This window comes from Variovorax sp. AC103 (genome assembly GCF_979254005.1).
Genome location: NZ_CEEDFC010000020.1, coordinates 1 through 115,343 on the forward strand (window position 1 = coordinate 1; position 115,343 = coordinate 115,343).

At 67.4% G+C, this 115,343-nt stretch carries 92 protein-coding genes and 1 pseudogene (1 of these 93 running past the window's edge); 25 read left to right on the plus strand and 68 right to left on the minus strand.

Annotation, left to right across the window (positions count from 1 at the left end; all coding sequences use genetic code 11):
* Window positions 1-472 precede the first annotated feature (472 nt).
* The 4 genes from AC0IYU_RS25020 to AC0IYU_RS25035 all read left to right on the plus strand — a co-directional run bounded on the left by AC0IYU_RS25020 (window position 473) and on the right by AC0IYU_RS25035 (window position 4,741).
* A complete protein-coding gene (locus AC0IYU_RS25020) occupies window positions 473-709 on the plus strand; it encodes a hypothetical protein (protein ID WP_472122358.1) in 237 nt (78 codons plus the stop codon).
* Between the two features lie 1,187 nt (window positions 710-1,896).
* Window positions 1,897-2,550, plus strand: coding sequence for a TetR/AcrR family transcriptional regulator (locus AC0IYU_RS25025; RefSeq protein WP_472122361.1), 654 nt, complete (start codon window positions 1,897-1,899; stop codon window positions 2,548-2,550).
* Window positions 2,547-3,860, plus strand: coding sequence for an MFS transporter (locus AC0IYU_RS25030; protein WP_472122391.1), 1,314 nt, complete (start codon window positions 2,547-2,549; stop codon window positions 3,858-3,860). The genes AC0IYU_RS25025 and AC0IYU_RS25030 overlap by 4 nt, the downstream gene beginning before the upstream one ends.
* Window positions 3,857-4,741, plus strand: a complete 885-nt coding sequence (locus tag AC0IYU_RS25035) for an SMP-30/gluconolactonase/LRE family protein (protein ID WP_472122393.1) — start codon at window positions 3,857-3,859, stop codon at window positions 4,739-4,741. The genes AC0IYU_RS25030 and AC0IYU_RS25035 overlap by 4 nt, the downstream gene beginning before the upstream one ends.
* A 1,021-nt stretch (window positions 4,742-5,762) precedes the next feature.
* Here AC0IYU_RS25035 and AC0IYU_RS25040 read toward each other — a convergent pair.
* The 4 genes from AC0IYU_RS25040 to xseA all read right to left on the minus strand — a co-directional run bounded on the left by AC0IYU_RS25040 (window position 5,763) and on the right by xseA (window position 8,770).
* Window positions 5,763-5,900, minus strand: a complete 138-nt coding sequence (locus AC0IYU_RS25040; RefSeq protein ID WP_472122396.1) for a hypothetical protein — start codon at window positions 5,898-5,900, stop codon at window positions 5,763-5,765.
* Window positions 5,901-6,394: 494 nt separating this feature from the next.
* Window positions 6,395-6,721, minus strand: a complete 327-nt coding sequence (locus AC0IYU_RS25045; RefSeq protein WP_472122399.1) for a hypothetical protein — start codon at window positions 6,719-6,721, stop codon at window positions 6,395-6,397.
* 25 nt (window positions 6,722-6,746) lie between these two features.
* Complete coding sequence (gene xseB / locus AC0IYU_RS25050; protein ID WP_472122402.1) at window positions 6,747-7,034, minus strand: exodeoxyribonuclease VII small subunit; 288 nt, start codon at window positions 7,032-7,034, stop codon at window positions 6,747-6,749.
* Window positions 7,031-8,770 carry an exodeoxyribonuclease VII large subunit gene (gene xseA, locus AC0IYU_RS25055; protein ID WP_472122405.1) on the minus strand — a complete coding sequence of 580 codons (1,740 nt, stop codon included), beginning with the start codon at window positions 8,768-8,770 and terminating at the stop codon, window positions 7,031-7,033. Before xseA ends, xseB begins: the two co-directional genes overlap by 4 nt.
* Before the next feature lie 243 nt (window positions 8,771-9,013).
* Between xseA and AC0IYU_RS25060 the strand changes: the two genes are divergently transcribed.
* On the plus strand, window positions 9,014-9,748 hold the full coding sequence (locus AC0IYU_RS25060) for an H-NS histone family protein (protein WP_472122407.1): 735 nt from the start codon (window positions 9,014-9,016) through the stop codon (window positions 9,746-9,748).
* Between the two features lie 875 nt (window positions 9,749-10,623).
* Here the strand turns inward: AC0IYU_RS25060 and virB11 are convergent.
* The 11 genes from virB11 to AC0IYU_RS25115 all read right to left on the minus strand — a co-directional run bounded on the left by virB11 (window position 10,624) and on the right by AC0IYU_RS25115 (window position 20,570).
* Window positions 10,624-11,694, minus strand: coding sequence for a P-type DNA transfer ATPase VirB11 (virB11, locus tag AC0IYU_RS25065; RefSeq protein ID WP_472122410.1), 1,071 nt, complete (start codon window positions 11,692-11,694; stop codon window positions 10,624-10,626).
* Window positions 11,691-12,926 (minus strand): TrbI/VirB10 family protein, encoded by a 1,236-nt coding sequence (locus AC0IYU_RS25070; protein WP_472122413.1) that lies wholly within the window; start codon window positions 12,924-12,926, stop codon window positions 11,691-11,693. The genes virB11 and AC0IYU_RS25070 overlap by 4 nt, the downstream gene beginning before the upstream one ends.
* Window positions 12,927-12,930: 4 nt before the next feature.
* Complete coding sequence (locus AC0IYU_RS25075; protein ID WP_472122415.1) at window positions 12,931-13,716, minus strand: TrbG/VirB9 family P-type conjugative transfer protein; 786 nt, start codon at window positions 13,714-13,716, stop codon at window positions 12,931-12,933.
* A 23-nt stretch (window positions 13,717-13,739) separates the two neighbouring features.
* Window positions 13,740-14,540 (minus strand): VirB8 family type IV secretion system protein, encoded by an 801-nt coding sequence (locus AC0IYU_RS25080; protein ID WP_472122418.1) that lies wholly within the window; start codon window positions 14,538-14,540, stop codon window positions 13,740-13,742.
* Between the two features lie 160 nt (window positions 14,541-14,700).
* Complete coding sequence (locus tag AC0IYU_RS25085) at window positions 14,701-15,657, minus strand: TrbL/VirB6 family protein (RefSeq protein WP_472122421.1); 957 nt, start codon at window positions 15,655-15,657, stop codon at window positions 14,701-14,703.
* Window positions 15,658-15,692: 35 nt separating this feature from the next.
* Window positions 15,693-15,959: a hypothetical protein gene (locus AC0IYU_RS25090; protein WP_472122424.1), complete on the minus strand. Its 267-nt coding sequence runs from the start codon at window positions 15,957-15,959 to the stop codon at window positions 15,693-15,695.
* Window position 15,960: 1 nt separating this feature from the next.
* Entirely contained in the window at window positions 15,961-16,683 is a 723-nt protein-coding gene (gene virB5 / locus AC0IYU_RS25095) for a P-type DNA transfer protein VirB5 (RefSeq protein WP_472122427.1), read from the minus strand.
* Window positions 16,683-19,190, minus strand: coding sequence for a VirB4 family type IV secretion/conjugal transfer ATPase (locus AC0IYU_RS25100; RefSeq protein WP_472122430.1), 2,508 nt, complete (start codon window positions 19,188-19,190; stop codon window positions 16,683-16,685). Before AC0IYU_RS25100 ends, virB5 begins: the two co-directional genes overlap by 1 nt.
* On the minus strand, window positions 19,190-19,516 hold the full coding sequence (locus AC0IYU_RS25105; RefSeq protein WP_472122433.1) for a VirB3 family type IV secretion system protein: 327 nt from the start codon (window positions 19,514-19,516) through the stop codon (window positions 19,190-19,192). Before AC0IYU_RS25105 ends, AC0IYU_RS25100 begins: the two co-directional genes overlap by 1 nt.
* A 9-nt stretch (window positions 19,517-19,525) precedes the next feature.
* Window positions 19,526-19,897, minus strand: coding sequence for a hypothetical protein (locus tag AC0IYU_RS25110; protein WP_472122436.1), 372 nt, complete (start codon window positions 19,895-19,897; stop codon window positions 19,526-19,528).
* A 46-nt stretch (window positions 19,898-19,943) separates the two neighbouring features.
* A complete protein-coding gene (locus AC0IYU_RS25115; protein ID WP_472122438.1) occupies window positions 19,944-20,570 on the minus strand; it encodes a lytic transglycosylase domain-containing protein in 627 nt (208 codons plus the stop codon).
* A gap of 133 nt (window positions 20,571-20,703) precedes the next feature.
* Here AC0IYU_RS25115 and AC0IYU_RS25120 point away from each other — a divergent pair, with 133 nt between their 5' ends.
* Complete coding sequence (locus tag AC0IYU_RS25120) at window positions 20,704-21,546, plus strand: helix-turn-helix domain-containing protein (protein ID WP_472122441.1); 843 nt, start codon at window positions 20,704-20,706, stop codon at window positions 21,544-21,546.
* A 114-nt stretch (window positions 21,547-21,660) separates the two neighbouring features.
* On the opposite strand, the gene mobF is transcribed toward AC0IYU_RS25120, so the two are convergent.
* The 3 genes from mobF to AC0IYU_RS25135 are packed head-to-tail and all read right to left on the minus strand — an operon-like array spanning window position 21,661 to window position 26,632.
* Window positions 21,661-24,669, minus strand: a complete 3,009-nt coding sequence (gene mobF, locus AC0IYU_RS25125; protein WP_472122444.1) for a MobF family relaxase — start codon at window positions 24,667-24,669, stop codon at window positions 21,661-21,663.
* 14 nt (window positions 24,670-24,683) lie between these two features.
* Complete coding sequence (locus AC0IYU_RS25130; RefSeq protein ID WP_472122447.1) at window positions 24,684-26,279, minus strand: type IV secretion system DNA-binding domain-containing protein; 1,596 nt, start codon at window positions 26,277-26,279, stop codon at window positions 24,684-24,686.
* Window positions 26,276-26,632 (minus strand): hypothetical protein, encoded by a 357-nt coding sequence (locus tag AC0IYU_RS25135; protein WP_472122449.1) that lies wholly within the window; start codon window positions 26,630-26,632, stop codon window positions 26,276-26,278. Before AC0IYU_RS25135 ends, AC0IYU_RS25130 begins: the two co-directional genes overlap by 4 nt.
* 481 nt (window positions 26,633-27,113) lie before the next feature.
* Between AC0IYU_RS25135 and AC0IYU_RS25140 the strand changes: the two genes are divergently transcribed.
* The 3 genes from AC0IYU_RS25140 to AC0IYU_RS25150 are packed head-to-tail and all read left to right on the plus strand — an operon-like array spanning window position 27,114 to window position 28,792.
* A complete protein-coding gene (locus tag AC0IYU_RS25140) occupies window positions 27,114-27,545 on the plus strand; it encodes a hypothetical protein (RefSeq protein WP_472122451.1) in 432 nt (143 codons plus the stop codon).
* Window positions 27,542-28,300: a StbB family protein gene (gene stbB, locus AC0IYU_RS25145; RefSeq protein WP_472122454.1), complete on the plus strand. Its 759-nt coding sequence runs from the start codon at window positions 27,542-27,544 to the stop codon at window positions 28,298-28,300. The genes AC0IYU_RS25140 and stbB overlap by 4 nt, the downstream gene beginning before the upstream one ends.
* Window positions 28,301-28,312: 12 nt before the next feature.
* Complete coding sequence (locus AC0IYU_RS25150; protein WP_472122457.1) at window positions 28,313-28,792, plus strand: hypothetical protein; 480 nt, start codon at window positions 28,313-28,315, stop codon at window positions 28,790-28,792.
* A 63-nt stretch (window positions 28,793-28,855) separates the two neighbouring features.
* Here the strand turns inward: AC0IYU_RS25150 and AC0IYU_RS25155 are convergent, their stop codons facing one another.
* The 3 genes from AC0IYU_RS25155 to AC0IYU_RS25165 all read right to left on the minus strand — a co-directional run bounded on the left by AC0IYU_RS25155 (window position 28,856) and on the right by AC0IYU_RS25165 (window position 30,918).
* On the minus strand, window positions 28,856-28,987 hold the full coding sequence (locus tag AC0IYU_RS25155) for a hypothetical protein (RefSeq protein WP_472122460.1): 132 nt from the start codon (window positions 28,985-28,987) through the stop codon (window positions 28,856-28,858).
* Window positions 28,988-29,415: 428 nt separating this feature from the next.
* Window positions 29,416-30,390, minus strand: a complete 975-nt coding sequence (locus AC0IYU_RS25160) for a universal stress protein (RefSeq protein ID WP_472122463.1) — start codon at window positions 30,388-30,390, stop codon at window positions 29,416-29,418.
* Between the two features lie 129 nt (window positions 30,391-30,519).
* Window positions 30,520-30,918 carry a GreA/GreB family elongation factor gene (locus AC0IYU_RS25165; protein ID WP_472122466.1) on the minus strand — a complete coding sequence of 133 codons (399 nt, stop codon included), beginning with the start codon at window positions 30,916-30,918 and terminating at the stop codon, window positions 30,520-30,522.
* A gap of 958 nt (window positions 30,919-31,876) precedes the next feature.
* On the opposite strand from AC0IYU_RS25165, the gene AC0IYU_RS25170 reads away from it, so the two are divergent.
* Complete coding sequence (locus tag AC0IYU_RS25170; protein ID WP_472122469.1) at window positions 31,877-32,104, plus strand: hypothetical protein; 228 nt, start codon at window positions 31,877-31,879, stop codon at window positions 32,102-32,104.
* 127 nt (window positions 32,105-32,231) lie between these two features.
* Here AC0IYU_RS25170 and AC0IYU_RS25175 read toward each other — a convergent pair whose 3' ends face one another.
* From AC0IYU_RS25175 to AC0IYU_RS25200, 6 genes and pseudogenes are all read right to left on the minus strand, one after another.
* Window positions 32,232-33,434: an ArdC family protein gene (locus tag AC0IYU_RS25175; protein ID WP_472122472.1), complete on the minus strand. Its 1,203-nt coding sequence runs from the start codon at window positions 33,432-33,434 to the stop codon at window positions 32,232-32,234.
* Window positions 33,435-33,935: 501 nt separating this feature from the next.
* A complete protein-coding gene (locus AC0IYU_RS25180; protein ID WP_472122475.1) occupies window positions 33,936-34,580 on the minus strand; it encodes a JAB domain-containing protein in 645 nt (214 codons plus the stop codon).
* Between the two features lie 352 nt (window positions 34,581-34,932).
* Window positions 34,933-35,061, minus strand: a pseudogene (locus tag AC0IYU_RS25185) (XRE family transcriptional regulator); the annotation flags it as partial.
* Entirely contained in the window at window positions 35,019-35,618 is a 600-nt protein-coding gene (locus AC0IYU_RS25190; RefSeq protein ID WP_472122477.1) for an integrase arm-type DNA-binding domain-containing protein, read from the minus strand. The pseudogene AC0IYU_RS25185 and the gene AC0IYU_RS25190, both read right to left, overlap by 43 nt.
* A 236-nt stretch (window positions 35,619-35,854) precedes the next feature.
* A complete protein-coding gene (locus AC0IYU_RS25195) occupies window positions 35,855-36,211 on the minus strand; it encodes a helix-turn-helix domain-containing protein (RefSeq protein ID WP_472122480.1) in 357 nt (118 codons plus the stop codon).
* Window positions 36,212-36,536: 325 nt separating this feature from the next.
* Window positions 36,537-38,492: a serine hydrolase domain-containing protein gene (locus AC0IYU_RS25200; protein ID WP_472122483.1), complete on the minus strand. Its 1,956-nt coding sequence runs from the start codon at window positions 38,490-38,492 to the stop codon at window positions 36,537-36,539.
* 291 nt (window positions 38,493-38,783) lie between these two features.
* Between AC0IYU_RS25200 and AC0IYU_RS25205 the strand changes: the two genes are divergently transcribed.
* Complete coding sequence (locus tag AC0IYU_RS25205) at window positions 38,784-39,971, plus strand: serine hydrolase domain-containing protein (protein WP_472122486.1); 1,188 nt, start codon at window positions 38,784-38,786, stop codon at window positions 39,969-39,971.
* 37 nt (window positions 39,972-40,008) lie between these two features.
* Window positions 40,009-41,868, plus strand: a complete 1,860-nt coding sequence (locus AC0IYU_RS25210; protein ID WP_472122489.1) for a serine hydrolase domain-containing protein — start codon at window positions 40,009-40,011, stop codon at window positions 41,866-41,868.
* A gap of 75 nt (window positions 41,869-41,943) precedes the next feature.
* On the opposite strand, the gene AC0IYU_RS25215 is transcribed toward AC0IYU_RS25210, so the two are convergent.
* From AC0IYU_RS25215 to tssJ, 6 genes are all read right to left on the minus strand, one after another.
* Window positions 41,944-43,119: a serine hydrolase domain-containing protein gene (locus AC0IYU_RS25215; protein ID WP_472122492.1), complete on the minus strand. Its 1,176-nt coding sequence runs from the start codon at window positions 43,117-43,119 to the stop codon at window positions 41,944-41,946.
* 40 nt (window positions 43,120-43,159) lie between these two features.
* The gene (locus AC0IYU_RS25220) at window positions 43,160-44,080 is read right to left on the minus strand and encodes an AraC family transcriptional regulator (RefSeq protein WP_472122495.1); all 921 of its coding nucleotides are present in this window, start codon (window positions 44,078-44,080) and stop codon (window positions 43,160-43,162) included.
* A gap of 263 nt (window positions 44,081-44,343) precedes the next feature.
* Window positions 44,344-48,153 carry a type VI secretion protein IcmF/TssM N-terminal domain-containing protein gene (locus tag AC0IYU_RS25225; protein WP_472122499.1) on the minus strand — a complete coding sequence of 1,270 codons (3,810 nt, stop codon included), beginning with the start codon at window positions 48,151-48,153 and terminating at the stop codon, window positions 44,344-44,346.
* The gene (locus AC0IYU_RS25230; protein ID WP_472122502.1) at window positions 48,150-48,848 is read right to left on the minus strand and encodes a DotU family type IV/VI secretion system protein; all 699 of its coding nucleotides are present in this window, start codon (window positions 48,846-48,848) and stop codon (window positions 48,150-48,152) included. Before AC0IYU_RS25230 ends, AC0IYU_RS25225 begins: the two co-directional genes overlap by 4 nt.
* A gap of 3 nt (window positions 48,849-48,851) precedes the next feature.
* On the minus strand, window positions 48,852-50,243 hold the full coding sequence (gene tssK, locus AC0IYU_RS25235) for a type VI secretion system baseplate subunit TssK (RefSeq protein WP_472122504.1): 1,392 nt from the start codon (window positions 50,241-50,243) through the stop codon (window positions 48,852-48,854).
* Between the two features lie 12 nt (window positions 50,244-50,255).
* Window positions 50,256-50,948, minus strand: coding sequence for a type VI secretion system lipoprotein TssJ (gene tssJ / locus AC0IYU_RS25240; RefSeq protein ID WP_472122505.1), 693 nt, complete (start codon window positions 50,946-50,948; stop codon window positions 50,256-50,258).
* Window positions 50,949-51,073: 125 nt separating this feature from the next.
* Between tssJ and AC0IYU_RS25245 the strand changes: the two genes are divergently transcribed.
* The gene (locus AC0IYU_RS25245; RefSeq protein ID WP_472122507.1) at window positions 51,074-51,565 is read left to right on the plus strand and encodes a hypothetical protein; all 492 of its coding nucleotides are present in this window, start codon (window positions 51,074-51,076) and stop codon (window positions 51,563-51,565) included.
* A 25-nt stretch (window positions 51,566-51,590) separates the two neighbouring features.
* Here the strand turns inward: AC0IYU_RS25245 and AC0IYU_RS25250 are convergent, their stop codons facing one another.
* The 15 genes from AC0IYU_RS25250 to tssB all read right to left on the minus strand — a co-directional run bounded on the left by AC0IYU_RS25250 (window position 51,591) and on the right by tssB (window position 73,832).
* Window positions 51,591-52,421 carry a hypothetical protein gene (locus tag AC0IYU_RS25250; protein WP_472122510.1) on the minus strand — a complete coding sequence of 277 codons (831 nt, stop codon included), beginning with the start codon at window positions 52,419-52,421 and terminating at the stop codon, window positions 51,591-51,593.
* A gap of 5 nt (window positions 52,422-52,426) precedes the next feature.
* Window positions 52,427-53,491: a serine hydrolase gene (locus AC0IYU_RS25255; protein ID WP_472122512.1), complete on the minus strand. Its 1,065-nt coding sequence runs from the start codon at window positions 53,489-53,491 to the stop codon at window positions 52,427-52,429.
* 20 nt (window positions 53,492-53,511) lie between these two features.
* Window positions 53,512-53,904 (minus strand): DUF4150 domain-containing protein, encoded by a 393-nt coding sequence (locus AC0IYU_RS25260; RefSeq protein ID WP_472122514.1) that lies wholly within the window; start codon window positions 53,902-53,904, stop codon window positions 53,512-53,514.
* Between the two features lie 13 nt (window positions 53,905-53,917).
* On the minus strand, window positions 53,918-54,655 hold the full coding sequence (locus tag AC0IYU_RS25265; protein WP_472122516.1) for a DUF3540 domain-containing protein: 738 nt from the start codon (window positions 54,653-54,655) through the stop codon (window positions 53,918-53,920).
* A gap of 14 nt (window positions 54,656-54,669) precedes the next feature.
* Window positions 54,670-55,773 carry a pentapeptide repeat-containing protein gene (locus AC0IYU_RS25270; RefSeq protein ID WP_472122519.1) on the minus strand — a complete coding sequence of 368 codons (1,104 nt, stop codon included), beginning with the start codon at window positions 55,771-55,773 and terminating at the stop codon, window positions 54,670-54,672.
* 2 nt (window positions 55,774-55,775) lie between these two features.
* Window positions 55,776-58,658 (minus strand): DUF2169 domain-containing protein, encoded by a 2,883-nt coding sequence (locus AC0IYU_RS25275; protein ID WP_472122522.1) that lies wholly within the window; start codon window positions 58,656-58,658, stop codon window positions 55,776-55,778.
* A 10-nt stretch (window positions 58,659-58,668) separates the two neighbouring features.
* Window positions 58,669-62,121, minus strand: a complete 3,453-nt coding sequence (locus AC0IYU_RS25280; RefSeq protein WP_472122526.1) for a type VI secretion system Vgr family protein — start codon at window positions 62,119-62,121, stop codon at window positions 58,669-58,671.
* A 6-nt stretch (window positions 62,122-62,127) separates the two neighbouring features.
* Window positions 62,128-65,145: a type VI secretion system Vgr family protein gene (locus AC0IYU_RS25285; RefSeq protein ID WP_472122527.1), complete on the minus strand. Its 3,018-nt coding sequence runs from the start codon at window positions 65,143-65,145 to the stop codon at window positions 62,128-62,130.
* A gap of 16 nt (window positions 65,146-65,161) precedes the next feature.
* A complete protein-coding gene (tssH, locus tag AC0IYU_RS25290) occupies window positions 65,162-67,939 on the minus strand; it encodes a type VI secretion system ATPase TssH (protein WP_472122731.1) in 2,778 nt (925 codons plus the stop codon).
* Window positions 67,863-68,873 (minus strand): type VI secretion system baseplate subunit TssG, encoded by a 1,011-nt coding sequence (tssG, locus tag AC0IYU_RS25295; protein WP_472122529.1) that lies wholly within the window; start codon window positions 68,871-68,873, stop codon window positions 67,863-67,865. Before tssG ends, tssH begins: the two co-directional genes overlap by 77 nt.
* On the minus strand, window positions 68,861-70,633 hold the full coding sequence (tssF, locus tag AC0IYU_RS25300) for a type VI secretion system baseplate subunit TssF (protein ID WP_472122532.1): 1,773 nt from the start codon (window positions 70,631-70,633) through the stop codon (window positions 68,861-68,863). Before tssF ends, tssG begins: the two co-directional genes overlap by 13 nt.
* Before the next feature lie 37 nt (window positions 70,634-70,670).
* On the minus strand, window positions 70,671-71,102 hold the full coding sequence (gene tssE / locus AC0IYU_RS25305) for a type VI secretion system baseplate subunit TssE (protein ID WP_472122534.1): 432 nt from the start codon (window positions 71,100-71,102) through the stop codon (window positions 70,671-70,673).
* Window positions 71,103-71,126: 24 nt separating this feature from the next.
* Window positions 71,127-71,615, minus strand: coding sequence for an Hcp family type VI secretion system effector (locus tag AC0IYU_RS25310; protein WP_042579186.1), 489 nt, complete (start codon window positions 71,613-71,615; stop codon window positions 71,127-71,129).
* 215 nt (window positions 71,616-71,830) lie between these two features.
* On the minus strand, window positions 71,831-73,324 hold the full coding sequence (tssC, locus tag AC0IYU_RS25315; protein ID WP_472122537.1) for a type VI secretion system contractile sheath large subunit: 1,494 nt from the start codon (window positions 73,322-73,324) through the stop codon (window positions 71,831-71,833).
* Window positions 73,325-73,337: 13 nt separating this feature from the next.
* Window positions 73,338-73,832 carry a type VI secretion system contractile sheath small subunit gene (tssB, locus tag AC0IYU_RS25320; RefSeq protein ID WP_472122540.1) on the minus strand — a complete coding sequence of 165 codons (495 nt, stop codon included), beginning with the start codon at window positions 73,830-73,832 and terminating at the stop codon, window positions 73,338-73,340.
* 270 nt (window positions 73,833-74,102) lie between these two features.
* On the opposite strand from tssB, the gene AC0IYU_RS25325 reads away from it, so the two are divergent.
* Genes AC0IYU_RS25325 through tssA form a run of 3 tightly spaced genes read left to right on the plus strand, consistent with a single transcriptional unit; the run spans window position 74,103 to window position 78,277 of the window.
* On the plus strand, window positions 74,103-75,914 hold the full coding sequence (locus AC0IYU_RS25325; protein ID WP_472122543.1) for an ATP-binding protein: 1,812 nt from the start codon (window positions 74,103-74,105) through the stop codon (window positions 75,912-75,914).
* Window positions 75,911-76,660 carry a response regulator gene (locus AC0IYU_RS25330; RefSeq protein WP_472122545.1) on the plus strand — a complete coding sequence of 250 codons (750 nt, stop codon included), beginning with the start codon at window positions 75,911-75,913 and terminating at the stop codon, window positions 76,658-76,660. Before AC0IYU_RS25325 ends, AC0IYU_RS25330 begins: the two co-directional genes overlap by 4 nt.
* A gap of 36 nt (window positions 76,661-76,696) precedes the next feature.
* On the plus strand, window positions 76,697-78,277 hold the full coding sequence (gene tssA, locus AC0IYU_RS25335) for a type VI secretion system protein TssA (protein ID WP_472122548.1): 1,581 nt from the start codon (window positions 76,697-76,699) through the stop codon (window positions 78,275-78,277).
* 53 nt (window positions 78,278-78,330) lie between these two features.
* On the opposite strand, the gene AC0IYU_RS25340 is transcribed toward tssA, so the two are convergent.
* The 11 genes from AC0IYU_RS25340 to AC0IYU_RS25390 form a co-directional block, all read right to left on the minus strand.
* Window positions 78,331-79,968, minus strand: a complete 1,638-nt coding sequence (locus AC0IYU_RS25340; protein WP_472122551.1) for a serine hydrolase — start codon at window positions 79,966-79,968, stop codon at window positions 78,331-78,333.
* Between the two features lie 118 nt (window positions 79,969-80,086).
* A complete protein-coding gene (locus AC0IYU_RS25345) occupies window positions 80,087-80,818 on the minus strand; it encodes a carbonic anhydrase family protein (protein ID WP_472122554.1) in 732 nt (243 codons plus the stop codon).
* A 117-nt stretch (window positions 80,819-80,935) separates the two neighbouring features.
* A complete protein-coding gene (locus AC0IYU_RS25350; protein ID WP_472122557.1) occupies window positions 80,936-82,147 on the minus strand; it encodes a M23 family metallopeptidase in 1,212 nt (403 codons plus the stop codon).
* Window positions 82,144-84,249: a hypothetical protein gene (locus tag AC0IYU_RS25355; protein WP_472122560.1), complete on the minus strand. Its 2,106-nt coding sequence runs from the start codon at window positions 84,247-84,249 to the stop codon at window positions 82,144-82,146. Before AC0IYU_RS25355 ends, AC0IYU_RS25350 begins: the two co-directional genes overlap by 4 nt.
* 117 nt (window positions 84,250-84,366) lie before the next feature.
* Window positions 84,367-85,449, minus strand: coding sequence for an AraC family transcriptional regulator (locus AC0IYU_RS25360; protein ID WP_472122563.1), 1,083 nt, complete (start codon window positions 85,447-85,449; stop codon window positions 84,367-84,369).
* A gap of 239 nt (window positions 85,450-85,688) precedes the next feature.
* On the minus strand, window positions 85,689-86,672 hold the full coding sequence (locus AC0IYU_RS25365; RefSeq protein ID WP_472122565.1) for an AraC family transcriptional regulator: 984 nt from the start codon (window positions 86,670-86,672) through the stop codon (window positions 85,689-85,691).
* Between the two features lie 121 nt (window positions 86,673-86,793).
* On the minus strand, window positions 86,794-89,397 hold the full coding sequence (locus tag AC0IYU_RS25370) for an autotransporter family protein (protein WP_472122568.1): 2,604 nt from the start codon (window positions 89,395-89,397) through the stop codon (window positions 86,794-86,796).
* 60 nt (window positions 89,398-89,457) lie between these two features.
* Window positions 89,458-92,454, minus strand: a complete 2,997-nt coding sequence (locus AC0IYU_RS25375; protein ID WP_472122570.1) for a beta strand repeat-containing protein — start codon at window positions 92,452-92,454, stop codon at window positions 89,458-89,460.
* Window positions 92,455-92,578: 124 nt separating this feature from the next.
* Window positions 92,579-93,310 carry a response regulator transcription factor gene (locus tag AC0IYU_RS25380; protein WP_472122573.1) on the minus strand — a complete coding sequence of 244 codons (732 nt, stop codon included), beginning with the start codon at window positions 93,308-93,310 and terminating at the stop codon, window positions 92,579-92,581.
* Window positions 93,298-95,445 (minus strand): sensor histidine kinase, encoded by a 2,148-nt coding sequence (locus AC0IYU_RS25385; RefSeq protein ID WP_472122576.1) that lies wholly within the window; start codon window positions 95,443-95,445, stop codon window positions 93,298-93,300. Before AC0IYU_RS25385 ends, AC0IYU_RS25380 begins: the two co-directional genes overlap by 13 nt.
* A gap of 406 nt (window positions 95,446-95,851) precedes the next feature.
* Window positions 95,852-96,820, minus strand: coding sequence for a LysR family transcriptional regulator (locus AC0IYU_RS25390; protein WP_472122579.1), 969 nt, complete (start codon window positions 96,818-96,820; stop codon window positions 95,852-95,854).
* 101 nt (window positions 96,821-96,921) lie between these two features.
* On the opposite strand from AC0IYU_RS25390, the gene AC0IYU_RS25395 reads away from it, so the two are divergent.
* From AC0IYU_RS25395 to AC0IYU_RS25430, 8 genes are all read left to right on the plus strand, one after another.
* The gene (locus tag AC0IYU_RS25395; RefSeq protein ID WP_472122581.1) at window positions 96,922-97,908 is read left to right on the plus strand and encodes a Bug family tripartite tricarboxylate transporter substrate binding protein; all 987 of its coding nucleotides are present in this window, start codon (window positions 96,922-96,924) and stop codon (window positions 97,906-97,908) included.
* A 14-nt stretch (window positions 97,909-97,922) separates the two neighbouring features.
* Window positions 97,923-99,554 (plus strand): gamma-glutamyltransferase, encoded by a 1,632-nt coding sequence (gene ggt / locus AC0IYU_RS25400; protein WP_472122584.1) that lies wholly within the window; start codon window positions 97,923-97,925, stop codon window positions 99,552-99,554.
* Window positions 99,555-99,735: 181 nt separating this feature from the next.
* On the plus strand, window positions 99,736-100,908 hold the full coding sequence (locus AC0IYU_RS25405) for an acyl-CoA dehydrogenase family protein (RefSeq protein WP_472122587.1): 1,173 nt from the start codon (window positions 99,736-99,738) through the stop codon (window positions 100,906-100,908).
* 6 nt (window positions 100,909-100,914) lie between these two features.
* Window positions 100,915-102,048, plus strand: a complete 1,134-nt coding sequence (locus AC0IYU_RS25410) for an acyl-CoA dehydrogenase family protein (RefSeq protein ID WP_472122590.1) — start codon at window positions 100,915-100,917, stop codon at window positions 102,046-102,048.
* On the plus strand, window positions 102,045-103,598 hold the full coding sequence (locus tag AC0IYU_RS25415; RefSeq protein WP_472122593.1) for an acyl-CoA synthetase: 1,554 nt from the start codon (window positions 102,045-102,047) through the stop codon (window positions 103,596-103,598). Before AC0IYU_RS25410 ends, AC0IYU_RS25415 begins: the two co-directional genes overlap by 4 nt.
* 1 nt (window position 103,599) lies before the next feature.
* Window positions 103,600-104,616 (plus strand): phosphotransferase family protein, encoded by a 1,017-nt coding sequence (locus tag AC0IYU_RS25420; protein WP_472122596.1) that lies wholly within the window; start codon window positions 103,600-103,602, stop codon window positions 104,614-104,616.
* A gap of 4 nt (window positions 104,617-104,620) precedes the next feature.
* Window positions 104,621-104,944 carry a DUF6285 domain-containing protein gene (locus AC0IYU_RS25425; RefSeq protein WP_472122599.1) on the plus strand — a complete coding sequence of 108 codons (324 nt, stop codon included), beginning with the start codon at window positions 104,621-104,623 and terminating at the stop codon, window positions 104,942-104,944.
* Window positions 104,941-106,080: an acyl-CoA dehydrogenase family protein gene (locus AC0IYU_RS25430; protein WP_472122602.1), complete on the plus strand. Its 1,140-nt coding sequence runs from the start codon at window positions 104,941-104,943 to the stop codon at window positions 106,078-106,080. Before AC0IYU_RS25425 ends, AC0IYU_RS25430 begins: the two co-directional genes overlap by 4 nt.
* Before the next feature lie 45 nt (window positions 106,081-106,125).
* Here AC0IYU_RS25430 and AC0IYU_RS25435 read toward each other — a convergent pair whose 3' ends face one another.
* The 9 genes from AC0IYU_RS25435 to AC0IYU_RS25475 form a co-directional block, all read right to left on the minus strand.
* Window positions 106,126-107,262, minus strand: coding sequence for an acyl-CoA dehydrogenase family protein (locus AC0IYU_RS25435; protein WP_472122605.1), 1,137 nt, complete (start codon window positions 107,260-107,262; stop codon window positions 106,126-106,128).
* Window positions 107,263-107,351: 89 nt separating this feature from the next.
* Entirely contained in the window at window positions 107,352-107,861 is a 510-nt protein-coding gene (locus AC0IYU_RS25440; protein ID WP_472122608.1) for a zinc-binding dehydrogenase, read from the minus strand.
* Entirely contained in the window at window positions 107,843-108,310 is a 468-nt protein-coding gene (locus tag AC0IYU_RS25445; RefSeq protein ID WP_472122611.1) for an alcohol dehydrogenase catalytic domain-containing protein, read from the minus strand. The genes AC0IYU_RS25440 and AC0IYU_RS25445 overlap by 19 nt, the downstream gene beginning before the upstream one ends.
* A complete protein-coding gene (locus tag AC0IYU_RS25450) occupies window positions 108,307-109,173 on the minus strand; it encodes a MaoC family dehydratase (RefSeq protein WP_472122614.1) in 867 nt (288 codons plus the stop codon). The genes AC0IYU_RS25445 and AC0IYU_RS25450 overlap by 4 nt, the downstream gene beginning before the upstream one ends.
* A gap of 40 nt (window positions 109,174-109,213) precedes the next feature.
* A complete protein-coding gene (locus AC0IYU_RS25455) occupies window positions 109,214-110,008 on the minus strand; it encodes an enoyl-CoA hydratase/isomerase family protein (RefSeq protein WP_472122617.1) in 795 nt (264 codons plus the stop codon).
* On the minus strand, window positions 110,005-111,045 hold the full coding sequence (locus AC0IYU_RS25460; protein WP_472122620.1) for a DUF7064 domain-containing protein: 1,041 nt from the start codon (window positions 111,043-111,045) through the stop codon (window positions 110,005-110,007). The genes AC0IYU_RS25455 and AC0IYU_RS25460 overlap by 4 nt, the downstream gene beginning before the upstream one ends.
* Before the next feature lie 114 nt (window positions 111,046-111,159).
* The gene (locus AC0IYU_RS25465; protein ID WP_472122623.1) at window positions 111,160-112,128 is read right to left on the minus strand and encodes an NAD(P)H-dependent flavin oxidoreductase; all 969 of its coding nucleotides are present in this window, start codon (window positions 112,126-112,128) and stop codon (window positions 111,160-111,162) included.
* A 10-nt stretch (window positions 112,129-112,138) separates the two neighbouring features.
* On the minus strand, window positions 112,139-112,912 hold the full coding sequence (locus tag AC0IYU_RS25470) for an SDR family NAD(P)-dependent oxidoreductase (protein ID WP_472122626.1): 774 nt from the start codon (window positions 112,910-112,912) through the stop codon (window positions 112,139-112,141).
* A gap of 93 nt (window positions 112,913-113,005) precedes the next feature.
* Complete coding sequence (locus AC0IYU_RS25475) at window positions 113,006-114,745, minus strand: long-chain-fatty-acid--CoA ligase (protein WP_472122629.1); 1,740 nt, start codon at window positions 114,743-114,745, stop codon at window positions 113,006-113,008.
* Window positions 114,746-114,880: 135 nt separating this feature from the next.
* On the opposite strand from AC0IYU_RS25475, the gene AC0IYU_RS25480 reads away from it, so the two are divergent.
* Window positions 114,881-115,343 carry the beginning of a thiolase domain-containing protein gene (locus AC0IYU_RS25480; RefSeq protein WP_472122632.1) on the plus strand. The gene runs 707 nt beyond the window's last position, so only the first 463 of its 1,170 coding nucleotides appear in the window; the start codon lies at window positions 114,881-114,883; the stop codon falls past the right edge of the window.

Here is a 115,343-nt window from a genome sequence, read left to right on the forward strand (position 1 = left end):
CATTTGCGACTTCAGTTCGCGTACGGAGGGAAGGCGATCGTTCGCTTTCAGGCTACCCGCGCGAATGCGCTGAGCGAAGTTGTCAGCAAGCTTCTCGTAGCGGTTCATGGGGATCTCCTTCTGATACGGTCGTTCGGGACTGCTCCCAAGATTGTCATATCAGACGTTGGCGTGCCCCGGAGCGACTATCGGCCTCTCCGCATCTGATACGGAAATTTTCAGCCGATCTGGTTCTGTACGTATCAGCCTGGAAGATGAACACTCGACAGCACGATGAGAGTGCTTCTGTGGTGCCGGCAGACGGCTCCGTCTTGCGACCCAGGTCTTGCGTGCATTTTGAGGCGCCCCGCGCACGACCATTTAGCCACCACAACTGTTTTGTTCGATCGGTTCTCCGTTTTTTATGGGGCTATTGAACTACTCGCCGCACTCGGGCAATTCGCCGTCTGTCACGATTAATACTCTTTAAATCATGAATTCAATCCCTATCTCTTTTGTTATTTTCAAGGTCCTCGTGCTCAGCGTCGGCATGTATTTGGCCGTCAAGTGGCATTACGATCGAGGTCAGAAAGACAAGAATCAAAAGACAGCTGCAGTGTTGCTGACATCCATTAAGGTGGGCGCGGCGTTCGTCGCTTCTGCGTTCTTTGTGCTGTTCCTCACTTTTGAATTTTGCAACAGGATGGGTCTTGACCTAACCATGCGGTGATTGAAAGTTTTCGGTCGATACCCCGAATACAGTGCAACTAAAGGCACTAGCCTTTCTGCGACGAACCTCGACACGACGGCGCGGTATTTGCCTAGCATGCCGACGTGCGAGGCGCGAGCTTGGACAGCTTTCTAAAGTACCTCCAGATACCTTTTAAGCCGTAAACAGATGTCCAAAAAATACAAGAAAATATTTCAGAACTTCAAAGTAGTCAGCATGATGCTCCGAAAATTGCATAATTGGGAAACATGACTAACGATGGCCAACTTGGTTCAAACTCTAGCGGAAGAGATCTCGTTTGATTTGATGCATTGAGATACTTTCACGGCATATTGCCGGACGGTACGGTCGACTGACCAAACTGCACCGCCGTCCAACTGTTTCGCCGACAGGAAGACCAAACGGCTCCAGGGCAGATGACCCGGCTCGACATTGCGCTGGAGGCGATACGGATTTCCCACCCCGAGCAACGGCCGCGGAAGTACCTCTGCAAGAGCTGGCGAGAACTCCTGAAACGGTCCGGGCAGTTTCACGTTCGCTATGAAAAAGGAACCTGTGAGCAGCAGGGCATTACTTGGTACCGGAGCTTGAATCTCAGCGAGCTCCTCGGGGCGCCGGCATAGTCGGTGCAACGATGGACGCTCAGCCCCTCAGCCAATTCACCGGGGGGCGGGAGGCAACGCCGACGAGTTCGCTGGTTGCCGCTGGCGACATAGTGGCTATCTCACGCAGGTTCTGACGAGTACATTGTTTAACATAACACGCATTGCTTAAATTGTGAATGTGGCGAATGAATAGTGATGTCCCCGAATGCGCCAGTGATTTGGTTCCCGAAGGCGCTGTCGTCCCAGCAATCACCAACTCGCGCCGGGCGTTGCCAAGCTCGCCTTTGGCCTGGAAGGGCTCGCTACGCAGACTTCGGCGCCACTGGCCTGCGAGAAGCTCGGCGAGCGCAATTTGGCTGACGCTGGGGATGGAGCCGGTGCGCAGGCTGTGAACGCAGCGGGACTGTCGACGCGCGCAAGCAGGACGCCAGCGGCATGCCTCCAGAACTCTTGGTAGTCCAAATTTCTGTCCGCACCCTCCACATCTGGCGAGACGAGTCCCGCTCCGCGACTCGGTAGATACCCTGATTGGCCGTTGATGTACTAACTAGTACATTCCTGTGTACCAATCAGTACATAAAAATGCCCATCCCCCGCATCGTCAATCCCGAAGCCAATCGTCAGAACATCATCGATGTGGCAACGGCCGAGTTTTCCGCGCACGGCTTGGCCGGCGCACGCGTCGATGAGATAGCCAGCAAGACTGACTGCAGCAAGCGCCTCATCTACTACTATTTCGGAGACAAGGAAGGTCTGTACTCGGCCGTGCTCGAAAGCGTCTACCGCCGCGTACGCAGTGTGGAGAGCGAACTCGACTTCGATCACGTCAACCCCGAAGAAGCTATGCGCCGCATGGTCGCCTTCCGCTTCGACCATCATTTCGAGAACCGCGATTTTGTCCGGCTCGTGACCATAGAGAACATCCACAACGCGCGCTTCCTGCAACAGTCATCGGTCATCCGCGAGCTGAGCGCGGCCGCCGTCGAGCGCGTGGCACTCATCTATCGGCGGGGCGTTGAAGCGGGCGTGTTCCGCAGCGGGCTGGAGCCGGTCGACATCCACTGGCAGATCAGTGCGATGAGCTTCTACAACGTATCCAACCGCGACACCTTCTCGGCGCTGTTCGACATCCAGCTCGATGCGCCCGACGTGGTAGCGCGCCTGCGCCGCAACGTCATCGACACCGTGCTGCGCTTCGTGGCCCGCCACCCTTCTTCAACGAACACCGAGACATGAACTCCACCACCGCCACCGGCGCTGCAGGCGCCACAACCACCGAGGCGCCGACGCGTGCGCGGTTCGGCATTCTCGCGCTGCTGGCCACCGGCACGATGATCAACTACCTCGACCGCACCGTGCTCGGCATTGCCGCGCCTACGCTGTCGAAGGATCTGGGGCTATCGCCTGCCGTCATGGGCTTCGTGTTCTCGGCCTTCGCGTGGACTTATGCGGCCGCGCAGATCCCAGGCGGTGTGTTCCTCGACCGCTTCGGCAACAAGCTCACCTACTTCCTGTCGCTGACCTTCTGGTCGCTGTTCACGCTGCTGCAGGGTTTTGCAACCGGGCTCTACAGCCTCGTTGCGATGCGGCTGGGCCTGGGCGTGTCCGAGGCGCCCTGCTTCCCCGCCAACAGCCGCATTGTGAGCACGTGGTTCCCGCAGAAAGAAAGGGCGCGCGCCACCAGCATCTACACCGTGGGCGAGTACGTAGGGCTCGCGTTCTTCAGCCCGCTCCTGTTCTACATCATGGGCATGTATGGCTGGCAGGCGCTGTTCATCATCGTGGGTGCCGTGGGCCTCGCCTTCGGCGTCGTGTGGTGGGCCTGTTATCGCGAGCCGGGAGACAGCCGCTGGGCCAACCGCGCCGAGCTCGACCACATAGCAGCCGGAGGCGGGCTGGCCGCACGCCGCGAGCAAACGGTGCCCTTTTCATGGGCCAACGTGCGCCTGCTGCTGTCGTACCGCCAGATTTGGGGCGCGAGCATCGGCCAATTCGCGGGCAACGCGACGCTGGTGTTCTTCGTCACCTGGTTCCCTACCTACCTGGCCACCGAGCGCCACATGGGCTGGGTAAAGGTGGGCTTTTTCGCGGTGCTGCCTTTCATCGCGGCCGGCGTGGGCGTGATGTTCGGCGGCTGGCTGTCGGACAAGCTGCTCACGCGCACCGGCTCAGCCAACCTCGCGCGTAAGCTGCCCATCGTGGCGGGCCTGTTGCTGGCCTCGACCATCGTGGCCGCCAACTACGTCGACCGCGACGAAGTGGTCATCGCCATCCTGTCGCTCGCCTTCTTCGGCCAAGGCATGGTCGGCCTGGGCTGGGTGGTGATCGCCGACATCGCGCCCACGACGCTCATGGGCCTGACGGGCGGCATCTACAACTTCATGACCAACCTGTCTGGTATCACCACGCCGCTGGTGATTGGCTTCATTGTCGGCGCGACGGGCTCCTTCGTCTGGGCACTAGCTTTCATGGCGGTGCTGGCGCTGCTGGGGGCGCTGTCGTACATTTTCCTGCTCGGCGACATCCGCCGCATCGAGCTGCCATGACCGGCGACGTGCGTTGCCTCGTCAGCGCCCGTGACCAACTCGGCGAAACGCCGATCTGGTGCCCGCGCACCCAACGCATCTGGTGGATCGATATCGAGCGTCCGAAGCTGCAGTCCTTCGACGAGCGCATATGCGAGCACCAGGTGTTCGAGTTTCCGCAGAGCACCTACCTTGGCAGCCTGGCGCTGCACCGGCAAGGCGGCTTCGTGTTGGCGCTGGACAACACGCTCCACCGCTTCGACCCTGCCACGCGGGCGCTCCAACGCATCGCCGAGATTGAGCCCATCGACAAGGGCACCCGCCTGAATGACGGCCGCTGCGACAGCCGGGGCCGTCTCTGGATCGGCACCATGGACGCCGCCATCGAGAAACCGCTCGGCAGCTTCTACCGCGTCGAGCCCGACGGCACGGCGCACTGGCTGTTCGACGACATCATCGTGACCAACTCCGTGTGCGCGTCGCCCGACGGCCGCACGCTCTACATGTCGGACACGCGGCGCTTCAAGCTGTTCGCGTTCGACGTCGACGTGCATAGCGGCGCGCTGTCGAACAAGCGCGTGTTTGTCGACTATGCCGACCAGTGCGGCCGCCCCGACGGCGCCTGCGTCGACAGCCAAGGATTTGTGTGGAACGCCGTGTTTGCGGGGCACCGCGTGGTGCGTTATGCGCCCTCGGGCGCGGTTGACCGCGTCATCGAGCTGCCCGTGACGCACCCTACCTGCGTGTGCCTGGGCGGGCCCGACCTGAAGACGCTTTATATCAGCACGGCCACCAAGATGATCCCGCCCGAGGTGCTCGCGAGTGAGCCGATGGCCGGCGCCCTGCTGGCAGTGGAGGTCGATGTGCCAGGACTACCTGAAGCGATGTTTGGCACGGCCTGAGGCGGCGCTCTGCAAGCCGCGGCATCGGCGAGAAGCTCGCTGCCTTGCCGCGTTCGATCGGATCGGATCGGATCGGATCGGATCGCCTTCGCTTTCGCTTCATGTCGTCTTCCGCCCCAATCGTGTTTTCACTCCGTTCATCGAGTGGCGTGCCACCATAGTTCGTCCCCGTGGACCGGTGCGCGGGAACAGCGGCGGCGCGGTGCCGAGCCATTATTGCAAGAGTTAGGGTTTACCCTATAATCGACGCAACTGTATTTATCCCCGGAGTTCCAAATGTCCGCGCTCTTGCTCTGCCTCGTTGCATTGGCCGCCGTCGTCTTGTCGGGTTTTGTGACAGCGAAAAAGCTGGACGAACTCCACTGACCTGACCACGAGGTCCCGTCCCTGTTGTCTCCTCCATCGTCTTTCGATGGATTGGCCTCCGCGCAGCGATGTGAGGAGGTTTTTTGGGGAGGCACGTCGCGGGGTCCCCTGCTCACGCGGTTGGGTTTCACCGTCCGCATCGCGCGCGCTGGTCACATTGAAACTGTCACGTGAGTCGACGAACGATGCAGCCGCAGCCGCATCGGAAGCGGTCAGTCGGTCACCAGAGCTGTCTGCCCTGCCCTTCGAACCTCCAGCCATTCGAGCCGGCGCCCACCACATCGAACGATCAGTCAGCCATCCGCTGCCGCGCCGTTGGCCGAGATACAGGCAGATGGCGATCGACGGCGAGTCTATGGGGCGTCGGCACTATCGACTGGAGCTGACCACGTCATTTGCCCTCCATCACAATCGCCCCGGGTGCAGAAAGCTCTATCTGCGTCTGCTTCTGGCAGGCGAGGCGACGACCGTTGCAGATGCGTGCGCAGCGCAGGCCGCCCTCATCGACGCCAGATCGCAAGGAAATCGCGGCTCCCGTTGACTGCGCGCGAAAACAGCCATGGTGGAGTGGTCTTCTCGTTCGGCAGTTGCCAAATGGGCTTCTGCGCATGCACGCGCTCATTGCCAACGAAGATGTAGTCCTCGCACGATGCAATCAGCGAGGCCTCGTCCACACCGGTGAGGCTTCCGCCTGCTCCGGGCGGTCCGGATCGAAACGGTGGGTGACCGAGCATGCGACCACGACCTGCGGCCAGTACTTGGCCACGGCGGCGACAGCATCGAGCTTGTCCACGTGGTCGCCTTAGCGGATCGTGGGCTGCCCAAGTTCGTCGTGTACGACGTCATGCCCTCATCTTCTTGCTGCCGATTGTCAGTGGCAGGGATGGACAAGGCGTGCGCCAGACCGCCATGTCCGGAACCGATCTCGATGGCGGTTCTGCCTGCGATGCGAGATCTGAGAAAGTCACAGAGCTCGTGGGTGGGGATGCTGAGCAAGTTCGCACGCACGCCAAACACCAACAGCTCTTGCGCGGTCGTTCTCTCAAGGGTGCAAGCCGGAACTACGCGAAGGCGCCCGCGACCGTAAAGAAGGTCAGTGGATATGTCTCGCACCTTGCTCGTGTAGATGGTGAATACATCCATTAAGGATTTCTGGCTCATGGCTGCAAGGAACACCTCCGCGGGCGTGTGACCGCGCCGAAGCTTTCAGCATAAAGCCGGAATCAACAGGTCGATGCGGGCGCCCTTGCATTGATCCAGGGACCCGGAGGGTGCTTCCTCGCCGTCTCATTTGGCGAGCGCGGCCTGGGCATCGACTCGGTGCTCGTAGCAATACCGGCGTTGATACGCGAGGGCACCCAAACCGACCACCAGTAAGGTGGTGAAGTTGAACTGTTTCGCCGCGCAGATCGGACCTTGTCGAATGCAGACGTCCGTATAGCCACTGGCCGACAGAATTCCTGTCGAAACACCCTCGGCACCAGCAAGGGCTGGCTGTTGTCGCGTTTGGGCGCGGATGGCGGAAGTGGCGCGTGACATCTTCATGGTGACCTTGCTCAGCCGCCTCGTAGCGCAGATGAACATCGCGTTCTCGGAAGAAAAGGCGGATTTCATCGGGATGGGGTACAGGACACATCCGCTAGAAGGGGATGTCGTCGTCCTGCACCTCGGTCGAGGGCGACGGGGAAGCCGGTGGGCTGGACTTCACCGGCGCGGCTTGCGGCGGAACTCCGACACCGGCGCCGTCGAGCGCGGCCTTCAGCGCGGCTTCTACCGCATCGATGCGCTCCTTGCAGACCTTGTACGCCTCGACCGACTCCGTGACGATGGTCAGCAGGTCATCGATGTTCGGGTCTTCCTGGTCGCGCAGGGTTTCCGCATGCTTCTGAAGCACCCCGTAGGCGTCCTTGAAAGTTCTTTGGTTCATGTTGTCTTTCGTGCTCTGGCGGGACTGGCTGCAACCTTGATTGAACCGTCCCTGAATTGAATGTGGAGTGCGCGCGACTGTTCGGCCAGCACGCTCGATGTCACAGGCTGGTCATCGTCATTTCGAACGATCGCAAAACCGCGGTTCAGCGTCTTGGCCGGCCCCTGGCCGGCGACCTCGCGCATCAATGCCTGTGAATTGCGTCGGGCCGATTGCACGGCGTGGCCGGCGCGCTCTCCCAAACGCTGCAGACGGTCGTCGGCCGCCTGTGCATTGCTGCGTGCGACCGCTGTTGTTCGGTCGACCACCGTGTTGAGTGCGACGCGCGTGGCCGCCCTGCCCTCCCCCAGGCTCGCCAGCGCACCAAGGCGAATGTCGGTCATCAACGCAGGCGCCTGCTGTTTGGCCGCTGCGACTGAATGCAACGCATTGGAGCGCACCTCATTGAACTTCGCCAAACTCTGGCGAGATGCGTCGTGCACGTGCCTTACCGAGCTTGCCGACATCGCATGGAGTGCGGCGGTGGTGTCCTGCTTGGCGCGGGCAAGGTGACCGCGCGCGTCAACCCGGATTCCAGCCTCTTGGCGCTCGATCCCCAGCCGTGCGAAGCGCGCCTTTTGCGCCCCGACATTCAGGATCGCGTCGAATGCTGCGCGTGTCTCGGCGACGCGACGCATGATCTGCTGTTCGATGCCGCCGATGACCTTGCTGGGCGTGTCGAATCGCAAATGGGCAACCTCGTCAGGCAGCGTGCTGTCGCGTTCGTGCCCGATGCCGGTCAGCACGGGGACGTCCTGATCGCAGATGAAACGGGCGAGCTCGTAGTCGTTCAGCCAAGCGAGGTCGTTCACGGCGCCACCGCCGCGAATGATCACAATGGCATCCGGGCGGTCGTCCTCCTGCAAGTCCCGAAGCGCGCGTTTGGCGGCTGAGACGATCTCCCGCGCGGCCCCTTCACCCTGGAAGCGGCTGTGCGCATACACAAACCGGCAGACGTCGAACTGTTCCAGCCGTTGGGCTTCCTTCCTGAAGTCGCCCAGGCCTGCCGCGTCTTGCGGTGCGACGACCAGAACGATCCGGAAATCCCACGGCGGCGAAAGTCGGCGATTGCGCTCGAACACGCCTTCTTGCTGAAGCCGGCTCCGGATCTCCTTTTTGCGCGCCTCGAGGTCGCCAAGGGTGTATTCCGAATCGATCGCATCGATCTCCAGGCTGAGCCCGTACTGCGCCTTGAACACCGGCCGGGCGCGCACAAGAAGCTTGATGCCCGCGCCGATCATCGCGCCGGTGGCTCTCTCGAATTCCGGCAGCACGCGCGATGCGGTGGCGGCCCAGATCATGGCGCGTGCACGGGCGATGGGCTGGCCCGCACCGTCCCGTTCGGCGACCTCCAGGTAAACGTGGCCATTGCGCACGGTCGCTTCATTGACTTCCACCATGGTCCAGATGCCGCTGGCGAATGCCTGGGCAATGGTCGATGCGACGCCGTTGAGCAGTCGCGACAACGCGATGCCCTGCTTGGCGCTGGCCAGGCCGGTTTCAACCTGCGATCGGATCGCCAGGCTGGGGCTGGCGCCCGCCACAACTGCGGTGCCTGCAGGCAGCCAGGCAGAGAAGGCGACCAGGTCGACCCCGGCTTCAACATACCAACGCTTGACCGAGCCGTCGAAACGCGCACCGAGCGCCTTGGCCGCGTCCTTGGCTCTGTACGGAACATCGAGGTAATGACGAGACATGAGAGTGAGTCTGGTGGAGGTTGCGCGACCGCGGTTCCGTCGGCAATGAATGGGGGCGCAGTGCTCGTCCTGCATGCTTGAAAGCAATGCGCGCCACCCACAATGTCGCGAGAAAGAACGCCAATTGGCATTGTCGTTGAATGCGCGGGGCGTAATAGATCGGCCCGCAATTGGAACACCGCGAAGCCCCGCAGCCTCCAGCAGCTATGCTCCGCTCTTCAATTGTTCAATAGGACTCTAGGTATGGCACAAACCCTCGCGCAAATTACCAAGCAGATCGAGAAGCTTCAGAAGGAAGCTGATGCGCTGCGTCACGCAGAACTCAAAGGCGTGGTCGATCGCATCAAGGTGGCTATTGCCCACTATGGCCTGACGCCCGATCAATTGGGCTTCGGCAAGCCTGCGGTAAAGAACGCGAAGCCCGCAAAGGCCGTGGCCAAGTCCGACAACAAGACTGCGGCTCCCCGGTTTGCCAATGACGAAGGCCAGGTGTGGTCGGGACGTGGCCCGCGGCCGCGCTGGTTGCGCGAGGCGCTGGCCGTCGGCCGTTCGCTGGACGAGTTCAGCACCGATGCACGGAAGCGCACGTCCACCGCAAGCCCTGAGCCCAAACCACGCAACGTGGGCGCCGTGGTCGTTCCGCCGGCGAAGACGAACGTCGCGGCCAAACGCGCCAAAGCCAGCACCAAGCAGACAGAGATGGCCGCCCTGCCGGCTCCGTCACCCAGCGATGCCGCTGCGGCCCGCACCGCGAGCGCCGTCGCTCCCCAAGGCCCGCGCGGGGCAACGTCAAGTCTTGCGAAACCGGCGAGTGCAAAAAAGGCGTCGGCCACCAATGCGACTCCGGTGTCTGCCAAGCGCGCGCCGCAAGTCAAGGCCAAGCGTGCCAATCGCGTCGTCGCGGCGTCCAGTAAGGGAACCACGGGCGTCAGCGCCGAGAAGTCCAGCCCCGCTGCTCCCGCATCCGCGGCGGCCTGAACCGCTGATCTAGACCGGCTAGGTTTCAGGAGCGGCGCCGCATGCGAGACGTTTTCATGACGTCAGGCGTCCGCGGCGTCGACCTCGGTGTGTGGGCCGCCCCTTGGGCGGGAGCCGACCGTCATGCCTTCGCCTGCTCCGGTTTGACTGACGCTCACGAAGTTCCGAAAGGAAACGCTCGAGCACGTTGCTGCGGCCTGCCCTGCCGGCTGCTGCCGCGAGAACTGCGATTGGGACAATCCGCGACTGTCGGAGGCGGATCAGTTCGCGCGACAAGCTTCTGTCAAGGCGAGACGCACCCGGTGCGATCGGCGACATCGGCCCGTGCTTTTCGAGCTATGGTTTCGACCATCTTAAAATACACTAACGGCATCGGTTTGGTTGGTTGAAGTGCGCAATGGTTGGTGTTCCGCTGTTTGGTGGGTCTGTTTCGTTTGCCGTTAGTGTAATTAACGTCGAAGATTCCCCGTCAACCTGTGAGCGGACGCGGCTTCGCGTTTAGTGAGTCAGGCTTTCAGCAGTGAGAAGTAGCGCGTGCCAATGGCCGCTGGCACCGCTCGTGGGCTGCATCAAAGCCGAACTTCCCGTTGAAGCCCAAGCGGATGCACCGCAGGCCCGTTTCGTCGTAAGTCTCAAGACGGGCACGTAGTTCCGTTCAGGCCCCAGGTCGATCGAGACAAGGCAGGCTGCATCCAGCCGGGTCCACCGAGGCCTCATCCAGTCATACCGATCATGGCCGCGAGGCAGCTTGGACCTGATCGTCAAGCTGACCCATCCCGTGTCCGTCCACCCCTGCTCGCCCGCCGGGTTACAGAGGGATCCTTGCCAAGCATTCCGAGGCGATAGAACATGCCGCGCACCAGGCCTTTCCCGCCTCAGCGCGCGAGCGCGATGGTGTGCATGGGGTCGTAATAGATGGCCGGCACGTGCCGCCCGCACGCCGGATCGAACACCAGCTGAACCACGACATGGACCAGAGCGTGCAGCAGCCGAAGGATGTCTTCCAGACTGAGGCTGCGCCCTTCGTCGGACGTCTTGATCAGCAGAGCGACGCGCAAAAAGGCCTCCCTCGGCGAGTTCGCATGCACGGTCGTGATGCCGCCGGGATGACCGGAGTTCAGGACGTTCTGCACATAGTAAAAGGTCTCGTCGCCGCGCAACTCGGCGAGCATCACGCGATGAGGGGTCTTGCGCATGACCGCCTGAAGCACCTCCTTGGCCGTGGCACCCACAACACGCTCGCTGAACGGGCCATCGCGTCGATAGAACAGCGCCTGCGAATTCGGATGGTTGCGCAGCGGCATCTCGGGCGTGTCCTCCACTGTGACGAGACGCTCCCAGTGCGGAATGAGCTCTATCAGTCCCCGGATGAAGGAGGTCTTGCCGCTGCCCGTGGCCCCCGAGACCAGGATGTTCTCGTGCCCGCACACGGCATGCGCGAGAAAGGCATGCCAGTTGCCCGTGCACGCGAGGCGCCACCGTTCCTGCTGCGCCGGTTCGAGGATGGCGCCAAGGCTCGCACGGGCTTCGTCGGGCAAGCCTGGCGCGAAGACATGCCGCGTGCGCCCGAAATACCCCTGCCGGACGAACTCCTCCAGCGCGAACGGTCGGCTGGTGTGCTTGCGCAGGTTGAGATAGATCATTCCCGGCGCAGCGGTCGGCGGCATCGTCATCTCGACGCGTTCGCCACCCGGCAGGTGGGCGGAGAGGATCGGATGGGTTTCATCGAAGGCCTTGCGGGAGATGTTCGCGAGGTAGCTGCCCAATGTCAGCAAATACTCGAAGGAGACCGTGGGCGCCTCCACCTGCTCCCACTGCCCCTGCCGCCAGAGCTGGACCACACCGGGTGCGTTGACGGCAATCTCGTTGACGCCGGGATCATTCAGCCACGCCTGCAACGCGCGCAGATGCAGCAGGACCGAGATGTAGCGTTCGCCTTCGCTCATGGCAGATCTGGCGCATGCGTCGCGCGCAGTTCGAACACGTCCGAGAAGTCGACATCGCGGGCCACGAAGATCCGGATCACCTCACCTTGGTTCTTGTACAGGCTGGGGCGTACCTGACTGCCCTGTCGCAGCATCTCCTGGACGATTGATTGGGTGGTGCTGTCGGTGTTGCCAAGCTGCGAAAGTGTCCCCTGCGCGCCGATGTTGTAGGTGTCGCCTGTCTGGCTGCCGGCGCGCCGGGCCGCGCGCGCCTCGTCCCTCGCCATGGCCACCTGCTTGGCATCCTCGAACAGCGAGAAGAACACCGCGCCGGCAAAGCGCTCCATCCACTTGTTGTCGACCTGGCCCGAACTCCCGGCCCGCCCCAGTGCATCGGTGCCCGGAGAAGCCAACGGCACGGCAATGAATTTCGGTGTCACCGCGCGCGTCCACAGCGTGAAGATCGTGCTCTGGCCACTCTGAACGCCCGCGGTGTATTCGCCCTCCAGGGTCGTCCCGGCCTCCATCAGCACGACCTTGCCGTCCATGGACATCACCGGCGCACTGAGCACGCATTTGAGGAATCCGGGCTGGTCGGTCCGGATCGCCGTGAGCAAGGTGCAGTCCGGCAATGTGCCCTTGGCCAACGTGAGGGACGGGTTGGCGATCACCGAGGCCCGCGCGCCATGAGTGTCCGTGCCGCTCAGGGCGCGTCCCAACGCCGTGTTGCCGGAGCCAGCCGCAGACCGTGCAGCCACCCCGCCTTCGCCCGGCACGGCGGATGTTCCCATCGCAGCTCCCGCGCCGCCTGCCGCGCCCAGCGCGATGGTTCCCTTGAGCCGGCGCTCGCGCACGCGCTGGGCCAGTGACTCGCCCGACGGCGGCGACGACTCGGACGGCGCTGGCGTCCTTGCGGGCGGGCAGTCCAGGCCCGGCGGCAGGCGCAGCCCCCCGGGGCACTCGATGTAGGCTGGCGATGCGGCGGCCGGCTCGCCCACGGCCATCGGCACGGAGACCTGGGGGATGGTTGTCGGCCGCGCGTCAACCTGCACTTCCCCCTTTGCCGAACGCGCGTGGCCCAGCAGGCCAAAGTAGTTGTTGCGGCTTGCAATGCCCAAGAGAATCAACAGCGTGGCGGCCACCGATGTGGCCACGAGGATGAGCTTCTGTCCCGGCGCCGCCCGACGCGGCGCCTCGACGACGCCATCGCGCTCCTCCTCCGCCAGCGGCTGTTCGTGCTTCGTCCTGAACACGCCCTCACCCTCCCGGCGCGCGGATCACGCGCTGGACCTTGTCGCTCACGGTGCCACCCGGCGGCGACTCGGTCGGCGAGCCGGGCGAGCGATTGGTGATGCCGGCCACCAGGCTCCCGCGACGCAGAAGAAGGCGTTCGACCACCCGGTGCAGCACCATCGTGTCGCCCTCGACATGGAAATCCGTCAAACCCTCGCCGCCATCGGGCTCGATCACGAACGCGGCGGGCAATGGATGCGCCGCCGAAAACGTCATGAAGGTCTGGCGACCGTTGTCGTGCATGGCCAACGGTTGAAGCTCCCGTGCGCCGACGATCCAGTAGTCCTTGTTGAGGCGGCCTTCCAGCGCTGCGCCTGACAGGTCCTTGTTCACCTGCAGCCGTTCGGCCCGCGCCCTGTCGGCGCCGCCTGCCTGCGCATCGCCGGGATATTCCAGACGCACCCAGTACGCGACGTTGCGGGCCGTTCGCGCCGTGGTCCTGAGCACGAAGAGGTAGGCCCGCCGGCTGGTGAACAAGGTCAGGTTGGTGTCGGCCCTCACGTCCTTGGGCTTGACCAGGAACAGGTTGCCGTTGACCGCCGCGTGCCAGGCGTCACGGTCGCCCATCGCGAAGTCGGTGATCTGCTCGCCCGCCGCGAGTTCGATGGTGGTCGCCACGCCTTCGGCCGCGAAGATGCGGATCACGTCGTTGTTCGTGTAACGCACCGTCTGGATTCGCCCGTCGCGCCCCGAGGGCAGCGTCCCGACCTCTGCACCCGCGAGCTGCGAGGACAGTGCGAACACCGCCATCAACGTCGCGTGAAGACCTCGGTTCATCGCAGTCCCGTCAACGCTGCCGAGGCCGATGAAGAGGCCGAGCCTGGATGCTCGTCGCGCGCCTCCCGCGGCGCCGCGGCCGCGCCGGGGCCCGGCAAGATCTGCGGCACGCCCTCCTGATCTCGCCGATAGTTCAGCGCGCAGAAGCCGAAGGCATTGACATGCAGGTCCTTGATCTGGGCCGGAACATTGGATGGGTCGTACTGCACGGTGAGCGTGGCGATGTACCGCGTGCGCACCGGTGCCGCCACGCCGCGCGTGGTTGTCTTGTCGAAGCGAACCTGCGCCACGCGCAGGTCGTCGCGGTCGGTCGGCAGGAACGTCACGTTGAGAATCTCAACGCGCTCGGCGTCAGTCGCACTCATGGTCTTCACCGGCGACTGTGCATTGATCTGCGGGTTGAAGTAGCTGTCCCACTCCGCGCGCACCGGTCCGCACGACATCAGGTAGGCGGTCCTGTAGCTCGCCTCGGCCTCGCCGCGGGTGAAGCCTTCGCGCGCCAGCACGTAGCGCGCAACATCCGACAGGAGGATCTTCTGGTCGCGTGCCAGGCCGATGCGCACCATATCGCCCGGCGCCTGCACATCGTAGGCACCGGTCGCGTTGTCCACCCGGATAACCGCGGGCACGAACTGCTTCAAAGGAAGCAACACGCTGACGCTGAGGATGCTCAGCCCGCTCAGGAACGCACAGACCCAGGCAATCGCCGTGCTGCGCGCGGCTCGCTGCTCCAGCGCCAGCCTGCGTTGCGCATCCCAATCCAGGGCCGTCGCGAAATAGGTCTGCTTGTCCGTCATTTCGGGACTTTCGACGCAGGGGCCACGTTGATGGGTCGGGCTTCCCCGGCGGGCCAACCGGGCGGCGTCTTAGCAACGCTGCAGGCCGCCAGGGCCATGGAAAGCGCGGTAATCCACACCCTGCCGCACACGCTCGACACGTTGATCGCCATCTTGCCTCCTACCTGGCGCGGGACCTGCCCAGGGACGGCCGAGCGCGCGCCAAGCCCGCCAGTCCCGACACAAACGTGCCGCCATTGCCCCCCGTCATCGACGCGCAGATCGCCGGGATCTGCAGGAACATGCAGAACATTGCAAGGGAAATCAGGATCACCGGGACGCAGATCGCCACGACATTGACGCCCGCGCCGGTTCCGCTCGCACCTGTCAACTGGAGCGCCATCTCCGATACAGTCGCGCCGTTGGAGCCACCCAATTGAGCCGACAGCTTGGCCAGGTAAGCATTGAGTATCCCCATGAAGAGGTACACGAACAGCACGGTGAACACATAGTAAAAAACGAAGTAGAGCGCGGTGCTGATCCAGGAAAAAAAGAAACTGCGCGTCTGCGACAACACCAGCGCCAAAAGGAAGAACGGCCCCACGGACAGCACAAGGCTCAGCCCGAGCTTCGAGAAGATGATGGCGAACAGCGCCGTGGCCAACAGAAGATAGGCCGCGACCGTCACCAAGGCCGCAAGCAGGAACACTGCGATGGCCGCTCCAAATGCGAACTCACTCGCGAAGCTGCCAGCGGCTGTGAACAACGCCGAGATCAGATCCACCATCTTCTGGTTGACCTCGCCCAGGAGATCCGGTGCGTTGGTCGCCGAGCGGCTCGCCGCCGCCGTCAATTCCGATGGCAATTGAAAGATCGGTGCGGCCACCCAGCTCAGATAGCCGTTGCCCATCACATGGAGAACGAGCATGAACCCGACGAACTTCAGCAGCCAGTCGGTCACGGGGATGGCCACCTTGCCTTCCATGACCAGGTAGCACCAGACCAGCATGCTGATGCCCAGCAGCACCCAGGCGACCGGGATGACGTAGCCCGAAATGCCCGTCGCAGCTCCCTCATAGAAGCCATTCAGAGCACTCTCGAAGTTGGCGTAAATGTCGCCGATGATCTCGTTTGCCATGGAGGGATCTCGCGGGGGATGGTGCGCTGCCTCGCTCAAAAGCGGGTGCTCAGCGGCTTTCGCATTGCGCGAACGTGCTCAAGTTTCTTGCACACGTTGGCTCGCCGCTGGTATCTCTCCACTTCGCTTTTACAGGCATCGACCAGCGTCTTCAGAGGGACGAGATTGCCCCTGTCCGCCTCCGCGGCAACAAAAGCGGCGTCGTAGGCTGTCGCTTCTTGCGCCTGATGCTTGCCGCAGGCAGCAAGGGCCATCGCCACGGCGGCCAGGGCGCACCCTTTCAGCGCATCGATCTTCGTCATGTCAGAACCTGATGCCCCCCGCTGCGCCGCGGGCCATGCCAGCATTGAAGCCGTCGGTCGCGGCCTGCCGGCGCAACTGGCGGTCCGCCTCCTGCATCGACTGGATCGCAGTCAGCTTGATCTGCTCGTTCTGCATGCGCACCGTCTCGACCTGGATGCGCGCCTGGACCTCGGCAATCGTCTTCTGATCGGTCGACGCATTGATCGACCCGACAAAAGTCTGCAGGTTGCGAATGTTCTGCGCTGCCTTGCGGTAGCCGAGGTCGCCAATGTGCTTTTGCAGGGCGAGCTGCTGCCACTGCTGCGTGCAGCGTAGCCGCATGCTCGGGTCCGCATTCAGCTGTGCGCACGAGCGCAACTGGCTTGAACGCACGATGTCGTCGACGGCGCCCGAGATGCCGGCGAAGGCGCCGCCGTTGTCCTGCATCGCGCGCGTGGCCGCCACGTAGTCCTCGGGCAGGTACTGCTTGAGCAGATCGTTGTTCAGCAGGCTGCCCATGTTGCGAGCTCCCTGGAGCGTGCCGTACAGCTGCTTCATCTGATCGAGCTGCTTGTTCATTGCGCTGAGTTGCTCCATCCACTTGGCGATCGTCTCGATCTGGTTCACCGTGGCGGGGATATCGCTCGTAACGGTGACCGGGACTTGCGCATGCACGGCGTGCATCAGGCCCACGCATGTCGCAACGACCACGCCGAGCTTCCTCGCGTGTTGCAAGTTGGTCATCACACTCTCCTTTCAAGAAAAACGGGCAACCACAGCGCAGGCGCAGACCCAACGGCTTCGATGGCTTTTCGCATCACCTCGACGTTGTCGAGGCTGGCCGAGATCACCGACAGCATGTCCTCCATGCCCGACAGATCCATCCGCACCAGCACCGACTCGGCGCCCTTCTTCAACAGGAACTGGCCCGAGTTCTCCTCTGTGTGCTTGACCAGATGGAACTCGCGCGGCGTGAGTTTCAAGCCTTCGATGTAGTCCGCCTGCTCGGCCTCGCCGTTAGGCAGCAGCAGCTGGGTGGGGAATTGCGACAGCAAAGTGCTGCCCAGAGGCGATCGGCTGATGTCGCTGGGCTCCTGTGTATCCAGACCGATGACGCCGTCCTCCTTGCGGATCGTCTTGCCCTTGTCCTCGATGAACCGCTGCATCAGTGGATCCTTCAGCGCGCGCCATGCCTCGGCAATGTCGATGATGTGCGGCGCTCCCGCCGCCTGCCGGGCGATCTTGTGGGTCAGATAGCGCAGGATCGGCGTGCGCGCCTCCTCGATGTCCAGGAAGTTCGTCATGTCGAATCCGTAGGTGTCGCATCCGCCCAGATCGAACCGATCGTGCGCGTTGTCGAGCACCCATGCGAAAGCGCCCCCGTCACACCAGCGCCCCAGTGCCTGGTAGAGGCCGTGCTCCTGGTGCGTCGGCAGCGCATCTCGCACACGGGCGTAGCGGCGCTGATGCGGCGGCAGGTGGTAGACCTGCCGGATGCTGCGCAGCAGGACCTCCTCGTCACGGTGTGACATGACGTATTTGCCATCGAACTGAGCGTTCCAGGACATGATGCTCAGGATGACGGCGATGTTCTCGGGCGTGGGCGGCAAGGAAAAAGGATTCATGCCCGTCGGCTCGCCGGCGGCGATGTCGAAGTACTGCCCTCCCATGGCCCGGATGCAGATCTCCTCGCCATGGTCCTTGTCGAAGCTGAAGACCTTGAGCTTTTTGCCGCCCGCCAGTGCACTCTTGCGTGCCAGCAGCCGCAGTGCGAGCTTGAGCACGGTCTTGCCGCTGCCGGAGCGGCCGATGATCTTGTAGTTTCCCAGCTCCTTTCGGTGAGCACGCTGCCCCCGCGGGTGCTCGCCCAAGCCTTGTGCATGCGGCACCTGGCCGTCCGGCGCCACGGCATCGTCGTAGTCCAGCCGCACGCCCTGCTCAAGCAGACGGTCGCGGCTGACGTGGAAGTTGAAGAAGTAGGGCCCGGCGGCCGCCGTCTTCATCAGGGCGATGGGCTCGCCCCACTGGCTGCCACTGGCGTTGCCCGTCGGGTGGTTGTGCATCGGAAAGAGCTTCGCGAAATTCCGGCTGCTGATGGGCATCGCACGGATGCGCCCGTGCCTGAAGTTGCCGGGCAGGCAGCTGAAATACGTGCAGATCAGCGCACCACCGCGCTCGCGCGAAACCCCCATGCTTTTCTGATCGAGCAGCGTAACAGCCGTGTTGACGTGACGGTTCAATTCCTTGACGGTGTCGCCATAGACGATCAGGACCAGTTCGTGATCAAGCATGCAGAACCGCCCTGCCTGCAACTGCGTGCGTGCCGCGGCCACCTCGCCAAGCTGGTCCTCGTTGGCGCTTGTGCTCTTGATGCGGTTGTACTGCGACTTCAGCAGTGCATCCGCCCGGTCGAACGCCATCACGGTCGCCGACTGACTCAGCACGAACTCGAACGGGGCCGACAGGAGGCCGTCGAAAACCTTGACGTCAAGAAACTCGGCCTGGTACGGTGCGACGAGTGTGAGGCAGGCTGCGACCCGGGACCCGGAGGCACCTTCGATCTCCACGGTCTCCGCACCAAAATTCAGCGCTCCGGCTTGCAGCTTGTGGCTGAGCTCACAGGCATCGAGGCGCACATGCCGGTCGACGTTGTGAATCAGCCGCCCGTAGAACTCGGCAACATGCGAGCAAAGCTGGCCTTCGACCTCGTGGGTGCCGAGCGCGCGCGGGTGGTAGCGACGCAGGCTGGCCACCAGTTGCGCAGACAGGCGTGTCAGCTCCTCGCGTGCGCCACGGCGCAGTTGCGCCACCGCCTCGCTGTCCTCGCGCGACAACCGCAGGCTGAGACGATCGATCTTGCTGCCCGCGATCCGATACACCGGCGAGACGAACAGCCTGTTGATGAACAGTCGCTCGCCCTCGAATTTCTTTGCGTACTGCCGCGCAAACTCGCGCGACAGGTCGTTGTCGTAGTCCGTGTCCAATGTCTCGTATTGCACCCGCCGGCGCTCCACATGCGTCCACAGGGCGACGTGGGGGCTGCGCGCGATGCTGTTGATGGCGGACAGCCATTGCTGGTTGAGGCTGTCGAGCTCCCTGTGGCCGAGCGTCTCGAACGCCACGCCATGCAGCCCGATGGTCTGTGTCAGATCACCTTCGTAGGTGACGACCGTGTGATCGTCGATCTGCTGCGAATAAGGCAGGCAGCTCGCCACGCTGCGCTGCGCGAGACCCGCGGCGTCGCCTTGCATCACGCAACCTCCCGACGCGAGAGATGCGGACTGAAGACGACGATGCGGCCCGCACCGCGGCGGTTGCCTGCAAACCAGCGATACCGGTAGTCAGCGAAGACATCGCGCACCCAGAAAGGATTCTCGTTGGTGCGCAGGACCAAGATGAGGTGCAGCGGCAACAGGAGCAGGCACCAGAAGCCGACCAGCCGCATGCCCAGCAACAGCGCCATGCATTCGACCCCGAAGACCGGCAACGGGACGTAGGCCTGCAGCGCAGGCACCTGAGGCCCGCGATACACCGCGACCTTTTCTAGCGGCGGCTCTTCGTGACGAAGATCACTCATTGCTGGACCTCACAGACTCGAGATGCCGGATGCCGAACCACCGACGGCATCCTTGACGAACTGGATGATCGCGACCACGCCGAACGCCAGCGCCGTGCCAAGCAAGGCCTGGAAAAAAATCTTCTTGGGATCCTCACGTCCGAGCCAGTTGCCGGTGACCCAGTTCAGCAGCGTCACGAGGCAGGCGATCGCGCCGACTACCCCCACCACGCCATAGATGGCGGTGAAGATGTTGACGCCCGCCTGCTTGAGACTCTGCGCCGTCACAGGGTCGACCGCGGTCATCGTGGAGGCGACCGCGCTGCACAGACGCAGGGCTGCGAGGGGCCATCGCATCGTGTCGCCGGCCCCACGGGGTTTGATTGACATGGCTGATTTCATGGTTGCTCCTTGGCGTTGTCGTCATGCTTCGGGCACCAGGCCCCGGCTAAAACCCCGCGACGGTCGACTTCTTCGCAAAGATCTCCGCTGCTTCGCTCCGCGAAGGCGATAGGGAAGATTCGGCGTGGCTGCTCGACGCCCCGCGAGGCAAGCCGGAATTCAACGACATCGGAGATTCGCCTGCAGATGGCTGGACATTGACCCGCAACGCCGGCGCGCCGCCCTGCGCATAGGCGACGACCCGCTTTGCATAGCTGGCACTCGCGACGCGATCGATGGCGCCAGCGTTGTAGCCACGCAAGGCGGCATGCGTGGCCGCCATGCCAACGTAGCCCGCCGTCCGTGCGTGACGATAGAAGCCCTGGAGGATGCGCTGGCCCGCCTCGAGATTCAGACACGGGTCGAAGGCCTGCTCCCAGTACATGCCATAGCGCGTGATGTTGCTCACGTGGATCTGGGCCAATCCGACTGAGAACCGTCGCCCCGCTGATGCGAGGGCCTTGGCCTGCGCGACCGCCTGCGTCATGGTTTGCGGCTGTCGCACCGGAATCTCGCCGGCATCCATCCCGATGGCCATGGGGCGCCAGGACGACTCCACGCGCACCAGCGCATGCATCAGGCGCGCAGGCACCTCGGGGGCGCATTGTTCCAGCAGGACTGAACTGTCTACCATGGCCACTCCTCAACGAACAGGTCCACCGAACAAATCCACTTTTTCAATACTTCTCGCGGATTTATCTTGTTTTTCAAGACTACATCCACTGCATACTCTTGGAAAGTGCTGTTTACGTGTTGGAACAATTTGAATGACCGCATCCAGTGATGACGAGGCCCTTTCCCGCGGCGCGCAGGCAGTGCGCGCGCTGCTGGATCGCCATGGCATTCCCAAACACCGCCATTCGGCTTTCGTCGGCGAGTTCTTCGAGCTGTCGCGCGCGGCCGCGCACCAGCGCGTCAGCAGGAGCACGGCCTGGACCCTCGAAGAACTCAGTGCGCTGGCCGAGCATTTCGGCGAGACGCTTGCCGGCGTGGTGACGCCTGATCTCCAGAACAAGGTCGCCGAAAGCGCTCAGGCGATCGCTGCCACGCTCAGTGCAGGCGACGCCAAGATCGCCTGCCGCATCTGGCTGCGTCCCGGCAATGAGCCTTCGCACGGGGACGTGTTCGTTGCCCTGCGCACCGGCGCCGATCATGTGGTCATGCCCGCGGCCGCGGTGCCCGCCGCGCATGCGGTACGTATCTCCCGCCTGGAGGTCGACCAGTCGATGCCAAGCACAGGGCGTGTCGCGGTGCTGGACGCGAGCGACAAGGCCGCAGCCGCTCTTCGAGACCACCTGCGAGGCGCAGGCTTGGACGCTCACTCCTTTCGCACGGTAAAGGATCTCGTGAGTGCCGCAAAGGCTGCGGCATTCGCAGGATACGTCGTCGACTGGTCAGCCGTGCGCTCGAAGATGGACAGCCTGTTGCCGGCGATCCGAGGACACCAGGATCCGTGCACATTGATTCTGCTTTCCGACCGCAAGCGATCAACGGCTGCGGACATCGCTGACCTGGCGAAGGCCGTGGTGCGCTACAAAGCCCAGGTCCTGGAAAAGCCGGTGCAGCTTCCATTGCTGGTCTCCCTGCTCCAGAGCAGCTTGGGTCCCTGATGGGATCGGGCTGCTGCCAGGCTGCACGGGACCGAGCAAGAGTCGCCGGACACGGCGCTGGCCCGTGGTGCAAGCAAGGCTTATGCATCGACCGCAGCGCACTCGGGAAGGCGCTCAGCCCATCCCCCTGGAGCGCCGCACGCCGCTTTGCGCCGGCTTTGGGGGTGCCCATGGTCGCACGCGCGCCGCGGGGTCCTTTGCGCGCGGGCCCTGCGGCAATTTTTGCATGCGCGCCCTGAGCAGAGCTGCCTCGTTGCGCGCGTCCCGCAGGTCGAGCGCAGCGAACTTCTTCGGCTCCCGGCTCATGGCGGCTGCCAGCTTCGATGCATCATCCGTGAAGAGCGTGACGTGCTCGCGCGCGCGCGAGATGGCGACATAGAAGACCGCCCGGTTGCTCGACAGGCTGCGGGTGTTGGCATCCACCAGAACGCGGTCACTTGTGAGGCCCTGCGCCGAGTGAACCGTGCTTGCGTACGCATGCTGAAGGTGCAAAGCGAGCTTTCGGTCCATGCGAACGCCAGCACTCGGCCCGTCCAGGGTGATGTAGCGATCATCGATTGCCGCGACACGGTATCGCTCACCATTGCGCACGCCCAAGGTCTGATCGTTGGCATTCACACGCACCAGATCCCCGGGTGCCATTTCCACCGCCTCGGGCCGGTACACCCTGAGCATGGATTGCCTGGATGGCTCGAATGTGAGGACCGTGCCATCTTCCCGCTGCACGGTCAGCGTGCCACGACCTGGACGATGGCCCACGTCGACGATGCGCAACTGCTCTCCCTTCAAAAGCGCAGTGCCATAGCTGCGCTGCGGCACGACCACCTGGCCGACATCGTAGCTCTGGGAAGATTTCAGCTCGGCGCGTGTCATGTCGACCGGATCCAGGATGCGTACTTTTTGTCCTTCCTGCAGACCGAGGCCTTCTCTAACCTTCGCGTTGATGCTGCGGCGCGCGTCGTTCGTTCCCGCCACGATCAGCGTGCCGGCGCGTGCTTCGGCGCACAGCCGCAGGTACTCTTCGGCGATCAGCGAATGCCGCCGGACGTCATCGCGCGCCTCGACCACCGCGTGCTGCAGCCGTGCCACTGCCAGCGGCACCTCCCCGCGAGCCGCGTGCACGACGGCAGCGCGGACAGACTCTCGCTTCTGTCGCTGGATTTCGGTGAGGAACGCCTTGGTCATGCCCGCGTCCTGCAGCTGTTCGAATGGCCTGCCCGCCTCCACGGCATGCGTCTGGTGACGGTCGCCCGTCAGCACGAGGCGCGCATTCTGGCGCTCGATGATCGACATCAGCATCTCGAACTGGTGTGCAGGCACCACGCCGGCCTCATCGAGGAAGACGATGCTGCGGCTGTCGAGCCGGTCCTGATGGCTCCTCCTCGCAAGCAGCGATGCCAGGGTCTGCGATTCCATCCCGAGGGCCGCCAACGCCTGATTCTGGGAGGCATAGGGCGCCAGTCCGATCACCTTGTAGCCTCGGACCGTGGACAGCCGCGTGGCCTGTGCCTTGATTTCCTGCACCGCCTTGCTGAGCATGTGGCTCTTGCCGGTTCCAGCCAGCCCCTGCACGCCGACAAAGCGATCGCGTGTCGACAGGATCATGGCGACGGCATCGCGCTGGCCCGCATTGAGGTCGCTGCCTCCAAGCAGACGCGCGACGGCCTGCGGCGCCGCCACCGGGGCAACGGCGCCTCGCCCACTGCGCTCCATGGCCAGCACATGCAGTTCGCTGCGGCGCGCTTCGGGCGTTGCGAAGCGTGGCTCCGAGGGCACGAGCGCGCCGCGCTGGATCGCCGCATCCACGGTGCGATCGGCTTGCGCGTGTGTTTGCCCTCGCGCCGCCATGGTCAGTGCGATCCACGACGACCGACTGAGCTTCTCGAACTCGTCGTGCGCCTTGAAGCGGCCTGCGCTGGGGTCCTTGCTCAGTTCCGAGGCGGAGACATTCAAGGACCGCGCGGTCTGGTACAGGACGAGTTCCGGCACGAGTCTCCCATCGGCCCTTGCGCGCTCAAGCGCGCCTTCGACTGCGCCAGGGGATGCGGTTGTCGCGGCGCGGCCGTACGCGACCTCGAGCAGCTCTGCGCGGGAGAACACGCCCTGGCGCTCCGCCAGATGCGCAATGGCAAAGTCCACCGCCTCATTGGCGGCCGCCGTTGCACCCGATCCTCTTGCGGTTGCCGCGCTCAACGCCGTGCCCAGACGCCGCGGCACCTGTCGAGGCTCCAGGTCTGGTCGACCCCGCCTGTCGAGTTCGAAACCGGCCTCGCGCGCAATCTGCAACCAATGCGCACGCAGCCAGGCGCGGTCGCTCTCGCTCTTGCGCGGGCGCGAAGCGAGCGCGAGGATCTGCTTGTGGGCAGAACTGGCCCGGTCACGGTCGCGCCCGTCGAGCGAAAGCAGCCGCTCGATCTCGCGGCTGCGCTGGCTGAAAAGCCGCACCGCCGCATCGGGGACATGGGAAAGCTCCCACCCTCCCTTGCTCGTGGCACGCAGATCGAACCCCAATGCACGCAGCTTCTCGGCCAGAGTCGCCCGGTAGAAGGCGCCCACCATGCGCACGTTGCGCAGCAGATCCTCGTTGGACAAGGCCCGCCACTCGCCGTCGACCCGCCGAGTGAGATTCATGACAAGGACGTGCGTGTGCAACTGCGGATCCTGGGCGCGGGACAGTTCGTGGCGGAACGCCGCCCCGACGAGGACGCCGGTTCGCTCTCGGAACGAAAGGCCGCGCTCCTTCCTGCGCGCAGCGGCGAAACTCTGGAGCAGCTGCAGGCTTTCCGCGACGGCGCTGTCGTGCGCCGCCACGATTCGTGAATCCCCCAGCATCAGCGCCTCGATGCTCACCGACTTCGGCGCACTGAACGTGAAGTCAATGCCTTTGCGATCCTTGCCGGCACGCGTTCGACTGAGTCGCATCCGATGCCCGTCGGGCAGTTGTCCATCGAGCAGTTGACGCAGCGTCTCGGGCTCGACGGCTGACATGCCTGCCAAGCCCAGCAGATCGACCCCAGCGCCGATCCATTCGCCGCGGTGGCCCTCCTTGCCGTAGTAGTCATCCGAGGACTCGAAGTAGTGCGCCGCGCCCGCCGCGCTTGTGATGAACTTGAACGACAGCATGATCTGCTCACCGCTCAGGCTGGCGCACCGGGGTCGGCCGCGAACAGCAGGTTCGTCGCCTGCGGCCTGTGCATGAAGTCATCCGCCAGTACGATGGGCGCCACCACCATCTGGCGCGCCCGGTACTTCAGCGTCACGCGCGCGATCGGGTAGTCGCCGGCCAGCTTGACGTAGCCCGTGAGGTTGGGCAACAGATGAAATTCCGCCGGAGAAACCACGCGCTCCGTGTCCTGGCGGTGTGATATGCCGCCCCTGGCGAGCCGCCCGCCCACGCCGTGACTGGCCACCCGCCTCAGCACGGTGTGTTCCCCCAGCCCCCGCGAAAACTCCTCAGCCGTGTAGGTGTCCAACTCGCCGATGCCACAGAGGAAGGAGCTCCTGAAGCAGTTGCGCAGCGTCAGCGCATCCTCCTTGCCATAGGTGTTGTTGAGCTGGGCGAGCGACTGAACACCCGGCACGATGCGCAACCCCTTCTTGCGGCCCTTGGTCGCCGCGTCGATGATGTAGTTGAGCTTCTCCAGCGAATCGAGCTCGTCGCACACCAGATGCATTCGGCGCGACGGGTCCTCGGCCATGGAAAGCACACTGGCGCAGGTGACGTCGACCCAGCACGAGATCAGCGGCTTCAGCGCCTGCAGCATGTCCTCGCGCCAGGTGATCCACAGGCTTCCTTGCCCGTGGTCCAACCAGTCGCGAAACGAGAAATCGCCCGATGGCAAGTACTTGTGCGGCGTGATGTACTGCGTCAGGACGGTGCGGATGCTGGCAAGCGTGTCGGTTGCACCGTGGAAGCACCCGACCGCGGGGGTGCCAGCGAGCAACACCTTCAAATCATCGTTTTCCGCAGCCGTCAGCCAGTGGACAAGGCGCTCGGTGGTTCCCTGGCCCTGCCGCAGCAGGATCGTCAGCGTCTCGCTGACGATCGTCCTTCCCATGCTGTTCCATGTCTCCTGTTCGGTGGACGGGCTGCGCGGGATCAGACTGATCGCATACTGCTCGCAGTCGAAGCTCGTACGAATCTCGTTGAAGACACTCCAGCCCTGGCTGCGCTTGTCGAACGGATTGAGAATGCAGTCGCCCGGCGCATGGAAGTACCGCATCGATGCGCCGTCCGGATCGATGCACACAAGACGGTCGCCGCGCGCGAGTGCGCTCTCGATGTATCCGCCGATGCACACGCTTTTGCCAGTCCCGGTGGATCCGCCGATGAAGAACTGCGTGCTCTCCACCGCCCGAGGGACGGGAATCCCGGCGAATCGAAGCTGCCCCCTCCCGGCCCGGGTCCTCGATGCAAGCACATGCTGGCTGACCATGCGCGGTCCGCGCAGCCGCGCGATGAAGACGGCGCCGCCGAAGTGATTGGCATAGCGATTCACGACCAGGATGAACACCACCATGCCCGCGAGCAGTCCGCACAGCGGGCCGACCCACAGTGCGGGCACGCTGGGTGTCGCTTTGGCGGCGAACCAGGCACCCCGCAGGAACAGCGCTACGGGCAAGCGGTAGTAGAGGGCCATGCCGGCGCCCCAACCCGCCATCGTCATCGCCAGCACCATCAGGCACAACCAGCCGCGCATCGCGTTGTCAGGCGTTCGGCGATCATTGGTCATCGGTGTCCCCTCAGGCAGGCCTCCACCGCCGACACGTCGATGAACTGATCGGCCTGGGCCCGCACGCCCTCGCCGACGGATTTGCGCACCATGAGGTAGATGCCGCAGATCAACCCCAACAGCAACTCGGGGTCTGCGCCACTCCTACCAGCCCCCTGCAAGCGTCCGAGAAGCTCCCTCATGACCTCCAGCTCCTGGCGCATGCCCTGCAAGGCATTGGTGTTGGGATGAGAGGCATCGAAATAGACCCGCTTGATATGGGTGCCCAGAGCGGGGTCCGCGGAGGCGGCATAAAGGCGCTGCAGCACCTCCTCCTCGGCATCGTTGAACCGCAGGGGAACGTACTTGGCCATGTGTTACACCACACCTCGCCGCACGGGAGGAGAAACCGACGCGGGGTCACACACGCACCGCCCGTGTAACACCGAGGAATTGAGCGCCCATGCCGCTGTCCCCGCATCCTGTGGGTGCGTATGGTGTAGCGCCCGCTGGGCGGTGGGCGGGCGCCGCGGGGCGGCCCGGGGGCCGGCTCCGACGGCGATCCTCCCCGGGTTGCTGCCAGGGAAAGCCACCGCCCTGGGCCATCGGGCGGGCCGCAGGGCCGCCCGAGAGCGTGACATCGACCGGCCGAAGGCCGGCGCATGCATCCGGCTTGTGCTCATTGCGTGCTCCTTTTGCATCCGACGCGCCGCAGCGCCGTCCGCTCTGTGTCCAAGCTGTGTCCACCACGCGTCCTTTCCCGACTTGGCCTCACCTTGATTTGTCTTGTTTAAAAAGACAAAATAACAGCGTCACGCGAAATGTATCGCCATAACGATCACCAAGGCAACCACCATGGACGACCCATCCGTCGACCTTCTGGAGCGGCTTCAGCGGCACACCGAGGCGCTGGTGGCGCAGCACCTGCGCAGCGTCTCGGCAGTGGTCGCCCGGCTGCGCGAAGCCATCGGCCAGGCCCACGCGATGGGCCACAGCCATGCGTCGATCCACGCGCGGCTGTGCGCCGCCGGGCTGGCCCTGAGCTGGAACAACTACCGTGCCGCGCTCGTGCGCGCGCGGCGTCGCACGCGAGGCGGCGCGACCGGCGTGCAGGCGACGGCACCGGATTCCCCGGTGCTCGGGCGCGTCGCCGACGACGGCGCCAACGCCCCGGCCGGTGCGCCCACGCAGCTGCTGGACGCGCTCGCCTCGGCGCAGCGCGCGGCGGCGCGCGACTACGCTCAGGTCGCGCGCGCGAGCGGCCGCAGAACCGGGACCTTCTCATGAAAACCTGCGTCCTCAACCTGTCGGGCAACGTCGGCAAGAGCACGCTGGCGGTCCACCTGCTCGCGGCCTTCACGCCCGGCGCGCGCATCGTGAGCGTCGAGTCGGTGAACGCCAGCGAGGTCGACGCCGTGGATGCGTTGGACGTCGAGGCGTTCAGCGCGAGCCGGTTCCGGGAGATCTTTCGCGAGATCATGGTCCACGACGAGCTCATCGTCGACGTGGGTGCGTCGAACGTGGCGGCTTTCATGAGCGAGATGGCGCGCTTTCGCAGCGCCGTCGGCGAGTTCGACCTGGTCCTGGTGCCCACGGTGCCGGCGGACAAGCAGCAGCGCGACACCATCGCCACCGTCGACTGGCTCCATGCGCTGGGCGTCGCGCCGCGCAAGGTGCGCGTGCTCTTCAACCAGTACCCCACCGACGCCCTGGAGGCGGTGGCCAGCGTCTACCCGCAGGTCGTGGGCTACGGCCTGAGCGACGGCCGCCACAAGGCGGTCTTCGAGCCCCATGCGGTGATCGCGCGCAGCGAGGTCTTCGAGCTCGCAAAGCACACCCGGCGCACGATTCGCGAGCTCGCCGCCGATGCCACCGATTGGAAAGCCGCGCGCGCCGAGGCGCGGCGCGCCGGCGACATGGAAGCGCTCGAGCGTGCCATGGCCGGGCAGATGACGCACGACCTGGCCATCACGGCGCAGGACAACCTGGCGCGCGTGCATGACCTGCTGTTCGCGCCGGGGAAAACGGCGCGCAGGGCCTGAAGGCAGGCGCGCATGAGTGCCGTCACCGCACAGCAGGCCGCACTGCGCATCCTGCTGGAGGACGTCGAGCCGCTGCTGCAGCGCGCCGAGGCGGCCGCGACACTGGTGCAGACGGCCCGCGCCGGCCTGGAGGGCGACCTGGGCACGCTCGCGACGCTGGTGCAACGCAGCGTGGACGCGCCCACGGCGCTGCTGGAGGCCAGCCGCCGGTTGGACAGTGCGGCCGCGCGCATCGAGTCCGCAGCGAACGCCATAACGCCGAGAGGGCCGCCGCTTCGTCCCCCTGCCACGGCCTCGCCGGGGCGCCGCTGGCACAGCGGTGCCGGCGCGGTGCTGTTGTGCCTGGCCAGCGCGCTGTGCGGCGCCGCGGCCGCCGTGGCGCTGTCGCGCGAGGACGCGGCGCAAGCGCAGCTGGGCCGCGCGTTGCAGCGCGGCTGGCCGGCGCTGGATGCCGCGACACGTACCAAGGTCGAGGCGGTGCTGCGGCCATGAACCTCCCCGAAAAAGGGGCGCCGCATGCGGCGCCCCTGACTTAGACGTGGTGACCGCAGAAGCTCAGCCTTCCCCCTCCTCCTCGCCCTCGTCTTCCCCGGTGCCGCCCTGGAAGTCCTTCACCGTCGTCTCCTCGTCGCGCAAGGCACCGTGAACGGCGTCCTGCGTTTCGCGCGCGCGCAGCGGCTGCGGCAACCAGCGCGTGCCTTCGAGCAGCGCGGCGCAGTGCGCCGCGAGCGCTGGCTTTTTTCAGGGTCGCGAGCGCCGGCGGCGGCTCGCTGCCGGTCGCCTCCCGCACCGCGTCGAGAATCGCGCGCTTGCTCACGTGCTGCAGGTAGTGCTGCGGCGTGGCCTGCCACCAGTCGGCCATGTCCATCCCGAGCGCCATCGCCAGCGCGTCGCTCGTGTCCGGCCCCGACAGCGATCTCGCGCCGATCGCATCGATGCTGCGCGCAGTGCAATAGGCCAGCAGCGCTTTCGGCCTGAGAGAGGACGGCGGCGGCGCGGCTGTCGGCATAGCCGCTCGCCGCGAGCGCGAGGGTGCCGTCTCCGCACACCCGAAGCGAACGCAGCCTCAGGGGGCGCCCTTCTCTTCACTCATCGCTGCCTCTGCGCTCCTGCGCCTACACACCAGCCCGCATTGAGGCAGGGTTGGGACCGCACGGTGCCTGCGGTGCGCCCGCTCTGACCCGGTTGACCGCAGGGCGCTCTGCGGGCAGTCGGCTCGCTGCGGATGGGCTTGTCGCGGGTTGCCACCCATGCGGCACAACCAGCACGTCGGTGCGCCCGCTCTCGCCGTTCGAGTAGTTCAGAAGTCGACCTGCCACGCTGCCAAAGAACAGGTCCGCGACGGTTGATCCGGGATGCTTGCCAAGAACGATCAGGTCTGCGCCGCTGCGCTCCTGCTGCACGAGTATCTGGCGCGCCGGGTCCCCGTGCGCGATGGCCGACTGCACGCGGTTGCGCCTTGTGTCGAATGAATCGGTGAGCCAGAACATGCGGTCCTGTGCATGGCGCCGGCACTGGTCGCGATAGGCCTTGATCGCCCGTGTCGAGACTTCTGCATGGCGAAGCTTTCCTTCGTTCGCCGTGCTCACTGCATGGAAGAGCTCTACGGATGCCGTTTTGCTGAATGAGAAGCTGAAGTCCACCAAACTTCGGGAAGTCCGGGTGAAGTCGACGGCCACCAGCAGGCTTCGGTAAGGGTGCTGGGCGGCACGCCGCACCACGAGCACCGGTCGGCCGGCGCTGCGAATGAACGCCTCCACAGGCTGCCCCAGAAAGAAGGAGCGCATGCTTCTCAACGGCGCCGTCCCCCACACGACCAGGTCAGAGGCAGTGACCTCGGGGCGAAGGTCTTCGAGTGAGTGATGGAGTCGGCCGGCCGTCCGTACTGGGAGGCCGTGCGCTTGCGAAAGCTGCAGCGCACAATGGGCCAGACGGGTCCCTGCATCTGCAGGTGCAGTGTCGCCAGGCCAGCCGATGTAGGCGAGCTTCAGCGCGGCGCCGTGCTCGGCGCTCAACAGCGCAGCCCGGTTCAGTGCGTTGTTTCCCTGTGAGGAGAAGTCGGTCACGGCGAGGATGAAGCGAGGGGTCATGGGAAGTCCTTTCGAGATGGCTAGCGCCAGCCCTCGAGCCGCGGCCGCAGCGGGCTTGGAAGGCAAATGCAGATAGGTCGGCTCGCTAGAGCCAGGAACGGGAAGGGCTGCCGGCCGCAGGCCGACTCACTACCGGGTGCGGTCGCCGTTTGCTTCGGGCTGCCGGTGGATGGCCACGATTTCCGCAGCCCAGTGCTCGCCGTCGGGGGTGAGCCACTTGGCGGTGTCGAGAACCCTCAGGCCTGGCAGACTGCTACCGACCGGCGAAAGCACCGAAATGAAGCCCGCAGCCGGCTCGGCGTCTCGGGGGTAACAGATCGTGAGCACCTCGCGGCGGGATGTATGCACATCGACGATCTCGATGCGGGACATCGTCATCAGGTCAGCAGGAATGCCACGTGGGTTTGTCAGCTCGACACCGTCAAGCATTTCGGAGAAAGCGGACGGACGCTGCTCACAGAGTGGCTTCGTCAGACGAGCGAAATCGAGGTCGGTGAGCGTGCGCTCGCCGTGAACATCTGTATGCATGACAGCACTCCATCAATGCGGCGCCTGTGAAGGACGTCCGCTACCGCGCGAGGCTGGTGCCCGGCGGTGAATGGTTGCGCTGAAGGGTGGGTGCGACCGCCGGGCTTAGAAATGTGCTTGAGTCAGCTGCTGCCGAGCCTTCCTTGCGGCCGCACACGCACAAGTCGCTGCAAGAAGCAGCGCCGAAGCGGCATGGGTGCAAATCAAGGTGGTCATGATGCATTCAATCTTATCCGGATGAGCCAATCTTGCAGCCTTCGTTCGCATTGGCCTCACGGTCTTTGCCAGATTGCCGACGCACGCAGGGTCCGGAAGAGGCGGACAGTGACAGTGATCGAAAACCTCCAAACTGCACGTACAAAGATAAACCCACGCCGCGTTCACGAACTCATGCGAGCTGACCTTCAGACCGCCGAATGAAATCGTATTCATTGAGTGAGAGGCCAGTCAAAGCCGATAGGCAGGCACGTATTTACGGAGCGCCTACCGATGACCACGCCGCGCAGAACGAATGCCTCAGCTATGCGAGCTGGTTTTCAGCATCAGAACTCGATGATCGTCGGTCGCCCCCGAGGAACCATGTGAGCATCAGGTTCCTTGAGGATGTAGATCAGCAAATGCCCATGCGTGGGATCACTTGCATAGACCAGCGCACGATCACTGACCTTGCGGGAGCGATGTCGCCATTGCAGATTCCAGCGCCTCAACGCAGGAGGATCGGCCAACGGGACCAAATGAACATGACGCAGAACGTTGGGGACGACGTTGACAGGAGGGGCGACATACGCGCCGTCCTTTCCGAAGAGATAGCTAGCATACTCCCCCGCCGAACCTAACGCCTTCCAACGGTCGAACTCTCCAGCGAAGTTGTGCGGATCTTCGCCTACCGTGACAAGCTGGCGACTTAGTCGATCACGCGCCAACGATATGCCCGCCCGCCAGCGCAGCCGAAGCGCAGATGGCGGCAGTGGCCCATCAGTGCCTCCTCGCGGCGCTGGACCATTCGAAGGCTGACTACATCAACGTCATTCTTGAACTGCCTGATAACGATGCCGGCGGTGCAGCGAACCGAGACCGCGGCCCGCACGCCGCAGCGCAGCCGTCAGGGTTCGCAGACGGCCGCAGGCCGCCAGCGCACAGCGTGCTGCGCGCAGACCTTGACGGCGAGAACGACGTGCAACGATGAGAGGGAAGAGCAAGACCACCCTCCCCCTCGCCCTCCTCGCCCCGCTTCCTCCTCTCCGCTTCGGTTCCCAGCCACCCACACCTCTGGGCAGCCGACAGCCAGGCCAGCGGATCGACCCGCTCGCGAATCAGCACAGCTCCCCGATCTCCGGCAACGTCCGCGCCACGATCCAGTCGAAAGCCTCGCTCGCGTGGCGCGCCGCTGTGAAGATGGCGGTGCGGTCATTTCGCAGCACCGCGAGCCAGGCCTCGAGATAGCCCGCATGGCCCTCGATCGTCGCGTCCACGAGCCCGCAATGCCCCATGAGGAAGGCCGCGCCGAGTTCGGCCACGAGCTCCTCGAACGCATAGGCCGCATCCCCGAAGCGCGCGCCGAACGCGCGGTGCAGCCGCGACGGATGGCCGCTCCAGTGCACGAGCTCGTGAAGCAGCGTGGTGCAGTAGTTCTCTGCGTTCACGAAGCGCTCGGGCAGGGGCAACCGGATCTCGTCGAGCGCCGGCACGTACATCGCGCGCTCGAAGCCATGGCGCACCACGGCATCGCAGCCGGCCACCAGGCGCAGCGCGTTCTCCACCGCAGTGCGGCCCTCGCCCCCGCCGCCCTGCGCATCGGCCGGCGACGCCTCGATGGCCGCCTCCGAGGACTCCAAGGCCTCCGAGACCACCGCGCCCGTCCCCTCGGGCAGCCCGTCGACCTGCGCCAGGTTGAACAGCCAGAACGGCCGGCAACGCATGAAGCCCGAATGCGCCGCACCGAGACCACCGGCAGCGTCCCCCTTGCCGTCGCCCCCGCCAACGCCAATGCCATCGCCTGCGGCCCCTTCGGCCCGAGCGCGGTCCACACGCTCGAAGTGCGCGCACATCACGCCGTGCTCACCCCGGCGCACCTGACCGCCGAGCGCCATGGCCTGCCGGTAGGTCATCCAGAGATGGGTCGCATAGCCCTGCGTGAGGGCCTCGTCCCACAGCAGCAGCACATTGGCGCCCCGGTACGGCCGCCCCGTCTGCAGGTTGCGCGGGAACCCGCGCGACGCCGCCGCGACCCAGCGCGCGCGGAACACGTGGCCGCCCTGTTCGAGCATCGCGATGATCCGGTCTGTCACGGCCTGGCGCACGTCGACGCGGCCGCTCGGCCGCGAGGCAGTCCTTGCATCCAGACACTCTGCGGTGGGAGGGTCCTCGGGGGGTACGGGGGGAACGCCCGTGGCAGTCCCGGGCCGCGCAGCGCCCGAGGACTGCGCCGAAGGCAACGCGAGATCGTCGCGCGCAACGCGACGCGAGGAACGGGAAGGAAAACCGGAGGTCATGGCGAAGCCTTTCTGCGGCGTCACGCCGCGGTGGTGGTGGAAGAAAACCTGCCGTCGGAGCCGCCTCGACGCAGACCGGGCAAGGGGCCAGCGAGCAGGTCCAGGGCCCGCCCGCAGGCCGCAGCCGAGCACCGGAGGACCGGGCGAGGACGGGGGCGAAGCCTTCACCCTGGAGCGGGGAGCGACCCGCGCCATGCGTCGATCAGAGGCGGACCGGCAGCAGGCGACCGGCCACCACGAGGCAGGACCGCGCCGCCACGCGGCCATGTCCCGACCTTCCACGACCGGGGCGCGTCACCCGATGGCGCCGCCGTTCGCATCCTGCGCGGCCACGCCGCGCACGCCAAGTTCTGCGTCCTTTGTGTGTCCAAGCGCCAGCCGCGCAGCGGCTCACGCCACATCGCCCGCGGAACGCGCATGCCAGATGCCGCAGCACGTCGAAGGCGCGGGCGGCGTAGATGGGGCCGCAAGCAGCGAGCCCCGCAGCCCGATGAAAAAGGGGCGCCGAAGCGCCCCGTGGCCTCGCTAAACGAGGCCGCGTTCGGCCATCGACACCGCCCGGTTGCCGGCGACCACGAAGTGGTCCAGCACCCGCACGTCGATGTACGCCAGCGCTTCCTTCAGCGCATTCGTCAGCAGCTGGTCTGCCGCCGACGGCTCGACCCCGCCCGACGGATGGTTGTGCGCCAGGATCACGGCCGCGGCGTTGTGCTGCAGCGCGCGCTTGAGCACCTCGCGCGGATAGACGCCCGCCTGCGTGAGCGTGCCCCGGAACAGATCCTCGAAGGCCAGCAGCGTGTGGTGCGCATCGAGGAACAGGACCGCGAAGCTCTCGTGCGCCTGGCCCGCGAAGTGCAGCTTGAGATAGTCCGACACCGCGTACATCGAGCGGAACGCCTCGCCCGGGCGCAGCTCCTCGGCCAGCAGCTCCCGCGCCAGGCGCAGCCCGCACAGCAACTGCGCGCAGCCCGGCAGCGACGAGTCGCGCGCGAAGCACACCAGCTTGTGCAGCGAACGGTCCTGCGCCTCGTACAGCACCTCGGCATCGGCGCCGAGAAACGGCCGCAGCGCCGCGAGCACGCTGCGCTCGCGCACGCTCCAGGTGGACAGCGACGAATCAGCGAAAGCATCAGGTGAAGACGCAACGACGGAAGAAGTGAGAGCGTTCATGACGAACTCCTGTGGGTGACACAGGCGGGATTGCCTGCGAGACCCCGCCACCCCGTCGCAGCGCAGCGCTCCAGGCCGCCGCAGGCGCGCGGCACGCGCCGAGCACGCGCAGCGCGCGCAGGGCCTTGAACGCGAGAACGAGGGGGTAGCCTCAGGGCTCACAGGCAAGCCCTCCCCCACCCTTCGCAACGCCAACGAAGGTCCCCGCTCCAGGTTCCCGCTTTCTCTGCGGCTCGGATCCCGGGCAGCTGGGCACCACGCCCTTCCAGCGTCCACAGCACGGACATCACCCCCTCGGCCTTGCGACGGTCGCCACGCGGCCCCTGGTGTCGAGGGCGAAGAGATCGATGTCCTCCGGCCGCGTGAACACCGCCGAAAGGTACGAGACTGGGCGGGCGTGAATGGCCTTGATGCCATGCAAGGCCGTCGCATCGAAGATCAGCGAATGTCCCGCTTCCGCCGTGACGGCCTTGGCACCGTAAAGGCAACCGCGTGCTGATGCACGTGCTGCACCGCCTCGTGCACGCGCTGGGCGCGTCCCCAGGTTGCCAAGGTCCCTGATCCAGTGCAAGGATCGCACGATCTCGGTCGGCGCGATCTTCTCGATGGGCCGCTCACCGACCCAGGGAAAGGCGTGGTCTCCAAGTGACGGATGACCTTGCCGGCGTAGCCGGTCGACCATTGCCGGTCTTTCCTGGCATTGGCGACCCAAGCGCGCGCCAACAGCTCGAAGGTATTGAGCGCAGCGACGCGCTCCTGCTCTTCTCGTTGCCGACGAGCCTCCCTGAGGTCCTGCCCGCCAGCGCGCAGGCTGCTGGCTTCATAGGCCTTTTCGCGCGCCTGCGCCGGTGTCACCGCAGGGTACGGCCCCAGCCCGAGCTTGACGGTCTGCCGTCCTTCTCGCAGCGACTCGCCCTTCGGGGGTACGGGGTTCGAGATGGGACTATTGAGCGAGACGCAAATCAAGGCGGCCAAGCCTGGGCCGAAGAAGTTCTTCCTCAACGATGGCGACAACCTTTTCCTGCGCGTGCGCGACACTGGGAAGGCTTGGATCGGGGTCCGGTAGCTTCAGGCCCTCGATCAGGTCGGTAGTTTTGGACTCCCATTTCAGGTCGGTCCCGCAGCAAGCTGCGCATCCACTCATCACGGATGTGGACGGACCACTTCGCGCTATAGAGGTCCGCGTCGGCCAGGCTGAGAAGCACGTCGCGCAGCAACGCCGGATACAGGACGTTGCCATCGAGCACCGCTGTGTACCGGGCGCTTCCCGCCACTCACAGCTCCTCGCCCCTCTCCTGGGAGAGGTCGTTCAATTGTTTGAGAGCGCCGGCCGACCGCTGCTTCTGCTCGTCGTTGTAGCGCATGAGTTCTTCGAACTCAATGCGGCGGTGCCGGTTGATCAGCCGGCACTGCAGCCGGCCAGCCTCGATCTCCTTGATCACGAAGGGGCGCGACACATTCAGAAGCGCCGCAGCTTGCTGCGTCGTGAGCTCCAGCTTCTGCGGGACAAGCATCATCGGCTCACGTTTAGCCATCTGGCGCAGCACGTCGGCAAAGAAGCGCAAGGCACGCGGAGGCAGCAGCAGCACGGGGGCTTCACCCCTGCTATCCCCCTCCATTTCGATGGTCACTTTGACGGCTTTTTGTCTTGGAGTGGTCCAGGGCTGCAACCAAGCACGCCGTCGCTGCGCCGGCCATTTCCGCTTCCATTTCGCTGGCTGGGTCGAGTATCTGGGTCATGCTGGGTCCTTTCATAGCTGGCGCTACGCCGGCGCCTCAAGCGAAATAAACGCATCAAACGCAATATTCGCAACAGCGGGCATCGGAGGAAAGATGGCCTCTTGCAGCTGGCGCCCTCATTCAGAGGCCGGATCCTGCGGCACCATGTCCATCGTCGTTGCAGCAAAGCGCATCGGTACGCATGGGTGATGGTCGGGCGTGAACTGTGCGTGTCCGTCACGATGGAGGCATTCCTTCCGGCCTCTGAGGTCGACGCTGGAATACAAAGCTGCCTTCGTGCAGTTCCTCTGACGATCGCCGGGAATTCGTCGGGTCCGACACGGTGACCATGCGCAGTTCGACGAGGTCGCGACCAGCAAAGCCAGGAACCTTGATCGTCATCCCCGCCGTGAGGTCGTCGACCACTCGCAGCAATTGCCTGTTGTTCCACAAGATATAGCCCGACAGTTCCTTCAGTTCGTCGATATGGCCGATCGTCGGCCCGAGCAGTTTGGCCATCGACTCCGGGGACTCGTTGGTGCAGACCCAGCGGCTGCCCAGGCGTGCGCGCCAGGCGTCCGGCAATGGCGCATCCAGCGGCGGCAGCCGCTCGCCCAGCACCGCGCCGTTCCAGTACAGCCCGTTGCCCGAGAGCACGCGCGAGACCAAATAAGAATGCCCGCCCACCGTCTGGAAGCGAATGCAGGCGGCTGAATTTTTGTCGGACCACCAGGCGCCGTCGCTTCGTTCACGCAGTTTTTCGATCCCCTGCACGCTTTCCCAGCGGCCAGCCGTGGACCAGAGACTCAGCGCCAGCGAGCCATCGCTCTCGGCCACGATTCGCAGCGGCCCGGATTCACTGGCATAGATGCCTGCGAGCTTCGAAATGTCCGCCGATGAAGACGCCAGCGGCGGCACGGTCGAGGCGATGGCGGGAGGCAGCGACTTGATCGCCCCGCGTTCCTGTGCCGCGCGCATCAGCGCACCCTCTGCCAGCGCGAGCGCGCCGTAGTCGAAACCGTTGCCGCTGATCATCATGGCCAAGCGCGGCTCCGGCAGAATAAAAAACCGGGACGAAAAGAAATAGGTGTCCCCGCCCTTCTGCCAGGCCTGCAAGTCCGCTGCCGCCGCGCCCTGCTGCCGCACGTCGTCCCATCCGAGCCCCCAGGTCGTGGACGGAGCGGCGGGATTAGCGATGCGGACATGAGGACCCTGGTCCATGCCCATCTGCCGGATTGCTTCGGCCGAGACGATGCGCCGCCCCTGAAATGTGCCCTGGTCGAGGAACAGCCGTGCGAACTTCATCATGTCACCGGGGGTGGAAAATGCGCCTCCAGTGGCATAGCCGGGCATCATCTCCTGCGACTGGCGCTTGCCCTCGTAGTAGGGATGCACAAAGGTACCTTCGGGCAAATTGGGCAAGTGCGCAACCGGATATCCGGTCAGGCCCATACCCAGCGGATCGAAGATCTCCTGCTGAACGAAGTCGGTGAAGTCCTTGCCGGTGAGTTCGCGCACCAGCGGTTCGAGCAGGGTGAAGCCATCGTTGCAGTACACCGCGAGTTCGCCGGGCTCGTGCTTCAGGTGCGACTGCGACAGCGCGTACATCGTGTCCTGCGCGTAGTCGGGGATGCGTATGAAAGCGAAAGCGTTTCGGTAGTTGGTGCCCGGCATCCCCGATGCGTGCGACAGCAGGTGGCGCACCGTGATGCGAGTAAAGCCCGGTGAGAGCATGCTGAAAGAAGACAGCAGTTCGACGACCGGCTGCTCCAGCCCCAGCTTGCCCCGGTCGCGAAGGATCATCACGGCCAGCGTCGCGAACATCTTGGAGACTGAGCCGATGTTGACGCGCATCTCGGGCGTGGCCAGAAGCTCGCGCTCGCGATCGGCATGGCCGAATGCCTCGCGCCAGACCACACCGTCGGCGGCCAGCAGGGCCACGGAGATGGCCGTCGTTCTGCTGTCGCTTCGGCTCAGGGCCGCCTTTATGGCCTCGCGACACCAGCGCACCGTTTCGGAACCTGACGCCTCGGAAGATACCGGGGCCATACCACCCCCTCCCGAGTCGCTTCCCCCGCAGGCCTGCAGCAGCGGGCCCACCAGTCCTGCGGTGGCCAGGCGGAGGCAATGGCGGCGCGAAATCCGCTGTCGCGAGGCGCCCTGAAGACCGGCGAAGTCGCGCGTTGCAGTCATGGTTCTTGTGCGTGTTCCAGACCATCCGGGGACGGCTGCAACAACTCTTCTTTTTGAATGGATCGAGCTTAAGCGCCCTGCAATGAACGAGGCAGCGGGCTCGCATTACACATGAAACTTAAGCACCAGCGAGCGAGCCGGATCGCGAGAATCGGGCCACCTCGACGAAGCGATGTGCAGCAGCAGTGAAGCCAGAGCTTGTGCGAACGAGTCGATCACCAACCCAACACCGACTCGATGACAAGCGAAACTTCAACGCAGAGCCAGTGCGCCGGGCAGGCGCTTGCACCGATGTCACGCACGTTCGCGAGCAAGGTGCCGGGTCTGCGCCATCGCCTTGCAGTTGTTTGTGCCGGCGGCGTGCTCGCGCTCCTTTCAGCCTGCGGCGGCGGCGACGATGACGAGAACTGCGCAATCGGCCAGGTGGTGCTCGAAGCGACCTGCACCGATTCGGCGAAGGCGGCCGAAAGGGTGCGGCGTGTGGTGCGCAAGACGATGACCGAGCTCGACCTGCGCTCGGCCATCGTGAGCGTGAGCGTCGATGACACGCCATTGCTGACCGAAGCCTGGGGCGAGTCTGCCCCAGGACAGGCTGCCACCGTGGACATGCACTGGCGCAGCGGCTCGATCGCCATCGCCTACCTGACGACCGCGCTGTTGCAGCTGCAGGACCAGCGTGTGCTCAGCATCGATGACAAGCTCTCGAAATGGCTGCCCGACTTTCCTCATGCAGCCGACATCACGCTCGCGATGCTGGCCGACTCCACCTCTGGTTATGCGGACTACGTGGACCTGAACGTCCTTCCGCTCTACAAGGACGTGCACCGGCAATGGAGGCAGGACGAGCTGATCAAGGCGGCTCTCGCGCAGCCGATGAAATGCAAGCCGGGGACGTGCTTCTCGTATGCCCACACCAATTTCGTCATCCTGGGCCGCGTCATGGCGATGGCCAGCGGCCGGCCAGTCGCCGAGCTGATCCGCACCGGCGTGCTGGAGCCGCTGGGCATGCGCGAGACGCGCAGCGACTCCACGCCGTTCATTCCACCGCCAGTGCTGCACGCTTTCTCTTCCGACCGCGGCCGCTACGAGGACAGCACCGACTGGAACCCTTCGTGGACCATCGCCGAGGGCGCCATCATGACGAGCACCGTTCCCGACGTGATGCATTCGGCGGCAGCCATCGCAACCGGCCGCCTGGTCTCGCCCGAGGCCTTCGCACAGTTCCTTGAGCCGCGCACCGCGTCCTTTCCGCAAATGTCCACCGAGCGTTACTACGGGCTGGGGATCCTCGTCTCGAACGGCTGGGTCATGCAGAACCCGAGCTTCTTCGGCTATTCGGGCCTGATGGCCTACCTGCCCTCGAAAAAAATCGCCATCGCCGTCACGACCACGTTGGGTCCCGCCTCCCCGGAAGGCAACACGTCGGAGCAGCTGTTTCGCCGCATCGCGCAGGACCTTGCGCCCTCACGCACGCCTTGATCCTGCGACAGACACCCTTCACTCTACCTATCGCGCCATGACCAGCAACTCTCTCGAAGGCTTGAACCGCCGCCGCTACCTGCAACGCGCAGGACTGACCCTGTTGGCGCCGATCCTGGTCGGCTGCGGCGGAAGCGACAACGCCACCGCCATGCAGCTGTCGTCGGGCGCGGCCGCAGGCAGCGGCGCACCGGTCGTGGACTGGGGCCGCGAAGCCATCAAGGCCGCCATGGCCGAGAGCAAAACCTCGGCGATATCGGTCGCGCTCTGGAGCGGCGGCGAGGTGGTATGGCAGGAAGCCTTCGGCTGGGCGGACCGCGAGGCCCGCAGCGCGGCCGGCACGCAGACGCGCTTCAACATCGGTTCGGTCAGCAAGGTGCTGGCAGCGCTCTCGGTAATGATCCTGCAGGACCGCGGCCTGCTCAGCCTGGACACGCCGGTGGTCCGGTACCTGCCGGAATTCCGCATGCTGTCCGACGGCTACCGGCGCATCACGGTGCGGCATTTGCTCAGCCATGCCTCGGGTTTCCCCGGCACGCACACCCGCAATGTCTTCGCCTTCGCACCGCATACCGACTACGCGGCCAACGCCGAGGCCGCGCTGGCCGACACGCACCTCAAGCACGAGCCCGGCGAGCTCGCGGTGTATTGCAACGATGGCTTCACGATGATCGAGCGCGTGGTGCTGGCGCTCACCGGCACGCGCTACACAGAGTTCGTGCGCACGAACATCCTGGAGCCCCTGGGCATGACCCAGTCGGGCTTCACGCTGGCGCCCTTTGCCGAGGGCAGCTTCGCCCACCCCTACGACGGCAAGCAATGGAAGCAGGAATTCGTCTCGGCCTACGCCACGGGGGGCCTCGCCAGCACGCCGGGCGACATGCTGCGCCTCGGCCGCATGTTCCTCGGCGCGGGCGTGTTCGAGGGCCGGCGCATCGTATCGGCCGCCGGCGTGGCCGAGATGGGCCGCAATCAAACGACAGCGCTGCTCATCAACCCGAGCCCCGAGGTCCAGATCGGGCTGGGCTGGGACAACGTGCGCCAGTCGGGCATGCTGGCCGCCGGCCAGACCGCCTGGCAGAAAAACGGCGGCACTGCCTTCTTCAGCAGCGAATTCTTCGTGCTGCCGGAGACCGACATGGTGCTGATGCTGACCGGCAACAGCCTGGGCTACGGCGCCACTGCGCTGGCTGAGAACATTCTGCTCCACGCACTGCAGGACCGCCGGGCCGTCCCCGCGCTGCCGAGGCCCGTCAGCCATGCGCCCCCGGCACTCGCAGCTGCGCCGGAGCCCGATACGACCGTCGCGGGCATCTACGGCAACTATCTCGGACCGATCCAGGCCGCCTTCGTCGCCGGCCGCCTGAACCTGCGACGCTGGAAGGCGGAAGGCTGGGCGTCGATGTACGAACGTCTTGCGTTGCGCAGCGACGGCAGGTGGTGGAGCGAGACGGGCGACGGCTTCTCGTTCCAGTTCGTCGTCCTGCGGGGGATGCGCTATCTCGTTCAACGCCGACCCGGGGCCAGCGGCCACTACTGGGCGACGGCGCCCCTGGGGCAGCAGCTGTCGCCGCTAGAGACCCCCCTCCCGGCGCTATGGCAGGCGCGCGTGGGCACCACGTGGGAGCTGGCCAACGAGTCGCCGGACTCGGCGGCCATGCGCAATGGCCCATTGCGCGCTGCATTGGGCGTGCTGGCCGAACTGCCTGGCTACCTGATGTGGGCCAACAGCGAACTGGTGCGTCCCCTGGACGATGCGCGCGCCGGCATGACGGTGAAGGTTTCGGTCAACGACGGACGCGACCTCACCGAGCTGGTGTTCCGGACCGTCGATGGCGTGGAGCAGATCGGCAGCAACGGCTTGATCTTCCGCCGCGTCGGTACCTCCGCTTCCTGAACCTTTCAGGGCTCCCTGGCGCCCGTCCCGTGCGGCCCCGGGGGTACCGTTGCCGGCAACGGCCACCAAGTCGGCTCAGGCCGCCTCGACCACCGCAGCCAGTTTCTCGAACAGTTCCTGCGCCAGGTTGAGGTGTTGGCGGCCGCCAGTGGGCGAAGCGTTCACCATGACCGACACCGTCGCGCTGCGCGCTTCGAGAAACATGGTCGCGACCTGGAATCCGACGCCGCTGCCGGTGTGACCCCACCAGTTGCCGATCTGTCCGATGCCTAGGCCGTAGCGGTCGTACTCCGGGCCGTTGGTAACGTCCCGCGCGCGCGATTTGCGCACGCCCTGCAGCTGGGCACCGATGAGTGTGCCGCGACCCAATGCATCGCCCCATGCAAGCAGGTCGGCCAGCGTCGAGGCCATGGCGCCGGAGCCGGCCAGACACGTCGGGCTGACCAACGGCTGGTCGTCGACGGCACCCGTGGCGACGTCGACCGCGTAGCCCGTGGGCGCCGGCGGCGGGAGTGCGGCCGTCGACGGATAGCTGGTGCCGGTCAACCTGAGCGGCCGGAAGATCTGCGCAGCCAGCACGTCGGCCAGCGGCAGGCCCGTGACAACTTCGATCACCAGGCCCAGCAGCACGGTGTTGGTGTTGCTGTATTCGTATTGCTCGCCCGGAAGAAACGAAGGCGGCACGGCGAACGAGATGGCCACCAGCTCCTGTGGCGTCCACACGCGCAGAAAATCCTCGACGAAGGCTTCGATGAAACTCGGTTGCATCGAATAGTCGGCCAACCCGCTCTGGTTGCCCGCGAGATCGGCCAGGCTGATCAGGTTGCCATTGGGCACGCCTGGGATGTAGCGCGCGACCTTGTCGTCGAGCCCGAGCTGTCCCAGTTTCACCAATTGAAGGAAGACCGTCACGGTGAACGACTTGGTGATGCTGCGCAGGGGAAACGTGCTGTCCAGCGACAGCGGCGTGGCCTTGGCCACGTCGGCCTGCCCGAACGCACGCGTCCAGGGCGCTGCGCCGGCCACGCGCACGCCTGCCAGAACGCCCGGCGGGCGATAGGTCGACATGAGGGCCTCGACGGCCTTCACATAGGCGGCGTCGCGAGAAGGTGTTTCCGGGGTGGCCGGCGGAATCACGATGCCCTCCGCATTCCCGGAGCCGCCACCGCCACCGCACGAGGCGAGCCATGGAACCAGGGCCGCTGCACCGGTCCAGCGGACCAGGTGACGGCGTGAAGGATTGAAACGCATGGTGATTGCTCCTGAGTGTGTGGATCTGCGGGGCGCCGTGTCAGGCGCCCGTTTGCGAAATGGCCATGCCCCTCGGCGCGCGCGTCACGTCGATCGGCTGTTCGAGTGCCATTCGCTGGCGCGCCTCGCGCGCGGGCATGCCGAAGCGCCGGCGAAAGAGCTTGCTGAACACCGTCTGGTCGGAGAAGCCGCAGGCATAGGCAATGGCGCCGATGCTCAGCTGTCCGCTTTGGGGCTGGTTCAGGTAGCCGAGGCTCTTGAGCAGGCGCATCTCGCGCAACGTGGCATGCACGCTCATGTCTTGCGATGAAAACAAACGGTAGAGCTGCGCGCGCGACAGGCCGGTGTCCCTCGCGATGTCGACCACGCTGAGGTCATGCCGATGCAGGTTGCTCTGGATGTGCCGGTGGACCAGCTGCAGCCGATCGACGCCCTGCTCGGACCCCGACATGTACACCGAACCGAGCAGGGCCTCGGCGGTCTGGAAGATGCCTGCGAGCACCGCCTCCAGTTCGTCGGAGCCCAGCGCGACGCCGTGGTTGGCCAGCGTGCCCAATTGCGATGCCAGGAAGGGCGCGAGCGCCAGATGGTCGATGGCCTCTATCGAGCGCGCCCTGGCCGCCGGCACATGGCCGAGCAGTTGCACCAGGCGTTGCCTGGTGGGGCGCACGAAGCTGAAACGCGCGCGCTCCCAGCGCCCGCGCAACGTCTGCGCCACATCGCACAGCAAGGCGCTGCCAGGTCCGAAGCGCGTCTGGATGCCGTTGTTCTGCTCGACGGCGAGCGTGCCGCGCTCGATCAGCCACAGGCAGACGTCGGCCTCGCGCGGCGCGCTGGCGCCCGGCCAGGTCGAGCGCATCTCCGATGCCGGCACCTCGCAGTGGCCGACCATGCCCTTGGTGTCCTCGCACAGGACGCCCCGGCCGAGCAGGGGATCGTCCGAGGCGAGTTCCAGGTGCATCGACCCGAAAATGCCGGTCGTGACTTCGCTGCGATGCCTGGCAGCGCTCAGGCCGTCGGCAGAAAAAAGACGCCGTCCGCCAGAACGCGCGGAAGAAGTTGCAACCATCGAATTTCCAGATCCACCCGGGAACCCCCGGACTCCAGCGCGCGATTCTCTTGGCGTTGCGATGGACGGCCAAATTACAGGCGTAGCAGGCGTGTTTGGCATGTCGTGGGAGTCCATTGCGCGCTGTGTCTTTGTTGCGTTGCTGCGTTGTTGAGTTACCGCGCGGCCGCCGGGCCGATCAGCGCGTCGAACATCGCCTGCAGGGTCTGGGGCGACTTGCTGCGGCTTTCCACGCTCCAGCAGGCGCCGACACGCGGCGGCACCGACACCTGCATCAGCGGCTCGCCGGAGGCGCCCGGCGCGCGCAGGTCGACCATCGCCTGCGCCTGCCCGAGCTGCTGCGCCGCCAGGCGCTGCTTCTCGGCCGCGATCTCCACCTGGTCGCGTGCGAGCCGGGTGATCTGCGCCTGCGCCTTCAACAAGGCATCCTGGCCTTGCAGGTCGTAGCGCACGCTGATCTTGCTGACCTTCATGGCCTCCAGCCGCGCGCGGCTCTGCGGAAAGTCGAGCACGCCGAAATCGTGCGTGCCGTCGCGAAACTCGCCGACGAAGTCGGCCACCCCGGTGGCGCCCGCATAACGCCGCGTCAGCGTGAGTTCGCCGACGCGTATCTCCAGCGTGGCTTCGCCGCACTTCGCAGCGCTCCATTCGAGTTGCTCGGTCACCGGGAAGTTGTAGTTGTTGATCACCTTGGCGCCCGCTGCGCAACGCAGCGTGAGCGTCGTCAGGTAGGGCTTGACCGTGGCCTCGGGGTTCACGCCGGTGGGCTGCGCGGTGAGGGTCAACGGCAGCGGCGCCACGCGCAGGGCCTCGGCCTGCTGCCGGGCTTCGGCCAGGCGCGACTCGATGGCCTGCAGCGCCTGGCCGGACTCGAGCTGCTGCTTCTCGGCATCGGCCTGGCGCTTGCGCTGTGCCAGTTCGAGCTGCTGCTGGCCGACGAGCTGCTCGACGCGCTTGTTCACCGCACCGTTGAGCACCGGCAGGAAGGCCGGCGTCATGGGCAGGCTGTAGCCCAGCGTCTCGACCGTGCTGAAGCGCGTGGCGTCGCGCCGCAGGAAAGGCTTCGCGGGCCCGTCGGCAAAGGCCCAGACGGTGCCCTGCGTGCCGAACAGCTGGTCCATGATCTGCGTCATCGAGGTGGCGCTCTGCAGCGGCCACATGACGCTGGTCTCCCAGTCCTTCTGGAGCACGCACGAAGCCTGTTGCTCGACGTAGCGCAACAGGAGGTGCAGCGGCCCGCTGGCCAGCTTCCACACCACGGCGCTCTCGCCGCCATCGAACCCCGAGTCCCGCCGCAGCTCGCGCATGGCGTCGGCCACGGCACGCAGGCGCGACGCGGGCACGGCCGGGTCGGTGCCGAAGGCATGGAACTCGGTCGCCAGCGCCATGGCCTTGCCTTCGCCGTCGAGCGCGTCGCGCATGACCGCATCCAGGCCGGCGTCGTACGTCCTCAGCTGCTTGCGCAGGGCGAGGTCGCGCCGCACCGTCTCGCGCCCGAGCGGCAGGCTGGACGTGCTCGCCTGCAGCGCTCGCCCGCCGACCGCGTTGAGGGATCTCAACAGCGACACGGTCGCGTTGCCCGCCAGCATCGCGCCGGTCCGGGTCTCGGCCTGAAGCCGCGCCAGCGTGCGCGCCAGCAGCAGCCAGCGCGGCAGCTCGTCGTCCTTCAGGCCGGCGAATTCCCGGCGCAGCCGCTCGATCAGCAGCGTGTACGGATCCTGTCCGTTGGCCACGCGCGCCAGCGCGCCGTGCCATGTGGCTTCGCCGGCGATCAGCTGTTCGCCGGCCGGGAAACCGGTCGCGAACTGGTACCAGGCATTGGCACGCTGCAACCTGTACCAGCCCTCGAACTGCAGGCGCTCGCGCTCGAACTTCGGGCGGTCCCTGACCGCCGTCGCCATGTCGTCGAGAAAGCGGCCGATGGCGCGCTGGCCCTCGCGCGTGAAGGCCACGGGCACGCGCGAGGCGGCCAGCTCGGGTGCGAGCGCTTTCGCATTCACCGCGCCGGCTGCGCCGGCCAGCGGCTGCCAGAACGAGGCCAGCGTCACGTCGGCGCCCAGCAAGGCATCGGCGGGCAGGTCCAGCAGCCACGCCAGGGGCGGCGCACCGGCGTAGGCCTCGTGGTCCAGCTGCGTCTGCGAAGAGGCGAGCCGCGCATCCAGAAAGCCGTCCTCGTCGGGGTGCCAGGCGATGTAGGAGAGCCCCAGCCGCTCCAGGCGGTGGACCGTCTGCGTGTCCACTCGACTGGCAGGATCGACCGGCAGCAAGCCCGGCAGTCCGTCGAGCTCGCTGCGCGAATCGCCCGCGATGCGCCGCTGGATGTGATGGATGCGGCGCACCAGGTTGTACGCGCGACCCGCGCGCAACTGCTGGGCCGGCACCAGGCTGTCCGGGCCGACCTCCTGGAAGGTCGCGTAGTTGCCCCGCTCGATGTAGCTGCGAAAGTTCGACACGAAGCTGCGCTGCAGCTCTTGCTCCAGCTGGCCCACCTCGCTGGTCGCCACCATCCATTGGCCGATCCAGCGGTCGTTGCGCTTGTCGACCACGGCCAGCGCATCGCCGATGCGTTCGAGCGTGCGCGCATCGTCGTCGAGCTTGCCGACGAAGCGCGCGTCCAGCGGATAGGTCTCGCGCACCAGCGCCACGGTCGTGCGGTTGTGCTGGAAGGCCGCCGTCATCAGCAGCATGGCCGCCAGGCACAGGGCCAGCCATGCAAGCAGCCCGAGGTGGCGCGTGGCGCGCCGCCAGTGGTTGACCAGCGCGGCCGGCAGGCCGGCGTGGCGGTCGCGCGGCAGGATGCGGCCGAAGAAGTCGTGCAGGAACAGGCCCGTGTGGGTCGTGCGGTGCGAAGGCACGGGCGCCAGCAACTGGGGCAGCAGGGTCGAGACCGCCCCGCCCTCCTGCGCGCCGCTGCTGAAGAACAGGCCGCGCAGGAAGGGACTCTCCAGGTAGGGGTGGTCGCTGAAGCAGGCGTCCAGGAACAGGCGCAAGCCGGCCTTCACCTGCGCGAGCTCGCTCGGGAACATCAGCAGCGCGGGCGTGGCGCCGGGCGCGCGCGCGGCCAGCTGCAGGCGCAGCAGGCCCAGGCGCTCGCCGATGCGGGCGAACGCGCGGTCGACGAAGTGCTCTTCGCTGCTGGTCGCCAGGTAGCCCATGGCGTGGTCCAGCGCGCCGGGCTCCAGCCGGGCCGACCAGTCTTCCCAGCCGTAGAGGTGGTCGCACTGCGTCACGAGCAGGTAGATCGGAAAGCGCCGGTCGAACAGCCTGATCAGCTGCTCGATGCGCTCGCGCAGCACCCTGCCCTCCTCGGCCAGGCCGTCGCGGTCGGGGTTCTGCAAGCGCCGCACGTCGATCGTGAGCACCAGGCCGTTGATGCCCTCGTGCGGCCGGTAGCGCGCGAGCTGGTCGAGCACCACGCTCCATTCCTCGCGGTCCTCGCGCGAGCCTTCGGCTTCGACATAACGGCCGGCGCAGTCGATCAGCACGGCATCGTCGAAGAACCACCAGTCGCAGTTGGCGGTCTGCACGATCGGCGCGTTGCGGTCGACCTGCTGCAGCGGCAGGCTCAGCCGCGAGCGCGTGAGCGCCGTGGTCTTGCCGGCGCCCGAGCGGCCCACCAGCATGTACCAGGGCAGCACGTCCAGCGGGTTGCCGTGGCGCCGCAGGCCCGAGCGGCGCAGCGTGTCGACGGCCATCTTCCAGCGTCGCCTGAGCACCGCCTGCGGCGACATCGCCTCGGTGCGCAGGCGCTGGTCCGCGTCGGGCCGCGCGATGGCGCTGCGCGAGCGCGCGACCACCAGCAGGCGGCGAATGAAGCGGTAGAGCAGGTAAAGGCCCACCGCCCCGCAGACGATGGCCACGGCACTCCACCACGGCCAGCCCAGGCAGAGTGAAACGCCCCAGCCGACCAGCGCGAGCAGCACCAGCACGCAGGCCCAGACGATCAGGTTGCGCAGGAGTTTCATCGGATCAGCGGCAGGATGGCGTGGACCTCATGGCGCAGCACCAGGAAGAAAAGCAGGTAGAGGCCGCACAGCACCAGCACCGGCACCGTGAGCACCAGAACGCTCAGGCGCGAGAGCGCGAAGCGCCGGCCGGGCGCAGTGCCCATGCCCTCGGCCGCCTTCAGCTCGACGCCCGGGAACACCAGCGCGGCCGCCTCGGCAGCGGGCAATCCCCTGGCACTCGCCTGGGCGAGCACGTGGCGCATCGCACGAAGGCGGATGTCGGCCAGCGCGCGCACCGCGTCGCCCTGACCGTCGTGCGCGCCGTGGCCGTAGCGGCCCGTGAAGCCCATCGAGAGGCACAGCACGTAGACCTCCTGCACATCGGGCTGCGCGTCGCCCAGCCGCGCGAGCCTCTCGAAAAAGGCCACGCCCGCATTCGACAGGTTGAAGAACTGCCGCTGCAGCAGGTGGCGCTGCCAGCCCGCAGCCTGCGGCCAGTCGCAGGTGGACAGCGTCTCGTCGACCCAGGCCGCGACCGCGAACAGCGCCTGGCGCACGTCTTCCTCGGGCGTGCCGATGGCCAGCGCGTCGTGCTGCGCCTGCGCCAGCAGCGGCTGCAGCCGCGCGGCCATCGCCGGGGCGTCCTGGTCCGGGGCCAGGGCGAACTGGCGCACCACGGCCAGCACGGGAATGAAGGCATCGACCAGTTTCACGGGCTACCTTCTCACGACCGCGATCTCGGCGCGCAGGTCGCCCGGGGCATCGAGCCAGGACAGCGAGACCAGGCCGTCGCGCGTGACCGACTCCCACTGCCGGCTGATCTGCTCGATGCGGAAATAGTGCGAATCGGCGCGCCGCGGCAACCCTTGCGGCGCCACCGGCAGGTGGATCAGCTCCAGGCCCGGCAGCGCCAGCGAGAGCAGCTTGGGCATCTCGGCGCTCGGCCCCAGCCGTGCATTGTTGGGCACCGTCTGCGCGACGGCGGCGGCCAGCGAGTCGCTGCGAAGGAGCAGGTAGAAGCGGTTGTGCTCGCCGAAGAGCCGCTTGGGCAGCTCGCCGCTGTAGAGGTGATCGCCTTCGGGCTGCAGTTGCACGATGAACTCGGCGCCCACCGTGATCTCGTTGAGCATGTGGCTGATCAGCGCATGCGCGCGGGCAAAGCAACGGCCGATCTGCCGATGGTCGTAGGCCGGCACGCCTGCGGTGCCGTCCTCGGCCTCGCCGAACATGTTGAAGCGCTCCGAAAACGAACTCAGCTCCCCCACCAGTTGGCGCAGCACGCCGTACACCGCCCAGGGATGCAGGTGCTCGACCTCGCTCAGGTGCTGCAGCTGCGGGCTGAAGCGGTTCATGGTTCGCAGCGCCAGCAGGAGCACCACGTCGGCGGCATCGAGCCCCGCGCCGCGGGTGCCGCCCGGGCTCTTGTAGGCCTGCAACTGCCGGGCCCGCCCCGCGAGCTCGTCGCGGATGTCCCGTATCTGCTGCTGCAGCCACTGCGAGCCCGACAGCGCATAGCACGGCGGCACGTAGTCATCGACCAGCCGCACCAGGGCGCCGTCGCGCACCAGCCTGGCGATCGGCACGAGCTCGTAGTCCTGCAATGCCTCCAGCTCGCTGTCCAGGAAGATGCGCAGCACGAACATCAGCGAGCGCACCTGCGCGGGCGCTGCATTCGAATAGAGGTCGGGCACCTCGTCGCTCGCGTGGGTGGTCGCATACCGGGTCGGGGCGAGCGCTGCCTCGGCGAGCTCGCCGACCGTGCTGACGTTCGACTCCGTGGCGTGCAGGCGACGCAGGCCCAGGTAGACGTTCAGCGGCTTGTCGCCCTCGAACTGCTCGGTCGTGAAGGACCGGCCCGCGATCACCGCGTTGCCCGGGTATTCGACGTAGGTGCGGTCGGGAAAGAGCACCTGCGCCGACTGCACTTCGATGCGCTGGTTCGCGATGGCCGCGGTGGCCAGCGCGAATTCGCCCACACCCCAGAAGTGCGGCTGGCCGTTCTCCAGCGCGGGCTTTCGCTGGAACTGCTGGTGCAGGTCGGACTGCTGGAAATGCTGAGGCTGCAGGAACATGCCCTGCTGCCAATAGATGCCGGCCTTGTCGTTCATTGGATTCGGTGCTCAGAGTTTTCGGGTGGACGGATCGGCGGATTCCCCGGGCTGCGGCGCAAGGTCGATCTCGCGGCCTCCACCGTCCAGCGGAATCCACGCCGATTCCTTCTTGGGTATCGGATAGGCGTTCAGCCTGCTCGCCGAGACGATGCCTTGCGAACCCAGGTTCAGCCGGATCGCCAGGGGCACCGGCTCGGCGCTGTAGGTGCTCGAGAACCAGCCCTTGCTGCTCACGGCGAGCGGCACCTCGAAGAGCCGGGCGTTGCCCTCGGCATCGAGCTGGTAGTAGCCGGCCACGAAGCCGACGTAGTGGCTTTGCTGGGCCCGGTCGAGCGCGAGCAGCGTGCGCCGGCCCGGCGCCACGACGTAGCGGCTCAGCCGCACGAAGTCGGGGCCGGCCTGGCCGCTTGCCAGCACGCGCGACAGCTGCTGGGGGTCGGCCTTGAGCTTGTGGAAGGCCGCGGCGTCGGTCATCTGGAACACGCTCAGCAGCAGGGTGTGCGGCACGTTCTCGTAGAGGTTGAGGTCGGTGGCCGAGGTGATCTCGATCAGCACGCCGTCCTTGCCCGCGTCCCAGCTGACCTCGGCGCGCGCCTGCCTGGCCGTGTTGCCGCCCATCGCGGAATTGGCTGCCGCGCAGCCTTGCAGCACGGCGACCGCCAGCGCGCACAGCGCCAGCACGGCGGCGAACCGGCGGCTCACGCGCGCACCCCGGCCATGTTGCCGATGAAACAAACGCGGGGCCGATTCGCAAGGCGCAGCGCGCCCCCAGCCCGTACCATGGCGGACCGCCCTTGCCCCGCCATCGCATGCACCGCTTGCTTCGCTTGCTCCGTTCCTGCCAGCCCGCCTCGACAGCCGCCGTGTTCTGCGCGGCGGCCCTCGCGGGCGGCTGCGCCCATGCGCCCCAGCCCGAACCCGAAGCCCCACCGGTTGCCGCGCCGGCCGCCGTGACCCCTGCCCCTGCGGCCGTCGGCCCGTTCAGCGTCACCCCGGTCCTCGCGGTCTACCGCACGCAGGTGGCGGAGAACGGCACGCGCGAGCGCTGCGGCATGCAGATCGCGCCGCCGCCCAAGGCGTCGCTGTGGTCGCGGGTGTTCTCCTCCGAACCCACCGGCGAGGGCGATGTCCCGCCGCCGGTCTTCGTGCCGGAGACTGCATGCGACAGCGTCGCCGCGCAGCGGCTGCAGGCCGCACGCTACCGCGTCACCTACCGATTCGACGGCGACGAATACAGCGTCGATCTCGGCTACGACCCGGGTGCGGCGCTGCGCCTGGATTCGCTCGGGCACGTGGTCGGGCCCGCCCTCCTGCCCTGAGCGGACACGCACGGGAGCGCAGGCCTCAGTCGAGTGCGAGCAGCGTGGCATCGGCACCGTCCTCCTCCGTGTAGGGCATCCACAGCAGCGCGTCGGGGCGCCCGCGCACGCGGGCGTAGTACGACACGGGGCCGCTCGCGGTGGCGCCGATCTCGTTGCGCAAGGCCCAGCCGGTGAAGGCGCGCCCGGCGCTTTCGAGCTTCAGGCCCGATTGCCCATAGGCGATGGTCGATGTCTCGGGCAGGCCACCGCCGGGGCCGGTGGCCTGGAAGTCGATCGAGGCGCCCTCGCCCGCAACGGCGAACATCACGCCCTGCCAACTGCCCGCACCCGGTGCGAGTTCGATCCACTGGCCGAGCTGCTCGTTGCCGTGGACCGAGATGCGGTCGGCGGCCGGCACGGCACCGGGCCGCGCCCGATGCATGCGCGCGACCAGCTTGGCGGGCCAGGCGGCGCCGGGCTCCAGCACCAGCGCATCGCGCAACTGCGCGGGCAGCGCGGGCAGCGACGCAACGTCGGCACCCGCATCACTACCCGCGCCGGGTGCGTCGGGCCACAGCACCGCGATCCCGAAGTCGGCGCCCAGCGCACTGCGCAGGCTCGCCGCGATCAGGTTGAGGCCATAGCGCACCGACGGATCTTCCAGCGCTTTGGCATCGGCCAGCACCAGCCAGAGCGCGGCGCGCTGCGCGATGAACGCATCCACCATCGGTCGCCAGTCGACCGCGAGCACCTTGTGCGGCGTGGTCTCCCACACGCCGCCCAGCGCCTTCAGGCCATAGCGCGCCAGCGTGCCCGCCAGGGCGGACATGCGCTGTGCGTCGGGTGCGAGCGCGGTGACGGCGACGATGGTCATGGCGCTCACGCCTTGCGCAACGCGTCGGCCACCGCGTTCAGCACCTTTGACGCGGCGGCGCCGAATGCGGGCGTGCGTTCGTTGCTGGTCTCGCCGCCTTTCCAGTTCTGCACGAAGGCGAAGGTGACGGGCACGTTGTTGAAACGCATCTGCCCCGCCAGCGACAGCGCATGGAAGTCTTCCCAGTCGATGCTGCCACCCTTGCCGTAGGAGATCACGTCCGCCGGCACCACCTGCCACAGCGCGGTGGCCTGCGAGGAAATGCGCTTGAACTCCCGCAGGCTGGCCGCGGTGCTGAAGAACTTGCCGGTGAGCGCCTGCTGGTACCAGCTGACCAGGTCGGAGGCAGAGCTCAGCATCGACTCGGTGGGGTTGATGACGTCGGTGCGAGGGGTCAGGCCGGCGCTGTCGCCGCTCAGGATCTTCAGCATGCCGGGCCAGCCCAGGTCGACGCCGATGGCGGCGCCCGCCAGGTAGGAGAACACGCGCCGGGTGGAATCGAAGATCTGCGTGTTGGCAAGGCCCGCCTGCGCGATCAGTGCCCGAACCCGGTCCGGCCCCGCCGCCGCCATCGCGATGTCGGTGGCGGTGTTGTCGCTGCGCGCGATCATCGCGTCCAGCACGTTGCCGTAGTTCGACGTGCCGGTGAGCCCGCCCAGCACCGGGCTGCTGATGCTGCGCTGCGCGTCGCTCACCTCGCAGCGGGTGGACAGGCCGATGCTGCTGCCCGCCGCCTCGGCCCCGCGCAGGAACTGCGCCAGGATGAAGGTCTTGACCGCGCTGGCAGCGAAGAGCTTGCGCTCGGTGCCCTGCCCTGCGGACCAGGGGACGGGCGACACGTCCGTGCGCACCAGCGCGCCCGAGGTGTCGGGGGCCATCGCCACGAATTCGTTGATCGCCTGGTCGACGGCGACGGGCACGCCCTGGGCAAAGCTGCTGAGGCTCGTGCCGCCGCCGCAGGCCACGAGTGCCGGCGCCGCGATGGCCGCTGCTGCACTGCGAAGCGCCTGCCGACGGCCGGCCAACGCAGGGATGTCGATGCCGGGTTTCTTGCCTGGATGGATATTCATTCGGGTTCCTCTGATTCGATTCAACTGATGACCATGACCTTGGACTGGCTCGGTGCGAGCACCGCGCCGAGCGCATTGCCCGCGTTCTGCTTGGTGGGCGTCGACAGGCGAACGGCGGCCTGGCCCTCGAACTTGACCTTCGCACTGCCGACGATGAACTCGACTTCGCCCTGGCTCTTCTTCGACACCACGCCGCCGACCTTGCCGAGCTCGTCGCCGTTGGTGATCGGAATCTTCGAGGCCTTGGTGAGCGCGGGCATGCCGCTCACCAGCACCTTGGTGGTGGGCGAATCGCCCATCGACGGCAGCCCGATGTTGGGAAACGGCGTGGCCACCGGCCCGCCGGGCGTGGGGACCTCGCACACATCGGGCGTGGCCATGCACTGGCCGCCGGCAAGGGTCACTGCGAACATGCGTGGTGCTCCTTCAACCGAGGTCGATGCGTTGGCCGTCGATCTTGACGGTGCCTTCGGCGAGCACTGTGGCCTGCCGCGCATGCAGCTGGGCATGGCCCTCGACCTCCCAGCGCGTGCGCCCGGCGCGCAGGTCGTCGAGTTCCTCGACGGTGCGAAAGCTGCTGCGCACCTTCTGCACCAGGCGGCCGACCTGCGTGCCGAGGTCGCGCGCGAACAGCTGCATCTGGCCGACCACCGCGGTGAAGCTGCCGGCCGAGGCATTCGCATGGCCGAAGCGCAGGTCGCCGTGGGCGGCCTCCAGCGTGAACTGCGGCGTGCGCGCGCGCAGCCCCGTGGACGCGGCGATGTCCACCTCGCGGCCTTCGATGCGCACATTGCCATCCTGCGCAACGAACCGGGCGCCGCCCGGCAGCTGCACCGTGGCCTGCGCCTGCGCCGGCGCGGCCCGCGACAGCACGGCCAGCACATGCTGGCGGCAGGGCAGCACGCGCATGGCGCCGTCCAGCGGCTCGGCCAGCGGCATGTCGGGCGCAAGGCACAGCAGCACGACGTCGCCGTCCTCGGGCGCCAGCAGGCAGCTGGGCGCGAGCTGCGCGCGCTGCTCGCCTTCGCTGCTGCGCACGAACAGCCAGGCACCGGCGCGACCGCAGACGGTGCCGGTGACCAGGCGCGGGCCGGCCGCCGCGCTGTCGGGCGCGATGGGCGCGATCGGCGCGACAGAGGCAATGGAGGAATCGTGGCTGTTCATGGCTGGGGGTGCTCTCAGGAAAGGGTGGCCGGCGCCGGGCGCCAGTCTTCGGCGCGGGCGCGCTCGGCATCGGTGGCGTGGCTGCCGCGGCGCACGGCGTCGCTCCAGTTCGTGCCGCGCTCGACGACGCGATGCAGGTTCGCGCCGCTGAAGTCGGCATGGCTGCAATCGGCGCCGCTCAGGTCGGCATGCGAGAAGTCGCTGTGGACGAACACCGCCCGCGCCATCTGCGCGCCCTGGCAGCGGGCGCCGGCAAAGTTCGATTGCGATGCGCGCAGCTGCACGAGCCGCGCGCCCGCAAGGTCGGTGCGCGCGAAGTCGGACATCTCGAAGCTGGCATCGTCCAGCAGCGCGCGCGCCAGGCGAGCATCGCCAAAGCGCACATGCAGGCCGGTCGCGCCGCTGAACACCGCGCCCTCGAGCGTCGCGTGCTGGAACTGGGCCTGCTGCAACTGCGCCTTCGAGAAATCGGCGCCCGTGAGATCGGCGCGGTTGAACTGCGCCATCGCCAGCACGCAGTTGCCCAGGCGCTGGCCCGCCAGCCTGGCCCCGGCCAGGTAGGCCTGGGTCAGGTCGGTGGCGTCGAAGCGGGCGCTGCCCAGGTCGGCGTCCATGGCCGTGAAGCGCCTCAGCTGCGCGCGGCTGAAATCGGTGGCCTCGAAGCGGCACTGGTGCGCATCGCTTTGCAGCAGCGCGGCATCGGCGAAGCTGGCGGCCGACAGGTCGCACCGCTCGAGCATGGCGTGGGTCCATTGCGCGCCCACGGCATCGACCTCGCGCAGGCTGCATTCGCTCATCGAGACGCGCGCGCCGCGCGAGCCGCGCAGCGAAGCGCCCTGCAGGTCGCAGGCGTGCCATTGGGTGGCGGTGAGCGCCGCCTCGGCGAACACGGCACCGGGCAGCGAGCAGCGCTCGAACACCGCGCCTTCCAGGTTGGCCCGCGCCAGCCGCGCCTGCCGCAGGTCGACATTGCGCCAGTGCACCCCCGAAAGATCGCGCCCCGCGAAGTCGAGTCCGGCCACGCTGGCACCGGCCAGCTGGCGGCCGCCCTGCGCAATGGCCGCCAGGGCGGCATCGGCATCGGCGAAGGAGGCGGATGGGGATGGGGATGCGGTCATGTTCATGCCTCTCGCGCCTCGGGCCGGCCGGGTATCTGCATCAGCGTGCCCGTGGTCAGCGCGCCTGCGGTGTGCGCTTGCACGATGGCCGAGCCATAGACGTCGCTGGCGTGCAGGTTGGCGCCGCCCAACTGCGCACCGGCGAGCCGTGCATGCCGCAGCGAGGCGCCCATCAGGTTGGCACCGCGGGCGTCGGCGGCGTCGAGCGCGGCGCGCGAGAAATTGGCGCCCGTGGCATTGGCGCCGGCCAGCAGGAGCCCGGGCGCGCGCGCGCCGCTGAAGTCCGCGCGTTCCAGCGAGGCCGACTGCATGGCCGCGCCCTGCAGGTCCACGCCGTCGCTCCATGCGGCGCCATCGAGGTTCGCGCCGCGCAGGTTGGTGCCCGCGAACACGGTGCCCGCGCCGGCCCGCGCGCCGCGCAGGTTGGCGGCGCTGAAGTCCGCCTTCGGCGCCAGCGTTCCATACCAGTGCGAATGCTCGGCCTGCACCGAGGCCAGCACGGCGCCTTCCATGCGCGCGGCATCGAAGCGCGCGGCCGTCAGCGTCGCGCCGGCGAAGTCCGCACCCTCGAGCCCGCATTCGCTGAAGTCGGCCTGCGCGGCCTGCAGCTTCGCGCCGCGCAGGTGGGCCATCCGGCTGCCGCTGAAATCGGCCTGGGCGCACTGGGCGTCCTGCAGCGTGGCGCCGGTGAAGTCGCTCCCGCTGAAATCCGCCGCCTTCAATGTGGCCCCGCCGAGCGTGGCGCCGGCAAGCCGGCTGCCGGCCGCGCGCACCGACTGGAAGCTGGCCTTCGTCGCGTCGGCGCCCTCGAAGCTGGCCCTCTGCAGGATGGCCTTGTCGAAGCGGGTGCCGGCCAGCCGCGCGCGGTCGAAGCGCGTCTTCTCGAGCGTCGCGGCGCTGAAGTCGGCGTTGGACAGGTCCAGGTCGCTCAGGTCCAGCCCGTCCAGCTTCAGCCCGGCGAAGCTGCGGCCCTCGGCCTGCCAGGCGATCGCTTCCTCGCGGGTCGTCGGAGGATGCGGCGCGGGCGCGGGTGGCTCGGCGGGTGGTGCTTGCACGGGTGGTGCCGCCAGTGCAGAGGCCGCCGGTCCCCCCGCCGCACCGGCGACGGAAGCCGCCACCGGCGCCGCCGCGTCCATCGCGCCCACTGGCGCGCTGGTGTCCGGTGCAGCGGCAGCCGGCTGCGAGCCGGGCTGCAACAACGGCGCCAGCGGCCCCGCGCCGCTGGCAGCGAGCGCCGGAAACTGCCGCATGAACGCGACCGCTTCGTTGCTGGCCCCGCTGCTGCCCAGTGCGTCGGCCACGTCGTTGTGGTCGATGCCGTTGTCGCGCATCAGCTGCTGGGTCTTCAGCCGCATCTGCTGCGTCTGTGCCTCGATGTCCGCCAGGCTCACATCGGCCGGCAGCTCGCCCTGGCGCGAACGGATGAACCCGTCCACATCGGCCTGGGTCAGGCCGTGGTGGGCCAGCAGCGCGGTGTGCTCGGCCTGCAGCTTCTGCGTCATGGTCTCGATGTCGGCCAGCGAGACCTCGCGCAGCGGCGGTGGCGGCGGCTGCATCATGGCGTCGATCTGCGAACGCGGGATGCCGTGTTCGGCAAGCAGCCGGTCGGTCTGCGCATTCATCTCGGCCGTGAGGCGTTCGATCTGCGCCAACGCCGGGTCTGCGGCCGCTGTTGGCGCCGGCGCGGCCAGGTTCGGCTTGCCGGCCTGAACCGGCGATGCCGAAGAGTCCTGGGCACCGGCAGCGGCGGAAGGAGCCCCAGCGGCTGCGGCAGCGGCTGCGGTTGCGCCGCTCGCTGCCGCTGCTGCAGGCAGGCCCGCGGCGCCCGCCGATGCGGCCATGGGCACCGCTTCCTTGGCTGCTGCTGCCGCTACGGCTCCTGCAGCTGCGGCCGCCGGTGGCGGCAACTGGTCGCGGTAGTGGGCTTCGGGCAGTGGCGCGTCGCGCAATGGCTCCCAGCCCATGACCAGGCAGGCGACGTCCTGCGCCTCCTCGTCGCCGACCGCCAGCGTGCCGCGGTAGAGCACCGCGCCCAGTCCGAGGCCCGGCATCAGCCAGACCGTCTCGGCATGGGTCGCGATTTCCTTGAACACAGGCTCCGGGCCCGGGCCGCGCAGCGCCGCGAAGCAGCGTCCGCGCAAGGCAGGCAGCGCGCTCTCGATGCGCGCCTGCTCGGGATGCAGGTGGCTCAACGCGATCGCCTCGTCGCCTGCGAAGAACCCGGCCAGGCGCTGGTCGGACGGCGCGCTCTGGAAGTAATCGCCCTGTGTGTCCTCTGGAAGATGCGGCCAGGTCTTCTGCAGCCACGCCGCGCCGACCGCGCCCAGGTGGCGCTGGCGTTGCGGCGCGCTGCTGTCCACGCCCCAGTAGCCGGCCGGCGCCGGACGGTCGCCCCTGAAGACGATCGGGTGGCGCGGGTCTTCCACGTTGGGCAGGGCCGGCTCGGCCTTGCCGAGCGGGTTCACTTCGTCGCCCGGCCCGCCGAAGGCGTTGGCCGGCACGAGCGGCATGCGCGTGAAGGGCGCTGGCGACGACAGCGTGCCGAGCGCGGTCCAGCGGCGGTCGCCGCGAACGATCAGGGGCTTGTCCAGGCTGCCCACGCGCGCACGCACCGCAAGCTCCGTCACCGGCGCGGCCCCGGGCGCGCAGGCCTCGCCATAGAGCATGAATTCGGCCTTCGGCTTGGGATAGCCCTCGTCGAGCACGGCCGGCGCGCCGGGCGCCTGCGGCAGCAGTTGCCAGAGTTCGGTTTCGGGGCGCAGCGCATCCAGGCACGCAGACGCGAGCGGAAACAGCGCCACCAGGCCGACGGCCAGCCGGTCCTGTTGCTGCCATCGCAGTGCGCGATGGACGACTGCCATGTGGTCGGGCTTGATGATCTTCATGCGGGTGGTCTCAGCCCAGCTTGATCAGTTGGCTGTCGAGCGCGACGCTGACCGGCAGGAAGTTCGCCGAGGAGTTGCCGCACTTCATCTCCAGGCCGGCATCGGTGGCCTTCCACCCGGAGTTGCCGAAGCTCAGCGAAGCCGAGGTGTCGTCGATGCTGATGCCTCGGGTCAAAGGGGCGTTGATGAGCGCGGCAGTCGCTGAAAGCTGCTCCTTGGAGCACCTGGCGAGCTCCCGGACGGCGCTCAGGTACGAGAGGTGGGCACTTTTCTCGGTGGCGACGGTCGGGTCGTCGGCCGGCGGCATCCGGATCTGGCCGACACCTTGCGCCATGGCCGCGATCTGCCCGGCCGCGGCGGCCTTCCTGCGCGCACGGGCCGCGATGCGGTACGTGGCAAGCGTCACCTTGACCGAGCTCTTGGCCAGTGCCGTCGCCGCGGAAGCTGCCGCCAGCCGATCGACGATGGCCATGTTGCCGATCTTGATCTTGGGGCTGGCCAGGGTCAGCACATCCGCCTCCGCCTTGACGAAGGCGCTCTGGGACTGCAGGGTCGCCTGGTCGGCGTCCCACGAATGGGAAAAGCCCACGAATTTCTGGCCGACGGCCCGGCCCATGGCGCCGGTCTGCGCATCGACACCGAACACGGCGGCATTCACGTTGACCAGGTTGGACGTCAGGCCGATCGTGCCCCCGGAGGGCGGGTCTTCGTCCCAGGTCGATTTGCCGGCAGCCTTGATGCTGACGCCCGTCGAGGGCGACATGTCGAACTCGCAGCGGACATCGAGCGGCGCGGCGGGCGGAACCAGCGGTGCGCCCGCGTCGTCGCCATTGACCGATTGCGTGATGCCTTCCACCCCCAGGCTCATCTCGCTCATCAGCTTGAGGTCGTCGATCTCGGCCTGCAGCTTGCGCGCGTAGGCCTGCATCAGGGCCATCGCGGCCACATTGGAGACGGCATCCAGGCCGAACTTGCCGATGATGCCGGGCCAGCCCTGCAGCGTCTGGCGGCCGGGGTTCGACGGCGCGGCCTGCGCGGTGGCGCGGCTCTTGTAGCGGTCGTCGATCTCCTTTTCCCTGGTGGCCCGCCAGACGGTCTCCGCGGCGGCGCGCCTGGCGATGTCCGCGGGAGGCGAGCTGTCCCTGAGCGCGTTCCGCTCGGCCTTCTCGGCCGCCGACTCGATGGGGCCGTGCTCGTACTTCCTGCTGATCCTGTCTTCTTCTGCCGCTCTCCATTCGGCGGCATCCTTTGCGCCCTGCGCGGCCTCCTTGGTGACAGCTTCCGGTGGCGCCTCGGCCTTGAGCTTCTCCTTTTCGGCGGCCTTGGCTTTGGCTTCCGCGTCGGCGAACAGGAGGTCGTCGGCCTCCTGGTTCTTCTTGGCCTGTTTCTCGTTGGGGCCGAGGAAGACGCCGTCGGCGCTCGCGTTCACCGCCATGCTGAAGATGGTCGACTGGGTGAAGTTCAGCGCCGTGTAGCCGGCGATCATCGCGCGCAGCTTCTTCTTGGAAATCTCGAGCGCGGCGGAGGTGGCCTCGTCCTCGAACGCGCCGGCCTGGATCTTGGCGGTCTTGTTGGACTTGCCGCCGAAGGAGCGCTTCAGGCTGAGGCCGTCGGAGTCGTCGATCGAGATGTTCTTGAGCCCGCTGGTGCCTTCGAACGAGCCCACGCCCGGCAGCGTGCCCAGGTTGGCCTTCCAGCTGATGCTGGAAGACGCGTCGATGCCGATCTTCGTACCCATGGACACATCGTTGGAGAACGCCGCGCCGATGGAGGCCTTGGTGCCCAGCGAGAGCGAGTTCGCGGGGCCGAAGCTCATCGAGTTGCTGTTGCCGAAGGACACCGAGTCCTTGCCGCCGGTGGTGGCCTCGTAGATGCTGCCGCCGCCCTCGGGATGCACCGAGCCGATGCCCAGGCTGCTCTTGTGGAACGGCGAATGCAGCCAGATCACTTCCTTGCCCTTGGTGTCGGCCATGAGCATCTGGTTGCCGCCCTTGGTGCTGATCAGGTTGTCCTGCGGGTTGCGCTGGTCGACCACGTTCGGCGTGACCGAATTGGGCACCGCCCCCAGGATCACCGGCTGGTCCGGGTCGCCGTCGGCAAAGGACAGCAGCACCTCGGTGCCCTTGTGCAGCGGAAAGTGCATGCCGTGCTCGTTGCCCGCATAGGGCGAGGCCATGCGCACCGGCGCCGAGCCCTTGGCCGCGCCCTTCTCGGTGCGGTCGAACGGAATCTGCACCTTGTATTGGCCGTGCGCGTCGAGCTCGGCGTACTCGCCCGAACCCTCCGCATCGACCGTGGCGCTCATGGTGCCGACCACGCGCGGCTTGGGCGTGCTGCGCGCGGGGCGGAACTGGGTGGCCGAGGCCAGCGCGACGAAGGTGTTGCGATAGGCGGTCTGCTCTTCGCGCGCGTTGAAGGGCGTCTTCAGCCCGGCCAGCAGCGTGCCGGCCTGGGAGCCCTCGTGCGTGATCTCGGTGACCAGGTAGCGGCCGTTGAAGTCGTCGCGGTAGTGGTGCGACAGGTCCATGAAATGGCCGCTGCGCAGGCCCACGGCGGTGGCCTCGCCGCTGAACACGCGCTCGCCGCAGCGCAGTTCCTCGGCGCGGATCTTCGCGTAGCGCTGCCCCTCCTCCTCGGTGCGGAAGTTCTCGCCATAGAGCATTTCCTCGCCGGCACCGCTGGCCGAGACCTCGATCTGCGTCACCAGCGGCATGCCGGCGCGGCGATGGTTGTAGTCCTGCAGCACCAGGCTGCGCGGCAGCTGCCGCGTGCGGCACACCAGGCCCTGCACCGAGTCGGGCGCCTGCCCCACGTCGAGCTCGTCGGCCGGCCGGTAGTTGACGGCCAGCGCTTCGGCCGGCTGGGCCGCCCTGTCGTCGAGCAGCACCAGCCGCTCGGCCCCGTCGGCCTGCTCGAAGTGGTAATAGATGCCTTCGCGCTCGAGCCAGCGCGAGATGAATGCGAGCGGCGTTTCCTGGTACTGGCACACGTAGCTGCGCGGCCGGTAGTCGCCCCTGAGCTTGAGGGTGTAGTCGCCGCCCGGCTTGAGCTTGGCGGCCTTCAGAAGGCTCTCCACGATCTCGGGAATCGTCTGCTCGTGCAGGTAGACCTCCGAATTGCGGTACAGCGACAGCTGCCACAGCCGCGGCACCAGCACCGCGCGGTAGAAGGTGAAGCCGCCCGCCTGGTGCAGCTGGTCGAACTCGGCCAGCACGCCCGCGTAGGGGGTGGCCTCGCGGCTGCCGTCAGGCGCAAGGATGCGCAGCTCGGCCCTGGCGGCCAGCACGCGCGCGAGGTCCAGCTGCGCGTCGTCGGAGACCAGCACGAGCTCGAAACGGTAGGGCCTGGAGATGGCCTCGAAGCCGCTCAGGCGCACCACCGCGAAGGTGTCGCTCGCGCAGGCCGTGCTGGCGAACTCGAAACGGCGGTCGGCGGGAAGGCGCTGGAATATCGTCGATGTCATGGTGTCTCAGCCGAGCTTGATGAGCAGCCCGTTGCCCTTCAGGCCCGTGGCGTCCACAGTGAGGTTGTTCGCGCCGCATTCGATGGCCACGCCCGTGGGCGTGACCTTCACCGACGTGCCGGTGTGCGTGAGCGCGGTGGCGGCGGCATCGACCGCCAGGCCGTTGATGAACGTGGTGGGTCCGTCGCACAGCGCTTGCTGGGTCTTGATCGCATCCCATTGCGCCTTGAGGCTGTCCTTGAGCTTTTCCTCGAGGTACCAGTCTTCTCTCGCCAGGTCTTTCGACGCCTCGGATTTCGCGTTCTCGAACCGGGTGAAGGCGTTGTCGGCGGAGCGCATTGCGGCAATCGCGTTTTCCCTGGCGGCGACCTCCTGGAGCAGCAATGAAGCCGCCAGCGGATTCGGAACGACCAACCCATGGCCGACATTGATGCTGTCGGCGACCAGCGTGGTGGTGTCGTCCTTGAGCTGCAGCGTGGCGTTCGAGGTTTCCATGCGCACCGTCTTCTTGTCCGCGTCGATCTTCACGAGCGCAGGCCCGGCGCCGGCACCCGGCTGCCCCAGCGCGATGAACGGCGAGCGCATCCGGATCCAGTTGCCGGCCTCCACGTCCACCAGCCGGCGGCTCTGCACCTGGAACCGTGCGCTGGTGGCCTGTATGCCGGAGTTGTTCAGCTCGAGCCTTGCTTCGTCGTCGTCTTCAGCGAAGGTCTGCACGATGCCCTGGTCGCTCAGGGTCATGCGGCTCAAGTTCTTGAGCGCCTTGATCTTTGCCGCGAGGTCCTGCGCGCGCTGCTGGATGAGCACGAGCGCCACGCCGTTCGTGATGGCATCGGTGCCGAACTTGGTCACGATGCCCGGCCACCCCGTGAAGCCGCCGGTGGCGACCGGGCTGGCTGCTTCGGCACGCTGGCCCTTGTCCGCGCCGGGCGTCAGCGCGCCGCCGGCCGAGCCATTGACCGCCATGCCGAAGGCGGCGGACTGCGCAAGATTGAGCCCTGTGTAGGCAAGCACCGCCCCGCGCAAGACGTTCAGCTCGGTGGTGAGCGCCAGGTTGCCCACGGCCGCCGTGCGCGCGCCGGCGGTGAGCGTGACGGTGTCCATTGCATTGCTGCTGAACGACTTCTTCAGCGTCACCGAATCGGTGTCGTCGATCGTGACGCTCTTGAAGAGCTCCGTGAACGGCACCGCGTTCATGTTCCATTTGACGTCGGTGGCGAAGTTGATGGAGAGCGAACTCCCCATCGTCACCTTGTTGGCGAACGAGGCCGCCAGGCTCGCCTCGGTGCCCACGGACAGCGTGTTCTTCGAGCCGAAGCTCATCGTGTTGTCGACGCCGAAGGTCACCTTGTCGCTGCCGCCCTTGGTGGCCTGGAAGATGTTGCCGGGCGCGGCGGGCGGCGATGCCGATGCCGATGCCGACGCTTCGGACCCTTGCGCCGCTGCCGGCCGTGCCGCGCCGATGACCAGCGCCGAGTCCTGGTACGGCGAACGCAGCCAGAGCGCCTCCTTGCCCTTGGTGTCGTCGAAGCCGATCTCGTTGCCGCCCTTCGTGTGGATCATGCTCAGGCGCGGATTCCTCGCGTCCACGACGCTGGGGTTGTCCGAGTTGGGCACCGCGCCGACGATCACCGGCTGGTCCGGGTCGCCGTCGGTGAAGGACAGCAGCACCTCGGCGCCCTTGTGCAGCGGAAAGTGCATGCCGTGGTCGCTGCCCGCGTAGGGCGAGGCCATGCGCACCGGCGCCGAGCCCTTGGCCGCGCCCTTCTCGGTGCGGTCGAACGGGATCTGCACCTTGTACTGGCCGTAGGCGTCGAGTTCGGCGTATTCGCCCGAACCCTCCGCATCGACCGTGGCGCTCATGGTGCCGGCCACGCGCGGCTTGGGCGTGCTGCGCGCGGGGCGGAACTGCGTGGCCGCCGGTAGCGCGACGAAGCTGTTGCGATAGCTGGTGGTGGCCTGGCGCTCGCCTTCGTTGAAGGGCGTCTTCAGCCCGGCCAGCAGCGTGCCGGCCTGGGAGCCCTCGTGCGTGACCTCGGTGACCAGGTAGCGGCCGTTGAAGTCGTCGCGGTAGTGGTGCGACAGGTCGATGAAATAGCCGCTGCGCAGCCCGACCGCCGTGGCCTCGCCGCTGAACACGCACCCGCCGCAGCGCAGCTCCTCGGCGCGGATCTTGGCGTAGCGCTGCCCTTCTTCCTCGGTGCGGAAGTTCTCGCCATAGAGCATTTCCTCGCCCAGGCCGCGCGGCGAGACCTCGGCCGTCACCGCCAGCGGCACGCTGGCGCGGCGATGGTTGTAGTCCTGCAGCACCAGGTTGCGCGGCAGCATGCGCGAGCGGCAGACAAGGCCCTGGACCGAGTCGGGCGCAAGGCCGACGTCCAGCTCGTCGGCCGGCCGGTAGCTGACCGCCAGCGCCTCTGCCGGCTGGGCCGCCATGTCGTCGACCAGCACCAGCCGGTCGATGCCGTCGGCCTGCTCGAAGTAGTAGTAGATGCCTTCGCGCTCGAGCCACCGTGAAATGAAGGCGAGCGGCGTTTCCTGGTACTGGCACACATAGCTGTGCGGCCGGTAGGCGCCCGAGAGCTTGAGCATGTAGTCCCGCCCGGCGCCCAGGCGGGCGCCGGCGAACAGGCGCTCGACGATGTCGGGAATCGTCTGCTCGTTGAGGTAGACCTCCGAATTGCGGTACAGCGACAGCTGCCACAGCCGCGGCACCAGCACCGCGCGGTAGAAGGTGAAGCCGCCCGCCTGGTGCAGCTGGTCGAACTCGGCCAGCATGCCCGCGTAGGGCGTGGCGCGCATCGCGTCGTCGGGCGCCAGGATGCGCAGTTGGGCACCGGCGCCGGCCAGGTGCGCGAAGTCGATCGCCGCATCGTCCGAAACCAGCACGAGCTCGAAGCGGTAGGGCCTGGAGATCGCCTCGACGCCATTCATCCTTACCACGGCGAAGGTGTCCGCCGGGCAGGCGTCGCAGCCGAACTCGAAGCGGCGGTCGGCGGGAAGGCGTTCGGAGAGGCTGCTCATGGCTCGGGTTCGTGGATCAGGCGGCGGCCTGGACCTCGGCCTCGGCCTCGGCCTCTGCTTCGGCATCGAAGCGCACCGTGAACTCGCCCGCGGCGTCCACGTCCAGGTGCACTTCGCTGGTCGGCTCGCCGCTGCCCATGCGCTGCAGCATCTGCTGCGACATCAGCGGCAGCACGTTGCCGCGCAGGATGAAGTCGATGTTGCGTGCGCCGGTCTCCACCTCGGTGCAACGCGCCGCGATGCGCTCGACTACCGCGTCGGCGAAGCTGAAGCGCACCTTGTTGTTGTGCGCCAGCCGCAGGGCGATGCGCTCCAGCTTCAGCCGCACGATGCCGCCGAGCGCCTGGGCGCCGAGCGTCACGTAGGGCACGATGGTCATGCGCGCGAGCAGCGCGGGCTTGAAGTGGCTCGACAGCAGCGGCCGGATCGCGGTGGCGAGCACGGCTGCATCGACCGGCTCGCCGCCCTGCGTCATCTCGGTGATGACATCGGTGGCCAGGTTGGAGGTCAGGAAGATGACGGTGTTGGCGAAGTCGATTTCCTTGCCCTCGCCGTCCGACAGCATGCCCTTGTCGAACACCTGGTAGAACAGGTTGAGCACGTCCAGGTGGGCCTTCTCGACCTCGTCCAGTAGCACCACCGAGTAGGGCCGCTGGCGCACGGCCTCGGTCAGCAGGCCGCCTTCGCCGTAGCCCACGTAGCCCGGCGGCGAGCCGATCAGGCGGCTCACGTTGTGGCGCTCCTGAAACTCGCTCATGTTCACGACCACGGTCGACTTCTCGTCGCCGAACAGCAGGTCGGCCACGGCCAGCGCGGTCTCGGTCTTGCCCACGCCCGACGGGCCGACCAGCAGGAACACGCCCAGCGGCTGGCGCGGATCGTTCAGGCCCGAGCTCGCGGTCTTGACGATCTCGGCCACCTGGTCGAGCGCGGCGTCCTGGCCGCGGATGCGGCGCTTGAGCGCATCGGCCAGGCCCAGCGCGGTGCTTGCGCGGTCGCGCTGCATCTTGCCGACCGGCACGCCGGTCCAGTCGGACACCACCTTGGCCACCACCTCGGGATCGACGTCGATGCGCACCAGCGCCTCGTCGCCCTGGGCTGCGGCGAAGGCCTGCTCGGCCTCGATCAGCGCGGCTTCGAGCGCCTGCAGCGAAGGTGCGTCGGGCGATTCAGGCGATTCGCTTTGCTCGCCTTGCTTGCCTTGCTCGCGCCGTGCCGCGCCGAAGGCCGCGCGCGCATCGCGCAGCACCTGTGCGGCGGCGCGCTGCGCCTGCCAGCGCGTGCGCAGTTGCTCGGCCTCGGCGGCGAGCGTGTCCATCTGCGCGTCGATGTCGGCAAAGCGCTGCGCATCCACGGGCTGGCGATGATCGACGTCCTGCCGCAGGCCGCGCTCCTCGCGCTCGAGCGCCTGCATGCGGCGTTCGGTGTCCTCGAGCCGGTCGGGCTTGGCGTGCTGCAGCACCTTGACCCGCGCGCACGCGGTGTCGAGCAGGTCGACGGCCTTGTCGGGCAACTGGCGGCCCGTGATGTAGCGGCTGGAAAGTTCGGCCGCGGCCACCAGCGCGTCGTCGCGAATGGCCACCTGGTGCACCTCCTCGTAGCGCTCGCGCAGCCCGCGCAGGATCTGCACCGCGGTGGCCACATCGGGCTCGTCGAGCTTCACGAGCTGGAAGCGGCGCGCGAGCGCGGCGTCTTTTTCGAAGTACTTCTTGTACTCGGCCCAGGTGGTGGCGGCGATGGTGCGCAGCTCGCCGCGCGCGAGCGCCGGCTTGAGCAGGTTGGCCGCATCCGAGGTGCCGGCCTGGCCGCCGGCGCCGATGAGCGTGTGCGCCTCGTCGATGAACAGGATGATCGGCGTGGCCGAGGCCTTGACCTCCTCGATGACGCCCTTCAGCCGGTTCTCGAACTCGCCCTTCACGCTGGCGCCCGCCTGCAGCATGCCCATGTCCAGGCCCAGCAGCGTCACTTCCTTGAGCATCTCGGGCACGTCGCCCTCCACGATGCGCAGCGCCAGGCCCTCGACCACCGCGGTCTTGCCCACGCCGGGGTCGCCCACGCAGATCGGGTTGTTCTTGCGCCGGCGCGCGAGGATGTCCACCATCTGGCGGATCTCGGCGTCGCGGCCGAACACGGGGTCGATCTTGCCGGCGCGCGCCTTGTCGGTGAAGTTCTCGCAGTACTTGGCGATCGCACCGGCTGGCGCGCCGGGCGAGCCGCGTCCGAGGTCGGCGCCCTCCCCGCCGGCCGCGGGCTGGCCCTCGATCGAGCCGGCGCAGACGCCGGGAAACTGCTCGAGCAGGGTCTCCTTGCGCAGCGGGCCCAGCAGCGGCCCGAGGCCGCCGCCGGCATAGAAGCCGGCGCGCGCCACCAGCGCGGCGAGCACGGCGCCCGAGCGGATGAGCGTCTGCCCCAGGTCCACCGAGCCCAGCAGCCAGGCATCCTGCAGCAGCTCCAGCAGCAGCGGCGAGAACGCCGGCCGGCCGGCATTGCCGGTGCGCATTTCCTCCAGCACGCGCTCGACGCCGTGGCGCAGCGCGCCGGCGTCCACGCCGTTCTGGCGCAGCAGCAGCGACAGGTCGGCCTGCGGATCGTCGAGCAACCGGTGCAGCAGGTGTTCGAGCGTGATCTCGTAGTGGCCGCGCGAGATGCACAGCCCGGCGGCGTTCTCCAGCGAGGATTTGCAATAGGCGTCGAGGCGGCCGACGAGCGGCTTCAGGTCAACCAGCAGCATGGGGAGAGGTCCTTGTAGGGGAAGTGAGGGGCGCCGCGAGACGAAAGCCAACGGCCGGCGCATCGCCGTCGTGTGCACCGGGCAGCCAGGTGTCCAGACCCAGGCGCGACCAGAGCGGCGTGCCGAGGCGCGCCTTGCGCCCCTCGTCCTTGCGCAGCCTGAGTTCGACGGCCACCTGCAGCGGCCGCGTGAGATAGAAGCGCACCAGGAACTGCAGCCGCCGATGACCCGGCGCACCCGGCAGCAGCTGCTGGAACAGCGCCTCCGGCAGCTCGCCGATCACCAGGCGCAGCAGGTTGTCGCAGTCCTCGACCTGCACGCCGAGCGGGCAGGTCTCGCCCAGCGCATGGGCCTGCAGCCCGAGCCGCAAACGCTGGTCGCCGGGAATCGACACCCACTGCGGCACGCAGGACTCGACCTCGACCGTGGCCGGCGCGAAGGCATCGGCCAGCAGCGTGCGAAGCCCCAGCGCCGAGCGCGTGTGCTGCGCAAAAAGGTGGAGATGGCGCAGCAGGCTCGCGGCATCGGGCGCCAGGCTCTCGCGCTGCGCGGGCGAGCCCAGGCCTGCGAAGGCGTACAGGGTGTCGAGCGCCTCGGGGTCCTGGTCCTCCACCACGCGCATCTGCAGGCGGTACTTGCGCCAGGCATCGAAGAGCTGCGGATAGAGCGAGCCGTGCAGGATGTCGAAGAAGTCGCGCCGCGCGTGACGGCCCTCGCGCTCGTCGTCCAGCAGGTCTTCGGTATAGAAGGTCGGCAGCGGCGAAGAGACGCCGTACAGGCCGAAGAAGCTGGCCGTGACGCGGTAGGCGTCCTCGCTGCCGTCGGCCGCGGCGCCGCGCATCCGCTCGATACGCTCGATGTCGTTGTCGGGAAAGCCCAGGCTCAGGTGGGGCCGCACGCGGATATTGCTCACCCCGGCCCGGCGCAGCAGGCGGATGGCCTGGAAGTAGCCGTAGTTCGAGGCGCGTGCGCGCAGATCGTCTTTCAGAGCAGGCATTGCCGCCCCAGCCTGGCCGGCCATTCGAAGACCTCGCCGGTGTCGATGTCGCGCACCTCGAGCCGCGTGTAGGCGTTGATGGCCGCGTAGTCGCCCAGGAAGCGCTCGATCACGCAGCCGAACACATAGAGGCCGCCCAGGCTCGCGAAGTGGCTGCTGCGGCAGCCCAGCCGCAGGCGCTGGCCGCTGAGCATGCGCCGCCCGATCAGCCGCGTCTCGGGCTCGGCCAGCAGCGACTCGATGCCCGCGATGCGGTGGCGGTTGGCGATCTCGCGGCCGTGGTCCTGACGCTCGGAGAAGATGTACAGGCCCAGCATCATCTTGAGGTTGGCCGCGTCGGCCAGCGACAGGAAGTTCAGCGAGATGTGCGAAATCATCCGCCACAGCAGGTGCTCGTCGGCCGGCGGATTGAGCTGCGGCATGACCGGCCGGATGTTGCGGAACGACAGCCGTTCGGGCGAGCTGCTGGTGGGCTGGCTGATGTCGCCGAGCTTCAGGCTCTCGGGCAGCTCGTGGTTGGTGCAGGTCAGCGAGATCGACAGCGTCTCGGGCGACAGCGGTTGGTTGCGCGGGGTGGCGATCGACACGAACAGGTCCTGGCCGCGGCCCACGGCCGAGGCCCGGCGAGACAGCGAGTAGCTCGCCGGCGCCTGGTTCGGCTGGTTCGCCTGTCCCGGCAGGCCGGCCATGCCGAAGGGCAGGTACACCCGCTCCTCGCTCGCGCCCTGCGCATAGCCGACGACGCGGTCGACCGAGAAGATCTGGTAGTGGCCCTTCTTCTCGTTCTCGGGCCGCACGCGGTACTCGCTCGTGCGGTGTTCGTGCTGGATCGGTTCGCCCGGGTGCTGGAAGAGGTTGAGCACCGGCACCACGTTGAGTTGAAAGCTGTTCTCGCGCAGCTCGGGCGCCCACTGCGGCAAGTCCGTGAGCGTCAGCCAGACGCTGAACTGCTGGCCGCCGCGCGCGCCGCCCCAGCGCTCGAAGCCGTCCAGCTCGACGAACAGCAGCTTCTCGGGCAGCGCGAAGTACTCCTGGATCACGCGGAAGCCCGAGAAGGCATGCTGCGGATAGGCCAGCATCTCGTGGTCGAAGCCGGCGCAGCGCAGCGCCTGTCGGCCCAGCGCGAAGCGTTCGCCGGCCTGTTGGTGGCTTCCGGCGGCGACCTCGACCTGCGCCACGCGCGTCATCAGCAGCATCAGCAGGTTGCTGGCCTGCGCATAGCCCGCGCCCAGGAAAAGCCGTATGGGCCGCGCGCCCCCCTGCCGCCATTGCGCCAGGTCGATGCCCTGCAGCACGAAGTCCAGCCGCAGCGCGGGCGAGCAGCCCGCGTCGTGGACCAGCTCGAAGCCGCGCAGTGCCAGCGGCTCCACCTGCAGCGCATGGCTGATGCGAAAGCGGCAGCGCGTGCCGTCCACCGGCAGCGACGCGAGTTCGGTGCCCGCGGGCACCTGCACCGCCTCGGTGAGCGGGGCCCTGGGCTCGAACACCACGAGCGTTGCCGCGGGCACCGGGCGCAGGTAGTGAGGGAACAGCTGGTTGGCGAGTTCCTGGAGCAGCTCCGGAAATTCGTCGTCGAGCTTTTGCCGCGTCAGGCCGTTGAGGAAGGCCACGCCTTCGAGCAGGCGCTCGACGTCCGGGTCGCCCGAGGGCTCGGCCAGCATCGGCGCCAGCGCCGGGTTGGCGCGCGCAAAGTCCACCGACAGCGTGCGCAGTTGCTGCAGCTGGTCCTGGTAGTAGCGAAGGAAGGTGGCTTTGCTCATCTCTGGGGGGCGCGGTGAGCGCAAGGCGCTCGATGCCTCAGCGCCTCAATGCATGGTCGGGAACGCTGACCTTGCCGTTGCTGCCGACGATGGTCGACAGCTGCAGCGGAATCTCCTGGCCGTCCACGTCGAGCCGGCCATCGACATCGAAGCGCAGCGACATGGGGTCGAGTGGGTCGGCGCGCAGCGTGACCTGGGGCACGCGCAGCCGGGGCTCGTAGCGCAGGATCACCTGCCGGATGGCGACTTCGATGTCGCGCACCGATCCGGCCGAGAGGCCGCCCGCCAGGTTGGTGAAGTCCGGCACGCCGAAGTGCGGATCGAGCGGCACGCTGCCCTGGCGGGTGTTCAGGATGCAGCGCAGGTGCGCGATCACCGAGTCGATCAGCAGGCTGGCTGCCGCGGCACCGTGGCGCTCGGTTCCGCTTTCCCAGCGGGCCACGCGTTCGAGCAGGCGAAATTCACTCACGGCGCACGTTCAGCCTGCGCCCGCTCAGGACTTCGGCGCGAGCCAGGAATCCTCGGCCTCGATGCCGTCGGGATTGAAGGTCCAGGTGATCTTCTCGTAGGTGAACGCCACGTCTTCCATGTGCCCCATCTGCTTGTTCTCGGGGTTCAGGCAGTTGGGCGTCCAGGAACGGATGCTCGTGAGGATGGCGTTCTCGAGCTTGACCGTGTAGTACTTTTCTTCGGTGCCCTTGGGCGAGATCCGGTAGAACTCGAGCTCCACCGACTTCATCTGCTCGCCCGAGGTCAGCGCCTGGAACAGCTTGGGCGAGGACTTGTCGATTTCCTTGGTCAGCGTGGTCGGACCGTGGACGCGCTTGCCGGTGGGCAGTCCGGTTTGCGGGCTCTTCGGAATTTCGATCGTGTGCTCGACGGCCTGCACGAGAATTTTTCCGTCATGGCCCTTGACCTTGGTGGAGCCTTCGATCTTTCCCTGATTTTGACCTTCGAGGGTGAGGTAGCACGGCATCGGCATTTGAGTACTTTCGTTGTTCGGCAATTCATGCCGACGTTAAAACCCCGTCATTTCGAATAAAGCATTCCGCGGAATTCGAATTCCTTGTCGCAACCTGGGGTGGAGCTATTGGCTGCGTCTGGGTCAATTGTGTTGTGGCGCGGTTACCGCAACATTTCTCTTTGAACCGCTCAAGTTACCCATGCAACATGAGCGGTCAATAGCGTCATAAAGGGCTAATTCTTTTCGAGCTTGCCGACCAGCGACAGCGTGAATGAAGCGCCCATGTACTTGAAATGCGGCCGCACCTTCAGGTCGACCCGGTACCAGCCCGGCTCGCCCTCGACATCGACCACGTTGATCTCCGCCTGGCGCAGGGGGCGGCGGCTGCGCACGCCCGCGGCCGGGTTGTCCATGTCGGCCACGTACTGCCGGATCCAGAGGTTGAGCTCCTTCTCCAGGTCGGCGCGCTCCTTCCACATGCCGATGTTTTCGCGCTGGATCACCTTGATGTAGTGCGCCAGCCGGCTCACCACGAAGATGTAGGGCAGCTGGGTGCTGAGCTTGTAGTTGAGCTCGGCCTCCTTGCCTTCCTTGCTCTGGCCGAAGAACTTGGGCTTCTGCGCCGAGTTGGCCGAGAAGAAGGCCGCGTTGTCGCTGTTCTTGCGCATCGTCAGGGCGATGAAGCCCTGCTCGGCCAGCTCGAACTCGCGCCGCTCGGAGATCAGGATGTCGGTCGGGATCTTGTTCTGGATCGCGCCCATCGACTCGTACGAGTAGATCGGCAGGTCCGTGACCGTGCCGCCGCCCTGCGGCCCGATCACGTTGGCGCACCAGCGGTAGTCGGCAAAGCTCTCGGTCAGCCGCGAGGCGAAGGCGAAGGCCGCGTTGCCCCAGAGAAAGTCCTTGTTGCCGCCGGCCACGCTCTCCTGGTAGTTGAATTTCTTGCTCGGCACCGTGTCGGCCCCGTAGGGCGTGCGCAGCAGGAAGTGCGGCAGGGTCAGGCCCACGTAGCGCGCGTCCTGGCTTTCGCGGAACGCATTCCACTTGACGAACTGCGGGCCCTCGAACACCGAGGACAGGTCCTTCAGGTTGGGCAGCTGCTCGAAGGTGTCGACGCCGAAGAACTGCGGCCCGGCCGACGCGATGAAGGGCGTGTGCGCCATGGCGGCGGTGCTGGCCGCGTACTGCAGCAGCTTGACATCCTGCGCGCCCGGGCCGAACTCGTAGTTGGCCACGATGGCGCCGAAGGGCTGTCCGCCGAACTGGCCGTATTCGGCCGTATAGAGGTTCTTGTAGAGCCCCGACTTGGTGACGTCGGCGGCGTCCTCGAAGTCTTCCAGCAGCGTCTGCTTGCTGACGTTGAGGATCTGGATCTTCACGTTCTCGCGGAAGTTGGTCCGGTCGACCAGGAACTTCAGCGAGCGCCAGGCGGACTCCATGGCCTGGAATTCGGGGTGGTGCAGGATGGCGTCGACCGCGCCGCAGAGCTTCTGGTCGAGCCCCGCGATCATGTCGTCCACCGTCGCCTGGGTCACGCGCTCGACGGCGTTCTGCGGCTCGAGCAGGTGCGAAATGAACGCCTGCAGACCCTGGCGGGTGATCGGGTAGGCATCGTCGCCGGGCTTGACGCGCGCCGACTCGACCAGCTGGTCCAGCAGCGAGGCGGTGGGGGCGGCGGCATCGGCGGCTTGCGCCGCGGCGCCGGGCTGGGCTTGTGTTTCGTCCATGGCGGGCTTTCCGTTACTTTTCTTCGATGCCGAGTTCACCCAGCAGGCGCGCGCGCACCTGTTCGTCCTGCACCAGCTCCTGCACGCGCTTGCGGAAATCGGGGATGTTGCCGATCGGCCCCTTCAGCGACTTGAGCGCGTCGCGCAGCAGCAGCAGCTGCTGCAGCTCGGGCACCTTCCCGACGAGGGCGTCGGGCGAGAAGTCGTCGATCGACTCGAAGCTCAGGTTGACCGGCAGTTGCGTGCCCTCGGGGGCCTTGGGGTCGAGCTTGCTGTCGATGCCGATGCTCAGTTCGAGCTTCTGGGCCTTCAGCACGTCGTTGAAGTTGTCCTTGTCGACCGACACCGGCCTGGTGTCCTCCACGGCCTGGTCGCTGGCGCGCCGGGTGAAGTCGCCCAGCACGAGCAATTTCAGCGGCAGCTCGACTTCCGACTGCGCATCGCCGACGGCGGGGCGATAAACAATATTGACGCGCTCCTTGGGAGCGACTGATCCATCGGCTGCCATGGAAATCTCCTGAAATAAGTTGGGTGAAATCGAACGCAATGAATTCGGGAAAAAACACCATGCACGCATTTCGCTCGAATGCCACCCGAAAGTATTCGGTTCATGACAGGCGACTACGGATGTCCGTGGGCTTTCCGGAGCGGTGAAGTTTCAGGTTAAAAAGTATTTCCCCGTTAGTCGATGCATCTCAAACTTTTGTCATTTCGTCTCAACCGGCAATTGATGGACGCAGGGCAGTTAAAGTCGCGGCCCAAAATGCAACCGTTACAGATGAAAGATTCGGGCTCCACGGATTTGCGCTTCGGCGCCTCGTTGAACGCCCCCGCGGCCGGCGGCTGGAGGCGGCCGCCCGGCGTCGTGGTCGGTTGCGCCGGCCTGTCTTTGCTGCTCGGCCTTTCCTTCTTTTTTCCGGCCCATGCCGGCCTGGGGATCGCTGCCGACCCGTTGCTGTCGGCGCTCGCCTGGCCGGCGCCGGCCATGGGCGTGGCGTTGCTGTGGCGCCGCCGTGTGCGCGAGTGGCCGCTGTACCTGCTGCTGGCCGCCGGGGGGCTGGCGCTGGCGAGCGGAGCGCCGCCGTGGGCGGGTGGAGCGCCGCCGTTGGCAGGTGGAGCGCTCCCGTCGGCAGGGGCAGGCGCGCCTGCTGCGTGGTCTGCCGTCAACGTCATGCTGGCGGTGCTGACCCTGCTCGAAGTCGCGCTGGGCGCCTGGCTCGGGCAGCGCTGGATCGCGCGCGACGGGCGCCTGGATTCCTCGCGCCGCCTCCTGCTCTTCACGCTGCTGCTGCCGGTGGGCCTGTCGATGCTGCATGCGGCGCTGGCGGGCGTGCTGCTGTGGTGGGGCAGCGCGGCCGACTGGCTGGCGCCTTGGCGCGGCGTCTTCGTCGCCAACGCGGTGGCCATGCTCACGCTGGTGCCGGCGCTGCTTGCCTGGGGAACGCCGGCGGCCCACGCGGTCTTGCGCGAGCGCAGCAACTGGTCGCCGATCGCGGTCGCCTTCGCGTGCGTGGCGCTGGCCCTGGTGCCGGGCATGCACGACGAGGTGGTGCGCACGGCCCTCACGCTGCCGCTGTGCTGGGCCGCGGTGCGCAGCGGCATCGCGCTGGTGGCACCGCTGAATGCGGCGATCGCCATCGGCATGGTCTGCCTCACGCTCGCGGGCTTCGGGCCCTACGTGGAATACGGCTACGGCATGTGGACGCTGCAGGTCGACCTGATCGGCATCGCCGTGCTGTCGCTGCTGCTGGCGGTCGCCATCGGCGAACGCCAGCGCATGGCCGCCCGGCTCGACCAGGCGCGGCGCTTCGAGTCGCTCGGCTTCCTGGCCGGCGGCGTGGCGCACGACTTCAACAACGTGCTGGGCACGATCCGCGCCTGCGCGGAGATTGCCGGCGAGCGCATCCCGCCCGACAGCCCGGGCCAGGCCGAGCTGGCGCAGCTCGCGCGCGCCACCGAGCGCGGCATCGACATGACGCAGCAGATCCTGCTCGCCGCGCGCCAGGGCGATCCGGCGCGCGAGCGCGTCGACCTCGGCGCGCTGGTGGACGAGGCGATCGAGATGGCACGCCCGCTGTGCCCGGCACACATCCGCATCACGCGCGCGTCCATCGCCGTGCGAGGCGCGCCCCTTCCCTCGCCCCTGGTGCTCGCCCATCGCGGCCAGCTGTCGCGGGCGGTGCAGAACCTGCTGCGCAACGCGGTGCAGGCGGCGCGGCAGCAGGTCACGCTCACGGTCGGCACGCACGGCGCCGCGGAGCGGCGCGACGACCGCTTCGACATCGTGCTGGGCGATCCGCAGGCCGACGACGGCGGCGCGCACGGCTGGGTCGAGGTGGCGGACGACGGCCACGGCATCGCCGCCGTTCACTGGCCGCACCTGTTCGATCCGTTCTATTCCACCCGCCATGCGCAGGGAGGCTCGGGCCTCGGGCTGGCGATCGTGGCGGGCGTGGCCAGCGGGCATGGCGGCTTCGTCGGCATGGCCACGGCGCCGGGCCGCGGCAGCCTGTTCCGGCTCGAAGTGCCCTTGTTCGACACGGCCGGCGCCGTGTCCCCCCTGGAGACCCTGGAGAAACGGTCCGCATGAAGATCGAAGCAAAGAACACGCAACCCCGCGGGCCCGTGTTGATCGTCGACGACGACGGTTCGCTGGCCACGCTCCTGGGCAGCTACCTGGCGGGCCACGGCATCGAGAGTCACATCTGCAGCAACGTGAAGGAGTCGCTCGAAGCCGTCGAGCAGCGCGACTACACCATGGTGCTGCTCGACCTCGGGCTGCCCGACGGCGACGGCGTGGACCTCACGCGCCACTGGCGCCAGGAGCACCGGTTCCCGATCATCTGCATGAGCGGGCGCGAGGACGAAGCCGACCGGGTCATGGGGCTCGAACTGGGCGCCGACGACTATGTGGTCAAGCCCTTTTCGCTGCGCGAGATGCTGGCGCGCATGCGCGCGGTGTGGCGCCGCACCGACGCGATCCGCAGCCCCGTCACGCGCGGCAAGCATCCGCGCGCCTACCGCTTCGACGGCTGGGAGTTGAACCTCAACACGCGCCGCCTGCGCGCGGTCGACGGCCGCGAGGTGGTGCTGTCGCCGAGCCAGTTCAACCTGATGGTGATGTTCCTGGGTTCGCCCGGAACCATCGTGACGCGCGAGCAGCTGATCGAGCGCACGCGCGCCTTCGACGACGTGTTCGACCGCTCGATCGACGTGCAGATGCTTCGCCTGCGCCGGAAGATCGAAGCCGACCCCAAGCGCCCCGCGCTGCTGCGCACCGAGCGCGGCGCGGGCTACTACTTCGACGCGCTGTCGGTCGAGGCCATCTGGGACTGAGCGCGCCGCACGACAAGAACACGAGGAACGATCAAAGTGGACATCGCCCTGCTGGAAGGCATCGGAAGCCAACCCGTCACCGACACGCGGCCCGCGGGCGGCAATGTGCGCGAGGACCCGCGCTTCGACGCGCTGCAACTGGAGATCAGCAAGCTCTCGAACCCGAGCGCCGACGGCCAGACCGACTGGCCGCGCGTGGCACAGCTGGCCGCGCCTTTGCTGGCCGACGGCGGCAAGGACCTGCTGGTGGCCTGCTACCTCAATGCCGCGCTGCTGCAGACCGACGGCCTGCCCGGCCTGGCGGCCGGCCTGCAGGTGCTGGGCGACCTGGTCGAACATTTCTGGGACGGCATGTCGCCCCCCGTCGCGCGCTTGCGCGCGCGCCGCAATGCACTGCAGTGGCTGCTCGACCGGGCCGAACTGAATGCGCAGGAGCGGCCGTGGAGCGCGCTCGCGCCGCAGGCGTCCGCGCTGGTCGCCGGTCTTTCGGCGTCCGGCCGACGCATCGACGCCCTGCTGCGCGCCAGGGACGAAGAAGCGCCCTCGATGCGCCCGCTGCTGGCCTTGATCGACCAGGTGCCGGTGGCTGAAGACGCACCGGCGGTGGCGGCGGTGCCCGCGCCGTCCGCGACCGCTTCCAAAACCCCTTCCTCCGCTTCATCGCCCGCGGCGCCGAGCAACCTGCCCACGCTGGCCGCCCTGCCCGCGCCGGCGCCCGGAGACGACCTCGCCGGCGCGCTGGCACCCGCCTTCGCGCACTTGAACCAGGTGGTCGACGCCATGATGGCGGCGGACCCGTGCGATGCACGTGCCTACCGCATCAGCCGCTTCGCCAACTGGGCCGGCGTGGATGCGCCGCCGCCCGCCGCAGGTACGACAGGCGGCCTGACCCGAATCGGCGCGCCCATCTCGCAGGTCGCCGATGCGATGCAGCGCATGCAGGACGACACGGCCGCGCCGCTGGACGCCATCGGCTTCGCCGAGTCCCAGTTTCCGGCCTTTCCCTTCTGGCTGGACCTGCAGGCGCTCAGTGCCGCCGCGCTGGCCCTGCTGGGCGATGCCGGCGCCGCCGCGCGGGCCGAGGTCGAGCGGGCCACCTTCGCGCTGCTGCAGCGCCTGCCCGGGCTGGACGGCCTGTGCTTCGGCAACGGCATGCCCTTCGCGAGCGCGCGCACGCTGGAATGGATCGGCAGCCTGGGCGGGCCTGCGGTCTCGACCGGCGGCGCCGAGCCGGGCACCAGGGGCGACGGCCTGGGCAGCGTGGTCGCGCAGGCCAACGGGCTCGCGGCCAACGGCGAACTCGAGGCGGCCGTGGCGCTGCTGCAGCAGGCCATCGCCCGCGCCGCGGACGCACCCTCGCGGCTGCGCGCGCAGATCCGGCTGTGCCAGTTGCTCAGCCTGCACCGCGAGGGGCGTGTGCCGCTGCCCTTTGCCCGGCTTCTGGTCGAGAAGATCCAGCAGCACGACCTGGACCGCTGGGACCCTGCCTTGGCGGTCGAGGGATGGGTCGCGGCCCACGCGGTGCTGAGCCAGGACGATGCCGATCCGCTGGAGCGCCATGCGGCGCTGACGGCCATCGCCCGGCTGGACGCGGCGCGGGCAATTGCGCTGAGCTGAGCCCTCCCCTTCGGGTGCGTGCAGCGGGCAGCGCTGCTTTCAGACGCGAAGGCTCAGGGCGTTCGCGTGAACGTGCCGTGTGTGGTGTCCTCGTTGTAGTAGTCCATCGTCAGGCTGGCCGAGACACCCGAGGCGTCGGGCTTGAAATCGACCCGGGCGACGGACCCCGGTGGCGCGTTCTCGCCCGACAGGTCGTAGACGTAGGTGTTGCCGCTCCAATGGCGCATCGGGAAGGTCCGCGCACCCGTCGGTCCCATCTTCAGCACCAGGGCACCGCCGCTGGCTTCCACCACCGCGTTGCCGTAGTAGCTGCTGGCATAGGTGCCGGCATAGGCATTGAGGCCCAGCGCCGCGACCGGCTGCGACGGCGGTTGCTGGCCGGCCAGCGAGCCCTCGGGCGCGTAGAACGGCGCGAACCGCTGCGCGAAGAGCGCGATCCAGTCCTGCGAGGGCTTGCCCGATTCGACGAGTTCCTCGAAGGTCAGGTTCAGGGCCTCGGCGGCGCCCACCGGCGCTGCGTTGGTGAGCGTGACGATCGCGACGCCGGCCGCCGGAATCGCGGTGAAAGCGGTGCCCGCGCCAAGCATGAAGGCGCCCGAATGCGAAAGCTTGAGGCGCCCCGCCGTCGAGGTTCCGACGTTGAAGCCGTAGCCATAGTGGTTCGCACGCTCGGGCGGTGGGCCGGAGGTTCCCCCGTTGGCGATCTGTTCGGAGATGGCGGGCTGCAGGGCCTCGGCCGTGTACACGGTGCGACCCTTGTAGCTGCCGTTCTGAAGAAGCAGCGTCATCCAGCGCGCGACGTCGTTCACGCTCGAGCTCACGCCGCCGGCAGGCGACTGCTCATCGGGTTGGCGCTGGTACAGGGCCTGGTAGCTTCCGTCCTTCTTGACGTGCGGCGTCGCGCGGTTGGCTCGCTGAATGAAATCGGCGAAGCGCGAACTGGTGGCGTTCATGCCCACCGGCGCATAGAGCACGTTCTCGGACAGCGTGGCCCAGTCGGTGCCGTACGCGTTGGCCGCAGCCTCCGCGCCCGCCGTGAGGCCGAAATTGGCATAGCCGTAGGTAGTTCGAAAGGCATTCAACGGCACGTAGCGCATGCGCTGCAGGATCTGCTGGCGGTCGTAGCCCAGGTCCTCGAGCTTGTCGCCGACCGTGGCCGGCAGGCCGGTACGGTGCGCGAACAGATCGCCGATGGTCACCTGTGGCGTGACCGCGGGGTTCGACAGGGCGAAGCCGGGCAGCCGGTTCACGGCAGGCGTGTCCCAGAACACGCCATTGCGTCCGACGAGCCCGGCCACCACGGTCGCGGCCATGGGCTTGGACATCGATGCGAGCTGGAACACGGTGTCGGCATCGACGCGTTCCGCAGCCCCGACCCGGCGCACGCCGAAGCCCTTGGCATAGACGACCTGGCCGTCCTTCACCACGGCCACCGCCATGCCCGGAATCTTCGAGCGCCGCATGACTTCTTCCGCCAGGCCGTCGAGCTTGGCCACGGCGGCATCGATCTGCGCAGAGGAGACGGGGGTCGTCACGATCGGCGCAGGCGCCAGCGTGCCGGACGACGAAGCCGGCAAGATCGCCGCAGCGCCGCTGCCACCGCCGCCGCCGCCGCAGCCGGCCAACGCGGCACCTGCCGCCAGAAGCAGGGCGTGCGCGCAGCGGCGCACGGAAATGGGGTCAACGATCATTGGAGTTCACAGGTTGAGGGCTGCCCGGGCGCGGGCGGCCGATGGCGGTGGGCTGCGCTGGAACGAACCGGCCGGGCTGCGCAGCGATACGGCACACGGTGGTCGTTTCGCAGGGGGGCTAGACCAGCGTGACCTTGCCCGACGCAAGGTCGTACATGGCACCGACGATCTTGATCCTGCCTTCGGCCTCCAGGCCCGCCAGCACCGCGCTGCGCCCTCGAATGAGCGGCAGCGCCTGCTGCACGTGGGTCTTGGTCACGGCGTCGACGAACGCGTAGTTCCTGGAAGTGCGCGCGCCTTCGTACACGGTGGCGTCGATGGCCGACTTGAAGCGCGCCAGCAGCAGCGTGAGGTTGCCGAGCACCACGTTGTCGATGGCGCCCTTCGTGGCGCCGCAGGCGGTGTGGCCCATCACCATCACCACCTTGGCACCCGCCGCGGCGCATGCGAATTCCATCGAGCCCAGAATGTCGTCGTTCACCGCGTTGCCGGCGACACGCGCGTTGAAGGTGTCGCCGATGCCCAGGTCGCAGACCACCTCGACCGGTGCCCGCGAGTCGATGCACGACAGCACGATGGCCGCAGGAAACTGCCCGCTGGCGCTGGAGCGCATCTCGGCCAGGAAGTTGCGTTCCTTGTGCACGCCCGACAGGAAGCGGGCATTGCCGTCGAGAATTTTCTTGACCACCTGGTCCGGTGTCATGGCGTTGCGCTGTGCCTCGCTGAGCGACGCCGCCTCGGTGCGCGACGACGCGGTGCCGATGCCCACGCCCACCAGCGCCGCCGCGGCGGAGGTGCCCAGGAAACGACGGCGGTGCGGCTCGCAACAAACAGGACGCAGGCTCTTCATGAAAGTTCTCAAGGGTTGTGACTCGTCGAGTCTGTATGTAAATGTCATTGCGGCGTTAGCTTGTTCGTCTCAGGTTTTGGTCGATGCGTCTCACGCGGCTGTGGCGGTGGGACTGCTTCAAGATGGGAAATCGACGATCCAGAGATCCATCGGCATCACGTTCACGAACGTGCCCGGCGACGGCAACGGTTCGACGGCAATGGGTTTGCCGTCGACGATCGCCCGGTCGAACGCGGCGGTGGACACACCGCGCTGCAATGCGGTGAAGCCCTTCATCAGGTACGGAAGGCCGTTGGAGGCCAGCGGGGACGGGCCATCGTGCACATGAAAGTGCAGGTGCGGCTCCGACGAGTTGCCCGAGTTGCCGACCCGCCCCAGCACCTGGCCCGCAGTCACTGTCTGGCCCACCGTGACGGCCACCGAGCCCGGAAGCATGTGGGCGAAGAGCGCGTAGCGGCCGTCGCCCAGCTCCAGCACCACGTGATTGCCGTCGGCATGCTCGGGCGGCAGGTTCTCGGGCAGCGCACCCGGTGTCTGGTCTTCCAGGCCGTCGAGCGCCGCGACGACCTTGCCGCCCGCCACCGCGTGGATCGGCTTGCGATAGACGTTGTAGCTGTCGACCTTCTTCGGATCCCCGACGTAGATGCGGCCCACAGTGTCCAGTTGCTCCCAGTCGACGGCGAAACGCTGCGAGGTGAACAGCTGGCCGTCGAGCGGCAGGGTCGCCCGCACGTGGCGGGTGGAGTCGCAGCAGGCATCGCCGGCGATGTAGAGCGCACCGCGCAGCGGCGGCTCCAGGACGAGCGCGGTCGGCGCGGCGGGCACGGTGCGCGCAACGATCCCGACGAAGGGATTCCCGCCCTCGAAGGCGATGGAGAGGCGATGCACCAGGGTCTTGGGAACGGCGGCCGCGTCCTTGAAGCTCAAGTGCATGTAGACAAGGCCGCCCTGCGCCGGGCCGAGGGTGCCCGGTGCCGTGCGCTTGTCGTTCACCGCCATGCGTTGTGCGATGTCCGCCGGCGTCAGCGAACCGACGGTGGCACCCGTGCCCAGGTCGATCGCATCGATGCCCTTGACGACGGCGGTATCGCCGGCGAAGTTGTCGATCTTCAGCTCGTAGACCAGGTGGTACAGGCCGTCGGCGCCTTTCACCGGCACAGGCGTGTTCTTGACATGCATGACCACCGGCGTGACCGAGAAAGCCACGACGCCGTTGGACTGCGCATTGGCGGTGCTGCCCAGCGACATGGGCGAGCTTCCGCCGCCGCAGGCGGCCAGGGCGCACAGGGCCAGTGCAGCGGCCAGGCCATTCAAACGGGTTTTCGTCATGGCAGGTAATCGACCGGCACCGGGAAGCTCATGAAATTCTTGGTGACCTGCGGGTCCTTGACATCCCTGCTCTGGTTCGGATTGGCCCCGTCGCACCATCTCCTGGAGTTTGGATGCACCGTGCCGTCGCTGCGGACGACACTGCAGGACACGCCGGCCTGGATCGCAGCCTTGTTGCTGGGACAGTCAACCCCCGCAGCGCCCGCGGCGCAGGCCGCGAACCTGTCGATGACCTGGAAGGTGTACAGGTTGTCCTTCAGATCGGTAAAGCGCACCTTCACCGGATAGCTCGGAACGCTGCCCACGCGGAAGCCGGCGATCTTGCTGGTGGTCGGCATGACGACGTCCTGCTTGTCGGCGTTGCAGTTCGGATCTTTCGCATCCTGGTTCAACGCACACACGCCGTACTTCTTGATCAGCGACTTGCCTTGGCTCACCTCGTCCGGCGAACCGATCGCCAACGCGAAGCCATCCAGATAGCTGAATTGCTTGGGGTTCTCCAGACCGTTGGGCCCGCCCACCACGAAGACCAGGCCGTCGCCCAACTCGCTCATGAAACCGACGGCATCGTCGACCGAGAAGCCGTAGGCATTCATCTGCAGGCTCTCGTGGATCAACGAGACATACGGGTTGAAGTTCAGCTTCGGATCGTTCTGGACCGCAGCCTGCTTGTAGTTGTATTGCAGGTCGTGGATGTACATGGGCTGGATCGCTTCGTGCGTCCATCCGGGAATGCTCGTGTCGGAGAGCTTGTTGTCGTTCGCGCTGCAGCCTTCGTTGAAAGGAACCCAGCCGTAGATGTGCTTGAGCGCCTCGATGTAGGTGAAGACCGGCTTCTCGGGCGTCGAGGTCTTGCATGCAGTGCCGGTGTGCAGCGCCAGGTACTTCTGGTGGTTCTGCGCGAAGAACTGCTTGACCGCGTCCATCTTGGTCGCCATGTCGGCCGGGCAGCTGACCGTTTGCGTCACATAGGCGCTCAGGTCTTCGCCCCCCCAGTTGACGCACGAGCCCCACAGGTTCTGCATGCGCTGAACCGCATCGCCGTAGTGCAGGTTCTTCTTTTCGTCCTCGGTGCATTGGCCGGCGATGCACTTCTGCACGGTCAACACCGGCACGCCGCCGTTCGCGGGCTTGACCGGCACGTTGTCGATGGCAGGCACCACGCCTTCGCGTTGCGCGAAGATGTTGTAGCCGCCCGGCAGCTTCAGGGAATTCAGGTTGTAGACCGGCCATCCCTTGCCTGTGTCGGTGCCCATGAAAGCGCCCAGCGCATTGGCAAACGCGGGCAGGGATTGCACCGAGCCGCTGTATCCGATGTAGGGATTGTTCTTGGGGCCGATGCCGATCGGCAGATAGACGTGGTCGACGTACGAGATGTTGTAGCCGACGTTGTCGGGCTTCAACAGCGGCTTTTGCCCGGCCGGAATGACGGCGTCGCCAAACGTGTATTCCGACAACTGGGCGTAGATGTTCTCGGGGAATTGGACCTTGCTCGAATAGACACTCAATGCGCAGTTCGTGTTCTGCCCCTTGCAGGTGACGGCAGCCGGCGTGTCCAGCTTCTTGTCCTCGTCCTGGCGCAGCCTCTCGTTGCTGTCGGCCAGCACGACCCGGCCGCCGTTCCACCAGGTGATGAAGTTCTCGGTCGACAGTTCGCTGTAGAGCGGAAGCGTTACCGTCACCGACGAATTGACCGGAATGCCGGCTCCTTCGTTCACGTACAGCTTGTAGACGCTGGTGGTCGGATAGAGCTTGTCATCGACACGGAAGCAGCCGCGAATCCACTCGTTCTTGGCGTTCTCGCTCGTCGAGAGGACCGGATAGATTACCCGGTCGGAATTGTTGTAGACCGTGATCGTCTTCGGCTTGACAGTGACGTCGTTGCCGTCGAAGTCCTTGCAGGTGACGTCGGGTGACGGGCCTGCGGTGCCGCCTCCCGCGTCCGCCGCAGGCACGGCGGGCAGGAAGGCCGATGCGTAGGAAGCGCCGCCTCCGTCTCCGCCTCCGCAGGCGGACAAAGCCACGGCGACGGCGAGCGTGCCGGCGCGCAGCAAGGACGACGCAAAGCCGTTCTGTGCCTTCGTGTTGGCTAGACATTTCATTCAATTTCTCCAGGAACCAAAAACAAGCGATGGGTCGGATTTCGATTTTCCGAGGGCAGGCGCAGCGCGGGGGCCGAATGTTTCATACGCAATAAATTGCGAATGAAACACGGCCGGCTACTTCTCCAGGCCTGCTGCCGCGCGAACGTCGCGCGGCGCAAGGTTGAACCGCTGGCGAAACAGCTTGCTGAAAACAGCCGGGTCCGAAAAGCCGCATGCGTGGCCGATCGCACCGATGCTCAGCCGCTTGCTTTCCGATTGCGCCAGGTAGCCCATGCTTTTCTGCAAACGCTTCTCGCGCAAGGTGCCGTGCACGCTGGTCTCCTGCGCGGCGAACAGCCGATAGAGCTGCGCGCGCGACATGCTGGTGCCACGCGCGATCTCCGCCACGCTCAGGTCGTTGCGGTGCAGGTTGTGCTCGATGTAGCGATGCACCGACCGCAGCCGTGCCGTGTCGGGGCCCGCGCCGTCCGCCGCCAAGGGCGCGAACACCACCTTGAGCAAGGCCTCGGCGACCTGGACGATGCTGCCGGCGACCTCCGCGAGCTCCGCGGCGCTCAATGTGGTGGCGTGGGCCGCGAAGGTGTTGAGCTGTGCCGCGAGGAACGGCGCGAGCCCGAGGTGCTCCAGGCGTTGCGCGGCGCGCGCTTCGGTGCACGCCCCCTGCCCCAAGACCTGCGGGTCCCGCGCAGAAGACAGCCGCACATAGCCGAAGCGGGCATCGTCCCAGTGCCCCTGGGGCGGCTGAAGGCTGTTCCAAAGCAGGACGCTGCCGGGTCCGAAATGGGCGGGGCCTTCGCCCGGCTGTTCGAGGACCAGATGGCCTTTCTCGATCACCCAGATGCTGACGCCGGCGTCGCTCGCGGCGCTGTCGGTTGCAGGCAGCGCGCGCATCTGCGATGGCGGCACTTCGCAATGGCCGACCCAGCCATGGCGGCCCTCGAAGAAAAAGCTTTTGGCACGAAACGAACGGGCGGCAACGATCTCCAGGTTCATGGGCGCCGGGAGCAGGGTCGTGTGTTCGTCTTGCTTGGCGACCGGCTCGGCACGCTCCAGCGTCGGTGCCAGATGCCACGCCATCGCCGCGGGCTCGCGCAAGCGGCCGCCCGGCGCTTCGCCGAACAGGCACGAGGCGTAGCGCATCGCCACCGCCGCCGCCCCCAGGGCCTGCGCCCGCTGCGTGCCTGCCGCCTCGGTCATGCGCGGACCTCGGTGGGGCAGCTTGTCGCGCACGACTGCGTGCGGCAGGCGGCGCGGAAGGAAGTGGAGGGCATCGGGTTCAGTGGCATGAAGTCGGTTGCCAAGGACGATAGGAGCGGCCCCTGCCCCCGACAAGAACCGAACACGACAGCGCCACTATCCCTGCGCGCCACAGCCCCCGCGCACAGACAACCGCACAGCCACGCGCCCGGCGAGCACGCGCCGCCGGACAGGCCGCCTCAGCGGGCCTGCTTGAAATCTGCCGGCGTCTTGCCGGTCCAGCGCTTGAAGGAGCGGAAGAAGGAGTTGGGCTCCGAGAAGCCGAGCAGATAGGCGATCTCGGTCAGCGTGGCGCGGCCCGCCGACAGGTAGCGCTGCGCCATTTCGAGGCGCACTTCGTCGAGCAGGGTCGAAAAGCGCACGCCCTCCTCCGCCAGCCGGCGCTGCAGCGTGCGGGCACTGAGAAAGAGCGCGCGCGACACGCTCTCGATGTCGGGCACATCGCCATGCAGCTGCCGCTCCAGAATCTCGCGCACCGCCGCCGCGGTGCCGTTGCCCGCAGCCCCGTAGGTCTGCAGGTCGCGTTCGGCCGCGTCCTCGAACATCGCCGCCACGCGCGGGTTGGCGCTGACCAGCGGCAGCTCGAGGTCGGCACGCCGGAACACGATGCTGTCGTGCGGCTGGTCGAACAGCGCCGTGCAGCCGAAGGCGCCGGCATACAGCGCGTGATACGACGGGCGCTCCTTCAGGGTCAGGCGCACCGGCACGATCTTGAACTCGGTGAAGGTGCGCCCGAAGACCAGCAGCGTGCCCATCTGGATGTCCAGCCGCGTGCGGCTGTACGGGCGCAGCGGCCCGTCATAGCGGATTCGCACCTCGCACTCGTCGGCGCCCTGGTGCAGGTCGATCTGGCAGGCCGACACCAGCGCGTTGTAGCGGGCAATGCGGGCCAGCGCCGCGCCGAAGTCGGAGCTCAACATGCCGGCGAACCCGACCACACCGAACAGTTCCGAGCGCATCGGCTGCAGCCCGACGGCCAGACCCGCCGCCGGGTTGGCGGCCTTCTCGTACATCACGACGAAGACACGGTCGGCCTGCTCGCTGGTGAGCGGCTTCCTCAGGTCGTCGGTCTCGAGACCGGCGAGCGCGGCCACCTCGTCCAGATGGATACCAGCCTTTTGCAGGCTGTCGAGCATGTTGAAAGGGAGGCGGGCCAGCGTCATGCAATGGGTCGGAGGAGCCCGCTTCTTGCTGGCCCGGGTGGTGTGTGGCATCGAATATAGGTGTTCGCATCGAGGCGAGGCAAGTCCGTCCCTCGCGCTCGAGGGACATGGGGTGCCTGGCCTACCACTTCACACGCACGCCGAGCGAGCCGTTGACCGAGCTGGCGACCCTGGCATTGCCACCCGAGGCCCAGAGCTTGCCGAGTTCGCCGTAGAGGCTGGTCGATCGGCTCACGGCCCAGGTGAAGCCGCCGGCCAGTTCGGTGCTGGTGCCGCCGGTGGGTGCGGCGATGTCGGTGGTGGTCGCGCCATTCACGAAACGAGCAAGGTCCATGCCATTCGAGGTCTTGTAGACGTTGATGCGGCCGTAGGGCTGCAGCGTGCCCAGGCCGGTGTCGATCTGGCCTTTCACGCGAACACCTGCGCGCGCGATCCATCCGCTGTCGGCCTGCGGTTGCGCGATGGCGCCGGCGATGGCGGAATTGCTCAGGTCCATGTGCTGGTGAACGAGCTGCAGCTGCGGCTCGATGGTCCAGCCGCTGCCGGCCAGGGGAAAGGCCTGGCCCACTTCGATGGAGCCCAGCAGGCTGTTGCCCTTGCCGCCGACGCCCGCGCCGGCGACCGGCTCCACGGTGTAGCGGTGCCGACCCGACTGAACCACGGCGTCGGCGTGGAAGCCGCTGTCGTTGGTGTAAGTGCCGTACACGCCCACGTACTGGCTGCGCAGCTCGTTGCGGCCGACACCCAGGTCCTGGATGCCGCTGGCGAAGCCGTCGACGCGCGCATCGCCGTCGAGCTGGCCGACATAGATGCCGGCGCGCCAGTCGGGCGTGGCCAGCAGGTCGGTGCCGGCCTGGAAGCCGGTCAGGCGGCCCTTGCTGCGGGGCGAGACGGCGCCGCCCTGCCGCACGTCGATGTCAGTGGAGAGCACGCGGGCCCAGGCGCGGCGCTCGGAACCGGCCGTCGCGGTGGCGGCACCCTTCACGTCGTCGTCACCCACGCGCTTGCGCAGGTCGCCCAGCATCGCGAGATTGCCCTGGCGCAGTTGGCTCGGCAACGCGGCGTAGAGCGAGGCCTCGGGTCGGTAGGTGACCGCGGTCGGGGCACCCGGCGCGGCCGCGCTGCGGGTGGAGCGCAGGAACCAGTTCTCGCCGGCGCCTTGGGCATCGGCTGCGTACAGGCGGTACTCGTACGCGCCGGCATCGACGTGGCCGCCGGCCAGCGAGAAAGCGTCCTTCGTGGTTTGCGCCGTGGTCGTTGCGCCGCCTTGCGCCGTCACCAGTTCGATGCCGTTGCCGCTCGTGAGCGCGCCCAGGCCGCCGACGTTGGAGATCTGCACGCTGGTCCGGCCGGTGGCGGTGCCGCCGTTGATGACCAGGCGGTCGGAAGGCCCCGTGCCGTTCAAGGCCGTGCCGAGCTTCAGCACGCCGTTGTTGCGGACATAGTTGCCGTTCACCGTCAACGTCGTGCCTGCCGTGGCGCCCACCAGCGAGACCGTGCCGCGGTTGGTCAGCGAGACCACGCGCTGGTCGAAGCCGGCAAGGTCCAGTGTCGCGCCCGCAGCCACGCTGTGCGGCGAAGCGGCGCTGAAGGTGTTCGCCGCGCCTGCGCGCAGGGTGCCCTGCGCCACGTTGGTGGCACCGGTGTAGGTGTTGATGCCGGCCAGCGTGAGTGTGCCCGCGCCCTCCTTCGTCAGGAAGCCGCCGCCGCTGATGGCGCCGCTCAGCGTGCCCGAAAACGCCCCGGTGTCGATCACCGGGTCGTTCCTGCCCGTGAGCTGGATGGCATTGCCAATGTTCACGCCATCGGCGCTGAAGCCCAGCGTGGTGCCGTCGTCCATCGCGAGCGCGCCCGAGCCCAGCGCCGCACTGTTTCCAACATTCAGTCGGCCTTCTTTCAGCGCAGTGCCGCCCGTGTAGGTGTTCGCGCCCGAGAGCGTGAGCGCGCCGCTGCCGACCTTCACGATGGCGCCGCCCGCGCCGCCGACAGCCCCGGACAGCGTGTCGCTCATTGCAAGGCCGCCGAGCGTGAGTTTCGTCGCGCCCAGCACGACCGAACCCGCGCCCGAAAGGGAACCGATTTCAATGCCGCCTGGCGTCGTGATTCCCGACACGCCCAACGTGCCGCCGGCCAGATTGACGATCTGCGCGGTGCGCGCCGAGGCGGCATCGAGAAAGACCAGCGTGCTCTTGTCACCATTGACGATGGCGGCGTTCCCGGCGTCGGCAGTGGTCTGGAACACCACCCGGCCGCCGTTGTTGGTGATGCTCGACGTCCCGGCCGTGCTCGTGCCGGTGAAGCTCAGCAGGTTGGCCCCGGGCGCCGCGGCGCCCGCGCCGTTGACGAAGAGCTTCGAGGACCCGGCCGTGGTGCTCTGCAAAAAGGTCAACTCGTTGTCGGTGTCGAGACCGCCCGCACGACCCACGCTGTAGGTGTTGCTGCCGGCACTGGCTCCGGCAGAAAAAGTGAGCCTGCTGCCATCACCCTGCTGCTGCACGGCGCCCGTGCCCAGCGTGCCTGCACCGGCGACGGCGATGATTGCGCGGCCCTGCACCGTGGTGCCGCCTTCGTAGGAATTCGGCATGACGACGGACAGCGTGCCGCCGGCCCCCGTGACGGTGAACGCCCCCTTGCCGACGATGCCGCCGGAAAAATCAACACGGCTCACGCTCAGATCGAGCGTGCCGCCCGCAGCGCCGAGCGTGAGCGTGCGGTTCAGCGTCAACGGCCCGACGGCCTGTGGCGCGCGCAGTGTGCCTCCGCTGAGCGTGAGGCCACCGCTCGCCTAGCCCAGGTTGCGGTCGTCTGAAATCTGCAGCGTGCCCGCGCTCACCGTGGTGCCGCCGGTGTAGGTGTTCACGCCGCCCAGCGTGAGCGTGCCCGCACCGGTCTTCGCGAGGCCGTCGGTGCCCGTGATGACATTGAGAACAGTCGCGTTCCAGGTCGCGCTGGCGGCGCTGCCGTCGCCCACGCGCACCTCGACCGCCCCCGGCGTCGCCTTGTCGGCCACCAGCGCGAGCGCGCCACCCGACAGCTTGTAGCCGTCGCTCGCGAACTGCATGCCCGTGGCCGACACGGCACCGCCGGTGTTGTCGACCGCCACGTTGCCGGCCGCGCCGCCGAAGATCGCGAAGCCGGGCTGCGGCTGCATCACCGTGGTGACCGAGCCCTTGTCGTCGGTCCAGCTCGGCTGCGTCAGGCTCCAGGTGCCGTCACCGCCGCCCATCGTCGCCGGGCTGGCCAGGCCGTTGCCGTTCCAGAAGTTCAGGACCGAAGCCGGGTCCACGCTGATCAGGTTGACCTGCTTGCTGCCGCCCAGGTATTGCAGCGAGAAGCTGCCGACAGGAACGCTGCCCAGCGCGATGCCGCCATTGGTCTGCGTGAGCGTGCCGCCGTAGCTGAACAGGTTGTAGAGCCCCGGGCCCATGGCACCGGTGTCGGAGACATTGAGCGTGGCGCCGTTGAGCGCGAGGTTGCCGCCGACCACGACGCTGTCGCTCAGCCCCGGCGTCGAGAAGTTGCCGCCCGGCGCACCGAATTCGTAGTCGAGCACGCTGCCCTTGGCCAGGCCCAGGTCGCCGTCGATGGTCAGCGTGCCGATGGAGTTGCCCGGTGCCAGATGCGCGCCCGAGGCAACGGCCACGTTGCCGCCGATGCTGCCGTGGCCGCCCAGGGTCGCGCCCGAAAGCACGTTCACGCCACCGGCAACGCGTGCATTCGCGTGCGCGGCGTCGCTGCCCACCACCAGCGTGCCGACGTTCACCGATGTAAGGCCCGAATAGGTGTTGATGCCGTCCAGCCACACCGTGCCGGCGCCCTGCTTCACAAGCGATCCGTCGGCGCCGCCCACGACGCCCGAGAAGATCGACTGGGTGCCTGCGCCGGACCCGATGGTCAGCGTCTTGCTGGCGATCTGCACGGAACCCGCGCCCAGCAAGTCGCCGATGACGGTGTTTGCGGCGGCGCGCGCCGTGGTGTCGAAGGTGGCGCCGGCCTCCACGGTCAATGTGCTGCCCGACACCAACGCGCCCCCACCCGAAAGCGCCAGCGTTCCCTGGGTGATCGTGGTGCCGCCCGCATGAAGATTGGTGCCGCTCAACGTCAGGGTGCCCACGCCCTCCTTGACGAACTCGCCGCTGCCGCTGATGCTGCCGGAGAAGGTGGTGCTCGTGTTGTCGGCGCCGACATTCAGGGACTTGGCTCCAAGGCTGACCAGTCCAGCGCCGGCAAGCGAACCGATGCCGGTGCCGCTGCCGGCGATGGCCTGCAGGTCGAAGGTTGCGCCGGACGCGACCGTCAGGGCGGTCGCGCGCGAGAGTGCGCCCGACCCTGCCAAGGCCAGCGTTCCCGAGGTGACCTGCGTCCGGCCCGTGTAGGTGCTCGCGCCTCGCAGCGTCAGGGTGCCGGCGCCGCTCTTGGCGATACCGCCCGCGCCTTCGACGACGCCGCAGAAGTCGCCGGCCAGCACACCTGCCGCCGTGGTGGCGAGCGTTCCCGTACGCAGCGTTCCGCCGCCGATCAGCCTGGCGATGGGCACAGCCGCGGACGCATGGTCGTTCAGGTCGAGCACGGCACCTGCGGCAATGGCGGTCTCGGACGCCGCCTGAGCCATGTTGCCGAAGGCATCGCCCGAGATCTTCAGCGTGCCGACGTTCACCCCGATCTTGCCCGGCGTCGAGTAGCCGCCCTGGCTCGTGACCAGGTCGACGACGCCTTGCTGACCTGCGGCGCCGACGATGAAGTCGCCGTCGAACCAGAAGTCGCCGCTCAGGCCCAGCGTGGTGCCTGTCGCAGCAGAAAATGTGGCCGGCCCGGCAAGACGCACCTCGTTGCCGAGCGTCATCGAGGCTGTGCCGCGCAGTTCGCCATTGGAGATCCTCACGGTCGACGACCCCAGGGCGCCGCCATTGCCGATGGCAAGCACGCCCTGGTCGATGCGCGTGCCGCCGCCGTAGGTATTCGCGCCCGACAGGCTGAGCACGCCCGCGCCGGTCTTGGTGAACGAACCACCACCCGACAGCACGCCCGACATCGTTGCGGCGAAAGCATTGGTGTCGATGGCAGACCCTGCGCCCGAGAGTGTGGCGTTGATGTCCGTCGCCAGGCCGGCGCGAGTCACCCGCAGCATGCCGCCGGACCAGTTGAACGCGTCGGTGCCGCCCACTGCCCGGATCAGGCCAGCGGCGCCGCCGACCTCGAGTGTGCCGCCGGTGTTGAGATTGAGCGTGCCCGCGCCGCCGGCCTGCAGGCCGAATTCGAACTGAGTCGTTCGGACGGTGCCACCGTTTCCGATGGTCAGCGTAGCCGGCGCAAACATACCCAGGGCCAAAGCGCCCGCCTCGAACACCGAGTTGGCGCCGTCGACCGACATCGTGCTTGGCCCTCTGACCCCAATCACCGTTCTGAAGGCCGTGAGTGTTGCACCGCTGTTCACCGACGCAGAGCCGACGGTTTCGCCAAGAAAAAAGTAGTTGGCCTGCCCGACGGAACCGCTGCCTGATAGCTGAGCCATACCCGGCCCGTCAACGCTGACGGTGTCGGTGGCCGTCGGTGCCACGCCGCCGCTCCAGTTGCTTCCGGCCAACCAGTCGCCCGCCACGGGAGACACCCAGCTGATGACCTGCGCATGTACCGGCGGTACGCTGGCCACGAGCAATGCAGCGCCGATCGCCAGGACGCAGCCGAGCCGCGGCCCCCCGCCGGCCGATGATTTCGCGATCTCAGAAACAGCTTGGCGCGCCCCGGTGCGGCGGTTGATGACGATGCGGTGGGTACGGTTCATGAAAGATCTGCGCTCCCTGTAGTCCAGCTTGACGAAATGAAGATCGAACGTGTGTGCAGATCGCCCATGCAGGCCGAAGGGAACGCACTCGAAGAAGAAATGCCGACCACGCCAGCCTCGGTATTCATGGCTCGATGCAGCCGCTTCCCTGGAAGCTGTAGCCTTCGCCGCGCACGGCGACGATCGGCAGCTTCTGCCCGCAGGCCTGCTCGGCCTTGCGGCGCAAGCGCGACACGGTGACGTCGAGATTGCGTTCATAGGCCTCAAGGCCCGGTCGGCCCATGGCAACGAGCAGCGTGGTGCGTTCGACGACCTCGCGCGGCCGCGCCATCAGGCTGTGCACCAGCCGCGCCTCCGAGCTCGAGAGCTGCACACGCTGCCCGTCGGGGGCCAGCAGTACCCAGGGGGTGCTTTGAAAGCGCCAGAGGCCAGGCACCGCCGCTGCTGCGGACGTGTCCTGCGCCGGTTCGCGCACGCCCTGCTGCTCCTCGCTGCGCTGCACCAGGTTGCGCAGCACCATCTCGAGCTCCCGCAGGTTGACTGGCTTGACGAGGTAGTAGTCGGCGCCCAGGCCGAGTCCACGCAGGCGGTCGTTCGCCATGCCGCGCGCGGTCAGCATCACGATGCGCACGGCGCTGCGCGATCGAAGGCGGGCCATCACGGCAAAGCCGTCTTCGCCCGGCAGGTTGACGTCGCACACCGCTGCGTCGACGTCCTGGCGCGCCAGGTCGGCGTCGACCTCTTCGGCGCTTGCCACACCGCGAGCCTGCATGCCGACGCCGGACAGGTAACGCACCAGGGTGTCGCGCAGGTCGTCGTCGTCCTCGATGACGAGCACGCGAATCACGCCTGCCATCCGATGACTGGCTGACCCGGCTGCCCTGGCTTCACCGCTGCGTCTGCCTGCCGGTCGTTGCTTGCGGCGCGCGGCAGCGTCAGCGTGAGCTCGGCACCGCCTTCGGGCCGATTGGCGGCCGTGACGCTGCCGGCATGGAGCCTGGCAACCCGCTGTACCATGTGCAGCCCCAGGCCGATGCCGGGGACACGCCGCACGCCGTCCGCGCGAAAAAAGCGTTCGAACACGTGCGGCAGGTCTTGCGGCCTGAAGCCGGGCCCCTCGTCGCGCACCTGGATGTGCACGCACGAGGTAGCGCTCGCACGGCCGCGCAGGTCGTCTGCAAACCCCGCGCGCACGACCACCGGCGACCGGGCGGGCGCGTACTTGACGGCGTTGGTCAACAAGTTGTCGACGGCGATGTGCAACAAGGTCTCGTCCGCCAGCACGAGCAGTTCGCGTGCGCCCAGTGCCAGCGAAATCCGGCCGCAGGCGTTGCCTTCGTTGTGCTCCCCGATCTTCTCGCCCAGAAAAGCGGCAAGCTCGATGGGCACCGGGTCCAGGGTCTCGCTGGATGCCTCCAGCCATTCGTCGGCCAGCAGGGTGTCCACCAGGTCGCGCATGCGCAGCACCGTGCGCGTGATCTTCTCCGCCTCGCTCTTCACCTCTTCTCGCGGCAGCCGCAACCGATCGTCCGAGAGCATCTGGGCGACGCCGCCGATGGTGCTGAGCGGCGTGCGGAACTCGTGGGAGACCATGGCAAGCAAGCCCTTTTGCTCACGCAGCGCCAGGATCAGTCGTTCGTGGGTGCGTTGGTGCTCGGTGACTTCTTGGCGCAGGTCATGGGTGCGCTCGCTCACGCTCTGCACCAGCCGCGCGCCGTGGTGCCTGGACAGCGCGAGCGCCTTGCGTTCACGGCGGCGCACGCGCCAGCCCAGCGCGAAGAAGAAGGCCAGCACGTGGGCGATGGCGCCCATCGGGTAGCTGTACTGCGTGGCCAGCGTGAACGGCAGCCACTGCAGGTTCTTGGCGAAGTGCATCACGCCCACCGCAAGGTAGACCGAATATCCGACCAGGCTTGGCCAGGCCTGCAGGTTGCGGCGCAGCAGCACGGCGCACAGCGACACCACGCAGACCGCAAACACCACCCAAAGCACATTGAGCGCAACGGCGATGCGCCCGTACCAGCCCGCCACGGCCATCACGCAGGCCACGCCGCAAGCGAATGCGAGCGCCTTGAACACGCGGTCCATGCGCGGGAACTGGCGAGCCATGTCGAGCATGCTGCGTGCGAATGCGAAGGCGGCGGCGCTGTGCAGGCACACCGAGAAGCTGTGCAGGCGCACTGCGGCCACCGGGTCGTCCTGCAACCACAGCGAGGCCTGCAGGTTCTCGGAGGTTGCGAACAGCAGCCCGAGCGTCAGCAGATAGCCCGCATAGCCGATGAACCGGCGCTCGGGCAAGGCGATGCCCATCATCAGGCTGACCAACGCCATGAGCAGCACCATGCCGATCACCGCGGCGCCCGCGACCGTGACCTGCTGCTGCACCGCCGCCAGTTCGCGCAGCGGCGACACGCCACCGATGAGGCTCAAGGCCCGGTCACCCGCCAGGCGCACCCAGACCCAGTGCGGCTGCGCGTCGGGCAGTTCGGGCAGGCGCACGGCCGGAAGGGACCACGGCAGCTCGCGCGCCGAGCCCGCGCGCATGCCCCCCAGTTCGCGGTGCACGAGCGCCGTGGCGCCGCCGCTCGCACCAGGAAGCCATACGTCGATGTAGTCCGCATACGGCGCGCCCAGCCGGAGCCACCATCCGCCCTCGAGCGGATCGGCCGCCTCGTGCGGCGTGGCCTGGACCTGAAAGCGCACCCACCATGCGCCGGACGAGTAGCCACCGTTGAAGGCGTCCTCGACCCGTTCGAACTGCTGCGCGTAGGCGGGCGACGCAACCTGCTGTTGGGTCAGTTGGCCGCTTTCGTCGTGAAGCGCCTGCAGATGACCACCGAAGTTTCGTTCGTCGAGGCTCAGCTTCGGGTCGAGCAGCAAGGCGGGCACGTCGGCACGGCTCGGCGTGGCCAGGAGCACGAACGAGAGAAGTGCAAGCCCTGCAATTGCGCGCAGGACGGCCAGGCAACCGGACGCCGCCGTGCTCAGCACCAGATGCCGCCTGGTGCGTGCAAACGGTGACCGGTGCGATGCAACGCGCCCGTTCGCCCTGTTGCGCAAGCGGCCGATGCGCGAGGCCGCGCGGACCTCTTCTTTTGCACGCGCTCTGCTCGACTCGCACGAAACGAGGTTCCATTTGAAGCGAGAAAAGAATTTCTCAAATGAATGGGGGCGATCGACGCTTGGCAAGCGCGGAGAGGAAACATATCGGCTGAATTCTCCGTGGCTCCGCGCACTTTGAACCTTGCTTTTTCTTGCATATTCGGCCTCGGGAAGGTCCCGTCTTGCGTCTGATAACCCGAAAGTCGTCAGGCGTGGAGCAGCAGTGACGCAGCTGAACGCCGACGCTGCAAGGGAATGGAATGCAAGCCATCGCAGCAATCCTGTGGAGCGGGCGCTAGGTGCCGGGTGGCGCCTGCCTTGAGGCGACAGGCAAGCCGCGCGCATGCGACTTCAGGCAGGCAATGAAATCCATGAGAGTGGCCGAGACGTGTTCGCGGTTCCACACCACGGTGATGGGCCCGAAGCGGATGTTCGAATCGATGGCGACCTTCCTGAACAACCCCAGCGAGGCCATGTAGTCGGCCATGGATTCCGAACACACGCCGACATAGTCGCCCTTGTGCAGCAGTGCCTGCATCATGGCCAGCGAGGCCGTTTCTGCCTTGGGCACCAGCCACGATGCCTGTTGTTCGATGAGATAGGCATCCATCTGGATGCGCATGAGCGTGCCGAGGGGCGGCATGACCCATTGCTCGCGCAGCACGTCGGCAAAGCCCAGCGGCTGCTTGCTGTCCCAGTGCCTGCTGCCCTGGCCGATGACGATCGTCACCTGGTCGTCAAAGAGGACCTGGTGCGCCAGCTGCGGCTGGTGCGCCCGCGCATCCAGAACGCCGATCACGGCATCCATGGCACGCGTCTCCAGGCCCTTGAGCAGGTTGTCGAACGGCCCGTCGTGGATGGACACGGCCACATCGGCATGGCGTTGCTGGAATGCCGCCACCGCCTCGGGCAAACCCCCGGCGATGCCAGCCCAGACGCTGCCCACGTTCAGCCGCGGCACGCGTCCCGCGGCCACCGCATGCATCTCGCTGCCGGTGCGGGCGATGTCACCCAGCACGGTGACGGCCAGCCGCTTGAGCAGATGCCCCGCAGGCGTCAGCTGCACCTTGCGCCCGCGCACCATCAGCGGCGTGCCCGCCACGCGTTCCAGCTCGGCCAGCCAGTGCGACATGGCCGACTGCGTCATGTGCAGCCGCGCCGCCGCCTCGGTCAGCGTGCCCGCCTCGTCCAGCACAAGAAAAGACTCCAGGTGCCGGACTTTCATGCGCCGCGCCCATGCGATGCCTTCCGAGCGATCAATCATGAGTAAACCTTCATATACCCATTTTGCATCTTCACTAGGAAGGTCGCAGGGTCGTCATGAAAATGTCTTCATCTTTCATGACAGCCCTCTGAGGAAGCCCTGTGCCCAAAGCAATCACGAACGTCTGCATCACCCTGATCGGCGTCACGCTCGCGGCCGCCGCAGCCACCACCGCGTACGCGCAAGCCCCCTACCCCAGCCGTCCCGTGCGCCTTGTCGTATCGCAGGCCCCGGGCGGCAGCAGCGACGCCATCGCACGCCTGTGGGCCGAACACGCAGGCAAGGCCATTGGCGCCACCATCGTGGTGGAGAACAAGCCCGGTGCGGGCGGCCTCATCGCCGCACAGAACGCGCTGAATGCGCCCGCGGATGGCTACACCCTGCTGTTGGGCAGCGTGTCGCTGATGGTGCTCAACCAGTTCACCTACAAGCCGCTGCCCTACAACCCCGAGAAGGATTTCGTGGGCGTGTCGATGCTGACCACCGTGCCGTTCGTGCTGTCGGCCAACCCCGCCACGGGCATCAAGACGCTCAAGGATCTGACGGACAAAGCCAAGGCAGCGCCCGGCAAGCTGAACTTCGCCTCCGCCGGGCTGGGCAACTCCACTCACCTGGCCGTTGAGCTGGTGGACAACGCCCTGGGCATTTCGATGACCCACATCCCCTACAAGGGCGAGGCCGACGGCGTCCTGGCCACCATTGGCGGGCAGACCGAGGTGATGGCACCGGTGTACGGCACGGCCTTGCCCCACATCAAGAACCACAAGCTCAATCCGCTGGCCGTGCTGTCACCGCAACGCACCCCTGAACTGCCCGATGTACCCACCCTGGGCGAGCTGGGTGTGAAGGGTTTCGACAACATGGGCTGGAGTGCCGTGGTGGCACGCGCCGGCACGCCGGTCGACATCGTGGAAAAGCTCAACAAGGCCACCCACGCCTTCCACAAGAGCCCCGACGTGCAGGCCAAGCTCAAGAGCATGGGCGTAATCCCGCTGTCCGGCCCTTCGACGCTGGTCATGGAGACGACGGTGCGTGACGCCAAGGCCTGGGGCCCCACGCTGGAAGCGCTGAATCTCAGCGCCAAATGAACCCGTCACGCGCAATGAAAAAAGAAGCAATGGTGGTCTGCCCGCAGCCGGAGGCCGCCGAATCCGGCATCGAAATCCTGCGCGCGGGCGGAAACGCGGTCGATGCAGCCGTGGCCACCGCCCTGGCCCAGACGGTGGTCGATCCGCTGATGTGCGGCATCGCAGGTTTTGGCACCGCCGCCGTGTACCTGCCCGGCGCCCGGGTGCACGAGTATTTCGACTTCCACTCGCCCGCGCCGCTGGCGGCCAGGGAGGATATGTGGGAACACCTGTTGGAAGGCGAGACCAGGGACGGCTTCGGCTTCATCCTCAAGGGGCGAGTCAACGACATCGGCCCCCAGTCCATTGGCACGCCGGCCACGCTCAAGGGCCTGGAGGCCATGCACCAGGCGCACGGCCGCCTGCCGTGGCGGCAGGTGGTGGAGCCCGCCATCCGCTGGGCAGCGGACGGCTGCTTCGTGCGCCCCGGCATGCACGCCTTCTGGATCGACGAGCCCAGCATGGGCCGCGTCGGCAACCTGGAGCGCCTGCAGTACTGCGAGGACAGCCGCCAGCTGTACTGCCGCCCCGACGGCCGCCCCAAGCCCATCGGCGCGCCGCTGCGCAACGAAGGCATGGCCGCCGTGCTGCGCCAGATTGCCGAAGAAGGCGCGCACCCGTTCTACCAGGGCGACCTGGCGCAAAAGATGGTGGCGCACCTGCAGTCGCTGGGCGCGCTGATCACGCTCGACGACCTGGCCCGGTACCAGGTGCAACGCAACCCGCCGCTGGTGGGCCGCTACCGCGACCGGACCGTCACCACCAACCAGCCCCCGGGCGGCGGCGCCATGCTGCTGGAGATGCTCAACATCCTCGAACACTTCGATCTGGCGGGCCTGGAGCACAACAGCCCCGCCTACCTGCAGCGGGTGTGCGAGGCCATGAAAAAGGCGACGATCGACAAGGACCGAAGCATCGGCGATCCGAAGTTCTTCGACGTGCCGCTGGATCAGTTGCTGTCCAAGGACATGGCCCGCGAAGTGGCCGAGCAGATCCGCACGGGTCACCGCTTCAACGTGGAGCGCGTCAACCCCGGTGCGCCCGTGCCACGCGACACCACCCACCTGAGCGTGGTGGACGCCGAAGGCAATGCCGTCTCCCTGACCCACTCGCTGGCCATGCCCTCGGGCATCATCACCCCGGGCATGGGCTTCCTGTACAACGGCTGCATGGGCGTGTTCGACCCCCGTCCGGGCCGCGCCGGCAGCATCCGGCCGGGCAAGAGCCGCTTCACCTCGTCATGCCCCACCATGACCTTCAAGGACGGCGAGCTCGACGTGGTGCTCGGCGCTCCCGGTGGCACGCAGATCGCCATGGGCGTGCTGCAGGTGCTGCTCAACGTGATCGACCACGGCATGGAGATGCAGGCCGCCGTGTTGGCGCCGCGCTTCTCGTCCACCGGCAACGCCATCGACGTGTGCAACCGCATTCCACGCTCCACCACGCGGGCGCTGGAAGCACAGGGCTACGCCGTTGGCCGCAACCCGTACAACTACACCATCGGCTGGGTGCACGGCGTGCAGGTGCAGCCCGATGGCCTGCACGGCGGCGCCGATCCCGGCCGCGACGGCGTGGCGTACCGGCTGCGCATGGACGCGGCTGACTGATCGGCCTCGGGAATGTGCGCGACCGAGTTCGCGCGTGCCACTGGGGAGTCCATGAGGCGCAGCAGCGTCTGGAGCGCATCAAGATGTGAGGCCTGGAGACTTCGACGGCTAATGGTTGATCCAATGAATGCGGTTGCGCTATGATCGTTCACGGCAACTTTCAGGCACAGCCACCTTCTCGATGGATCTAGACCTCACCCCCGACCAAGCCGCATTCCGCAACGAAGTCCGCCAGTTCGTCAAGGCTCGCCTGCCCGCCGAAATTCGCGATCGCCTGCGCCTGGGCCATCCGCCGCGCAAGCAAGACACCGTGACCTGGCAGCGGATCCTCAATGAAAAAGGCTGGGCCGCGCCGCATTGGCCGCGCGAGTTCGGCGGTGCCGAGCTCGGCCAGGCGGAGCGGCTGATCCTGCTGGACGAGTTGTTCCGCGCGCCCGCGCCGCTGCCACAGGTCTTCAACGTCGGCATGCTCGGTCCGGTGCTGCTGAAGTTCGGCACCGAGGCTCAAAAGCGCTTCTTCCTGCCCAGGCTCGCAAACCTCTACATCTGGTTCTGCCAGGGCTTCTCCGAGCCGGGCTCCGGGTCCGACCTGGCATCGCTGCGCACCTCGGCCAAGCGCGACGGCAGCGAGTACATCGTCAATGGCCAGAAGATCTGGACCACCACCGCGCACCTGGCCGACTGGGTGTTCGCGCTGGTTCGCACGGACAGCGAGGGCAAGAAGCAGCACGGCATTTCGTTCCTGCTGATCGACCTGCGCACACCGGGCATCACGATCCGGCCGATCACGTCCATCGATGGCCAGCACCACCTCAACGAGGTCTTCTTCGACGAGGTACGCGTGCCCGTCGACAACCTGGTGGGCGAAGAAGGCCGCGGCTGGGACTGCGCCAAGTACCTGTTGATGAACGAACGCACCGGCATCGCCAACGTGGGCCTGTGCCGGGAGCGGCTGGACTGCGCGCGGGAACTCGCCGCCAGGCGCACGCAAGCCGGCAAGCCGCTGCTCGAAAGCCCCAAGCTGCGCAGCGAGATGGCCATGCTCGACGCCGAGATCCGGGCGCTCGAAATCACCAACTGGCGCTTCCTGCTGTCGCCCGACACGGCGCAGAAGGTGCCCGGCTTCGCCTCGGTGCTCAAGCTCAAGGGCACCGAGCTGCAGCAGGACATTGCCCAACTGCTGCAGCGCATCGCGGGGCCCGCTGCCATGGAGCGCCGCCCGCACGACGGCGAGGGCGCCGAGCACTGGGCGGGGCCGCTGGCCATGCGCTACTTCTACAGCCGCGCGGCCAGCATCTACGGTGGCACGAGCGAGGTCCAGAAGGACATTCTTTCCAAGACGATCCTCGGATAGGTAACGATGAACTTCGAACTCAATGAAGACCAGCAAGCGCTGCAAGGCAGCCTGGCCCGCCTGCTTGGCGACGTGTACGGTTTCGAGCAGCGCCGTGCCATCGCGGCCACGCCCGCGGGTTGGAGCCAGGCCGTGTGGCAGCAACTGGGCGAGCTCGGCTTGACCGCCCTGCCCCTGCCCCAGGCGCATGGGGGCTTCGGCGGCGGCGCCGTCGACTTGCTGCCGGTGATGCAGGAGCTGGGGCGGGCGCTGTCGCTCGAGCCCTTCCTCGCGTCGATCGTGCTCGGCGCCACGGCACTCCGACTGGCCGGCGCAGAGGCCTTGCAGGCGCAGTTGTTGCCCGATGTGGCCAGCGGCGAGGTACGCCTGGCCTGGGCCCACGACGAAGCCGCCGGGCACCAGGCCCCAGTCTGGGTCGAGACCACGGCGCGACGCGAAGGCGACCAGTGGCTGCTCGACGGCATCAAGTGCAATGTGCTGCACGCCCCGGCTGCGCATCGGTTCGTGGTCAGCGCGCGCACCGCGGGCTCACCGGGCGATGCGAACGGCCTGGCCCTGTTCCTGGTCGACGCCAGCGCCCGAGGCGTGTCTTGCCGCGCCCACCGCATGGTGGACGACACGCCGGGCGGCGAACTGCATTTCAAGGCGGCGGCGGGCCTGCCCCTGGGCGATCCGCACGATGGCGCCGCTGCCGTGCGCGCCATCGAAGGCACCCTGGCGACCGGCACTGCCGCGGTCTGCGCGGATGCCGTGGGCACCATGGAATCGGCTTACCGGCTTGCCATCGACTACCTGAACACGCGCAAGCAATTCGGCCGCCTGATCGGCGAGAACCAGGCGCTGCGCCATCGCGCCGCGGAAATGCTCGTCAGCCTCGAGATGTGCCGCAGCATGGCACTGGCCGCGGCCATCGCGGCGGACGACCTCGAGGCGCCGGATGCTCGTGCCGACCTTGCGCGCGCCAAGCTCATGATCGGCCGGCATGGCCGCACCCTCTGCCACGCGGCCATTCAGCTGCACGGGGGCATCGGCATGACCGAGGAATACGCCGTGGGCCACTGCCTGCGCCGCGTGACGCTGATCGACCAGCTTTTCGGCGACGTCGAGACGCAGGCGACACGGCTGGCGGAAATGCAATGAGCGACCGACCACGCAGACACGGCGACATGAGCCAGGTGATCCTCGACCAGCGCAGCATGGCGCGCGACGCGCTGATGCAGCGCGCCCTGCGCGCCGCGCGCGGTTTCGATGCGGCGGGGGTGCGCGAAGGCGATGCCGTCGCGCTGTTGCTGCGCAACGACTTCTCCTTTTTCGAAGCGCAGCAGGCCGCCGCGGCACTCGGCGCCTATGCGGTGCCGATCAACTGGCAAGGCAAGCCGGAGGAAGTGCTCTACATCGTGGACGACGTCGAGCCCAAGGTGCTGGTAGCGCATACGGACCTGCTGGCGCCGATCCGTGACCGGATTCCCGCCGGCACCATCGTCCTCACCGTGCCGACGCCGCCGGAGGCGGTGAGCGCTTTCTCGCTTGCGCCCGCCGCAACACAACTGCCCGCCGACGCGACCGAATGGAACGCCTGGCTGGAAGCCTTCGCACCCTGGGACGGCCCGCCGCGCCGCAGCCGCGCGACCATGATCTACACCTCGGGCACCACAGGCCGGGCCAAGGGCGTGAAGCGCAACGCGGCCACACCGGAGCAGGCCGCCGCGTACGTGGAGTTGCTGCGCAGCGTGTACGGCCTGCAGCCGGGCGTGCGTGCGCTCATCGGTGGCCCGCTGTACCACTCCTCGCCCAACGCGTGCGCGCGCCAGGCCCTGCCGATCTGCGACGTGTTGGTGATGCAGACCAGGTTCGACGCCGAAGCCGCGCTCGCTGCCATCGAGCGGCACCGCATCACCCACATGGTGGCCGTGCCCACGATGTTCGTGCGCATGCTCAAGCTGCCCGAGGACGTGCGCCGGCGCTACGACCTGAGCTCGCTGAAGTGGGTGACCCACACCGGCGCGCCCTGCTCGGCCGAGACCAAGCGCGCGCTGATGGACTGGTGGGGCCCGGTGGTCTACGAAACGTACGGCGGCACCGAGGTCGGCACCGCCACGCTCAGCACACCCGAAGACTGGCTGGCCTTCCCCGGCAGCGTGGGCCGCCTCACCCCCGATGCGCGCATGGTTCTCTATGGAGAAGACGGCCGGCCGGTGGCGCCCGGCGAGGTCGGAGAGATCTTCATGCGCGTGCCGGCCTACGCCGATTTCACGTACCACAACGATCCCGACAAACGCAAGGAGGTGGAGCGCGACGGCCTCATCAGCTGCGGCGACGTCGGCTACGTGAAGGGCGACCATCTCTACCTGTGCGACCGCCGCTCCGACATGGTGATTTCGGCCGGCGTGAACATCTACCCGGCCGAGATCGAGGCAGCGCTGCTGCAGTGCCCTTGGGTCCGCGACTGCGCGGTGTTCGGCATACCCGACGAGGAAATGGGCGAATCGCTGGCCGCGGCGATCGAGCCGATGCCCGGCGCCGCACCCGACGCCGACGGACTGCGCGCGTTCCTGGCGGCCCGCATCGCAAAGTACAAGGTGCCACGCCGTTTCGACTTTCACGCCGCGCTGCCGCGCGAGGACAGCGGCAAGATCTTCAAGCGCCGGCTGCGCGACCCGTTCTGGCAGGCCGCGGGCCGGAAGATCTGACGTGGACGCCGCACCCGACATGGGGCGCCGCCTGGCCGCCGCGCTGCAGCGCCATGCGGGCCTGCACGGCAGCGTCGACGGGCTGCGCCGCGTTACGGGCGGCGCCACCAAGACAACCTGGTCGTTCGACCTGCTGACGGCCGGCGGGCGCCACCCGATGATCCTGCAGCAGACGCCCGCGCCGGCTGCGCCGCCTCCGTCATCGGGAGCGGCATCCCTCGTCGCGCCCAAGCTCGAAGCCGCCGAAGACGCGCGCGTGATGATCGCGGCGCGCGCGCACGGCGTGCCCGCGCCCACGGTGCTCGCCATCCTCGACATGCACGACAGCCTGGAGCGCGGCTACGTCACCGAACGCGTCGAGGGCGAGACGCTGGGTCGCAAGCTCATGGCCGACCCGGCCTACGCCGGTGCGCGCGGCGTGATGGCGGCGCAGGCCGGCGCCATCCTCGCGGCCATCCACGCGATGCCGGTCGCGGAGCTGCCCTTCCTGCAGCGGCTCTCGCCCGCGCAGGAACTCGGGGTGTACGGCGAACTGCTGGCGCGCACGGGCCTGCGCCATCCCGCGCTCGAGTACGCAATGCAATGGGTGCGCGGGCACCTGCCGGCCGACTGGCGCGATGCACTGGTGCATTCCGACTTTCGCACGGGCAACCTGATCGTCGGCACCGAGGGCATCCGCTGCGTGCTCGACTGGGAAATTGCCCGCGTCGGCGACCCGATGCAGGACCTGGGCGTGCTGTGCATGCGCACCTGGCGCTTCGGCGGCGCGGGCGAGGCCGGCGGGTTCGGTTCGCGCGACGACCTGTACGCGGCCTACCAGCGCGCGAGCGGCAGGCCGGTGGACCCGGTGCGCGTGCGCTTCTGGGAAGCCTTTTCCAACCTCAAGTGGGCCATCGGCTGCGTGCGCCGCGGTCTCGCGGTGCGTGCCGACGGCAGTCCCGCGAGCCTGGAACTGTGCGCGGTCGGCCGGCGCATGGAAGAGCCGTTGTGGGACTTCTTCCAACTCATCGAGGACTGATGCCATGCCGAACTCCGTACCTTCCGCCGGCATCCTTCTGCAGGCCGCTGCCCGCTACCTCGAGGACGAGCTCCTGCCCACGCTGGACGGCTACCACCGCTTCCAGGCGCGCGTGACGGTGAACGTGCTGCGCATCGTGGAGCGCGAGCTGCGCCTGGACGGCCGGCAGGACGAGGCCGCCGCGGCCACGCGCCGCGCGCTCGTCGATGCCATCCGCGCGGGCGAGGTTTCCATCGACGCCGAGCTGGCCGCACAGCTGCGCCAGGGCCTGGGCGAGGCGCTTGCCATCAACAACCCGAAGTGGACACACACCGAGAGACCCGCATGAACTTCACCGAAGAACAGATTTCCTTTCGCGACGGCGTGCGCCGCATGGTCGAGCGCCACGTCGCGCCCATTGCCGCGGAGATCGACGAGAACGACCGCTTTCCCGAGGAGCTGATTCCGGTGTACGGCGACATGGGGCTGCTGCAACTCTGGGTGCCGGAGGAATACGGCGGGCCCGGCGCCAACCTCACGATGGTGTGCATCGCGCGCGAGGAAATTTCCCGCGTGTCGGAGTCGTGCGCGCTGATGGCGGGCATGAACACCATGTTCGCGCTGCCGATCATGCATTTCGGCACCGACGACCAGAAGCAGCGCTTCCTGCCGCTGCTGGCCGAGGGCCGCACCGTGACCGCCATCGCCATCTCGGAGCCCGACTGCGGCAGCGACGTCGGCGGCATGCGCACCCGCGCGGTGCGAGACGGCGACAGCTACGTGCTCAACGGCCAGAAGCAGTGGTGCACCTTCGGCAGCCGCGCCGACTACATCCTGGTGTTCGCCAAGACCGGCGAGCGCGGCGGCGCGGACGACATCAGCCCGTTCATCGTGGACGTGAAGAAGAGCAAGGGCCTGACCTTCGGGCGCAACGAACGCAAGATGGGCATGAAGGGCACGATCAACGTGCCGGTGTACCTGGACAACGTGCGCGTGCCGGTGGAAAACCGCCTGGGCGAGGAAGGCAAGGGCTTCCGCTCGGCCATGCGCGCACTCGACCTCAACCGCCCCGCCATCGCCGCCGCGTCGGTGGGCCTGGCCCAGGGCGCACTCGATGCGGCGCTGGCCTACGCCAAGCAGCGCAAGCAGTTCAAGCGCGCGATCATCGAGTTCCAGGGCATCCAGTTCATGCTGGCCGACATGGCCATGCAGATAGAGGCCGCGCGCTGCCTGGTGTACGAGACCGCGCGGCTTGCGGACATCGGCGACTGGAACCAGCTGCCCAAGTTCGCGAGCATGGCCAAGTGCTTCGCGAGCGACGTGGCCATGAAGGTGACCACCGACGCGGTGCAGGTCTTCGGCGGCTACGGCTACGTGAAGGACTACCCGGTGGAGAAGATGATGCGCGACGCCAAGCTCAACCAGATCTTCGAGGGAACGAACCAGATCCAGCGCGTGGTGATCGCGCGGGAACTGATGCGCTGACGGACCGGACCGGACCGGGCCGGGCCGGGCCCGGCGGTGGCTGGCTCAGGCCAGCAGCTGCCTGGCGATCATGTTGCGGTGGATCTCGGAGGCACCCTCGTAGATGCGCAGCACGCGCAGGTCGCGGTACACCCGCTCGACGATGGTGCCGCGGCAGTACCCCGAGCCGCCGAAGATCTGCAGCGCCTTGTCGGCGATGCGGCATGCCGCCTCGGTGCAGATCACCTTGACCATCGAGGCCTTCATGCGCGCGTCTTCACCGCGCGCGGCACGCCACACCGCCTCGAAAAGCACCATGCGCGCGGCATGCAGGTCCATGGCCATGTCGGCAATCATGTGCTGGATGGCCTGGTGCTCGCCCAGCGCCTGGCCGAAGGTGACGCGCGTCTTGGCGTGCTCGATGGTCTCGTCCAACGCGATCTGTGCCGGCCCGAGCGCCTGGCAGCCGACGTTCAGGCGGCCTTCGTTGAGCCCCGACATGGCATACGACAGGCCGCGCCCCTCTTCTCCCAGCAGGTTCTCCGCCGGAATGCGGCAGTCGGTGAAAGCAATCTCGCACAGGCTGTCGTCCATCCAGCCCATGGTGGGCATGGTACGCGTCACCTTGAAGCCCGGCGTGGTCGTGTCCAGCAGGAACGCCGAGATGCCCTTCTTGCCGGCCGAGCGGTCGGTGGATGCGAGCACGGTGATGGAGTGCGCATGGTTGGCGTTCGAGATGAAGGTCTTCACGCCGTCGAGCACGTAGTGTTCGCCGTCGCGGCGCGCCGTGGTGGTCATCTTCGCGGCGTCGGAACCGGCGTGCGGCTCGGTGATGGCAATGCAGTTGCGCGAGCGGCCCGATGCGATCTCGGGGAGCCACTTCTTCTTGATCGCTTCCGAGCCGTGGTCCACGATGATGTGCACGCCCGGCCCGAGCGCGGAGCGCACGAACGGCCAGAACTGCGGCGGCAGGCGCGCCAGCTCGAGCTGCACCGCGACGCTGGTGAGGTGGTCGACCGGCATGCCGCCGTACGGCTCGGGAATGGACATGCCGTAGAAGCCCATCTCGCGCAGGGTGGTCTCCACCTGCTCGGGCACTTCGCCGGTGTCCTGGTAGCGCGTTTCCAGCTTCAGCAGCGCATCGACGGCGTCGCGCGTGGCAACGCGCATCTCTTCCGCTTCGGGGGGCAGGTCAAAATCCATGATATCTCCTTTGGTAGAACCATTGATTATGACGCAAGCAGTGCCGAAAAGCACGTGGCCCGGCGAAGCCGGTTCTGCGGCGTTCTTCCTCAGTGTGTCAGCAGGAGGATCGCCTTGCCCGAGGTCTGCCGCCGCTCCAGGGCGCCGAGCGCGGCCGGCGCGTCATCGAAGTCGAACACCGAGGACTCGAGCGGGCGCAGGCGCCCTTGCAGGTACCAGCCCTGGATCTCCTCGCCCAGTTGCCGGGCCAGGCCGGGGTCGCGCTTGCGCACCTCGCCCCACAACACACCGACGGCCGACGCGTTGGCCAGCAGCAGGCGGTTGGCCGGCAACTGCGTCAACGCGCCGCCCGCAAAGCCGACCACCAGCAGCCGCGCGCCGAAGGCCAGGCAGCGCACGCTTTGCGCGCCGATCTCACCGCCGACCGGGTCGTAGACCACGTCGGCACCCCTCGGTGCGAGCTTGCGCACCTCGTCGACCCACTTCAGGTCGGTGTAGTCGACGGCCGCATCCGCGCCCAGCGCCAGGCAAGCATCGCGCTTCGAGGCACTGCCTGCGGTGGCGATCACGCGCGCGCCCATCAGCTTGCCGAGTTGCACCGCGGCGCTGCGGCGCCGGCATGCACCAGCAACGTTTCACCGGCCTGCAGCCGCCCGGCGTGGCGCAAGGCATAGAGCGAGGTCGGGTAGTTGCCGCGCAGCGCCAGGGCCGCGACGGGCGGCACGTCGGCTGCGATCGGCATCGCCTCGGCGCGCGGCACCAGCGCGTATTCCGCGAAGCCGCCGAACTTGCCGACCGGCGTGGCGCAGGCCACGCGCATGCCCGCGCCTTCGCCGCTCACGATGGTGCCCACGACCTCCACGCCCGGCGTGAATGGCAGCACGGGCTTGGTCTGGTACTGGCCCTTGATGGCGAGCGTGTCCAGAAAATTGAGACCCACCGCCTCTACCTTCACCAGGTACTGATCGTCCGCGGGCACGGGCACCGGCATTTCGACCAGCCGCATCTGCCCCGGATCGCTGAGGGCCTCGACCCGCCAGGCCCTCATCGCAGCGCGGCCCGGCCGTTGGTCAGCACGAGCACGTCGCGCTCCACCACGCGCGCACGAAAAGCGATTTCGCTTCCGTCGCGCCAGGCTTCGAGGCGGATGGTTTCGCCGGGATAGACCGGTGCCGACAGCCGCGCGCGCATGGCCGACAGCCGCGTCGCGTCGAAGTCCGCAAACGCCGCGACCAAGCCGCGCCCGGCAATGCCCCAGGTCGCGAGACCGTGAAGAATGGGCCGCGCAAACCCGGCCTTGGCGGCGAACGCGGGTTCCGCATGGAGCGGGTTGATGTCGCCCGACAGGCGGTACAGCAAGGCCTGGTCGGCGCGCGTGGGCAGGTCGAGCACGAGTTCGGGCGCCGAGTCGGGCACCGGGGCCGCGGGCGGCGCGGCTTCGTCCGCCTGGCCGCCCGCCTTGGAAAAGCCGCCGTCGCCGCGCAGGAAGTAGACGCTCTCGACCGTGGCCAAGTGCTGCTGGCCGGCGCCGAAGAGCTCTTTTTCCACATGCAGGATCGCGCCCTTGCCTTCGCCCTTGTCGACCACCCGGGTGACGTGCGTGCGCCCGACCACCGTGCCCGACGGCGGCAGCGGTGCATGCAGGCGCACCGACTGCTCGCCGTGCACGAGTTTCATGAAGTCGATGCCGATCTCCTTGCGCTCGCGCATCCAGAAGCCGGGCGAGGCCAGCACGGCGGCCATGGTGGGCAAGGCCATCAGCTCCTTCTCGTAGACGAAGCGCAGCTGCCTCTCGTCGAGCGGGTCGGCGCCCAGGCCGAGCCCGAGGGCGTAGAGCATCGTGTCCTTGGGGGCGTACGCGTGTTGCACGTCGCCGGAGTGCCAGTCGCGTGCTTTGCGGTAGTCGAGCATCGGTTGTTCCTCGTGTTTCAGTGGGGGGGCGATGCCGGGTTCAGGGGGCGGCCGCCGGCCAGCGGAACCGGGCGGGCTCGCGCGCGGCGAAGCGGCGTACTGCTTCCTTGGCGTAGTCGCTGCTGGAAGCCAGCGCCTGGCCCGCCGACTCGATCTCGAGCATGGTCGGAAGGTCGCTGCCGAGCGAGCTTTGCAGCGCCCGCTTCGAAACGCTCATGGCCACGGGTGAAGCCCCGGCAAAGCTCTGCGCGATGGCGCGTGCACGCGGCATCAGGCCGTCCGCGGAAAGCACCTCCATCGCGATGCCCAGGCGCTGCGCCTCGGCGGCGTCGATCTCGCGCGCGGAGAAGAGCAGCTCCTTGGCGCGCTGCAGGCCCACCACGCGCGGCAGCGTGTAGCAGGCCCCCATGTCCGGCACCAGGCCGATGCGCTGGAACACCATGCACAGCCGCGCGCGATCGCTCAGCAGCACGATGTCGCACATCAGCGCGATGCTGAAGCCGGCGCCGAAGGCCACGCCGTCGACCGCCGCGATCACCGGCCGGTCGAGCGCCATCAGCTCGGTGCAGATGCGCGTGTAGCGCGCCATGCCGGCGCGCCGCTGCTCGGGCGTGCGCGGCCCGCCCCCGCCCATCGCCTTGACGTCGCCGCCGGCACAAAAGGCGCCGCCCGCGCCCGTGACCACAAGCACGCGCACTGCGTCGTCTGCGCGAATGCGCGCCAGCAGGTCCCCGAGCTCGTCGGCCATCTCGGGACTGATGGCGTTCTTCGATTCGGGCCTGTTCAGCGTCAGCGTCGCGATGCCGTCTTCCACGGCGTAGGTCAGCGTCTTCATGCGGCGGGCTCCTCGAGCACCGAGATGGGGGTGCCGTCGACCATCACGTCGCAGTACTCCGACATGCTCAGCGCCGTGCGCCCCTCGCACCGGTAGGTGGTGATGCCTTCGGTGATGCGGGTGCAGGCCCCCGGCTCGCCGCTGGCGCTCTTGTGGCGCAGGGGCACGAGCGCGCCGACCTCGCCTTCCAGCGTGTAGCTGCGCTCGGCGGTGCGCACCTGCGCGGTGAAACGCACCGGGTAGTACTTGTCGTCGTAGACGGTGGCGATGCGGCCTTCGATCACCGGCTCGTAGCGGCCGTTGCGCAGCACGTTGCCGCTCACGTTGTTGGGCCGGCCACCGCGCTGCCCCTTGACCGACAGCAGCACGCCGAAGTCGCGGTCGAAGGTGACGGGCAGCCACTTGTACCAATAGAAGCTGTGCCAGTGGCGCGGCCCCCACGACTTGTCACGGTAGCCGAATCCGTCGATGGGATAGCGCTCGCCGTCCACCGTGACGTGGCCGCGCACCGCCATGTTCTGCTCGGTGTGGCCGCGGTAGACCGAATGCTCGGGGTCGACCTCAAGCCGGCTGCCGTCGAGCGCGACGATCTCGCCGCCGTGCATCGGCGAGATGCCCTCGTAGTCGAGCGCGATGGTCGCGGGGCGCTTGGGGTAGCGCTTGAAGGCGCTGCCGGGGTCGGCCATGGCGTGCGGGTCGTCCATGATCAGCAGTTCGCCCTCATAGCTCACGCGCAGGCGCCTGAAGGGCTCGAGCACCTCGAAGCGCAATCCGCCCGCGTCCATCGCCTCGTTGTGGGCGATGGTCGGGCGGCCGTACATGAAGCCGGCGCGGCCGTCGGGCAGGTAGACGCAGCAGCTCATCTCCGCATGGCCTTCGTTCGGCCGGTTGCCAAGGCGCATCCAGGCGCCGATGCCGCGCGCGGTGTCGAAGGCATTGAAGTACATGCTCTCGTTGTAGTTCCCGGCGGCTTCGGGCGCGTGGGTGTACTCGTCCTGCGGATCGAGATGCAGTTTGCTGTCGGGGGGCATGTACATGGTCTGGTCCTTGGAAAGCGGGAGGGGTTCAGGGCGCGGCACCGCCCCAGCAAGTTGGCGCGGACGGAGCGCGCGAGCGCGTCGGTGTCCGGGTCTTGCATGCGGGTTCGCGTCCTAGAAGAAAGCCGCCGCGCGGGCAAGCTGCTGGCGGCACTCGGCCACCATGCGCTCCAGCAGCGCGGCACAGGTCGGCACGTCGTCGATCAACCCGATCACCTGCCCGGCCCAGACCGGGCCCGCGTCCACTTCGCCGGATTCGAGCGCGGCCCTGCCGCGCGCACCCGACACCAGTGCGCGAACGTCCTCGAAGGCGCAGCCGCCGGGGCGGCGCTCGGTGGCGACGACCTCTTGCGCCACCGCGTTGGCGAACACGCGCGCGGTGTTGCCCATGCTGCGGAACATGAGGCGCGTGTCGCGCTCGCTGCCCTTGACCAGCGCCTGCTTGATGGCGTCGTGCACCGGCGCCTCCTGCGTGCAGACGAAGCGCGTTCCCATGTTCACGCCTTCGGCTCCCAGCACCAGTGCGGCGGCCATGCCGCGCCCGTCCGCGATGCCGCCCGAGGCGATGACCGGGATCCCGAGCGCGCGCGTTGCCGCAGGAATGAGCACCAGCCCCGGCACATCGTCCTCGCCCGGATGCCCGGCGCATTCGAAGCCGTCGATGCTGACGACGTCCACGCCGCGTTTTTCCGCCGCCAGCGCGTGGCGCACCGAGGTGCACTTGTGCAGCACGGCGATGCGGTGGCGACGCAGAAGGCCGACCACCTCCGCCGGTACGTTGCCGGCGGTCTCGACCACCTTCACGCCGCTCTCGACGATGGTCGCGAAGATGCGCTCGTACGGCGGCGGGTTCACGCTGCGCAGCATGGTCACGTTCACGCCGAAAGGCTTGTCCGTCATGCCGCGGCAGCGCTCTATTTCGCGCGCCAGGTCTTCGGGCGTGGGCTGCGTGAGCGCGGTGAGCATGCCCAGGCCGCCTGCATTCGAGACGGCCGAGGCCATCTCGGCGCGGCCGACCCACTGCATGCCGCCCTGCACGATCGGGTAGCGGATGCCCAGCAGTTCGGTCAGGCGGGTCTTCACGGCCGCGCGCCTACAGGCTGATGTGAAAGCCGCCGTTCACCCCCAGGTGCTGCCCGGTGATGTACGAGGCGGCATCGGACATGAGGAAGCACACCGTTTTCACCACCTCCTGCGGCGTCGACCAGCGGCCCAGCGGAGTCTGCGCCAGCATGCCGTCGCGGAATTTCTCGCCGCGCACCACCTCGGTCATCGGCGTCTCGACCACGCCGAAGCAGATGGAGTTGGTGCGAATGTTGTACTTGCCCCATTCGCGCGCCGCCGTCATGGTGACGCCGAGCATGCCGGCCTTGGCGGCCGCGTAGTTGACCTGCCCGATGGAGCCCTTGCGGCCCGCGTCCGACGAAATGTTGACGATGGCGCCGCCGCTCGTGTCGCCGCTCTTCGCGCGCGCCACCATGTGGCGGCCCACGGCCTGCAGCCAGAAGAAGGTGCCGGTCAGGTGCACGTCGATCACGTCCTGCCACTGCTGCGCGGTCATCTTCTCGATCATGGCGGGCCGCGTGATGCCTGCGTTGTTGACCAGGCCGTGCACGCCGCCGAAGCGCGACACCGCCTCCTCGACCGCGCTGGCCGCCAGCGCCGCGTCGGTGACGCTGCCAACCACCTGCTGCACTCGGGCCGCGGGCAGTTCGGCCATCGCGGACTTGAGCGTGTCGGGATTCAGGTCGACGGCGACCACGTTGCCTCCCAGGTCGACGACCAGTTCGGCAACGGCCTTGCCGATGCCTTGCCCCGCGCCAGTGACGACGATGGTGCGGCCTTCAAGGGTGACTAGATTCTGCATGGAAGCCCCATTTCTTCAATTTGGTTGAACCAATGATATTTGGATTGCGCTTCCGTATCAAGCGCATGACGCGAACCAGGCGCATCGAACGGCTTACGCCGCGGCGCGCGGCGTTTTCGCGCGCTCGGCATCCTGCAATTGGCGCCAGGCGATCTTTCCGGTGGGCGACTTCGGCAGCTCCGCCACGAACTCGACCAGGCGCGGGTACTTGTAGGCCGCCATCCTGTTGCGGGACCATTCGATGATGTCGGCCTCGCGCACGCCGGCTTGCGGGTTGCGCAGCACCACCACCGCCTTCACCGTTTCTCCGCGGTAGGCGTCGAAGGCCGCGATCACGCACGCCTCCGCAATGGCCGGGTGCTCATGCAGCATCGCCTCGACCTCGGCCGGCCAGACCTTGTAGCCCGAGGCATTGACCATGCGCTTGAGCCGGTCGACGATGAAGAAGTAGCCCTCGTCGTCGCGCCGCCCCAGGTCGCCGCTGCGCACGAAACGCTTGCCGTCCAGCGCCACGGTGGCCGTGCGCGTGGCCTCCTCATTGCGCCAGTAGCCGACGAACACCTGCGGCCCCGCCATCACGATCTCGCCCACCTCGCCGGACGGCAGCTCGGCCAGCGTGTCGGGGTCGACGATGCGCAGGTCGGTGTTGAACAGCGGCACGCCTAGGCACTGGCGCTTGAACGCGGCAGGCGGGTTGCCCGAGACGTGCGCGGTTTCCGAAAGACCGTAGCCCTCCAGAAAGTCCAGCCCCGTCAGCGCCTTCAGGCGCTCGCCCACGGCCTCGGGCATGCCCGCGCCACCGCCGCCGATGCGCCGCACCGAGCTCAGGTCGTACTCCGCCAGGCGTGGGCTCGAAAGAAAGTCGATCACCATCGTCGGCATCGCCGTCCAATGGCTCACGCGGTGGCGCGCGATGAGCGCCGCGGCCTCGTCGCGGTTCCAGCGCTTCATCAGCACCAGCGTGCCGCCGCCATAGATGGGCGCATTCATCAGGTTCTGCATGCCCGTGATGTGGAAGTACGGCAGCGCCACCAGCTGGACCGAGTGCGGCACCAGCCCCATCCAGTGCGCCACGATCACGGTGCTGGCCGTGAGCGTGCGGTGGGTGTGCATGCAGCCCCTGGGCGCGCCGGTGGAGCCCGAGCTGTAGAGAATGAGCGCCAACGCGTCCGGCAGATGCTCCAGCGGCTGCAACGGGCCAGAGGCCGCGGCCAGCACGCGGCGCAGCCCGATCGTGCGCGACGGACCTTGCGCGGGCTCGGGCTGCACTTCGGCCGGGCCGGGGTTGCCCACCACGATCACGCGGCGCAGCTGCTGCGCGGCGGGCGCGGCCAGCAGCTCCGCCACGTTGTCGGCGCTGCAAAAGGCCGCCACCGCACCGGTGTCGTGGAGGTAGTGCGGCAGCTCGTCGCGCTTGTTCATCGGGTTGACGGGCACCACGACCGCGTTGATGCGCAGCACCGCGAAGTAGGCCGCGACCCAGCCGCGTCCGTTCTGCAGGTAGATCAGCACGCGGTCGCCGCGTTGCACGCCCAGGTCGTTCTGGAGGAAGGCGGCGATGCGCTCGACCTGGTCGGCCAGCTCGGTGTAGCTGAGGCTGCCGAAGTCGTCGACCAGCACGGCCCGATCGGGGTAGCGCATGGCAGACACCAGCAGGTTCGCGCACAGGCTGGTGGGGGGAATGTCGATGTCGCGCGGCAGGCCGCGCGGCCATGTGCTCAATTCATGCGGGGTCATGTTGCCTCTTCTTTGCGGAATTTTTTCCACCATGGCGGGCGCGCCGTCGCCGTGCGCAAAGCGCTGCTCGAACCGGGCGTGGAGATTCTGGTTCATCGCCGAACGCGTTTGCGCCTTGATTTATTTTGGTTGAACCAATGATAATGACGGCACCGTTCCAGCGTCAAGCATGGCGAAACGCCGGGCCCGGTCGATTCATGGTCCCGCATCGGGGCGAACACGGAGCAATCAATGAGCATCAAACGACAGGCCTGCATCGCCGGCGCTTTCGAACATCCCACGCGCAAGGCGCCCGACAAGACCGTGGCGCAGCTGCATGCCGAATGCGCGCGCGGCGCGCTGGCCGACGCCGGTCTTTCGCTGCAGGACGTCGACGGCTACTTCTGCGCAGGCGACGCACCCGGCCTCGGGCCGCTCAGCATGGTCGACTACCTCGGCCTGAAGGTGCGCCACGTCGACAGCACCGACACGGGCGGTTCCGCCTACCTTGTCCAGGTCTCCCATGCGGCGCAGGCGATTGCCGCGGGCAAGTGCAACGTGGCGCTCATCACGCTGGCCGGCCGCCCGCGCAGCGAAGCCAGCACCGTGGGCACCGGCCCGCGCAACGTCACCGCGGCCACGCCGGACGTTCCCTGGGAAATGCCCTACGCACCCATCACGGTGAACATGTACGCGCTGGCCGCCGCGCGCCACA

Coding starts and splice junctions, on each gene's coding strand:
- AC0IYU_RS25220 (WP_472122495.1), bottom strand. CDS start 44,080: ATGCACCTGGAACTCGCCTCGGACGATCCCCTGCTCGGCCGGGGCGTC.
- AC0IYU_RS25160 (WP_472122463.1), bottom strand. CDS start 30,390: ATGACCCCTCGCTTCATCCTCGCCGTGACCGACTTCTCCTCACAGGGA.
- AC0IYU_RS25310 (WP_042579186.1), bottom strand. CDS start 71,615: ATGCCGATGCCGTGCTACCTCACCCTCGAAGGTCAAAATCAGGGAAAG.
- AC0IYU_RS25135 (WP_472122449.1), bottom strand. CDS start 26,632: ATGGCCAAGTACGTTCCCCTGCGGTTCAACGATGCCGAGGAGGAGGTG.
- AC0IYU_RS25365 (WP_472122565.1), bottom strand. CDS start 86,672: ATGACGCTGGCCCGCCTCCCTTTCAACATGCTCGACAGCCTGCAAAAG.
- AC0IYU_RS25350 (WP_472122557.1), bottom strand. CDS start 82,147: ATGACGAAAACCCGTTTGAATGGCCTGGCCGCTGCACTGGCCCTGTGC.
- AC0IYU_RS25035 (WP_472122393.1), top strand. CDS start 3,857: ATGACCGGCGACGTGCGTTGCCTCGTCAGCGCCCGTGACCAACTCGGC.
- AC0IYU_RS25250 (WP_472122510.1), bottom strand. CDS start 52,421: ATGACCATCGTCGCCGTCACCGCGCTCGCACCCGACGCACAGCGCATG.
- AC0IYU_RS25345 (WP_472122554.1), bottom strand. CDS start 80,818: ATGAAGAGCCTGCGTCCTGTTTGTTGCGAGCCGCACCGCCGTCGTTTC.
- AC0IYU_RS25165 (WP_472122466.1), bottom strand. CDS start 30,918: ATGCATACAGATGTTCACGGCGAGCGCACGCTCACCGACCTCGATTTC.
- AC0IYU_RS25075 (WP_472122415.1), bottom strand. CDS start 13,716: ATGGCGGTGTTCGCACTGTCCTCGCAGCTCGCGGGTGCAGAGGTCGGG.
- AC0IYU_RS25455 (WP_472122617.1), bottom strand. CDS start 110,008: ATGAAGACGCTGACCTACGCCGTGGAAGACGGCATCGCGACGCTGACG.
- tssC (WP_472122537.1), bottom strand. CDS start 73,324: ATGGACGAAACACAAGCCCAGCCCGGCGCCGCGGCGCAAGCCGCCGAT.
- AC0IYU_RS25090 (WP_472122424.1), bottom strand. CDS start 15,959: ATGACGAAGATCGATGCGCTGAAAGGGTGCGCCCTGGCCGCCGTGGCG.
- xseB (WP_472122402.1), bottom strand. CDS start 7,034: ATGAACCAAAGAACTTTCAAGGACGCCTACGGGGTGCTTCAGAAGCAT.
- AC0IYU_RS25150 (WP_472122457.1), top strand. CDS start 28,313: ATGAGTGCCGTCACCGCACAGCAGGCCGCACTGCGCATCCTGCTGGAG.
- AC0IYU_RS25030 (WP_472122391.1), top strand. CDS start 2,547: ATGAACTCCACCACCGCCACCGGCGCTGCAGGCGCCACAACCACCGAG.
- tssF (WP_472122532.1), bottom strand. CDS start 70,633: ATGAGCAAAGCCACCTTCCTTCGCTACTACCAGGACCAGCTGCAGCAA.
- mobF (WP_472122444.1), bottom strand. CDS start 24,669: ATGCTGTCGTTCAAGTTCATCACAAGCGCGGCGGGCGCGGCGCACTAC.
- tssK (WP_472122504.1), bottom strand. CDS start 50,243: ATGAACGACAAGGCCGGCATCTATTGGCAGCAGGGCATGTTCCTGCAG.
- AC0IYU_RS25170 (WP_472122469.1), top strand. CDS start 31,877: ATGGCGGCAGTGGCCCATCAGTGCCTCCTCGCGGCGCTGGACCATTCG.
- AC0IYU_RS25450 (WP_472122614.1), bottom strand. CDS start 109,173: ATGCTCGACTACCGCAAAGCACGCGACTGGCACTCCGGCGACGTGCAA.
- stbB (WP_472122454.1), top strand. CDS start 27,542: ATGAAAACCTGCGTCCTCAACCTGTCGGGCAACGTCGGCAAGAGCACG.
- AC0IYU_RS25120 (WP_472122441.1), top strand. CDS start 20,704: ATGACCGCATCCAGTGATGACGAGGCCCTTTCCCGCGGCGCGCAGGCA.
- AC0IYU_RS25275 (WP_472122522.1), bottom strand. CDS start 58,658: ATGAAGATCATCAAGCCCGACCACATGGCAGTCGTCCATCGCGCACTG.
- tssB (WP_472122540.1), bottom strand. CDS start 73,832: ATGGCAGCCGATGGATCAGTCGCTCCCAAGGAGCGCGTCAATATTGTT.
- AC0IYU_RS25375 (WP_472122570.1), bottom strand. CDS start 92,454: ATGAACCGTACCCACCGCATCGTCATCAACCGCCGCACCGGGGCGCGC.
- AC0IYU_RS25430 (WP_472122602.1), top strand. CDS start 104,941: ATGAACTTCACCGAAGAACAGATTTCCTTTCGCGACGGCGTGCGCCGC.
- AC0IYU_RS25415 (WP_472122593.1), top strand. CDS start 102,045: ATGAGCGACCGACCACGCAGACACGGCGACATGAGCCAGGTGATCCTC.
- AC0IYU_RS25210 (WP_472122489.1), top strand. CDS start 40,009: ATGACCAGCAACTCTCTCGAAGGCTTGAACCGCCGCCGCTACCTGCAA.
- AC0IYU_RS25020 (WP_472122358.1), top strand. CDS start 473: ATGAATTCAATCCCTATCTCTTTTGTTATTTTCAAGGTCCTCGTGCTC.
- AC0IYU_RS25225 (WP_472122499.1), bottom strand. CDS start 48,153: ATGAAACTCCTGCGCAACCTGATCGTCTGGGCCTGCGTGCTGGTGCTG.
- AC0IYU_RS25085 (WP_472122421.1), bottom strand. CDS start 15,657: ATGGCAAACGAGATCATCGGCGACATTTACGCCAACTTCGAGAGTGCT.
- AC0IYU_RS25380 (WP_472122573.1), bottom strand. CDS start 93,310: ATGGCAGGCGTGATTCGCGTGCTCGTCATCGAGGACGACGACGACCTG.
- AC0IYU_RS25460 (WP_472122620.1), bottom strand. CDS start 111,045: ATGTACATGCCCCCCGACAGCAAACTGCATCTCGATCCGCAGGACGAG.
- AC0IYU_RS25355 (WP_472122560.1), bottom strand. CDS start 84,249: ATGAAATGTCTAGCCAACACGAAGGCACAGAACGGCTTTGCGTCGTCC.
- AC0IYU_RS25280 (WP_472122526.1), bottom strand. CDS start 62,121: ATGACATCGACGATATTCCAGCGCCTTCCCGCCGACCGCCGTTTCGAG.
- AC0IYU_RS25105 (WP_472122433.1), bottom strand. CDS start 19,516: ATGAGTGATCTTCGTCACGAAGAGCCGCCGCTAGAAAAGGTCGCGGTG.
- AC0IYU_RS25200 (WP_472122483.1), bottom strand. CDS start 38,492: ATGACTGCAACGCGCGACTTCGCCGGTCTTCAGGGCGCCTCGCGACAG.
- AC0IYU_RS25215 (WP_472122492.1), bottom strand. CDS start 43,119: ATGCGTTTCAATCCTTCACGCCGTCACCTGGTCCGCTGGACCGGTGCA.
- AC0IYU_RS25330 (WP_472122545.1), top strand. CDS start 75,911: ATGAAGATCGAAGCAAAGAACACGCAACCCCGCGGGCCCGTGTTGATC.
- ggt (WP_472122584.1), top strand. CDS start 97,923: ATGAAAAAAGAAGCAATGGTGGTCTGCCCGCAGCCGGAGGCCGCCGAA.
- AC0IYU_RS25045 (WP_472122399.1), bottom strand. CDS start 6,721: ATGAAATCCGCCTTTTCTTCCGAGAACGCGATGTTCATCTGCGCTACG.
- AC0IYU_RS25285 (WP_472122527.1), bottom strand. CDS start 65,145: ATGAGCAGCCTCTCCGAACGCCTTCCCGCCGACCGCCGCTTCGAGTTC.
- AC0IYU_RS25140 (WP_472122451.1), top strand. CDS start 27,114: ATGGACGACCCATCCGTCGACCTTCTGGAGCGGCTTCAGCGGCACACC.
- virB5 (WP_472122427.1), bottom strand. CDS start 16,683: ATGACCAACTTGCAACACGCGAGGAAGCTCGGCGTGGTCGTTGCGACA.
- AC0IYU_RS25180 (WP_472122475.1), bottom strand. CDS start 34,580: ATGAACGCTCTCACTTCTTCCGTCGTTGCGTCTTCACCTGATGCTTTC.
- AC0IYU_RS25435 (WP_472122605.1), bottom strand. CDS start 107,262: ATGGATTTTGACCTGCCCCCCGAAGCGGAAGAGATGCGCGTTGCCACG.
- AC0IYU_RS25425 (WP_472122599.1), top strand. CDS start 104,621: ATGCCGAACTCCGTACCTTCCGCCGGCATCCTTCTGCAGGCCGCTGCC.
- AC0IYU_RS25325 (WP_472122543.1), top strand. CDS start 74,103: ATGAAAGATTCGGGCTCCACGGATTTGCGCTTCGGCGCCTCGTTGAAC.
- xseA (WP_472122405.1), bottom strand. CDS start 8,770: ATGTCTCGTCATTACCTCGATGTTCCGTACAGAGCCAAGGACGCGGCC.
- AC0IYU_RS25410 (WP_472122590.1), top strand. CDS start 100,915: ATGAACTTCGAACTCAATGAAGACCAGCAAGCGCTGCAAGGCAGCCTG.
- AC0IYU_RS25360 (WP_472122563.1), bottom strand. CDS start 85,449: ATGACCGAGGCGGCAGGCACGCAGCGGGCGCAGGCCCTGGGGGCGGCG.
- AC0IYU_RS25405 (WP_472122587.1), top strand. CDS start 99,736: ATGGATCTAGACCTCACCCCCGACCAAGCCGCATTCCGCAACGAAGTC.
- tssH (WP_472122731.1), bottom strand. CDS start 67,939: ATGCGCCGGCCGTTGGCTTTCGTCTCGCGGCGCCCCTCACTTCCCCTA.
- AC0IYU_RS25060 (WP_472122407.1), top strand. CDS start 9,014: ATGGCACAAACCCTCGCGCAAATTACCAAGCAGATCGAGAAGCTTCAG.
- AC0IYU_RS25270 (WP_472122519.1), bottom strand. CDS start 55,773: ATGACCGCATCCCCATCCCCATCCGCCTCCTTCGCCGATGCCGATGCC.
- virB11 (WP_472122410.1), bottom strand. CDS start 11,694: ATGAGCGAAGGCGAACGCTACATCTCGGTCCTGCTGCATCTGCGCGCG.
- AC0IYU_RS25255 (WP_472122512.1), bottom strand. CDS start 53,491: ATGAATATCCATCCAGGCAAGAAACCCGGCATCGACATCCCTGCGTTG.
- AC0IYU_RS25115 (WP_472122438.1), bottom strand. CDS start 20,570: ATGGTAGACAGTTCAGTCCTGCTGGAACAATGCGCCCCCGAGGTGCCT.
- AC0IYU_RS25475 (WP_472122629.1), bottom strand. CDS start 114,745: ATGAACCAGAATCTCCACGCCCGGTTCGAGCAGCGCTTTGCGCACGGC.
- tssG (WP_472122529.1), bottom strand. CDS start 68,873: ATGCCTGCTCTGAAAGACGATCTGCGCGCACGCGCCTCGAACTACGGC.
- AC0IYU_RS25445 (WP_472122611.1), bottom strand. CDS start 108,310: ATGAGGGCCTGGCGGGTCGAGGCCCTCAGCGATCCGGGGCAGATGCGG.
- AC0IYU_RS25340 (WP_472122551.1), bottom strand. CDS start 79,968: ATGATCGTTGACCCCATTTCCGTGCGCCGCTGCGCGCACGCCCTGCTT.
- AC0IYU_RS25130 (WP_472122447.1), bottom strand. CDS start 26,279: ATGACCAATGATCGCCGAACGCCTGACAACGCGATGCGCGGCTGGTTG.
- AC0IYU_RS25470 (WP_472122626.1), bottom strand. CDS start 112,912: ATGCAGAATCTAGTCACCCTTGAAGGCCGCACCATCGTCGTCACTGGC.
- AC0IYU_RS25110 (WP_472122436.1), bottom strand. CDS start 19,897: ATGAAATCAGCCATGTCAATCAAACCCCGTGGGGCCGGCGACACGATG.
- AC0IYU_RS25265 (WP_472122516.1), bottom strand. CDS start 54,655: ATGAACAGCCACGATTCCTCCATTGCCTCTGTCGCGCCGATCGCGCCC.
- AC0IYU_RS25025 (WP_472122361.1), top strand. CDS start 1,897: ATGCCCATCCCCCGCATCGTCAATCCCGAAGCCAATCGTCAGAACATC.
- AC0IYU_RS25260 (WP_472122514.1), bottom strand. CDS start 53,904: ATGTTCGCAGTGACCCTTGCCGGCGGCCAGTGCATGGCCACGCCCGAT.
- AC0IYU_RS25080 (WP_472122418.1), bottom strand. CDS start 14,540: ATGACGGACAAGCAGACCTATTTCGCGACGGCCCTGGATTGGGATGCG.
- AC0IYU_RS25390 (WP_472122579.1), bottom strand. CDS start 96,820: ATGATTGATCGCTCGGAAGGCATCGCATGGGCGCGGCGCATGAAAGTC.
- AC0IYU_RS25205 (WP_472122486.1), top strand. CDS start 38,784: ATGTCACGCACGTTCGCGAGCAAGGTGCCGGGTCTGCGCCATCGCCTT.
- AC0IYU_RS25100 (WP_472122430.1), bottom strand. CDS start 19,190: ATGCAAGGCGACGCCGCGGGTCTCGCGCAGCGCAGCGTGGCGAGCTGC.